Source organism: Salinicola avicenniae, assembly GCF_023736115.1.
GTDB classification, from domain to species: domain Bacteria; phylum Pseudomonadota; class Gammaproteobacteria; order Pseudomonadales; family Halomonadaceae; genus Salinicola; species Salinicola avicenniae.
In genome coordinates this window covers 346030-453546 of sequence record NZ_JAKQZC010000002.1, presented here as the reverse complement: position 1 = coordinate 453546, position 107517 = coordinate 346030, and the positions used below count along the sequence as shown (strand labels likewise).

General features: G+C 61.8%; 130 protein-coding genes and 2 tRNA genes (2 of these 132 cut by a window edge). 77 read left to right on the top strand and 55 right to left on the bottom strand.

What is annotated here, in order from left to right; genetic code table 11:
- The 4 genes from queF to MC381_RS05650 all read left to right on the top strand — a co-directional run.
- Positions 1–660, top strand: partial view of an NADPH-dependent 7-cyano-7-deazaguanine reductase QueF gene (gene queF / locus MC381_RS05665; RefSeq protein ID WP_251976764.1) — the 3' portion only. It extends 180 nt beyond the left edge of the window; 660 of the gene's 840 nt are visible here — the last part of the coding sequence; its start codon lies off the left edge, out of view; the stop codon is at positions 658–660.
- 81 nt (positions 661–741) lie between these two features.
- Positions 742–1302 carry a nitroreductase family protein gene (locus tag MC381_RS05660; RefSeq protein WP_251976763.1) on the top strand — a complete coding sequence of 187 codons (561 nt, stop codon included), beginning with the start codon at positions 742–744 and terminating at the stop codon, positions 1300–1302.
- Between the two features lie 115 nt (positions 1303–1417).
- Positions 1418–1505: transfer RNA gene (locus MC381_RS05655), tRNA-Ser, on the top strand.
- Positions 1506–1842: 337 nt separating this feature from the next.
- Entirely contained in the window at positions 1843–3519 is a 1677-nt protein-coding gene (locus tag MC381_RS05650; RefSeq protein ID WP_251976762.1) for a methyl-accepting chemotaxis protein, read from the top strand.
- Positions 3520–3696: 177 nt separating this feature from the next.
- On the opposite strand, the gene MC381_RS05645 is transcribed toward MC381_RS05650, so the two are convergent.
- Positions 3697–4056, bottom strand: coding sequence for a hypothetical protein (locus MC381_RS05645; protein ID WP_251976761.1), 360 nt, complete (start codon positions 4054–4056; stop codon positions 3697–3699).
- 1262 nt (positions 4057–5318) lie between these two features.
- Between MC381_RS05645 and MC381_RS05640 the strand changes: the two genes are divergently transcribed.
- A complete protein-coding gene (locus MC381_RS05640) occupies positions 5319–5591 on the top strand; it encodes a hypothetical protein (protein ID WP_251976760.1) in 273 nt (90 codons plus the stop codon).
- Positions 5592–6059: 468 nt separating this feature from the next.
- Here MC381_RS05640 and MC381_RS18390 read toward each other — a convergent pair whose 3' ends face one another.
- The 4 genes from MC381_RS18390 to MC381_RS05625 are packed head-to-tail and all read right to left on the bottom strand — an operon-like array spanning position 6060 to position 7482.
- The gene (locus tag MC381_RS18390) at positions 6060–6287 is read right to left on the bottom strand and encodes a helix-turn-helix transcriptional regulator (protein ID WP_374708156.1); all 228 of its coding nucleotides are present in this window, start codon (positions 6285–6287) and stop codon (positions 6060–6062) included.
- Between the two features lies 1 nt (position 6288).
- Positions 6289–6618 carry a hypothetical protein gene (locus MC381_RS05635; RefSeq protein ID WP_251976759.1) on the bottom strand — a complete coding sequence of 110 codons (330 nt, stop codon included), beginning with the start codon at positions 6616–6618 and terminating at the stop codon, positions 6289–6291.
- Positions 6618–6869 carry a hypothetical protein gene (locus tag MC381_RS05630; RefSeq protein ID WP_251976758.1) on the bottom strand — a complete coding sequence of 84 codons (252 nt, stop codon included), beginning with the start codon at positions 6867–6869 and terminating at the stop codon, positions 6618–6620. The genes MC381_RS05635 and MC381_RS05630 overlap by 1 nt, the downstream gene beginning before the upstream one ends.
- Positions 6841–7482, bottom strand: a complete 642-nt coding sequence (locus MC381_RS05625; protein WP_251976757.1) for an HNH endonuclease signature motif containing protein — start codon at positions 7480–7482, stop codon at positions 6841–6843. The genes MC381_RS05630 and MC381_RS05625 overlap by 29 nt, the downstream gene beginning before the upstream one ends.
- Positions 7483–7671: 189 nt before the next feature.
- Between MC381_RS05625 and MC381_RS05620 the strand changes: the two genes are divergently transcribed.
- The gene (locus MC381_RS05620) at positions 7672–8055 is read left to right on the top strand and encodes a hypothetical protein (RefSeq protein ID WP_251976756.1); all 384 of its coding nucleotides are present in this window, start codon (positions 7672–7674) and stop codon (positions 8053–8055) included.
- A gap of 1 nt (position 8056) precedes the next feature.
- Here the strand turns inward: MC381_RS05620 and rdgC are convergent, their stop codons facing one another.
- The 3 genes from rdgC to MC381_RS05605 all read right to left on the bottom strand — a co-directional run bounded on the left by rdgC (position 8057) and on the right by MC381_RS05605 (position 9789).
- Complete coding sequence (gene rdgC / locus MC381_RS05615) at positions 8057–9007, bottom strand: recombination-associated protein RdgC (protein WP_251976755.1); 951 nt, start codon at positions 9005–9007, stop codon at positions 8057–8059.
- 10 nt (positions 9008–9017) lie between these two features.
- On the bottom strand, positions 9018–9296 hold the full coding sequence (locus tag MC381_RS05610; RefSeq protein ID WP_251976754.1) for a hypothetical protein: 279 nt from the start codon (positions 9294–9296) through the stop codon (positions 9018–9020).
- A 271-nt stretch (positions 9297–9567) separates the two neighbouring features.
- Positions 9568–9789, bottom strand: a complete 222-nt coding sequence (locus tag MC381_RS05605; RefSeq protein ID WP_251976753.1) for a hypothetical protein — start codon at positions 9787–9789, stop codon at positions 9568–9570.
- A 368-nt stretch (positions 9790–10157) separates the two neighbouring features.
- On the opposite strand from MC381_RS05605, the gene MC381_RS05600 reads away from it, so the two are divergent.
- Positions 10158–10547 (top strand): hypothetical protein, encoded by a 390-nt coding sequence (locus MC381_RS05600; RefSeq protein WP_251976752.1) that lies wholly within the window; start codon positions 10158–10160, stop codon positions 10545–10547.
- 232 nt (positions 10548–10779) lie between these two features.
- Here the strand turns inward: MC381_RS05600 and MC381_RS05595 are convergent, their stop codons facing one another.
- The 5 genes from MC381_RS05595 to MC381_RS05575 all read right to left on the bottom strand — a co-directional run bounded on the left by MC381_RS05595 (position 10780) and on the right by MC381_RS05575 (position 14391).
- The gene (locus MC381_RS05595) at positions 10780–11064 is read right to left on the bottom strand and encodes a hypothetical protein (protein WP_251976751.1); all 285 of its coding nucleotides are present in this window, start codon (positions 11062–11064) and stop codon (positions 10780–10782) included.
- Positions 11052–11354 (bottom strand): hypothetical protein, encoded by a 303-nt coding sequence (locus MC381_RS05590; protein WP_251976750.1) that lies wholly within the window; start codon positions 11352–11354, stop codon positions 11052–11054. Before MC381_RS05590 ends, MC381_RS05595 begins: the two co-directional genes overlap by 13 nt.
- On the bottom strand, positions 11351–11764 hold the full coding sequence (locus MC381_RS05585; RefSeq protein ID WP_251976749.1) for a response regulator transcription factor: 414 nt from the start codon (positions 11762–11764) through the stop codon (positions 11351–11353). The genes MC381_RS05590 and MC381_RS05585 overlap by 4 nt, the downstream gene beginning before the upstream one ends.
- Positions 11765–11907: 143 nt before the next feature.
- Positions 11908–13452, bottom strand: a complete 1545-nt coding sequence (locus MC381_RS05580) for an SNIPE associated domain-containing protein (RefSeq protein ID WP_251976748.1) — start codon at positions 13450–13452, stop codon at positions 11908–11910.
- A 171-nt stretch (positions 13453–13623) separates the two neighbouring features.
- Positions 13624–14391: a S24 family peptidase gene (locus tag MC381_RS05575; RefSeq protein WP_251976747.1), complete on the bottom strand. Its 768-nt coding sequence runs from the start codon at positions 14389–14391 to the stop codon at positions 13624–13626.
- Positions 14392–14496: 105 nt separating this feature from the next.
- Here MC381_RS05575 and MC381_RS05570 point away from each other — a divergent pair, with 105 nt between their 5' ends.
- Together MC381_RS05570 and MC381_RS05565 are read left to right on the top strand one after the other, a co-directional pair.
- Positions 14497–14781 (top strand): helix-turn-helix domain-containing protein, encoded by a 285-nt coding sequence (locus MC381_RS05570; protein ID WP_251976746.1) that lies wholly within the window; start codon positions 14497–14499, stop codon positions 14779–14781.
- Positions 14782–14822: 41 nt separating this feature from the next.
- The gene (locus tag MC381_RS05565) at positions 14823–15116 is read left to right on the top strand and encodes a hypothetical protein (protein WP_251976745.1); all 294 of its coding nucleotides are present in this window, start codon (positions 14823–14825) and stop codon (positions 15114–15116) included.
- On the opposite strand, the gene MC381_RS05560 is transcribed toward MC381_RS05565, so the two are convergent.
- Positions 15113–15343 carry a hypothetical protein gene (locus tag MC381_RS05560; protein ID WP_189445714.1) on the bottom strand — a complete coding sequence of 77 codons (231 nt, stop codon included), beginning with the start codon at positions 15341–15343 and terminating at the stop codon, positions 15113–15115. The two genes, MC381_RS05565 and MC381_RS05560, sit on opposite strands and share 4 nt — an antisense overlap.
- 119 nt (positions 15344–15462) lie before the next feature.
- Here MC381_RS05560 and MC381_RS05555 point away from each other — a divergent pair, with 119 nt between their 5' ends.
- From MC381_RS05555 to MC381_RS05520, 8 genes are all read left to right on the top strand, one after another.
- A complete protein-coding gene (locus tag MC381_RS05555) occupies positions 15463–15798 on the top strand; it encodes a hypothetical protein (RefSeq protein ID WP_251976744.1) in 336 nt (111 codons plus the stop codon).
- Between the two features lie 80 nt (positions 15799–15878).
- Positions 15879–16712, top strand: coding sequence for a helix-turn-helix domain-containing protein (locus MC381_RS05550; protein ID WP_251976743.1), 834 nt, complete (start codon positions 15879–15881; stop codon positions 16710–16712).
- Positions 16633–17373, top strand: coding sequence for a hypothetical protein (locus MC381_RS05545; RefSeq protein ID WP_251976742.1), 741 nt, complete (start codon positions 16633–16635; stop codon positions 17371–17373). The genes MC381_RS05550 and MC381_RS05545 overlap by 80 nt, the downstream gene beginning before the upstream one ends.
- Before the next feature lies 1 nt (position 17374).
- Positions 17375–18151: a BRO-N domain-containing protein gene (locus MC381_RS05540; protein ID WP_251976741.1), complete on the top strand. Its 777-nt coding sequence runs from the start codon at positions 17375–17377 to the stop codon at positions 18149–18151.
- 5 nt (positions 18152–18156) lie between these two features.
- Positions 18157–18303, top strand: coding sequence for a hypothetical protein (locus MC381_RS05535; protein WP_251976740.1), 147 nt, complete (start codon positions 18157–18159; stop codon positions 18301–18303).
- Between the two features lie 154 nt (positions 18304–18457).
- Entirely contained in the window at positions 18458–18739 is a 282-nt protein-coding gene (locus tag MC381_RS05530; protein WP_251976739.1) for a hypothetical protein, read from the top strand.
- Between the two features lie 68 nt (positions 18740–18807).
- Positions 18808–19236: a VRR-NUC domain-containing protein gene (locus MC381_RS05525; protein WP_251976738.1), complete on the top strand. Its 429-nt coding sequence runs from the start codon at positions 18808–18810 to the stop codon at positions 19234–19236.
- A gap of 23 nt (positions 19237–19259) precedes the next feature.
- Positions 19260–19856: a hypothetical protein gene (locus MC381_RS05520; RefSeq protein WP_251976737.1), complete on the top strand. Its 597-nt coding sequence runs from the start codon at positions 19260–19262 to the stop codon at positions 19854–19856.
- 3 nt (positions 19857–19859) lie between these two features.
- Here MC381_RS05520 and MC381_RS05515 read toward each other — a convergent pair whose 3' ends face one another.
- Positions 19860–20051, bottom strand: coding sequence for a hypothetical protein (locus MC381_RS05515; protein WP_251976736.1), 192 nt, complete (start codon positions 20049–20051; stop codon positions 19860–19862).
- A gap of 330 nt (positions 20052–20381) precedes the next feature.
- Here MC381_RS05515 and MC381_RS05510 point away from each other — a divergent pair, with 330 nt between their 5' ends.
- The 31 genes from MC381_RS05510 (at position 20382) to MC381_RS05360 (ending at position 42848) form a co-directional block, all read left to right on the top strand.
- Positions 20382–20600 (top strand): hypothetical protein, encoded by a 219-nt coding sequence (locus MC381_RS05510; protein ID WP_251976735.1) that lies wholly within the window; start codon positions 20382–20384, stop codon positions 20598–20600.
- A gap of 195 nt (positions 20601–20795) precedes the next feature.
- On the top strand, positions 20796–21392 hold the full coding sequence (locus tag MC381_RS05505) for a lysozyme family protein (protein ID WP_251976734.1): 597 nt from the start codon (positions 20796–20798) through the stop codon (positions 21390–21392).
- On the top strand, positions 21389–21664 hold the full coding sequence (locus tag MC381_RS05500; protein WP_251976733.1) for a hypothetical protein: 276 nt from the start codon (positions 21389–21391) through the stop codon (positions 21662–21664). Before MC381_RS05505 ends, MC381_RS05500 begins: the two co-directional genes overlap by 4 nt.
- 25 nt (positions 21665–21689) lie before the next feature.
- Positions 21690–22022 (top strand): phage holin family protein, encoded by a 333-nt coding sequence (locus MC381_RS05495; RefSeq protein WP_251976732.1) that lies wholly within the window; start codon positions 21690–21692, stop codon positions 22020–22022.
- Entirely contained in the window at positions 22019–22381 is a 363-nt protein-coding gene (locus MC381_RS05490; RefSeq protein WP_251976731.1) for a hypothetical protein, read from the top strand. Before MC381_RS05495 ends, MC381_RS05490 begins: the two co-directional genes overlap by 4 nt.
- A complete protein-coding gene (locus MC381_RS05485) occupies positions 22378–22605 on the top strand; it encodes a DUF7940 domain-containing protein (protein ID WP_251976730.1) in 228 nt (75 codons plus the stop codon). The genes MC381_RS05490 and MC381_RS05485 overlap by 4 nt, the downstream gene beginning before the upstream one ends.
- Positions 22602–22913 (top strand): hypothetical protein, encoded by a 312-nt coding sequence (locus MC381_RS05480; protein ID WP_251976729.1) that lies wholly within the window; start codon positions 22602–22604, stop codon positions 22911–22913. The genes MC381_RS05485 and MC381_RS05480 overlap by 4 nt, the downstream gene beginning before the upstream one ends.
- A gap of 16 nt (positions 22914–22929) precedes the next feature.
- Positions 22930–23070: a hypothetical protein gene (locus MC381_RS05475; protein WP_251976728.1), complete on the top strand. Its 141-nt coding sequence runs from the start codon at positions 22930–22932 to the stop codon at positions 23068–23070.
- Positions 23067–23777, top strand: coding sequence for a hypothetical protein (locus tag MC381_RS05470; RefSeq protein ID WP_251976727.1), 711 nt, complete (start codon positions 23067–23069; stop codon positions 23775–23777). The genes MC381_RS05475 and MC381_RS05470 overlap by 4 nt, the downstream gene beginning before the upstream one ends.
- Positions 23778–24013: 236 nt before the next feature.
- Positions 24014–24520 carry a DUF1441 family protein gene (locus MC381_RS05465; RefSeq protein WP_251976726.1) on the top strand — a complete coding sequence of 169 codons (507 nt, stop codon included), beginning with the start codon at positions 24014–24016 and terminating at the stop codon, positions 24518–24520.
- Positions 24513–26585: a phage terminase large subunit family protein gene (locus MC381_RS05460; protein WP_251976725.1), complete on the top strand. Its 2073-nt coding sequence runs from the start codon at positions 24513–24515 to the stop codon at positions 26583–26585. The genes MC381_RS05465 and MC381_RS05460 overlap by 8 nt, the downstream gene beginning before the upstream one ends.
- A gap of 9 nt (positions 26586–26594) precedes the next feature.
- The gene (gene gpW, locus MC381_RS05455) at positions 26595–26831 is read left to right on the top strand and encodes a gpW family head-tail joining protein (protein ID WP_251976724.1); all 237 of its coding nucleotides are present in this window, start codon (positions 26595–26597) and stop codon (positions 26829–26831) included.
- Entirely contained in the window at positions 26831–28339 is a 1509-nt protein-coding gene (locus MC381_RS05450) for a phage portal protein (RefSeq protein WP_251976723.1), read from the top strand. Before gpW ends, MC381_RS05450 begins: the two co-directional genes overlap by 1 nt.
- Positions 28336–29442 (top strand): head maturation protease, ClpP-related, encoded by a 1107-nt coding sequence (locus MC381_RS05445; protein WP_251976722.1) that lies wholly within the window; start codon positions 28336–28338, stop codon positions 29440–29442. Before MC381_RS05450 ends, MC381_RS05445 begins: the two co-directional genes overlap by 4 nt.
- Positions 29443–29496: 54 nt before the next feature.
- Positions 29497–29856 (top strand): head decoration protein, encoded by a 360-nt coding sequence (locus MC381_RS05440; RefSeq protein WP_251976721.1) that lies wholly within the window; start codon positions 29497–29499, stop codon positions 29854–29856.
- A gap of 62 nt (positions 29857–29918) precedes the next feature.
- On the top strand, positions 29919–30908 hold the full coding sequence (locus MC381_RS05435; RefSeq protein ID WP_251976720.1) for a major capsid protein: 990 nt from the start codon (positions 29919–29921) through the stop codon (positions 30906–30908).
- A 2-nt stretch (positions 30909–30910) separates the two neighbouring features.
- Positions 30911–31234, top strand: a complete 324-nt coding sequence (locus MC381_RS05430) for a head-tail joining protein (RefSeq protein WP_251976719.1) — start codon at positions 30911–30913, stop codon at positions 31232–31234.
- Complete coding sequence (gpU, locus tag MC381_RS05425; protein WP_251976718.1) at positions 31231–31779, top strand: phage tail terminator protein; 549 nt, start codon at positions 31231–31233, stop codon at positions 31777–31779. The genes MC381_RS05430 and gpU overlap by 4 nt, the downstream gene beginning before the upstream one ends.
- Before the next feature lie 2 nt (positions 31780–31781).
- Positions 31782–33257, top strand: a complete 1476-nt coding sequence (locus MC381_RS05420) for a phage tail sheath subtilisin-like domain-containing protein (RefSeq protein WP_251976717.1) — start codon at positions 31782–31784, stop codon at positions 33255–33257.
- A gap of 51 nt (positions 33258–33308) precedes the next feature.
- Entirely contained in the window at positions 33309–33674 is a 366-nt protein-coding gene (locus MC381_RS05415) for a phage tail tube protein (protein WP_251976716.1), read from the top strand.
- A complete protein-coding gene (locus MC381_RS05410; protein ID WP_251976715.1) occupies positions 33674–33952 on the top strand; it encodes a phage tail assembly protein in 279 nt (92 codons plus the stop codon). The genes MC381_RS05415 and MC381_RS05410 overlap by 1 nt, the downstream gene beginning before the upstream one ends.
- Positions 33953–34148: 196 nt before the next feature.
- Complete coding sequence (locus MC381_RS05405; RefSeq protein WP_251976714.1) at positions 34149–34562, top strand: hypothetical protein; 414 nt, start codon at positions 34149–34151, stop codon at positions 34560–34562.
- Positions 34563–34687: 125 nt separating this feature from the next.
- The gene (locus tag MC381_RS05400) at positions 34688–36535 is read left to right on the top strand and encodes a phage tail tape measure protein (protein WP_251976713.1); all 1848 of its coding nucleotides are present in this window, start codon (positions 34688–34690) and stop codon (positions 36533–36535) included.
- A gap of 1 nt (position 36536) precedes the next feature.
- A complete protein-coding gene (locus tag MC381_RS05395) occupies positions 36537–37736 on the top strand; it encodes a DNA circularization protein (protein ID WP_251976712.1) in 1200 nt (399 codons plus the stop codon).
- Positions 37729–38829 carry a phage baseplate assembly protein gene (locus MC381_RS05390; RefSeq protein WP_251976711.1) on the top strand — a complete coding sequence of 367 codons (1101 nt, stop codon included), beginning with the start codon at positions 37729–37731 and terminating at the stop codon, positions 38827–38829. The genes MC381_RS05395 and MC381_RS05390 overlap by 8 nt, the downstream gene beginning before the upstream one ends.
- Entirely contained in the window at positions 38813–39346 is a 534-nt protein-coding gene (locus tag MC381_RS05385; protein ID WP_251976710.1) for a phage baseplate assembly protein V, read from the top strand. Before MC381_RS05390 ends, MC381_RS05385 begins: the two co-directional genes overlap by 17 nt.
- Before the next feature lie 33 nt (positions 39347–39379).
- Positions 39380–39844 carry a phage GP46 family protein gene (locus MC381_RS05380; RefSeq protein ID WP_251976709.1) on the top strand — a complete coding sequence of 155 codons (465 nt, stop codon included), beginning with the start codon at positions 39380–39382 and terminating at the stop codon, positions 39842–39844.
- A 3-nt stretch (positions 39845–39847) separates the two neighbouring features.
- Positions 39848–40903 carry a baseplate J/gp47 family protein gene (locus MC381_RS05375; protein WP_251976708.1) on the top strand — a complete coding sequence of 352 codons (1056 nt, stop codon included), beginning with the start codon at positions 39848–39850 and terminating at the stop codon, positions 40901–40903.
- Positions 40894–41487, top strand: a complete 594-nt coding sequence (locus tag MC381_RS05370) for a YmfQ family protein (protein WP_251976707.1) — start codon at positions 40894–40896, stop codon at positions 41485–41487. The genes MC381_RS05375 and MC381_RS05370 overlap by 10 nt, the downstream gene beginning before the upstream one ends.
- A gap of 4 nt (positions 41488–41491) precedes the next feature.
- A complete protein-coding gene (locus MC381_RS05365) occupies positions 41492–42316 on the top strand; it encodes a glycine-rich domain-containing protein (protein WP_251976706.1) in 825 nt (274 codons plus the stop codon).
- Position 42317: 1 nt separating this feature from the next.
- The gene (locus MC381_RS05360) at positions 42318–42848 is read left to right on the top strand and encodes an HI_1402-related protein (RefSeq protein ID WP_251976705.1); all 531 of its coding nucleotides are present in this window, start codon (positions 42318–42320) and stop codon (positions 42846–42848) included.
- A gap of 764 nt (positions 42849–43612) precedes the next feature.
- Here the strand turns inward: MC381_RS05360 and MC381_RS05355 are convergent.
- Genes MC381_RS05355 through MC381_RS05345 form a run of 3 tightly spaced genes read right to left on the bottom strand, consistent with a single transcriptional unit; the run spans position 43613 to position 45575 of the window.
- A complete protein-coding gene (locus tag MC381_RS05355; protein ID WP_251976704.1) occupies positions 43613–44887 on the bottom strand; it encodes a Y-family DNA polymerase in 1275 nt (424 codons plus the stop codon).
- Positions 44887–45330: a LexA family protein gene (locus MC381_RS05350; protein ID WP_251976703.1), complete on the bottom strand. Its 444-nt coding sequence runs from the start codon at positions 45328–45330 to the stop codon at positions 44887–44889. Before MC381_RS05350 ends, MC381_RS05355 begins: the two co-directional genes overlap by 1 nt.
- Positions 45327–45575 carry a DUF1654 domain-containing protein gene (locus tag MC381_RS05345; protein WP_251976702.1) on the bottom strand — a complete coding sequence of 83 codons (249 nt, stop codon included), beginning with the start codon at positions 45573–45575 and terminating at the stop codon, positions 45327–45329. Before MC381_RS05345 ends, MC381_RS05350 begins: the two co-directional genes overlap by 4 nt.
- 226 nt (positions 45576–45801) lie before the next feature.
- On the opposite strand from MC381_RS05345, the gene MC381_RS05340 reads away from it, so the two are divergent.
- Positions 45802–47592: a bifunctional diguanylate cyclase/phosphodiesterase gene (locus MC381_RS05340; RefSeq protein WP_251976701.1), complete on the top strand. Its 1791-nt coding sequence runs from the start codon at positions 45802–45804 to the stop codon at positions 47590–47592.
- Positions 47593–48794: 1202 nt separating this feature from the next.
- Here MC381_RS05340 and MC381_RS05335 read toward each other — a convergent pair.
- Positions 48795–49037, bottom strand: coding sequence for a hypothetical protein (locus MC381_RS05335; protein WP_251976700.1), 243 nt, complete (start codon positions 49035–49037; stop codon positions 48795–48797).
- Positions 49038–49285: 248 nt separating this feature from the next.
- Here MC381_RS05335 and MC381_RS05330 point away from each other — a divergent pair, with 248 nt between their 5' ends.
- Both MC381_RS05330 and MC381_RS05325 read left to right on the top strand, forming a co-directional pair.
- Complete coding sequence (locus MC381_RS05330) at positions 49286–49588, top strand: DUF6482 family protein (RefSeq protein WP_251976699.1); 303 nt, start codon at positions 49286–49288, stop codon at positions 49586–49588.
- Between the two features lie 91 nt (positions 49589–49679).
- Positions 49680–50498, top strand: a complete 819-nt coding sequence (locus MC381_RS05325; RefSeq protein WP_251976698.1) for a hypothetical protein — start codon at positions 49680–49682, stop codon at positions 50496–50498.
- Between the two features lie 109 nt (positions 50499–50607).
- Here the strand turns inward: MC381_RS05325 and MC381_RS05320 are convergent, their stop codons facing one another.
- The 3 genes from MC381_RS05320 to MC381_RS05310 all read right to left on the bottom strand — a co-directional run bounded on the left by MC381_RS05320 (position 50608) and on the right by MC381_RS05310 (position 53255).
- Complete coding sequence (locus MC381_RS05320) at positions 50608–51645, bottom strand: antA/AntB antirepressor family protein (protein ID WP_251976697.1); 1038 nt, start codon at positions 51643–51645, stop codon at positions 50608–50610.
- Between the two features lie 282 nt (positions 51646–51927).
- Positions 51928–52722, bottom strand: coding sequence for an adenylate/guanylate cyclase domain-containing protein (locus MC381_RS05315; protein ID WP_251976696.1), 795 nt, complete (start codon positions 52720–52722; stop codon positions 51928–51930).
- A gap of 11 nt (positions 52723–52733) precedes the next feature.
- Positions 52734–53255, bottom strand: a complete 522-nt coding sequence (locus MC381_RS05310) for a Pycsar system effector family protein (protein WP_251976695.1) — start codon at positions 53253–53255, stop codon at positions 52734–52736.
- Between the two features lie 74 nt (positions 53256–53329).
- On the opposite strand from MC381_RS05310, the gene MC381_RS05305 reads away from it, so the two are divergent.
- Positions 53330–54412, top strand: coding sequence for a helix-hairpin-helix domain-containing protein (locus MC381_RS05305; RefSeq protein WP_335342009.1), 1083 nt, complete (start codon positions 53330–53332; stop codon positions 54410–54412).
- Here the strand turns inward: MC381_RS05305 and MC381_RS05300 are convergent, their stop codons facing one another.
- A complete protein-coding gene (locus MC381_RS05300; RefSeq protein WP_251976693.1) occupies positions 54413–54814 on the bottom strand; it encodes a VOC family protein in 402 nt (133 codons plus the stop codon).
- Between the two features lie 20 nt (positions 54815–54834).
- On the opposite strand from MC381_RS05300, the gene MC381_RS18385 reads away from it, so the two are divergent.
- On the top strand, positions 54835–55035 hold the full coding sequence (locus tag MC381_RS18385) for a ComEA family DNA-binding protein (RefSeq protein WP_374708157.1): 201 nt from the start codon (positions 54835–54837) through the stop codon (positions 55033–55035).
- Positions 55036–55127: 92 nt separating this feature from the next.
- A complete protein-coding gene (locus MC381_RS05295; RefSeq protein ID WP_251976692.1) occupies positions 55128–55280 on the top strand; it encodes a metallothionein in 153 nt (50 codons plus the stop codon).
- Between the two features lie 47 nt (positions 55281–55327).
- Here MC381_RS05295 and MC381_RS05290 read toward each other — a convergent pair whose 3' ends face one another.
- From MC381_RS05290 to MC381_RS05275, 4 genes are all read right to left on the bottom strand, one after another.
- Positions 55328–56569 (bottom strand): tyrosine-type recombinase/integrase, encoded by a 1242-nt coding sequence (locus MC381_RS05290; RefSeq protein ID WP_251976691.1) that lies wholly within the window; start codon positions 56567–56569, stop codon positions 55328–55330.
- A gap of 164 nt (positions 56570–56733) precedes the next feature.
- A tRNA-Gly gene (locus MC381_RS05285) sits at positions 56734–56807 on the bottom strand.
- A gap of 237 nt (positions 56808–57044) precedes the next feature.
- A complete protein-coding gene (locus tag MC381_RS05280) occupies positions 57045–58862 on the bottom strand; it encodes an amidohydrolase (protein WP_251976690.1) in 1818 nt (605 codons plus the stop codon).
- 250 nt (positions 58863–59112) lie between these two features.
- Positions 59113–59364 (bottom strand): hypothetical protein, encoded by a 252-nt coding sequence (locus MC381_RS05275; protein WP_251976689.1) that lies wholly within the window; start codon positions 59362–59364, stop codon positions 59113–59115.
- 219 nt (positions 59365–59583) lie between these two features.
- On the opposite strand from MC381_RS05275, the gene MC381_RS05270 reads away from it, so the two are divergent.
- Entirely contained in the window at positions 59584–59973 is a 390-nt protein-coding gene (locus tag MC381_RS05270; protein WP_251976688.1) for a hypothetical protein, read from the top strand.
- Between the two features lie 58 nt (positions 59974–60031).
- Here the strand turns inward: MC381_RS05270 and MC381_RS05265 are convergent, their stop codons facing one another.
- The 4 genes from MC381_RS05265 to MC381_RS05250 form a co-directional block, all read right to left on the bottom strand.
- Positions 60032–60439, bottom strand: coding sequence for a hypothetical protein (locus MC381_RS05265; RefSeq protein WP_251976687.1), 408 nt, complete (start codon positions 60437–60439; stop codon positions 60032–60034).
- A 117-nt stretch (positions 60440–60556) separates the two neighbouring features.
- Positions 60557–60838 (bottom strand): hypothetical protein, encoded by a 282-nt coding sequence (locus MC381_RS05260; RefSeq protein ID WP_251976686.1) that lies wholly within the window; start codon positions 60836–60838, stop codon positions 60557–60559.
- A gap of 172 nt (positions 60839–61010) precedes the next feature.
- Positions 61011–61151, bottom strand: coding sequence for a hypothetical protein (locus MC381_RS05255; RefSeq protein WP_251976685.1), 141 nt, complete (start codon positions 61149–61151; stop codon positions 61011–61013).
- 175 nt (positions 61152–61326) lie between these two features.
- The gene (locus MC381_RS05250) at positions 61327–61644 is read right to left on the bottom strand and encodes a hypothetical protein (RefSeq protein ID WP_251976684.1); all 318 of its coding nucleotides are present in this window, start codon (positions 61642–61644) and stop codon (positions 61327–61329) included.
- Between the two features lie 408 nt (positions 61645–62052).
- Between MC381_RS05250 and MC381_RS05245 the strand changes: the two genes are divergently transcribed.
- Entirely contained in the window at positions 62053–62301 is a 249-nt protein-coding gene (locus MC381_RS05245) for a hypothetical protein (protein ID WP_251976683.1), read from the top strand.
- Positions 62302–62495: 194 nt separating this feature from the next.
- On the top strand, positions 62496–62654 hold the full coding sequence (locus MC381_RS05240) for a YqaE/Pmp3 family membrane protein (RefSeq protein WP_251976682.1): 159 nt from the start codon (positions 62496–62498) through the stop codon (positions 62652–62654).
- A 270-nt stretch (positions 62655–62924) separates the two neighbouring features.
- On the opposite strand, the gene MC381_RS05235 is transcribed toward MC381_RS05240, so the two are convergent.
- The gene (locus MC381_RS05235; RefSeq protein ID WP_251976681.1) at positions 62925–63410 is read right to left on the bottom strand and encodes a DUF6314 family protein; all 486 of its coding nucleotides are present in this window, start codon (positions 63408–63410) and stop codon (positions 62925–62927) included.
- Between MC381_RS05235 and MC381_RS05230 the strand changes: the two genes are divergently transcribed.
- The gene (locus MC381_RS05230) at positions 63409–64299 is read left to right on the top strand and encodes an EamA/DMT transporter family protein (RefSeq protein WP_251976680.1); all 891 of its coding nucleotides are present in this window, start codon (positions 63409–63411) and stop codon (positions 64297–64299) included. The two genes, MC381_RS05235 and MC381_RS05230, sit on opposite strands and share 2 nt — an antisense overlap.
- On the opposite strand, the gene MC381_RS05225 is transcribed toward MC381_RS05230, so the two are convergent.
- From MC381_RS05225 to hmuQ, 4 genes are all read right to left on the bottom strand, one after another.
- Entirely contained in the window at positions 64235–65200 is a 966-nt protein-coding gene (locus MC381_RS05225; protein WP_251976679.1) for a DUF1853 family protein, read from the bottom strand. The two genes, MC381_RS05230 and MC381_RS05225, sit on opposite strands and share 65 nt — an antisense overlap.
- Before the next feature lie 62 nt (positions 65201–65262).
- The gene (epsC, locus tag MC381_RS05220; protein ID WP_251976678.1) at positions 65263–66012 is read right to left on the bottom strand and encodes a serine O-acetyltransferase EpsC; all 750 of its coding nucleotides are present in this window, start codon (positions 66010–66012) and stop codon (positions 65263–65265) included.
- 30 nt (positions 66013–66042) lie between these two features.
- Positions 66043–66627, bottom strand: a complete 585-nt coding sequence (locus MC381_RS05215) for a cell wall hydrolase (RefSeq protein ID WP_251976677.1) — start codon at positions 66625–66627, stop codon at positions 66043–66045.
- Positions 66628–66670: 43 nt separating this feature from the next.
- On the bottom strand, positions 66671–66997 hold the full coding sequence (hmuQ, locus tag MC381_RS05210) for a heme-degrading protein HmuQ (RefSeq protein ID WP_251976676.1): 327 nt from the start codon (positions 66995–66997) through the stop codon (positions 66671–66673).
- A gap of 292 nt (positions 66998–67289) precedes the next feature.
- On the opposite strand from hmuQ, the gene MC381_RS05205 reads away from it, so the two are divergent.
- Entirely contained in the window at positions 67290–68207 is a 918-nt protein-coding gene (locus MC381_RS05205; RefSeq protein WP_251976675.1) for a LysR family transcriptional regulator, read from the top strand.
- Positions 68208–68276: 69 nt separating this feature from the next.
- On the opposite strand, the gene MC381_RS05200 is transcribed toward MC381_RS05205, so the two are convergent.
- From MC381_RS05200 to MC381_RS05170, 7 genes are all read right to left on the bottom strand, one after another.
- Positions 68277–69149 carry a VOC family protein gene (locus MC381_RS05200; RefSeq protein WP_251976674.1) on the bottom strand — a complete coding sequence of 291 codons (873 nt, stop codon included), beginning with the start codon at positions 69147–69149 and terminating at the stop codon, positions 68277–68279.
- A 181-nt stretch (positions 69150–69330) separates the two neighbouring features.
- Positions 69331–70890, bottom strand: a complete 1560-nt coding sequence (locus MC381_RS05195) for an aldehyde dehydrogenase family protein (RefSeq protein ID WP_251976673.1) — start codon at positions 70888–70890, stop codon at positions 69331–69333.
- Positions 70887–71837, bottom strand: a complete 951-nt coding sequence (locus MC381_RS18335) for an NAD(P)-dependent oxidoreductase (RefSeq protein WP_264297424.1) — start codon at positions 71835–71837, stop codon at positions 70887–70889. Before MC381_RS18335 ends, MC381_RS05195 begins: the two co-directional genes overlap by 4 nt.
- Before the next feature lie 48 nt (positions 71838–71885).
- On the bottom strand, positions 71886–73046 hold the full coding sequence (locus MC381_RS05185) for a M20 aminoacylase family protein (RefSeq protein WP_251976671.1): 1161 nt from the start codon (positions 73044–73046) through the stop codon (positions 71886–71888).
- A gap of 120 nt (positions 73047–73166) precedes the next feature.
- Entirely contained in the window at positions 73167–74459 is a 1293-nt protein-coding gene (locus tag MC381_RS05180) for a DUF3100 domain-containing protein (RefSeq protein ID WP_251976670.1), read from the bottom strand.
- Between the two features lie 207 nt (positions 74460–74666).
- Complete coding sequence (locus tag MC381_RS05175) at positions 74667–76775, bottom strand: pyrroloquinoline quinone-dependent dehydrogenase (protein ID WP_251976669.1); 2109 nt, start codon at positions 76773–76775, stop codon at positions 74667–74669.
- 11 nt (positions 76776–76786) lie between these two features.
- On the bottom strand, positions 76787–77149 hold the full coding sequence (locus MC381_RS05170) for a hypothetical protein (protein ID WP_251976668.1): 363 nt from the start codon (positions 77147–77149) through the stop codon (positions 76787–76789).
- Between the two features lie 319 nt (positions 77150–77468).
- Between MC381_RS05170 and MC381_RS05165 the strand changes: the two genes are divergently transcribed.
- The 5 genes from MC381_RS05165 (at position 77469) to MC381_RS05145 (ending at position 81684) form a co-directional block, all read left to right on the top strand.
- On the top strand, positions 77469–78350 hold the full coding sequence (locus MC381_RS05165; protein ID WP_251976667.1) for an NAD(+) kinase: 882 nt from the start codon (positions 77469–77471) through the stop codon (positions 78348–78350).
- A 2-nt stretch (positions 78351–78352) separates the two neighbouring features.
- Entirely contained in the window at positions 78353–79327 is a 975-nt protein-coding gene (locus MC381_RS05160; RefSeq protein ID WP_251976666.1) for a metallophosphoesterase, read from the top strand.
- A 388-nt stretch (positions 79328–79715) separates the two neighbouring features.
- Positions 79716–80573, top strand: coding sequence for a rhomboid family intramembrane serine protease (locus MC381_RS05155; protein ID WP_251976665.1), 858 nt, complete (start codon positions 79716–79718; stop codon positions 80571–80573).
- The gene (locus MC381_RS05150) at positions 80570–80836 is read left to right on the top strand and encodes a YeaC family protein (protein ID WP_251976664.1); all 267 of its coding nucleotides are present in this window, start codon (positions 80570–80572) and stop codon (positions 80834–80836) included. Before MC381_RS05155 ends, MC381_RS05150 begins: the two co-directional genes overlap by 4 nt.
- Complete coding sequence (locus tag MC381_RS05145) at positions 80824–81684, top strand: DUF2797 domain-containing protein (RefSeq protein WP_251976663.1); 861 nt, start codon at positions 80824–80826, stop codon at positions 81682–81684. Before MC381_RS05150 ends, MC381_RS05145 begins: the two co-directional genes overlap by 13 nt.
- Positions 81685–81782: 98 nt before the next feature.
- On the opposite strand, the gene MC381_RS05140 is transcribed toward MC381_RS05145, so the two are convergent.
- Positions 81783–83303 carry a RimK family ATP-grasp domain-containing protein gene (locus MC381_RS05140; protein WP_251976662.1) on the bottom strand — a complete coding sequence of 507 codons (1521 nt, stop codon included), beginning with the start codon at positions 83301–83303 and terminating at the stop codon, positions 81783–81785.
- A 305-nt stretch (positions 83304–83608) separates the two neighbouring features.
- On the opposite strand from MC381_RS05140, the gene MC381_RS05135 reads away from it, so the two are divergent.
- Positions 83609–84094 (top strand): GNAT family N-acetyltransferase, encoded by a 486-nt coding sequence (locus MC381_RS05135; RefSeq protein ID WP_251976661.1) that lies wholly within the window; start codon positions 83609–83611, stop codon positions 84092–84094.
- 47 nt (positions 84095–84141) lie between these two features.
- The gene (locus MC381_RS05130; RefSeq protein ID WP_251976660.1) at positions 84142–84627 is read left to right on the top strand and encodes a YajQ family cyclic di-GMP-binding protein; all 486 of its coding nucleotides are present in this window, start codon (positions 84142–84144) and stop codon (positions 84625–84627) included.
- Positions 84628–84793: 166 nt separating this feature from the next.
- Here the strand turns inward: MC381_RS05130 and MC381_RS05125 are convergent, their stop codons facing one another.
- Entirely contained in the window at positions 84794–85600 is an 807-nt protein-coding gene (locus MC381_RS05125; RefSeq protein WP_251976659.1) for a DODA-type extradiol aromatic ring-opening family dioxygenase, read from the bottom strand.
- 267 nt (positions 85601–85867) lie between these two features.
- Here MC381_RS05125 and MC381_RS05120 point away from each other — a divergent pair, with 267 nt between their 5' ends.
- The gene (locus MC381_RS05120) at positions 85868–86281 is read left to right on the top strand and encodes a YbaN family protein (protein ID WP_251976658.1); all 414 of its coding nucleotides are present in this window, start codon (positions 85868–85870) and stop codon (positions 86279–86281) included.
- 178 nt (positions 86282–86459) lie between these two features.
- The gene (pepN, locus tag MC381_RS05115) at positions 86460–89111 is read left to right on the top strand and encodes an aminopeptidase N (protein WP_251976657.1); all 2652 of its coding nucleotides are present in this window, start codon (positions 86460–86462) and stop codon (positions 89109–89111) included.
- Positions 89112–89245: 134 nt separating this feature from the next.
- Here the strand turns inward: pepN and MC381_RS05110 are convergent, their stop codons facing one another.
- From MC381_RS05110 to nfo, 4 genes are all read right to left on the bottom strand, one after another.
- The gene (locus MC381_RS05110; protein ID WP_251976656.1) at positions 89246–90343 is read right to left on the bottom strand and encodes a glycerol dehydrogenase; all 1098 of its coding nucleotides are present in this window, start codon (positions 90341–90343) and stop codon (positions 89246–89248) included.
- A 337-nt stretch (positions 90344–90680) separates the two neighbouring features.
- Positions 90681–92156 (bottom strand): aldehyde dehydrogenase, encoded by a 1476-nt coding sequence (gene aldA / locus MC381_RS05105; protein WP_251976655.1) that lies wholly within the window; start codon positions 92154–92156, stop codon positions 90681–90683.
- A gap of 165 nt (positions 92157–92321) precedes the next feature.
- Positions 92322–92609 (bottom strand): hypothetical protein, encoded by a 288-nt coding sequence (locus MC381_RS05100; RefSeq protein WP_319022829.1) that lies wholly within the window; start codon positions 92607–92609, stop codon positions 92322–92324.
- Between the two features lie 112 nt (positions 92610–92721).
- Positions 92722–93570: a deoxyribonuclease IV gene (gene nfo / locus MC381_RS05095; protein WP_251976653.1), complete on the bottom strand. Its 849-nt coding sequence runs from the start codon at positions 93568–93570 to the stop codon at positions 92722–92724.
- 270 nt (positions 93571–93840) lie between these two features.
- Here nfo and MC381_RS05090 point away from each other — a divergent pair, with 270 nt between their 5' ends.
- Positions 93841–94044 (top strand): hypothetical protein, encoded by a 204-nt coding sequence (locus MC381_RS05090; RefSeq protein ID WP_251976652.1) that lies wholly within the window; start codon positions 93841–93843, stop codon positions 94042–94044.
- 403 nt (positions 94045–94447) lie between these two features.
- The gene (locus MC381_RS05085; protein ID WP_251976651.1) at positions 94448–94873 is read left to right on the top strand and encodes a DUF1127 domain-containing protein; all 426 of its coding nucleotides are present in this window, start codon (positions 94448–94450) and stop codon (positions 94871–94873) included.
- A gap of 415 nt (positions 94874–95288) precedes the next feature.
- Here MC381_RS05085 and MC381_RS05080 read toward each other — a convergent pair whose 3' ends face one another.
- From MC381_RS05080 to MC381_RS05070, 3 genes are all read right to left on the bottom strand, one after another.
- Positions 95289–96086 carry an HpcH/HpaI aldolase family protein gene (locus MC381_RS05080; RefSeq protein WP_251976650.1) on the bottom strand — a complete coding sequence of 266 codons (798 nt, stop codon included), beginning with the start codon at positions 96084–96086 and terminating at the stop codon, positions 95289–95291.
- Between the two features lie 184 nt (positions 96087–96270).
- Entirely contained in the window at positions 96271–97245 is a 975-nt protein-coding gene (locus tag MC381_RS05075) for a Bug family tripartite tricarboxylate transporter substrate binding protein (RefSeq protein ID WP_251976649.1), read from the bottom strand.
- 151 nt (positions 97246–97396) lie between these two features.
- Positions 97397–97897 carry an Lrp/AsnC family transcriptional regulator gene (locus MC381_RS05070; protein ID WP_251976648.1) on the bottom strand — a complete coding sequence of 167 codons (501 nt, stop codon included), beginning with the start codon at positions 97895–97897 and terminating at the stop codon, positions 97397–97399.
- Positions 97898–98124: 227 nt separating this feature from the next.
- Here MC381_RS05070 and MC381_RS05065 point away from each other — a divergent pair, with 227 nt between their 5' ends.
- Positions 98125–99825: a 2-isopropylmalate synthase gene (locus tag MC381_RS05065; RefSeq protein WP_251976647.1), complete on the top strand. Its 1701-nt coding sequence runs from the start codon at positions 98125–98127 to the stop codon at positions 99823–99825.
- Between the two features lie 234 nt (positions 99826–100059).
- Here MC381_RS05065 and MC381_RS05060 read toward each other — a convergent pair whose 3' ends face one another.
- Complete coding sequence (locus MC381_RS05060; RefSeq protein WP_251976646.1) at positions 100060–100911, bottom strand: formate/nitrite transporter family protein; 852 nt, start codon at positions 100909–100911, stop codon at positions 100060–100062.
- Between the two features lie 156 nt (positions 100912–101067).
- On the opposite strand from MC381_RS05060, the gene MC381_RS05055 reads away from it, so the two are divergent.
- The 4 genes from MC381_RS05055 to MC381_RS05040 all read left to right on the top strand — a co-directional run bounded on the left by MC381_RS05055 (position 101068) and on the right by MC381_RS05040 (position 104608).
- Positions 101068–101763, top strand: coding sequence for an MgtC/SapB family protein (locus MC381_RS05055; protein ID WP_251976645.1), 696 nt, complete (start codon positions 101068–101070; stop codon positions 101761–101763).
- 71 nt (positions 101764–101834) lie between these two features.
- The gene (locus MC381_RS05050) at positions 101835–103016 is read left to right on the top strand and encodes a multidrug effflux MFS transporter (protein WP_251976644.1); all 1182 of its coding nucleotides are present in this window, start codon (positions 101835–101837) and stop codon (positions 103014–103016) included.
- Positions 103017–103172: 156 nt separating this feature from the next.
- Entirely contained in the window at positions 103173–104114 is a 942-nt protein-coding gene (yegS, locus tag MC381_RS05045) for a lipid kinase YegS (RefSeq protein WP_251976643.1), read from the top strand.
- Positions 104115–104167: 53 nt separating this feature from the next.
- Positions 104168–104608, top strand: a complete 441-nt coding sequence (locus MC381_RS05040; protein ID WP_251976642.1) for a nucleoside deaminase — start codon at positions 104168–104170, stop codon at positions 104606–104608.
- A gap of 112 nt (positions 104609–104720) precedes the next feature.
- On the opposite strand, the gene MC381_RS05035 is transcribed toward MC381_RS05040, so the two are convergent.
- Complete coding sequence (locus MC381_RS05035) at positions 104721–104927, bottom strand: cold-shock protein (protein ID WP_035471072.1); 207 nt, start codon at positions 104925–104927, stop codon at positions 104721–104723.
- A gap of 596 nt (positions 104928–105523) precedes the next feature.
- Here MC381_RS05035 and MC381_RS05030 point away from each other — a divergent pair.
- Together MC381_RS05030 and MC381_RS05025 are read left to right on the top strand one after the other, a co-directional pair.
- Positions 105524–105940, top strand: coding sequence for an NINE protein (locus MC381_RS05030; RefSeq protein ID WP_251976641.1), 417 nt, complete (start codon positions 105524–105526; stop codon positions 105938–105940).
- Positions 105941–105989: 49 nt separating this feature from the next.
- On the top strand, positions 105990–106571 hold the full coding sequence (locus MC381_RS05025) for an exopolysaccharide biosynthesis protein (protein WP_251976640.1): 582 nt from the start codon (positions 105990–105992) through the stop codon (positions 106569–106571).
- Positions 106572–106617: 46 nt separating this feature from the next.
- On the opposite strand, the gene MC381_RS05020 is transcribed toward MC381_RS05025, so the two are convergent.
- Positions 106618–107517 carry the end of a transglycosylase SLT domain-containing protein gene (locus MC381_RS05020; RefSeq protein WP_251976639.1) on the bottom strand. It continues 1077 nt past the right edge of the window, so 900 of the gene's 1977 nt are visible here — the last part of the coding sequence; its start codon lies off the right edge, out of view; it ends in the stop codon at positions 106618–106620.

Below are 107517 nucleotides of genomic sequence, written 5' to 3'. Positions count from 1 at the left end.
CTCTCCTGGCTCGACCCGCGGGGCAAGCCGGTGGTCGCCGTGGCGCGCTTCCGGCTGCCGGCGGACTCGCCCAAGTTGATCGAGTCGAAGTCGTGGAAGCTCTATCTCAACAGCTTCAACCAGACGACCTTTGCCGACAGTGCCACGGTGATCGAGACACTGGAGCGGGATCTCGGCGCGGCGGCCGAGGCGCCGGTAACGGCCGAGCTGTTCGGGGTCGACGACAGCGCGCTGGCCCCGCAGCCGATGCCGGGAGAGAGCATCGACGCGCTCGAGGTTGATATCGATTGCTATACGCCGACGCCGGCGTTGCTTGCATGCGATGACGGCGAGATCGTTAGCGAGACGTTGCATTCGCACCTGCTCAAGTCCAACTGCCCGGTGACCGGCCAGCCTGACTGGGGTAGCGTCCTCATCCAGTACGAGGGGCCGCGCCTCGATCGCGCCGCGCTGCTGCGCTATCTCGTCTCCTACCGCCAGCATCAGGATTTTCACGAGCACTGTGTCGAGCATATCTTTGTCGACCTGATGGCACGCTGCTGCCCGGAGAAACTTCTGGTCATGGCGCGCTATGTGCGCAGGGGGGGGCTCGATATCAGCCCCTGGCGGGCCACGCCAGGCTACCAGCCGGCGTTGCCCGCGCGGCTGCTGCGCCAGTAGGGCGATTGTCGTATCGTGTGCGCTTTAGGCCATTGCCGTTGAGGCTGGCTATCGATGGGCCGAATCGAAGGGAGATCGACTATGGACGCACTGGAACTGCTGCATCAGCGCCGCTCGATGGGCAAGCTGGCCGGGCCCGTGCCCTCGGCGGAACAGCTCGAAGCGCTTTACCGCGCGGCACTGCGGGCGCCGGATCACAAGGAGATGACGCCGTATCGCTTCATCGAGATCAGCGGGGCTGGCCTCGAACGACTGGGCGAGCTGTTTGCCCAGTCCGACCGTCGTGCCAATCCACACATCGATGAAGGTAGTCTGGCGGCCGCCCGCAAGAAGCCGCTGCGCGCACCGATGATCATCGCCGTGATCGCCAGTATCACACCCGACCAGCCCAAGGTGCCGCCAGTCGAGCAGATCATCTCCGCCGGCTGTGCCGGCCATGCCATGCTCTACGCTGCCTTCGCCCAAGGCCTTGGCGCCATGTGGCGCACGGGTACTTACGCACACGACAAGGGCGTCTGGCGTGATCTGGGGCTTGGTCAGCACGAAGAGCTGATCGGTTACCTCTACCTTGGTCAGCCCGGAGGGCGTTATCCCTCGGCACCGGCGCGCGATCCAGCGGATTTCGTCGAGCGCTGGCGGTAATCGCGTAAAAAGCCATAAATAAAGAAAAAATGGCTTGCGATCACAGGCTTAGCTCGATAATATGTGCGCCGTTCTGAACGCAGCGGTACAGCCGAAACGGGCAGAATGACAATACGGAGGGGTGTCCGAGTGGTCGAAGGAGCACGCCTGGAAAGTGTGTAAGTCGAAAGGCTTCGAGGGTTCGAATCCCTCCCCCTCCGCCACGAATTCAGAATTAGCCGGCTCATGCAGCCGGCTTTTTCGTGGGCGGAAGAAAAACGGTGGCGTCCTCATGCGCGATGACGCCGATCGAGACCGAGGGAATCGGCAAGTTTATGACCCCTTGGTTCGGTAGCGCTGCGAGAGAACGACTGATTCTTGAGGTCGTTGTGCTTCGCTGGCATCGAGATCGAATGCCGGTGGCAGGCTTGGGCTTAACTGCTCGCTCCCAACCAAACGTCCTGCTTTTGTAAAGCCTTTGTACTATTTTTATTAACTAAACTTTAGTTTCATGTGATCCGGCCGATAGAGATAAGGCAATTTCCTACACCGGAGCACGCCATGCTCGCACGTTTGAAGATCGGTCCCCGCCTGGGGATCGCTTTCGGCCTTATTCTCCTGCTTCTGCTGGGGACCGTGGGGGCCGGCATTGTCGGACTGAAATCCATTCAGAAAACCGCTCGCGTGACGCTCGATCGAGACGTGGCGCTGGGCTTCAACGCGTCGGCCGTACAGAAACAGGCACTCGAGCTGCGACGTTACGAGAAAGATACCCTGATCAATATCGGCGACGCGGATCGTGTCCAGTCCTACCGGGAGCGGTGGGAGACGGCACATCACAATCTGGCGGCAACGCTGGAGGCGGGGCAGGCGTTATCCGAGATGGCCGCCATCGATGCGCTTTATCAGAAGGGGGCTGAGGCACTGGCTGGCTATGCCCGTGGCTACTCGATGATCGTCTCGCGTATCGAGAGTGGTCAACTAACCTCGACGGCAGGTGCCAACGAGGCGCTGGAAGCGTACAAGCAGTCGATCTATCTGCTCGAAGAGGCTGCCGCCGACATCAATAAAGCCGTTCAGGAAAGAATGGCCGCGTCTGAAGCTGCGATCGACTCGGAGTACACGATCGCGCTGTGGGAGCTTATTCTTTCGGCGGTCGTGGCCTTGATGCTGGCAGGCATTCTGGCCGTCGTGATCACCCGCAGCATTGTCCGCCCGCTACAGACTGCCGTGGAACTTGCCAGGCATGTGGCGGATGGCGATCTGACCTCGAAGGTCGAACCGCGGGGCAAGGACGAGCTGGCCCTGCTGTTGGGCTCGATGAACGAGATGCAGCAGAAGCTGAGCGCGCTGGTCGGCTCCCTGCGCAGCAGCAGCGGCAGCGTCTACCGGGACGCCAACGAGATGGCAGCGGGCAGCGAGGAGCTCTCTTCGCGCACGGAACAGCAGGCCTCCGCGCTACAGCAAACGGCGGCAAGCATGGAGGAGATTACATCGACCGTGCGGCAGAACGCCGAGTCGGCGGATGAGGCTCTCAAGCTCTCCGGTAACGCATCGGAGATGGCGGAGAGCGGTAACCGCGATATCCAGCTGACGATCGAGATGATGCAGGCGATCTCGGATAGCTCTAAGCAAATCGATGAGCTGGTGAGCGTGATCGACTCCATCGCGTTCCAGACCAATATTCTGGCGCTGAATGCCTCGGTCGAGGCGGCCCGCGCGGGCGAGAAAGGTCGGGGTTTTGCGGTGGTTGCCACTGAAGTGCGCTCGCTCGCCAGTCGCAGTGCGGAATCCGCCAAACAGGTCCGGGAGACCGTGTCGCGGACGACGGAGCACATTACCAATGGGGCCGCCCAGGCAAAGCGCAGCGGCGAGTCGATGGGCCACATTGTCGAATCCGTCTCGAGAGTGACCTCGTTGATGGGAGAAATCGCCACGGCGACGCGAGAACAGAGCAGCGCGATCGAACAGGTCAATGCGGCAGTCAGCGAGATGGATTCGGTGACCCAGCAGAACGCGGCACTGGTTCAGCAGACGAGTTCGTCTTCGGTATCGCTGGAAGGTCAGGCCAAGCAGCTGGCGGAGATGGTGTCACGGTTCCGAGTCAACGACAGCCAGGCGCCGTTCGCCGCAGAAACGCAGGTTCGGCCCAGCCCGGCATTGAAGCGCCCCGCGCCGTCCCCAGCGCAGCCCCAATCAATGGCAACGGCCGAGGAAGACGAATGGAGCGCCTTCTAAACGCCATGAGCTATCGGTGACGCAGCATCAACCGGGAGCCCTCAGAATCAGCGGACAGAGGGAATCCACGATCGACGCTGGACCATCTACGACACTTTGACTAGGTGATTCAGACTCTTGGTCGAGCTTGATATCCGATAATGGGGCGGGGACCATCCCCTGCGTACTTGCCCGGCCTCAGGGTCGGGCTTTTTCTCTCTTTTCGGTTTCCTGCTCCTTCGCTTTTGCGGGCAGTAGCGCGTGAAATCTGGCTTTTTTCTTCCATAACGGACTACCCGGTATCGCGATTGCTAACAGCGTACAGGCGAAGATCGGCGTCAAGATATCCAGTATCGAATCCATCGACCAGTGGTGAAACATCCCATAGAAATAGTCGACCTGATTGGCACCGCCGCCGGCCATTTCATGCTGGGCAATCTCTCGACCCAGAAAGACCGCCACAACGAGCGCTCCCGCGACCCATCGGCCAGTCACTGGCCACAATAGCGTCTGGATGAACATGCCGATCACGGCATGTTCCAGGTGTGTAATGTTCATGCAGTTCCCTTGTCGGCCTGCGATCTTTTCTGGCGAGCTTTCAATCAGCGCGAGCGTTGACAGGCTTGTGGATCGAGGTTCGCGCGTCAAGAACGGTTTGTCTCACCTTGCGATGATGTCTGACGATATCGCGTTCCGGCCATACTATTGCGAGGGTGGGTAGGGCGGGTTAAAGCTCGCATTCTGCGTTGTCGAGTCTGGAATGCCTGAATGCCTTGTCGGAGCCTGAATGACTGATAAAAGGCTAACAGTTAGCATTGACATATCTTGACGCTGTTAACCTGATTTGTAGGTGATGTCTTACAGAAACTTGAGAGCTTCGACTCTAGTGAGGCGCCGGAAGTCGCGGTAAGCTTTGCGCTCGTTGTAGATCCTTGGTTCCCCGGCCTCGTCCGGGGATTTTTTTAGGCTGTCTCTCATGATTGAGTGCGTGAGCTGGCGTGCCCGATTTGAGACGCTGCGCTGTTCCATCGCAGCGATAAATCACGCTAATCAGTGGTTCTCCTCGCGCATTCCCCGCCTCATGGCGGTTTGTGACAATTTTGGTGGCGATAGTTAGCATTTTTGTTTTTCATTGTTGATGGTAATGATGATTTGTAGCTTTTCCTCGTTTTATTAGACATCAATAATGAAAGAAGTTAGATTCTCGCTCAAAGGAAGACCTAGGAATCTGTGAAGGAACACAGGGCCAAGGAGCGCGTCGTCGCAGTCCAGCAGCAGGATTGGCCTCGCTGATTGAAAGCCCGAGTGTCGTCGCGACACTCGGGCTTTCTCTTTGCTGGCCAGTAAGCCCCTGAATGAGAGCCGGCGAGAATGAATTGAGGGGAAGTTGTGCCTGAGGCCTCATGTTGTCAGTACGAGGGGCAGCGTATTAGTGATCGCCTTTTGACACCTCCTACCCACGTATCACTTCCTGCCCACTTATTGCAGCGCTAGACCGCCTGGTTCGGGTCGCTAGCACCGCCATGTCTTACCTCGCTGGCGCATTGTTCAATCATTGGCTATCCGCAGCCTTCGGTGCAGTAGGGGACCAGGCCGTAGGAGGCGCCATAGGCGGCCGTGAAGCCTGAGAGGCGGGGTATGGTCTTCTTGCTGCCATCGAGGGTTTCTGTCGCCCGGATGGCTAAGTCAAATTAATAAAATTTGTTATGTAAACAAGATGTTTACTACCTTTACAGGGTAGGTGGTCTGGGCGTGGTAGCGCCTAGGTGACCGCTAGCGCCATGCATGGCGCTATTCACGGACCGACGGAGGGAGCGACAATGACTCAGGTACAGACCATCGAGCATACGGCATCCGTGTATGATCAAGTCGGTAAAGTACGCGTTGTCAGTGATGCCGCAAGGAAGCCGGTAGAACAAACGGGTAGGCTTGCCGAGCCGATCGAGGGGAGACCCGACATTGGCTGTCTGTCTCACTTTCACCACGAGATCTCCGGTTCAGAGGTAATGCTGAACGCCCGGCGCCGGGTCGATTTCTATTCCCGTTGGCACGGGATGAAAGAGCCGTTACTGCAGATCTGGAAAGCCTCGTAGTCTCCTCGAGATCTCGCGATCACTGGCCCTGATTGGCGTTCGCCGGTCGGGGCTTTTTTGTCTGAAGCGGCAGGCCATTCTTTTGACCCGTGACGCTCAACCGCAGCGTACCGATGTGGGTCTCACGGCGTGACCGGGTATGGAGTTGTCGGCGCAGATCCACTTCGCACCCGTCTTGGGCCCGAGGCTAGGGCGCCGTGATGCCCGATGAACAGGTATCGTGTGAAGAGGCAATTGGCTTCGCCAAAGAGACCATGCGAAAGGCCGGGAGGAAACAGGGGCTGGGGAATAGGAAGAGAAGCCTGGAGCGGGTGAAGGGAACCCAAGTAGGCCGATATATGGGCTTTTGGTTGCTTCTTTGCTCATAGCCATACAAGTCACCATACACGTAGGAAGTCGCTGTAAGTTCCTGCAGGGATGGCGATCACTCTACCTTAGCATGGCGCGGTAGTAGGGGTAGCCCGAAGGCTACCCTGACCGGGCCCGGTTGATGCGCCGCAGCATCCAAGCCTCCAGCTCATGCTCAACCCAGTAGTTGAGTGCCTGACGACTCTCGCCGTCTTTGAAGGGTCTGGGGAATTCGGGGTCCTCCGTCATAAGCTCATAGAGTCTTGACCGCGAGACTGCGATTTTATCGCACACGTCTCGAGCCTTAAGGAAGCGGAGTGGTGCTTTCTCGGTAGATTGTTCCTGCATGTCATCGTCCTCTCAATTGGTGCTTGAGCGCGGCGTGCTCGTCGCGCTCCTTTTGAGCCAGTCGCTCGCGGTGCTCGGCGAGCGCCTCTCGGACCCCAGGTGTTTGCAGTAGCTGTCGGCATTGCTGAACCGCGCGATCGCGTTGGCGGCGCATCATCGGCAGCAGGTCGTCGGTGGATAGCGGCTCCCCGTCGCTGCCGACAAGGCCGGTACCGTCGCAGTTGGCGCAGGGGCCGCTGGAGAACATGCCGGCCCACTCGCCGCTGCCGTTGCATTTCGGGCAGGCCTCGGTCGTCGGCTCTTGCCAATGGAGCGCCTTGGACTTGGCCATCAGCCGCGGCCTGGCGGCAGTGGCTCCCGACCTTCCGCCGGCGGGAGAAACCCGGTTCCCCGATCCTGGCCGGTGGCCTTCAGATACTCGACCTCAACCCGGGCGCTATCGGTGATGTTCTGAGCCACGGCGCCGATGGCCTTGGCGCGCTTGAGTTCGGCTTCGAGCGCTTCGCCACTCAATTCCTCGTCTCCCAGGCGCTCGAGTTCGGCGAAAAGGTGGTTACGGAGATCTTCGATTCGATTCTTCATGGTCTCGGGTCCGTTTGTTGATCTTGCGCGTGAGCACGCCGCGTAGCTGGATGATTGGGGCATACTCAGGAGGCAGGTTCGTGTGGTAGCTGTTGCGGCGCATCAGCTCTTCTCGGGTGATCAGCTCGAGGTTTGATGGATCGATGTTGCTCTCGTCGCCATCGATAAAGGCGACGGCATGGCCCGGCGGTATCGGCTTCCCGCTTACCTCTTCCCACGCCAGGTGGTGGAGATAGCGCCAGTCCTGCCTGGCATCGCCGGTGTCGGAAACCTTGCGCTGTAGATAGCCATCCGTGACGCGCTCGGTTCCGACTGGCACCCAGTTGTGGGGCCGCTGGCCTTTCCTGAACTGCGTTTCCCTGGAGCGCCCGGTCGAAGGATGCCGCTTTCCCTTGTTCCAGCTGGTCTGGCCGGCCCGGAACTGCCCGGGCTTGTTCTTCTCCATGTAGCTGGCGCTCTTCTTCAGCTCTTGGTTGACCGCCTCGTTCTTGATGCTCGAAAGCGAGCGCCGAAAGATCTTCGCCAGCGTCGCGTTGTCGGTATCCGGGTAGTGCTTTGCGAGCGCTATCTTGTCTTCCGGGCTCCATGGCTGGCGCTTGCTGCGTACCTGCATGGCATCCTCCTTAGTTCTGCCCCTCCCGCTGGCGCCGTTCATTCTCGGCGCGTTTGGCCTGATGGGCGGTCCGCCGAGGTGGCTTTACGTGATCGACCGTCGACTGGAGGGCGCACGGGCGGTAGCGTCATTGACACGTTCCTCGGTAGGCTGAAATCGCTGCTCGATGGCGATAACTAGGAGAAGGGAATGGGTTTAAGAAAAATGTCTCTGGTGGCTTGTCTGTGTGCGGTGCCTGGAGTCGCACAAAGCGCGGAATTTAGTCAGGCAGAACTGTGCAGAGCGATGGTTTCAGCGACTATGGGGCGAGATCTGTCGATTATTCATGTCGATCGACAGTCGGGTGGCATCACTCATCTGTCTTACAACCGTCCAAGCGACAACAGTCACTGGGCTATGCGGTGCAAGCTCGATGGCAATCGGATTATCTGGGCCACCGATACAGGCCGCTGGAGGACCCACGAGCTAGACGAAGTCATTATCTACAAGACCTCGGGAAACACCCTTACCATCACTCAAGATTGGGACGACGGATCAGCTATCATCGACGAGTTCAAGAAGGAGCAGTTTTAGTCTAAGCCTCCCCGCCGCCTTCGCTTTCGGGCAAGGCGGGCAACTCGAAGTCGACCAGCGTGCAGAGCTCGTTGACGATCTCGACCAGGAGAGAGACGCCCACTATCGCGTTAACTCGCCAAGCGTGAGCCGCGTCGTCTTCGGCAGCCTCGTCATCGGGCTCGATGAGGATGTCCAAGCTGATCGACTTGAGCTTGAAATCCTTGGTCAGGCGGAAGTACACCGAGCGATATACCAGCCCCAGGTGCTCCACCTCGAAACCGCGGCGTAGCTGATCCAGCACTTCTCTGTTACTGCCGACGTCGACCGATTGGTAGGTGACTCGCTCTGTTCCCTCGCCCCCGGTCGGGTGGGCCATCTTCACGTTGTCGTCGATGCCGAGCTGTCCAAATGGCCGGTAGTCGAACGAGCCGTTCTCAATGTGGTCCTGCAGCTTGGCGGTCAGTCCTTTGGTCAGGCTGTTGATGTGGATGGTCTGCGTCTTGACCGTGTCACAGGCCAGCACCAGGGCGCGCATCACGCGATCGGCGTCCTTGTTCGAGCTGGTGTCGACGAAGAGCAATTCGCTCTCGGGGTGGTAGTAGGCGTTGACCGTGTGATGGTCGACGAGGGCGTTTTTGCAAAGCTCGCCCATAACCATCTCGCGAATGCCGGCCTTTTCTTCCGGCTCCGGAAAACGCCCGCTGCGTTTCTCGAATGCGTCGATCTCTTCATCGATCCGGGCTTGCCGAATCTTGGCCGGAATCACCTTCTCGTCGACGCGGAGTGTCACCGAGTAGCCGTTCTCGAATGCCGTCACCAGCTCACCGGTGCGAGGGTTTGGCACGAAACTGAGGCGAACGATCTCGGTGTCAGTCAGAGGGCGGTAGGGGAGCCGCTCTTCGAGGCTTTCCGCGAGAGTTACGGAGTCGGGCAGCGCGGCCCGGTAGATGGCTGAATTCTTCAGGTGCATGGTGTTCTCCTCAGGCAAACAGCCGCCGGTCTTCGTCTACCGGGTAAGCTGGATTGTGGTAGCACCAGAGCGAGCCGCGCCGATGCGGGAAGTGGTAGCCGTCGCACCGACAGGTTTCGCGCCGCCAGGGCTTGGCGTCGGCCCACTTATCGATGCGCAGTGTTTTGATCCGGTGGCAGTTGCGGCAGCGAGGGCCGCGCATGTATTCGTCGGGATGGCGCGGCTTCGTCTGGCGCGCGCCGCAGACACGGCACCGGCAATGCCGCCGGACAGGCAGATAGATCGGCATGAAGTGCTCCGTGACTGGGCAGCACAAAGGCCAGCGCCCGATCGGCAGGCGCTCGCCGTTGTGCTGTTGGTTTGGGGAAAAAAGAGCCCGGCGCGGGGCCGGGCGAAGGTACGCAGGGAACTGATTGATGCCGCAGCATCGGGGAGGGCTCTCGCCGCTGTCGCTTCGGGACGGAGCAAGGCCGCGGGAAAACACTCTCCGATGACCAGCGAATAGCGTCGTGGCTAAGATGGCGCTATCTCATGAGAATGCGATTAGCGCCATAGGTTGGCTAGTGCTGGCGTGGCCTGCTTTGTGCGCTGAATGGACCAAACAACGCCAGCTCTATCGCGCGTTCTCTATCTAATCCCATATCCAGGTATTTCTTAACACGCGTCTTCAAAGTACCTACGGGTATACCGTGTTGACTGGATAGATGTTTTAAGCTTTTCTCGTTGATTTCACGCCGCTTTTTTATCAGCGGCCCGCTACGATCCTTGTCGGTCATCTTCATGAATTGCTCCGTTGGTTTCGGTAGCCCTATGGATTGTTCGCTTATGGGAGCTACCTGATTGGCGAACATGCCAAAAAAACCTTCAGCTTGTCAGATGACCCTGCGTTTCACTCAACTATAAGACTAGGTAAAAGGCGCCTGGTTCCTCACCGGACGAAAGTACGCAGGTCCAGATGATGCCAAAGCATCGGAGAGTGCTCTGCTTCCCGAGGGGGCTGCGCTGTGCAGATGCTACCGACTGCGCGGAGCCGACCTAGTGAGCTGCCTTGGGGAACATAGCCAAACTCCGAACGTTGAAGAAGCCACCAGCTCATTGGCGATTTTTTCGCGCATCTATAGTATGCGGCTACGAAACTAGGAGAACTCCGATGAAAGGCACTTGGAAAAATCTGGCAATGGCTTCCTTTGTTCTAGCGGCATCGAGCTCATCGGTCTTTGCTGAGGCAATGGAATGCAATCGGGAGAATATGGATAGGCAGATAGAGGTAAGTGCTGACCTCATCATAACCTACATGGAGAATTCTCCGGATGAGTATGAAGTCCGTCGGGATATAGAGTCGCTTATGCAGGCCTACGAAAACGCGGATGGCTATGTGGATACGACCAACGAGTTCGGTAAGTTGATTGACGATCCAAACCGGCAGCCGTCGCAACTTGTATGTGATCAAGTTGAAGACGTCTATGAGATTTATCAGCAATATATAAAGTCAGAAAGCCAAATTCGGGATGTTGAAAGGCTTTTCGAGGGTGATAGTTAAAGACGCCATGCAGGCGATCGCGGAGATGTCTCCCTGACCGCAGACCTAATACATCGGGAAGGGCTCGGGTTCGCGTTTGATACTGCCGTCCCAAGCCCTTCCCGATGGCCAGCGGATTACGCACCGCTGGCACTGCGTGGGGTCCGAGTTGTTAAAGAGCTACTGCATCCCGAAGCGTCCGCGCCTGCAGGCGCTTTCGGATACAGGCCGCCAACGCTGGCGGCTGCGTCGTTCAGTTGCTGGCGTACTCGCCGGTGCCGATCTGCGAAAGCACCGGGGCGCACGCCGTGTCGGCAATGTCGTCGTAGTCCGGGTGGCCGTAGCGCTGCGCTGGCGCCACGCCGCGGGCGGCTTCGGCGTTCCAGGTGGCGACGCTTTCGCAGTATTGCTCCTGCTGCATCAGCTGCATTTCGTAGTCGCTGGGGCCGACCAGCCCGACGGATGCCGCCGTGAGTAGCCCGAGTGTGCCGATGGCGCTGACGACGCCGGCAAGGGGTCTGGCGATCAGTTCGCGCATGACTGGCTCTCCTTCTGGCGTTTGCGGGCGATGGCGATCAGGCGGATCTGGTCGGCAATCCAGGCACGGGCGTTGCTCTCGCGGCCGAAGCACTGATCGGTGATGACGACGAGTCGGTTGTTGCCCGGCAGGTAGAGCGCCGGCCGATAGCCGCTGCTCGGCGTGCCGTGCTCGCGTTCCCGCGCCATGTATTCGATCTCGGTGTCTACCCGCCCACCGGCACAGACGTGCTCGTCGTAGACGGCCGCAATCTGGTTGGCGCCGTAGCAGAAGGTGGTGGCGCTAATCATGCTGCGAGCCCCGCGATGTCGAACGACTCTTGGCGGCGCGACAGCTTGGTGATGCTGATTGTCTGGCGGCCACCGCTGGAGCGCTGGCGCTGCATGTGGACGTCAGGGGAGATGGCGCTGATGGTGATCGCCAGCAGCAGCGGGGCGATCCAGCCGCGACGCATCGCCTTGGCGACCGCATCGGTCGCGCGCTGGGCGTGAAGGGTGAAGTAGAGCGCTTCAACCGTGCTTTTGACGGTGGCTGGCGATACGCCGCGCAGCTTGGCGATCTCTTTCTGGGTCATGCCGGCGGCAATGCCTGCCATGACCTGTGCCTGTTTGGCGGTGGGTAGGCCTTGGGTACGCTTACCTATCCGGCAGCGGTAACCAAATGCCTCGATTGTCTGGTGGTCCTGCGTGACCTGGTTCATGGTTCATTACCCACGATGTCGTTGTCGTGGGAACAATAATTACCCACGGGTAATTGTACGGTCAATACCCTTGGGTAATTAATTTTCGGGTAGGCACAAAAAACCCGCCTCGAGGGCGGGTTGCCATAGCTTGGGTCGCAGTATTAGGAAACTGCTTGTAGTTCGCGTTCTGCCAGGGATTGTGATTCGCGATACTCCCAGGCTTCGGCGGACATCGTCCAGTGAACCTCGAGCGCTTCTTCTTCGATCGCTTCGCGTATCTCAGTCAAGGAAACATCGAAGAACTCCTTGCGAGGGTTGACCCGGTTTACCTGCCGAGCTGCGAACTGACGGTGCAGTTTATTCTCCAGAGCGGGGGCGTCTTCTGAGTAGATCATGGCGTGTACGTCGAAAGAGAAGGGGACGCTGGCATCTCCCAGCTCTTTGACGCGGTCGAGCGGCTCCAGCCGACGGGTCATGCCGATCTTGAGCACATTCTCTCCGAACGAGCCGATGTTGGAGATGATGTATACATGACCACGCTTAGTCTGTTGCGCCATGGATAGCGCTCGCTGCCCCCGTGATTCGGCTTCTTCCAACTGTTGTTCGAGTTCGCTTAGTCGTGCCTGGAACTGGGCCCGCTCTTCATCGTTGGCATCCTCAAGTTGCTTACGAGCCGCTTCCATGGCCTTGGCGAGCATACGCTCTTCCTTCTCGGCTTGCTTGAGCGTTTTTTCGATGTCGCGGCGGGCTTTTTCCTCTTCTCTCATCTGTTCGCGGATGGCGCGCTGCTCTTCCTGCTCCGCCTGCCTCAATTCCATGGCGGTAACCGCCCACTTGAGCTCTTCCAGGCGAGCCTGCAGGTAGAGGTCGGTGATGCGTGCGTTCTTGAACGGCATGCCGTTGTGGTTCACTACGGCGAATGCATCGAGAACGGCCTGGCGCAACTTGCCGTAGTTGTCATGCTTGACTTTAGAAAGGACGGAATCGACCTTGCCATTGAAGGCGTCAACAGCGAAATGTATGGCATATTCGCGGCGCACTGCTTCCTTGTAGTCGCAGTCGCCGGCACGACCATTCTTTGCCATGTCACGACTGTGCTTGCGCGCTTGCTTGAGTTTTTCGCCGGCATCCTTGTGAGAAAAGTCTTCGGCCAGGTCATCGAGCAGACTGGAGTTGGGGACGATGTAGTCATCGTGGTAGCCCTCAATGATATTACGCATGGCCTTGGCGGTTTGTTCATAGAGCTTGGCATTTTCTACCGCCTTGAGGGCGTTACCTGCGGTCTCTTCCGCTTGGCGTCGTGCATCTTCGACGATCTGGTGTGCCTGCCGGTCGGCCTGGACTATCGTCGCGTCGGCCTTGTCCCTAGCGGCTTTGCCCTGTGCACGCCCTTCGCTGAGGATACGCTGTTTTTCCTGCTCGGCTTCTTTGCGCAGCCGCTCTGCGGCTTGTTGGGCCTGTGACTCGATCTCGTCGGCGCGCTGTTGGGCTTGGAGAGCCGTTTCCTTTGCCTGCTTGACCAGTGCCTCTGACCGCTCTGTCGCGTCGTGAATACCCTCGTACTGCCATAGATGCTCGACGGATTGTCGAAATCTTTCTAGTTCCAACTCCTTGAGTTTGCATTTTCGCTTGTAGATTAGCGCTGTCGCCCAGCCTGACACGATCAAGCCGAGCACCACCAGTAGAACGATAGCGCCTTCGGACATAGAGCTCCCCTTGTGTTTCTTTGTGTTATTTCATGGTTATTTCGTCATAACACAACGCAAGGATAAGCGCGAACTGGGATCCTCAACGATAAACCCGCCTTTATGGGCGGGTTGAAGGGGTAAAGGTGGGGATGGTCACCACATTCGCATAGCGGCGGCCACTAGGCCGATTCAATGCAGCAACACGCTGTACCAGAACACCTTGCCGATTATGTTGACCTTCTCCGGCCAGTTCTCGTCGAGGTCTTCGTCTGGATGCTCAACCTTATCCGGGTTGGCGCTGCGGATCCGGAGCCCGCCGCCAGGCAGGCGGTAGAGAAATTTCACCCTTAGCAGGCCGTCATGGTCGATCGCGTACATCTTGCCGTCTTTGATTTGCTTGTCGGCGGTGTCCACCCCGACTGAAGCGCCATCCGGCAAAATAGGTTCCATGCTCTCGCCCTCAACGAAAGCGCAAGCCGCTGCCTCTTTCGTCACACCGGCGCTCCTGAGCGTGCTGCGCTTGAAACGCAAAGCCGCTCCATTGTTCTCGACCACCTTGGTTCGCCCACCGCCACCTGACAACGCGACCTCACGGAATAGCGGGATCTCCACCTCGTCTTCAGCAAGCGGCTGGGAGCGATCCCATGGATCCATATTCTCGGTGAAGGTTAGCTCGTTATCGCTGGCGGGCTTGCCATAGGACTCGGTGGTGGGCTCTTCCACGGCATGACTCTGCGGCTCTGAGCGGTCCAGCCAACCCTTGTCGAGCCCCAAAGAGTTTTCGATGTGGCGTGCGAAATCCTCGCCAATCCGTTTTCGGTGCGCGCCGGTCGACAGGCAGCGCGAGATGTAGCTCGACTGCCGATCAATAGCGTCTGCCAGCCTCGCTTTCTTACCGCCAAAGCGATCGTTCAACAGTGCCTGCAGGTTTCTGCGGCGAATCTCGTAGATGTCCATGCGGGAATATTCCGCGCCTGTTACTCACAGGTAAATTCCCTGTGGGTATTGATTTAAGCATTACCCGTGGGTAATCATTGGTGCCGATATCCACTGGAGCCACCGATGAAGACACGCATCGATAGCCTGTTGCGCTGGTTGAAGCAGGCCAGCGATCAGCAGATAACCGCCACGGGCACGACTCGCGCCTATCTCCGGTTGATTGGCTACGGCCACAAGACGGCATCAGTCGAGACTGCCGCTCTCGTTGAACGGGCCAGTGCAGGCGAGGCAACGCGAAAGCAGCTACGTCCTGACGACTGGCATCTGATGTGGCCGGAGTTGGTCAATCACTCCTCACCGGATGGCTCCCATTCTACGAAACAACCGAGTAGTGAAACTGCCCAGTGACGGGGGTGGTTTTCCATACAGGGGTTCAGGGGGAGCACGACATGAGCTTGATCAAACGTATTCGATTCGTCATTCGCGCCAGCCGCGCCGGCCGAGGCGAAGAGCTCGACCGGGTGTTTGCGGGCATGGAGCGCGGCGCCACGTTCACTGGTGCCAAAGCTCACTTGGTTCTGTCGCTGGCAGATAGCCGCCGATGGGTCGAGATGAATATGCGGATGAATCACCACCGCTATCTCACAGATGAGATGCTCGGCCAGGCTTGGGCGCGACGCTTGGAGAAGCACATCAAGGCCACGCGCACGCACGACCTGACCGAAATCCTGGAGGAGCGTTAATGGTCCTCGAAGGCGGCGATCTTGCGCAGCGTGGGCTGGAGGTCTTTCCAGATTGCGGCGCCGAAGTCGGAGTCGGCGATGTATTCCAGGTCCGCGATGGCGTTGTCTCGCATGTCCCCGGCGTAACTCTGGTCGACGCCCACCTCACGCTCGATAGCGGCGAGTCGCCCCAGTATCTCGGTCTGCATCACAAGCACGGATTTCAGCAGTTCATCAGTTGTGGCCATGTCGCCGGTCCTTCAGTCGGTTGTGTGAGAACTCCCACTGTAACCGCTGGCGGCATGGCCCTCTATTGCCCGGAGATTGGCCGCTCGCCGATCTCGGGAGCGTCTCGGGGGAGCACACCATGACGACCACATTGCCGGACTACAGCAGCTGGTCCACCGCCGATCTCAACGACGAGGCGACGCGGCAGGACAAGAACCGCCGAACGCTGGCGGGCGAAACGCTGATCGATGAGAGCACGCGCCGTGTCCGCATCGCCAAGGCTGGCGCACGTTATCACGCTGCCTGCGCGGTGCTGGTTGAGCGCGCCGAGCCGTTCGACTCCGAGGCGAAGCAGCGGGCAGCGAGGACGCTCGAGTATCACCGCCGAGAAACGAAACGGTTCCTGGCGATCCAGGTGGGCTGCGATTACCTCAACCGTCATGACGCGGACGTTATGGGGCAGGTGAGGGCATGAGCGAAGAACGTGCCTTCCGTGGCGTCTGGATCCCCGCGGACGTGTGGCTGAATCGCGATCTCTCGATGCAGGAGAAGGTCATGCTGGTGGAGATCGATAGCCTGCAGAGCCCGACTCGCGGCTGCTACAAGTCGAACAAGAAGCTGGCGGAGTTCTTCCAGCTTTCGCCCAACCGCGTCTCCGAGATCATCAGTTCTCTGGCCAAGAAGGGCTGGGTTCGTATCGAGCAGATCCGCAACGGCAAGCAGATTATCGAGCGCCGAATCTTCATGGCGACCCCATTCGATAAACCGAAGGGGGGTAGTCGAGATTCCGAAGAGGGGTATTCGGAAAACGGGGCGAACCCTATTCGAGATTCCGAAGAGGGGTATTCGGAAAACCGTGAAGAGAGGGGTTCAGGGGTGAGGGGTTCAGTTGAGGGTTACCCCTCTCTCTCCGGTGAGGGCGATGTGTTCGAGCGGGCCCAGAACCTCGACGACGATGGTCAGCCGTTACCGACAGGCGTTTTCCCGATGTTCGAGGACTGGACGCCTGACCGTGACATCGTGGTGACGCTGCTCGCTGGTGTCCGCATGTCCCGTTCCGATGCCGATCGACTGCTCGAGCAGTTCGGCGCCGAGGCGCTGGAGAAGTTCCGCACCAAGCATCTCGCGATGCCAGGCCGTGCCTACGAGCCCCGCGTTTGGCATCGCCACTTCGCTGACTTCCTGACCGCTTGGCGACGCAATCTCGCAGCCCAGCCATCCCACTCGAAACAGACCGGAGGTGCCAATGCAAATGGCCACCAACGTGATTCCGCTCGCCGTCTCTCGCCTGGAGAGGCCCGTCGCATCCATGAGCAGCAGCAGCGAGAGCGCGCGGCAGGCGGGGCCGGAAGGATCTACGACGCCGATCAGCGGGCCGGTCACGGCTGAGTCGGTCGACACGCTGTTCGTAGCCCTGGATCAGCTCTACGGACGGCACTGGCGGCACCGAGCGAAGGAGGCCGGGTGGGGTAGCGAGATCGAGGGGCAGTTCGTGCCGTTCGATGCCGACGGCAAGTGGTTGCAGGCGCTGCAACATCTGACCGAGGCGCACGTTCGTTCCGGGCTGCTGGCGCTGGACGAGCAGGCGGAGCGCGCGGTTGCCGAGGCCCGCACGGCGTGGCCGCCGGACTCTCCGATGATGTTCGCGAAGGCCTGTCGCGTTCGACCGGAAGCGCTGGGCTGGCCAACCCGTGAGGCGGCCTGGCGATCGGTGGAGCAAAACGCGTTCACCGGTACGCCGGTAGAGCACGAAACGGTGCTGGCGGCGATGACGTCAGTCGACAAGGACGCGCTTCGCGTCGCGACCTATGCCGAGCTGGAGCAACACCGTCGGCTGTTTCTCAAGAGCTACGAAGGTGTCGTGAACCGCGCTATTGCCGGCCAGCCGATCCAGACCCGGGCGGCGCTCGAAAGCCGCGAGAACGTGAGCCGGGCCGAGCGGGCAATGCGCGCCGGGGAAGAGAAGGCCGCCGCGCTGGCGGCGCAGCAGCATGGGCCGGGCGGTGTCGCCGGGCTGAGGGCAGCACTGAACAACGACGGGGGAGCCTGAGATGACCCAACTGATTCCATTCGAGTTCGACGCGGCAACGGTTCGCGTGATCCAGGGCGACGACGGTGAAGCGCTTTTCGTCGGGCACGACATCGCTACGGCTCTTGGCTATGCGAAGCCTGAGAACGCTATCGCTCGTCACTGCCGTCGCCAGACCACTACCCCGAAACAGGGTGGTGGCTATCACACCGTAATTCGGGAGTCCGATGTCTACCGACTGATTGTGCGCAGCAAGTTGCCCAGCGCCGAGCGATTCGAAGCGTGGGTGTTTGAAGAGGTGCTGCCGGCCATCCGTAAGCATGGCCGCTATGAAGCACCCGCCGTGCCGGTACGGCAGGACAAAACCACGGACATCGCCCGCGCCTCGGCTATCGCCAGCGCGCTCGATGGTGCTGCTCGGGCGTTCGGGTTCGACGACAACATGCGCCTGCTCTCGGTCAATCAGGCCGTTCAGAAACGCACCGGGGTGGATCTGCTCGCCGAGCTGGGCGCTACGCATCTCCTCAGCCCGATCAACGAGCGGTACATGACTGTGACCGAACTGGGCACGCCTTGCGGTATGAGTGGCCGGGCGGTCAATCTGCTGCTGCGTGACCTGGGCTATCAATGGCAGGACAAGGATGGCAGGGGCAAGACCATCTGGCGCTTGACTGATGCGGGGCGCGCGGCAGGCGGCCGGATGCTGGATACCGGCAAGAAGCACGGCGACGGCACACCGGTGCAGCAACTCAAATGGCCGGAAAGCGTGGCAGAAGTGTTGCGGGAGGAGGCGGCGTGAGCCAGGTGCCCCACAAAATCCAGTGCCCGACCTGCCGGGAGTTCAAGACGCTCGGCAAGATGAAGCGCGACGGAGAGGTGCTGCCGTCCTGCGTCGACTGCCAGCTCAGCCGCAACCGCCCGCACTACCGGGGCCGGAGGTACATGGCATGACGCGATCGCCACGCTACAACCGGCCGCGCCGGTATCACCCCGACCGCCGTCGGTGCCGCATTTGCGGGAAATCCCGTGACTCGTTGTCGTTCGAGCCCGGATCGAGTACCTGCGATCACTGCGCCCGTCAGTACAACATGGGGGAGCGCCGCTCATGAGTAGCAGCACACAGGCCCGCCGGGCGGCTCTGCTCGGCACCAATCCGCGGTTTCGTCTGTACCTGGACAACCGCAAGCGGCAGCGCCACCAGCTGACCGCCGAGCAGCTACCCGACGGCACGCATAGCGAAGAAGACGCCGCTGACGCGATACGTCTGGCCTGCGGCATCGCCAGCCGCCGGGAGCTGGACACGAACGACGACGCGCGCCGGATGCTCGACCGGATCGTCGCGGACTATCAGGCATGGGAACGCCGGCAGGCGAGGGGGAAAGTCTGATGGCGCTGAATACGAAACCCCGGAAGCCTCGCGCGCGGACGGCCAGCGGGAAGCCCCGGAAGAAGCCGGTGGATTGGGAAGGGCAGGAGCAGACGCGGCTGATGCTCTGGCTGAGGGGCGAGTTCAACCGCGGTACCGCCGTCGGCCCCGCACATGAGCACGCCTATGCGGTGCCCAACGGCGGCAGCCGGCACGGTCTCGAGGCGGCAAAGATGAAGCAGCAGGGCGTCCGCTCGGGTGTTTCCGATCTGGTGATACCGATCGCGCGGGGTGGCTACCACGGCCTGTACCTAGAGCTGAAAGCCACGCCGCCGCGTGATGCCGATCTAGCAGAGTCGCAGCGGGTCTGGCTGGCGCGGATGGAAGCGGCCGGCTACTGCGCGAAGCTGGCGCTGGGGATCGAGCAGGCTCAGGCGGTAATCCGCGAGTACATGGCCGCACCGGCAACAGAGACGCTCGGCGAACTCATGCCGATGGTCGCTGGCGCCGACTGGTAACGAATCAGGGAGCAGGGGGAGCAATGCGGAAACTGGAATTGATGGGGATCAATCAGCTGATGGCGGTGATCCGGAGAGAGCCCGAGGGTAGCGCGGTTCGCGAGAAAGCACTACGTCGCTGCCTGGACGAGCTGATCGAGGTCGAGATCGAATGGCGGATCGATTACCGCCACCTGAACCTCGGGCATCACAAGGTGAGCACGATCGCGAACATGGGCGAGGGCCGCGGCGAGATGACCGGCGCGGTCGATCATGTCGGTGAGGCCGCCGAGCGTTTCCGCTACGCCTGCCGCTGGCGCTCGATGGCCCAGGCGCTGCTGGGGCATGTCAACGAACGGCAGCGAATGGCGCTGCTGCTGGCGGGTTACGCGATCTCGGCGCAGCGATGGTCCCAGCCGCTCGGCGGCGATGTCGCGCGCATGCAGGCGATCAAGCAAGGGCACCGGGGGCTGACCTTGGCGGAAGTGTGCGGCGGCCAGCGAATCATCCTGCAGCGGCTGGGCTGGCCGGCGGCGGTAGGAGAGGTGTTCGAAACAGCGGAGGCGATGCGTAACTCGGCGAAGAATGCTCGAAAAGTGCTGCTGGCTGTGGTGGGGGAGCAGTCGAGGCTGGTGGCCTGAACTTCACACCTGGCCGATCGGACGAAGGACTGTCTCCAGAAGGAACACCACGGCCAACACAATGATGCCTATGATCACGAGGACGGTGATCAGCGCATTGTTAGCGCCCGGACTCCTTGGCTTATCGCTGTACTTGTTCGACATAGCGACACCAGCAATAACGGCGATAATGACTACGGTGGCTCCCAAAAGCATTGCTGCTCTCCCTGAATGTCTAGCTGAGATAACGGGGTTGATGAGTGCCAGAAAATAGCATGGATACTATATGTTGTGTTCGTGACCGCTTGAAGGTACTATTCAGCTAAGATTGTGATTTCTGCGCCCTGATCGGTTTCGACCGGTTGGGGCGTTTTCATATCCGTCGTGATCAGTTAGCTTTCGCGGATGTCGAATTGTTCGGTGAGGTGTGATCTGGTGATTAGGTTATTGGTGATCAGTAGCGCCATTGCTGTGATCTCTGGCTGCTCGTCGCAAGATGTGTCGAAGGATCCCAGCAAGCCTCTGCACGGGAAGTGCGATGTCGAGATGAATTACGACATCAGTTTTGATCGATTCGACGAAACAGCCCAGCAGATTGCGCACGCGACGGGTTGCTTTATCCAGACGGACATATCAAAGACCGGTGGAGTGAAGCCTAATGCGGTCGAGGGCAAATTTACTCCACGGCAGGCCGTCGAGCAGGCCATCAGCGGTACACGTCTGCAGATTACAGATCAGACGCCAGACATAATCACGGTCGAATAGATCCTCTATCATCATCACTTGCGCCCTGACCGGTTTCGACCGGTTGGGGCGCTGTCGTTTCTGACCCTGTTCGCCGCCGTCGTTCGCTTCCCGCGTGCTCCCCACGTTCCCCTTGAGCGGTGGCGGCAACTTATTCACGGCCGCCCGGTTGATCCCTTCCCGCCACGTCGGCGGGCTTTATATTCGGAGTGCTCCATGCAGTTCATGCGCGAGGTCGAGACAATCGGCAGCGGACGCTATCCGCTGCGCGTGCGGCTGGCGTGGGGCGCTCATGTCTCCGATGCATTCGTCGATCGGCTGTTCGAGCTCGTTGCCCGATTCGGGTGGGGGCTGGATCACGCCGGGTACCTTATGGCGTGCATGGCATTCGAGACTGGCCGGTCGTTCGACCCGGCTCAGGAGAATCTAGCCGGTAGCGGCGCGACCGGGCTGATCCAGTTTATGCCCCGCACCGCGCGCGGACTCGGCACCACGACCGAAGCGCTGGCGGCAATGACTGCCATCGAGCAGCTCGACTATGTGGCGCGGTACTTCGAGCCGTACCGGCTACGCATCAACACGCTGGCCGATATGTATCTCGCGATCCTGATGCCGGCCTATGTCTCCCGCCCTGGCGGCGCGGTGATGTTCACCGACGGCACCACGGCGTATCGGCAGAACGCCGGGTTGGACGCGAACACTGACGGTCGCATCACGAAGGACGAGGCCGCAGCGCGCGTGCAGGCGATGCTGCTCGAGGGGCAGCGAGCCACGAATGCGCGCGACGTGTGGCAGGCGGAGGTGGCCGCATGATTGGTTCGGTCATGGCACTTGCCAATTTCATTATCGCGCTGGGTCTCATCGCTCAGTGCCTGATCGCGCTGAATCGCGTTGACGATGGCTGGACCCGTTTCGCCATTCACTTGGTCATTGCCACTGCCGCCGGGCTGGTGGCGTTTCGAGGGTTCGACGCGGCGGCGGATATCGCGCTGAGTGATCGCACGGCGATCGGCCGGCTGCTGCTCAATCTGTCGATGATTCCCGCCTGGATCCTGATTCACCGGGCTTCGCACAAACGAGGTTAGCCGCGCGACAACACCGGGGATCGAGATGCCGGACCAATTCACTCAGGCCTGGCTGACGGTCTATGTGTTCGCCCAGGAGCCGGCACAAGCGGCCGCCCTCTGCGCGGTGCTGATGTCCTTGCTGCGTGTGCTCACGTCTGGCGGGCTGCGCAATCCCAAGCGCTGGATCGAGACCCTGATGGTGGGGTTTCTCGCGTGGACGTCGCTACCGTTCATCCAGCATTTCGGGTTCGAGCCTGACACGGGCCGATTCTTCGCGGCGTTCCTGGGCTACATCGGCGTTCATGGCTTCGAGAAGCGCGTCGATCGGCTGCTCGACAACATCGCTGACGTGGCGTCGGCACTGAGGCGGAAATGATCCGATGGATTGGAAAGCTCTCCCGTGATAGCCGCTCGCATCTGCTGGTGGCGGCCGTCTGCTTTGCCTGGGCGGTGGTATCGCAGCTGCAGGCCAGCGATGCCGACCGCCGGCTGGATAGCGCCCAGGCGGCGCAACAGGCCGTTGGCTATGGCCTGTGGTACGCGCTCGTCGAAGAGCAGCGGAAGGCCGGGCGGTTCGAGGGCACGCGCGATGCGGCCCGTGCCGAGCTGGCGGCGATCCGGTACCGACTCGGCGTGGCTGACACGCAGCTGGCCGCGTGCAACGCGACGACGCATATGGCGACCGATGACGGCTGGACCGGTCAATTGCAACTCAAGACGGAGCGGGATCGATGAAGCTGGTACCCGAGGCGCGCAAGGCGCACAAGCTGTGGTCCGTGCGGCTCGGCATTCTCGCGGCGCTGCTCTACTCGCTTCAGCCGATTCTCACTCATTGGCAGAGCGTCCTGCCAGGGTGGGCCTTCGCGGCACTCGCCACCGTGGTCGGGTTTGCCGGCGTGGTCGCACGTCTGATCCCGCAGAAGGCTATCGACGACTACATCCGGAGCCGGCTGCAATGAGTCGGCTCTACGGCTGGCTGGTCGCTGGAGTGGCGGTAGTGGTCGGAGTGCTGACCTCTCTCGCGCTGCTGATGCGGGGCCAGCGCGATGCCGCTCGGGATGAGCTGGATAAGGCCAAGGCGCGGACACAGGGCATCGAACAGACGCGCGCAGTCGAACGACGAATCAATGAGCGCCAGCGCGCTGATCAGGCGCAGGCACGGGAGGTCGAGCGTGAACAGATGGCCCAGCGCCGCGCTGGTGTTCGCCCTGAGCTTTTCGGCGATCCCCGGTTGCGCGACGACAGTAGCGACACCGACCAGCCCTGAATGCACGGTGCCGCCGATGCCAGCGCTTCCGGTGATTGAGTCGAGCCAGCTGCAGTGCTTGGCAGACGATGACTACTGGATGCTGCAGGACCGCGAGCGTCGGCTTACCGACTGGGCGCTGGAGATGCGCGGGATGCTCGAGGAGGTGTGTCCATGAGTTTGGCGGTCAGTATCGAGTTACAGGGTTTTGATGAGCTGCGTCGTCGGTTGGCGCACATGCCAAGACAGATTCCTTTTGCTCAGGCGTTAGCAATCACGCGCACGGGCCAAGATGTTCGGGATTCACTAAAGGGGCACCTGAAAGGGATTTTCGACAATCCCACAGCCTTCACCGTCAACTCCGTTCGGCTGCGTCCAGCGACAAAGAACGATCTGCAGGCATGGATCTGGATTCGGGACGAGGCTTTTAAGGGCACTCCGCCGGCCAAGTACCTTTTGCCCCAGACGACAGGAACGCGACGAAACGCCAAGCGCCACGAACGCGCGCTGCAACATGCAGGCATTCTGCCGCATGGTTGGGCAACAGTGCCCGGGCGCGGTGCACGGCTTAATCGAGCTGGGAACATCAGCGCTGGCACTTACACCAAGATTCTATCGGAACTGCGCGCGTCTCCGGACGGCCACCAGAACGCAACCAGCCGAAAAGCCAAGCCGTACTTCGTCATGCGTCGAGGTGAACGTCCGATCGGCGTCTATCAGCGGACAAGCAAGCGCCGGATGCAAGCGGTCCTGCATTTCATCGATGAGCTGCCCGGGTACGGCAAAGAGGTTCGGTTTCAACAGGTCGCCGATATGGTTGTGCGCCGCCGGGGAGTCAAGCACATGGATGATGCCATCGAGCATACGATCAGAACGGCACGATGATCAGAATGGGAGCCTCGACGGGCATGCACCAGACTGGTGCGCCTACAAAAATTGTGGGTCCTTCCTGGCATGGAAAACCGTGCCACGGGGAATTCGAACCCCGGTCTTTGGCTAAATTTCGGCAGCACTGGGTCGGCAGCAGCACCGGTCTGCAGGACGCATGCTGGCTGGGTTTAGAGGTGCCGATGGTGCCGAAGCGGATAAGGGGACGGTGCCGAAAATAGGATGACCAGCGTGTGGCAGAGATCAATCGCCTTGAAGAGGCTTACAACTGGAATATCTCCAGACTGGCCGATGCGTTTGGACTGCACCGCGATACTGTCCGCAAGCGGCTGAAGGAAGCCGGCGTCGTGCCGGCGGGCAGCCGAAACGGTGCCAACCTCTACGCGCTGAAAGATGCCGGCCCGGCTCTTTACTCCGACCGGATCGGATCTGCCGCTCTCTCTCCCGACGAATACCCACCGCAGGATCGCAAAGCGTGGTTTCAGTCTGAAAATGAGCGCGTGAAGCTCGAGCGCGAGATGCGCCTCCTGGTGCCGGTCGAGGATGCACACCGTGAGATGAGCCGACTAGCCAAAGCGATGGCAAGCGCGCTGGACTCCTTGCCAGACCTGCTCGAGCGCGATGCCGGCCTGGCGCCGGAAGGGCTGGAATTGGTCGAGCGCGTGACCGACAACCTGCGCGAGCAGATGTACCAGGCCGTGATGGCCGAAGATGACGATCCGGAGGTCGCGCATGGGTAGCTTTGCCAGTGCCGCGATGATCCGGCGAGACGTGGCCGAGCTTATCCGTCCGCCGCGGCGCATCCGAGCCAGCGAGGCGGCCGCAGACGTGATGAAGGTGGTCGGCGGCGACGGCACGGTGCGCGACTGGAGTCCAGATGCCACGCCCTACATGACCGAGCCGCTCGACTGCATGGGCTCGCGTCGCTACGACGCGGTGATCTTCGTCGGCCCGGCGCGTACCGGTAAGACGAACGCGCTGGTGGACGGTTATGTCGCCTACAAGATCGAGTGCGACCCGGGCGATGGGTTGATCGTGCAGATTTCAGAGGACAAGGCACGCGAGTTCAGCAAGAAGCGCATTGATCGCATGCTGGCGTACTCGCCCAAGTTGACCGCACGGCTTAGCCCGCGGGGGCATGACAACAACGTCCACGACAAGACGTTTCGTGCCGGCAACTACCTAGGCATAAAGTGGCCCTCCAAGAACGTGCTGGCCAGCTCCGACTATCAGTTCGTGCTGATCACCGACTACGACCGCATCGAGGATGACGTCGACGGTGAGGGTTCGGCGTTCCTGATGGGCACCAAACGCACGCAGACATTCGGCTCCACCGGCATGACGCTGGCGGAGTCTTCGCCGGGTCGGTTGATCACCAACGAGGACTGGCGGCAGCCGGACAACGAGCCTCATATGGCGCCGCCAACATCCGGCATTCTCGATCTCTACAACCAGGGCGACCGCCGCCGCTGGTTCTGGCAGTGCCCACAATCGTCTTGCCGACGCTGGTTCATGCCAGTGCTGGAAACCTTCAATCTGGATAGCGGCGTGGCGTTCTGCCCGCACTGCGCTTGTGAGATCGATCCGCGCCATAAACGCGAGCTCAACCTCAACGGCCGTTGGGTGCCGGAAGGGCAATCACTGACGGCCGAAGGCGAGCTCAAGGGCACGCCGCGCAAGACGCGCATCGCCTCATTCTGGATGGAAGGCCCGGCCGCCGCATTCCAGACCTGGCGATCATTGGCGGACAAACTGGCTCGTGCCGAAGAGACCTACCAGCTCACCGATAGCCAGCAGAGCCTGCAGACGGTGATCAATACCGACTGGGGCCGCCCGTATAAATTCCGTCGTGCGACCACTCAGCGCAGTAGTCAGCGTCTGCTCGATCGTGCCGAGCAGATTGAGCATCGCACCGTTCCCGTCGGGGTTCGCTTCCTCACGGCATCGGTCGATGTGCAGGGTGGCAAGAATCGTCGCTTCGTCGTGCAAGTTCACGGCTGGGGCCCGGATCGAGAGACCTGGGTAGTAGATCGATTCAACATCAAGGAAGACCGCGGGCCGGATAACGACCGGCCGCCGAGGTCGATCAGCCCGGCTACCCAGCCCGAGGACTGGGACCTGCTGACGCGTGATGTGCTGCACCGCACCTACCGGCTGGCTGATGGTAGTGACCGCCGCATGCCGATCGTTGCGATGGGCGTCGATACAGGCGGCGAGGGCGACGGCACCGAGTCGGTGACGTCTCAGGCCTACGACTGGTACCGCCGACTCGCGCGCGATGGTCTGCAGAGCCGCGTGTACCTGTTCAAGGGCGGCAGCGCCAAGACCATGCATCGGGTTCGTAAGACATGGCCGGACAACTCTGGGCGCAAGAATCGCAAGAGCAGCGCCCGCGGCGATGTGCCTCTGTATCTACTCGGTACCGATCTGCTGAAGGACGTGGTCGCGCAGATGATCGATCGGGACGACCCCGGTGCCGGCTACATCCATACGCCGCACTGGCTCGGGCGCTGGTGGTATGAAGAGCTGACCTACGAAGTTCGCGACCCCGGCAATGGCAAGTGGTCACGTCCGGGCAAGCGCCCCAACGAAGCGTTCGACCTCTGCGTCTACGCGCTATCAATCTACATCCTGCTCAACGCCGAGAAGATCGACTGGCAGGCACCGCCAGCCTGGGCGGAGGAGTGGGACCGGAACATGCTTGTCCTGACGCCTGACGGTGAGACGCAGAGAGTCGAGGCTACCGCCGCCGAACCCACGCGCAAACGCCGCAAGCGCCCGCGCGTGCTCAAACCCAGAATCTGAGGAGTCACCATGGCTGCCTACACCGCAACGGATCTGGCGCGGGTCAAGCAGGCGATCGTGGATCTCGCCAGCGGCGCACGCGTTACCAGCGTCACCCATAACGGCCGCACCGTTCAGTACGCTGCCGCCGACATCGACAAGCTGCGGACGCTGGAGAGAGACATCGCTGCCGAGGTGGCGCTACACGATCCCAGCCGCCGCCGGCGCAGCCGCACCCGACTCACCCGGACCACGAAGGGACTCTGATGACCGCACACGTCGCCAAACCGCGCATCCGGATGACGATGCGCGGCGGGCAGCTCGTGCCCGTCAGAAACCAGGCCTACGAAGGTGGTTCGATGGGGCGCCGGATGGCCGGCAAGGGCAATGTGCTGAGCTGCCCGAACATGCCGATCGCGCACTCGCTGCCACTGCTGCAATCCCGTAGCCACAACGCCATCCGCAACAACCCCTATGCAGGCGGCGCGAAAGAGAGCTATGTCACCAACCTGATTGGCACTGGCATCAAGCCCCAGTGGAGTGACGCCCAGATTCAGGCGCTCTGGGACCGATGGGTGAAGGAGTGCGATGCCGATGGCATTGACGACTTCTACGGCCTGACGTCTTTGGCGACCGGATCCCAGTTCGAGGCCGGCGAGGCGCTGGCGCGGTTTCGGTACCGACGCACCAGCGATGGCCTGAGTGTGCCGTTGCAGGTGCAGCTGATCGAATCGGAGCACCTCGATCCCAACTACAACAGCTTGCTGAGTGGCCGGCTGGTCAAGATGGGCATCGAGTTCGACGCCATCGGCACCCGCACCGCCTATCACCTGTGGCGCTATCACCCGCATGAGCAGCTCACCGCCGAGATCAATCAGCGCGTGCCGGTGCCGGCGGACGCCGTCGTTCACATGTACCGCCGCACACGTCCGGGGCAGCTGCGGGGCGTTCCGGAGCTAACGAGCGTCATTGTTCGACTCTATGAGATCGACGAGATGCAGGACGCCACGCTGGCGCGGCAGAAGCTCGCCCAGCTGTTCGGCGCATTCGTGAAGCGCAAGACCACTGCGGACACTGACGATGACGGTCCTGATTTCGGCACATTGGTCAGCACGCCAGGGGAGTCCGAGCACGACCCCATCAGCGAATTCACTCCCGGCGGCATCCATTACTTGGAAGACGACGAGGAAGTGCAGTTCGGATCCGCTCCGGATATTGGCGGCAACTACACCGAGTGGCTGCGCACCGAACTGCTGGCGCTGGCCAGGGGCGCCGGCATCACCTACGAGCAGCTGACCGGCGACCTCAAGGGCGTCAACTACTCCTCAATCCGCGCCGGCCTACTGGAGTTTCGGCGACGAGCGGAAGCATTGCAGGCGCATCTCATCGTTCATCAGTGGTGCCGGCGTATCGCCGCTAAGTGGCTCGATGTCGCCGTCACCAGTGGAGTGCTGCGCATCGCTAATTACTGGCAGCGACGCGGCGAATTGCTTGCCATCGACTGGATTGCGCCGAAGTGGGCGTGGGTCGATCCGCTCAAGGAAGTCACCGCTGACGTCATGGAAGTTCGCGCAGGCTTCAAGCCGCGCAGCGAGGCCGCCGGTGAGCGCGGCTGGTCGCTCGAGCAGCTCGACGCCGAGATCGACAAGGGCAATAAGAGTGCCGCGCGCTACAGCCTGGTGCTTGATTCCGACCCGCGCACCACCGGCAAGAACGGCGCGCTGCAGGCCGCCGTCGAGGCTCTCTCCACCGAAGACGAGGATAACGACGAATGAAATGGTTCACGGCCAAGGCGCAAGCCGGTAACTCCAAGGCAGCGCACATCACCATCGACGGCGAGATCGGCGAGAGCTGGTGGGATGACAGCGGCGTCTCGTCCAAGGCGTTCATGTCCGCGATCAAAGGGCTGGGTGTGCTCGACGAGATTACCATCGACATCAACAGCCCCGGCGGCAGTGTCACCGACGGTATCGCTATTGCCAATTACCTGCGCGATCACCAAGCGAACGTGACCGTTAACGTGCTGGGCCAGGCATCCAGCATCGCGTCTGTCATCGCTTCAGCCGGGGACACAGTCAATATGGGCCTCGGCGCCTGGATGATGGTCCACAACCCGTGGACGGTGGCGATCGGCAACGCCGATGAGCTGCGCGCGCTGGCGGGTGATCTCGACAAGATCGCCGACGGCATCATGGCGCACTACATCGCTCGTGTCGGAGACGCCAACCGCGAACGCATGCAGGCGCTGATCAAGGGCGACGACGGCCAGGGCACCATCCTCTCCGCCGAGGAGGTCGTCGAATTGGGCCTGGCCGACGCGGTCATGGTTGAAACGAAGGCCGCGGCCTCGCTCGCGGGTCTCGCCAAGGCGATGGCCCACGGTGCCGAGCAGGCCAAGGCCAAACTGGCGAGTCGCCAGAATGCACCGATGACCGCCGCCGATGCACTGGCGCTCGCCTTCGATCTCACGCCGGAAGAGGCCGAGGCGCAGGCGGCGGATCTGGGCGATCGCATCGTTGCGCTGATCGCGACGCCGACCGTGGCCAGCCTGCGCGACTCTCATCCTGAACTGGTTGCCGAGATCGAGGCCGGCGTGAGTGGGCAGGAACAGGCGCAAGCCGCTGTCACTGCCGAGCGCGGCCGAGTCGTTGCCATCGTCAAGGCGTGCCAGACCACCGGTCAGCCGCAGTTGCTCGAGAAGCTGATCGGCAACGGCATGGCCGAAGACCAAGCCTCCGAGTACGTCTATGACGTTGCGGCTGCTCACGGCAATCGCATGAACATCAACGGTCATCACTCGCCCGAGGGTGGCGGCCAGTCCACCGCGCTCGATCACTCGAAGATCTATAGCCGCTTCAATCGCAAACCGTCGGCCTGACGCCGGCACATTACCCCGGCGCTCCGCGCCACTCCCTCCCAGAGGTAGCAACTCATGACAATGATCACCGAACCCCGCTGGACGGGGGAACACGTCGTGTCCGAAGCCAACGGCCAGCGCTCGCGCGAGCAGGGCGTTCTGGCGGCGGGCAATCATTCCGCCGGCACTGTGCTGGCGAAGAACGCCGATGGCGATTTCGTCGCGCTGGCGCCCGGTGCCAGCGATGCAACCAAGACCGCCGCCGCGATTCTCTACGCGCCGACGGACGCCACTGCCGGCCCCGTGTCCTGCGTCGTTCACTCGCGTGACTGCGAAGTTCACGACGAGTGCCTGGCCTGGCCGGACGGCATCACCGATGCCCAGAAGACCACCGCGCTCAAAGCGCTGGACAGCGCCGGCATCGTCGTCCGCTGATCGAACCAACCTCTCTGCCGCCGCAGAGCTGACACCTCGCAAAATCTCAGGAGCAACGCCTCATGAATCTGTTTGAAACCGACCTGTTCACGGTCACCAGCCTGACGGCGGCCATCAACGAGCAGGAATACGTCCCGCGTCGTCTCGGCGAGCTTGGCTGGTTTCAGGCCGAAGGGCTGACCACCACCTCGATGGTGATCGAGAAATCCGGCGGCCAGCTGCAGCTGGTACCGACCAAGGAGCGCGGAGCCCCCGGTACGGTGTTCGCCGGTGATAAACGCCACGGCGTCACGTTCTCCGCGCTGCACCTGCCGACCCGCGCCACGCTGCTGGCGGACGAGACACAGAACGTTCGCGCCTTCGGTACCGAAAACCAGCTGCAAGCCATCGAGACGCTGCGCAACCAGCGCCTCACCAAGATGGCGCGCAGCATCGACGTCACCCACGAGTACCACCGCATCGGTGCGATCAAAGGCAAGATCCTCGACGCTGACGGCAGCACCGTGCTGGTCGACCTCTACAGCGCTTTCGGCATCAAGCAGAAGACGATCAACTTCGCGCTCGGCACGGCCAGCACTGACGTGCAGATGAAGTGCCTGGATGTGCTGGAGGCGATCGAAGAGGGGATGGGCGAAACCATCTTCGCTGGCGCGCACGCGCTCTGTGGCAAGTCGTTCTGGCGCAAGCTGATCTCACACTCCAGCGTGAAAGAGACCTACCGCTACCAGATGAGCCAGCGCCTGCGTGATGACGCCCGTGAATCGTTCGAGTTTGGTGGCATCGTTTGGGAGCGTTACCGCGGCACCGTGAAGGGTCAGGCTTTCGTCGAAGACACCGCGGCCTACGTCGAGCCGACGGGCACCGTCGATAAGCTCATCACCCGTTTCGCGCCGGGCGATTACCTCGAAACGGTCAATACCGTTGGTCTGCCGCTCTACTCGAGCGCCGAGCCACTTCCCCATAACAAGGGCATCGACCTCGAGGCGCAGTCCAACCCGATCCACCTCAACACCCGCCCCGGGGCGACCATCAAGCTCACTGAGACTGCGTAATCATGCGCTGGGATGACATCGAGCTTCGAGCATTTCGGGACGTCCTTGCGCAGATGAGTGACTCAATCACGTATATGCCGGCTCAGGGCGATTCTGTGTCGGTCGCGGGTGTTTACGACGCTGATCACCAAGAGGTTGACCCGGACACCGGCGTACCGGTCTACAGCGTTAATCCGCTGCTGACTGTCGCCATGTCCGATCTCCCGCTTGGATCACCGCGGCCCGGTGATCGAGTGATGCGCCGCGGTAAGACCTACCGGGTAACCGGCAGTCGTCCAGAGGGAGACGTGACAGTCGTGCTGGAGCTGAAAGAGGGCTACGCATGATCCACCCCCGTCAGCAGATTCGCGACGAGATCGTCACCGCGATCACGGGCAACACCGACGCCCGCTTGAACGTGTGGGCCAGTCGCGCGTTACCGGTGTGGAATGGCTCCCAGGGGCTGCGGGCCGTCATGCCCGCAATCCTGATCTACACGCGCAGCGAACAGGCCGAAATCTTCAACGAGGCGCCGCGCGAATATCGGCGCGTCCTGCAGATCGGCGTGCAGCTGCACGTGCTTGGGGCGGAAAACACCGACGACCGGCTCGATGCGCTGGCCGCGCAGGTCGAGACCCAGCTGCTACACGACGAGACGCTGAACGGCACCTGCTCAGACCTGCGTCTGTTCGACAGTGAATTTACCTTCACCGACGACGGCGAACACGAAATGGGCGCCGCGCGCCTGACCTTCGAGGCGACCTACTTCGACGAGATCGACAAGCGCGTCGAGGACACCCTGCAGACGCTCGGCGTCCGGTGGGATCTCGCCAGGCCCGACGGCAACTACGAGGCCGAAGACCGCATTACCCCGTCCCAATCCGAGGAATAATCATGGCTGTTTCTTTCAACGAGGTGCCGTCCAGCTTGCTGACGCCGGGCTTTTTCGGCGAGTTCGATAAAAGCCAGGCGGTTTCCGGCCCCGGCGTCATGCCGTATCGCGCCCTGCTGATCGGGCAGATGTTGGCGACCGGTACCGCGCCCCCCGAAGAACCGACCCGCATCTACAGCGCCGATGAAGTCGGCAAGCTCGCCGGTCGCGGCTCTATGCTGCACGGCATGGCCAAGCGTCACTTCGCCGCCAATAGCTACACCGAGACCTGGATGATAGCGGTCGAAGATGACCCGTCCGGGCAGCCGGCTACCGGCTCGGTCACGTTCGGCGGCCAGCCCACCGAGGCCGGTACGCTGAACCTCTACATCGCGGGGGCACGCATCCGCGTCGGTATTACCAGCGGTCAGTCGCTCGGACCGATCGCTACCGCCGTCGCCGCTGCGATCACCGCGAATCCTGACCTGCCGGTGACTGCCGTCGTCGACGGCGAGGACAGCACCATCGTCACGTTCACCGCCAAGCACGCGGGGCTGTGCGGCAATGCTATCGACGTGCGGGCCAACTACCAGACAGGCGAGGCGAGCCCGACGGGGCTGACGCTGACGTTCGAGGCCATGAGCGGCGGTACTGCCAACCCCGAGCTGGATGGTGTCGTCGACGCCATGGGCGACGAGCAGTATCACATCATTGCGCTGCCGTTCACCGATGCCACCAGTATCGACGCGATCGACACCGAATTGCGCGACCGCTGGGGGCCGCTGCGTCAGATCGAGGGGTTCGCATTCTCGGGCGCGCGCGGTGACGCCGCCGGTCTCGGCGAGCTGGGTGGCAGCCTGAACAGCGAGTTCGTCAGCATCATGGATGCCGGCGCCTGCCCGATGCCGCCGTGGGAGTTCGCCGCGAGCGTCGCCGCCGTGGCGGCCTATTACGGCGAGATCGACCGGGGGCGGCCGTTCCAGACGCTCGAGCTGTCTGGCCTGCTGGGCCCCGTCAAGAAGGACCGGCGGACCCAGGCGCAGCGTAACCAGCTGCTGCAGGCGGGAATCAGTACGTTCGTCGTCAACACCGACGGCACCGTGCGTATCGACCGGCTGGTGACGACCTACAAGGAAAACGAGTTCGGTGTTTCGGACCCGTCCTATCAAGACGTCAATACGCTACTGATTCTGGGCTACCTACGTTGGGATTTTCGCAGCATGTGGCTGCGCAAGTATCCGCGCCACAAGCTCGCCAACGATGGCACTCGCTTCGGTACCGGGCAGGCGATCATCACGCCGAAGTTGGCCAAGGCCGAGTCCATCGCGAAATTTCGCGAGTGGGAAGAAATCGGCCTGGTCGAGAACGCCGAGCAGTTCAAGCGCGACCTGGTGTGCGAGCGCAACGCCAGCGACCCGAACCGGCTCGACTTCATTCTGCCGCCGGATCTCATCAACCAGCTGCGCGTGACGGCGGCCCAGTTCCAATTCCGCCGTTAACCCCAATCCGCGCCGGGGCGCTCGCCCTGGCGGTCAGCAAGAGGAATTCACATGAGCAAACGGCAAGGCGGCATTATTTTCGTCAAGGCTGATGGGCGGTTGTACAAAGCTAAGGGCAGCTTCACGTATAACCTGGGCAAGCCGCAGCGTAACGCCATTATCGGCTCCGACGGGCGGGCGCACGGGTTCAGCGAGCAGGGACAGGTGGCCTACATCGAGGGCGAGTTTACCGATGACGCGGACCTCGATCTCGCCACGCTTGTCACCCTGGAAGACGCGACCGTGACGCTCGAGCTGGCGAACGACAAGGTGATTTCGCTGCGCGAAGCCTGGTATGCCGGCGATGGCAACGGCCAGACCGAAGAAGGCAACATCACCGCACGTTTCGACGCGGTGGAAGGTGAGGAGATCCGCTAATGGTGAAGCCCGAAATCGTCATCAAGCTGCAAGAACCGATCCAACACGGTAGCGAGGAGATCCGCGAGCTGGTCATTCGCCGTCCGAAGGCGCGTGATTTTCGCCGCCTGCCGATGGAGCCGGCCATGGGCGATATGCTCAATCTCGCCGGGGATCTCGCCGGACAGCCGCCGAGCGTCATCGACGAGCTGGATGTCGCGGACATGCTGGCCGTGGTGCAAGAGGTGGGAAAATTCATGCCGGATGGCCCAGCAACTGGCGACAGCAAATCGGCTTGATCGCCTACGTGTTTCACTTCCCGGCGGCCGACCTGTGGGAGATGGACGCCGGGGAGCTGACCTTCTGGACTGTCCGGGCCGAAGAAATCGCGGAGTATCAGAAATTACGGTAAGGCAGCGTGGTAGCTAGCCGGGGGCTTTAAATATAGTTAATCTTGAGGAGGGTAGTGCATTTTTTAAGTGAGAGAGGGGAAGCATGTTGCGCAAGAGTTTTCTTTTTCTGCTGTTGGTTGTTGTCAGTTTGTCTGCCAGTGCCTTTGAGGTTAAACCTGGTTTGTGGGAGATTACGCAGACTAGTGGCGAAGGGGGAGGCGAGTCTTCAGGACAAGTTGAGACTACCAAGTTTTGCTATAACGAGAAGTACGTTTCTGACTACGCTGAGAGTGTTCGTGCAGACCTCGAGTATGCTGGTTTCCAGGTTGATGGGTTGGAAGAAGATAGTGGTTCTGTGCATATGACTATTACTGATTCATCACTTACCCCGCCTTTCGTCGCGGACATCATTTTGGAAAAGATCAGCGATGAGCATGTTGTCTACAAGAATTTGGAGAGGGCAGGATCTGTTCCAGAATATGTTGATGAGAGACGTTTCATCTCGAAAGATTGCTAAGTTTGAATGTCTCATGCAGTGATTTATGAACCTTAGCCCCTCATCCTGAACCACCATCAATACATTTATATATATCCCAAAATTCATCAACCCCGCCTAGGCGGGGTTTTTTATGGGAGTTTTTTGTGGCTACCACCAATCCTTTGCGGGTCGTTATTGAAGGCGTCGACCGGCTAACGGCGCCCTTGCGGCGCATCAACGGTCGTATTCAGCGCATGACCGGCCCCGTCCAGCAGCTGCGGGCTTCGTTCCAGTCGCTTACCCGGGCGTCGGGGCTGGGCCGCCTGTCCGAGAGCGTGTCGGGTATCGGGCGCTCGATCGGCAATGTCGTGGGGCGCGCGCGGGATCTCTCAATGAAACTGGGGGCCATCGGTGCGGCGGCGGGGGGTATGTTCGGTGTCCTGGTCAGCGGCTATACCCGCTCGGCGGCCGAAACGCAGATATGGGCGGACCGGCTCGGCGTCAGTGCGGATTTCATCCAGCGCTGGCAGTACGCCGGCGAGCAATTCAACGTCGAGAAGGATGCGCTGATCGACGGCATGAAGGAGCTATCGCTACGGGCCGACGAGTACGTGGTGACCGGCGTCGGCGGCGCCGCCGATGCGTTCCAGCGCCTGGGTATCTCGCAGGACCAACTACGCCAGACCAGCGGGGATACCGAACAGATGTTCGACATGGTGCTGGGCAAGCTGGGTGAGGTGCGCAACGTCAGTGCCCGACAGCGGCTGTTCGACGAGATTTTCGGCGGGCAGGGCGGTGAACAGATGACCGAGTTGCTAACGCGTCCGGAGGCGGAGTTGCAGGCGCTTTTCGATCAGGCACGAGAAGCGGGCGTGCGGATCAACGAAAATCGGCTGCGTGGTGCCGTGGCTTTCACGCGGGCGATGCAGGGTCTGGGTTCTTCGCTCGAAGGTGCTCGCAACGCGCTGATTGGGCCAATGCTGCCGGCACTTCGAGCCATGACCGAGCAGCTGACGGCATTCGTAACCGGCCACCGGGAGGATATCTCAGCGTTCGGCGAACAGATTGGCGAGAAACTGCCCGCTGCGTTTCGCCGTATGGGTGATTGGCTCAAGACACTGCCCGATCGCTTCAAGCGTTTCATGGCGTTCATTCAGCCGATTACCGACCGTTTCGGTGTCCTGAATACGGCACTCGCTGCAATTGGTCTTGTTGTCTTTGGTCCGTTGTTGGCGGCGCTGGCGAGTTTGACTCAGGCCTTTGTCGTGCTAGGTGTCACGTTGCTGACAACGCCGGTCGGCTGGTTTCTCGCCGCGATTGCGCTTATCGGGGCGGCTGTCTATCTGATCTATCGCAATTGGGATGCGATCAGCGGTTGGTTTGCCGACAAGTTCCAGGCGGTACGCGAGGCGTTCAGCAATGGCTTGATCGACGGTGTGCTGACGCTGCTGCGCGAGTTCAATCCGGTGATTCTGGTTATCGAGGCGTTGGACGCCATCGTCGAGTATTTCACCGGTTTCAGTCTGCTCGACGCCGGCAAAAACATGATCGATTCGCTGTGGTCGGGTATCCGCTCGAAGTTCGACGACCTGACGGGCTGGTTCCGTGGTGCTGTCGACCGTCTGCGCGACATGGTGCCGGACTGGATGACCGGCATGTTCAGTGACGACGAGACGCGGACCAATGCCGGCACCCTGCGCCGCAACCAGCGCACGGCGCAACGGCAGGAGGGGCGCGAGGACGAGCCGCCGTCCCGCGATATCGACTCGTCGGACCCCGATCGCGAGCGACCGGAGCCGGCGCGCGCCGTCGACCCGCAGGCGACCGGGCGGGCGCTGGCGGGCAACGACTCGCTGGCCAGCACCGCGCGGGCGTTTAGCCCGGCGGGCCAGCAGGCGTCGGCCAGCGTTAACGTGCGGTTCGAGAATCTACCCCAGGGCACCCGTGTCGATCAGACCGCGAATAGCGGCGTCGATCTCGGCATGGACATGGGTTATTCGATGGGGGGCTGATATGGCCTGGCGAGACCAATACCGGCCGGCGACCTTTCGGGGCGTCGGCTTTTTCGTGCGCGACGCCGCGACCAACGGCGGCCGTCGCACGGTGCAGCACGAATACCCCGATCGCGATACGCCCTACGTGGAAGACATGGGCCGCAAGGCACGCGGGTACACCATCGACGCCTTCGTGATCGGACGCGACTACATGAGCGCCCGCGACGAGCTGCTGGATGCGCTCGAGGCGACCGGCGCCGGCGAGTTGGTGCATCCGTATCTCGGCGCGTTGAGCGTCAATATCGACACGTTCTCGGCCCGCGAGTCGTCGGACGAGGGCGGCATGGCCCGCTTCTCGATCACGTTTCTGGAAAGCGGCGAGGACCGCCACCCCAACGGTCGCCGCGACCGACTGTCATTGATCGATGCGCAGTCGCAGGCGTTCAACGAGTCCGCCCTGGCGGCGTTCGTCGACAAGTTCAGCGTCGGCGGGCTGCCGGCGTTCGTCTCGGCGGCGGCCTCGGGCCAGCTCGGAGATCTCGCCGGGGTTATCGACTCGCTGACCGGTGGGCTATTCGGCCGGGGCGAGCGCGCCGCTCGTTTCGCCCGAGACCTGCTGTCGCTGGCCGACGAGGCCGACGACTTGGTGCATCGCCCGTCGGATCTTGGCGAGCGCCTTGTCGCGGTGGTCGACGCCGTCGCGAGCGAGGGCCGCGCCTCGCCTCGGCGCGGTACCCAGGTGCTGCAGACGTTGGCGGGATGGGGCAATAACGCTGCGCCGGTGCAACGCACGACCAGCACCCGCGCTCGGCAGGCGGACAACCAGCTCGCGCTGGTGGATCTCGTCCAGCAGGTGGCCACGTCCCGCGCGACGACCACCGCCGCGCGCACCGAGTGGCCGACGTATGACGAGGCGATCACGACCCGCGACGAGCTGGCCGACCGCCTCGATGTCGTCATGGAGTCCACCGACAGCGACAACGTCTACCTCGAGGCGCAGGCCCTGCGCACCGAGCTGATCGAGGCCGTGCCGTCGGCCGATCAATCGTTGCCGCGTCTTTCCCGCTATACGCCGGCCGCGACCCAGCCGGCGCTCGTGCTGGCGTACCAGCTGCACGGTGACGCCAGTCGTGCCGACGAGCTGGCCACTCGCAACCATGTGCGCCACCCCGGATTCGTGCCGGGGGGCAATTCACTGGAGGTGCTGGACCGTGGCTGACGAGCTGGAATTGACCGTCAATGGGGGCATCTACGGCGGCTGGGAGTCGGTCGAGATCTCGCGCAGCGTCGAGACCGTCGCCGGTGGGTTCCGCATCGGCGTGACCGACCGTTGGCAGGGGCAGGCACAGCCGTGGCCGATTCGGCGGGGCGATGCCTGCCGGCTAGCGATCAACGGCGCCGTGGTGATCGAGGGCTATGTCGACAAGGTGTCGCCGGCACTGGCGGGGGATCGTCGGGTGTTGACCATCACCGGGCGCGATCGTACCGCCGACCTGGTCGACTGTAGCGCCGTGCATTCGCCTGGGGAGTGGGCTGGCATCGGCCTGTTGAGGCTCGCCCAGCTGCTGTGTCAGCCGTTCGGCATCGACGTGGCCAGCGACGTCTCGCTCGGCGCGCCGTTCGCCAAGTTCGCGATTCAGCCCGGGGAAACGGTGTGGGAAGCGCTCGAGCGCGCCTGTCGACTGCGGGCCGTGCTGGCCACGGCCGACGGCGCGGGTGGCGTTCGTCTCACCCGTGCCGGCGCCGGGCGCTCGGCGGACGATCTCCGGCAGGGCGAAAACCTGTTGGCGGCGTCTGCGGATCTCGACATGACCCGGCGCTTTTCCCAGTACCTGATCGACGCGCAGACCACGGGCAGCGATTACGCCTCGGGCGAGACCGTCGCCGAGGTGCGCGGCGTGGCCACCGACGCCGGCGTGCCGCGCTATCGCCCGCTGTTGGTCATGGCCGAGGGCACCGCCGACAACGGCGTTGCCCGGCAGCGGGCCGAGTGGGAAGCCACCGTGCGCGCGGCCCGGGGCGACTCGGTCACCGCTACGGTGCAGGGGTGGACGCAGCGCGATGGCTCGCTATGGCTGCCCAATCAGCGGGTGCGCATCGTCGCGCCCTGGCTGCGTGTCTCCGGCGAGATGCTGATTGCCGGCGTCACGTACCGCAAGCGCAACGACGAGGGCACCACGGCCGAATTGCAGCTGATGCGCCCGGACGCGCTGACGCCGGAACCGGAAGTGCCATCGGGGGCGTCGTCCGGTGGCTCGGGCTCGCAGGTATTCGCCGACTGGCTAGGGGGTGACAGTGCAGCATCTGATTAACCGCATGAGTCGCCGCATCATGCTCATGGTCGCGCGCGGCGTGTTGCGTCGTGTCGACGATCAAAGCCGCCTGCAGGTGCTGCAGGCGACGTTTCTCAAGGGTGAAACCCGTGCCGGGCTCGAGCGATTCCAGCAGTACGGGTATACCGCCCACCCGCATCCGGGCGCCGAGCTGCTGTCGCTGTTTCTCGGCGGCAACCGCGACCACGGCGTGGTGATCGCGGTCGATGATCGACGCTACCGCCTGACCGGTCTCGCCCAGGGCGAGGTCGCGGTCCACGACGACCAGGGCCAGAAAGTCCACCTGACGCGGGCGGGTATCGTGATCGACGGCGTCGGCAATCCCGTGCGGTTCGTCAACTGCCCGGACCTCTACACCGACGGCAATCTGCACGTCGCCGGCGAGGTCAACGACCACACCAGCACCATGCAGGCGATGCGCGACACCTACAACGACCACAACCACGGTGGCGATAGCGGCGGCAAGACCAGTTCCGCCCGCCAAAAGATGCGGTAACGCATCACCCTACCGACTAACGAGAACCCGACGATGCCGGATATTCGCCTCGAATGGAGCGGCGAAGGGGCGCCCTATGGCGACGTAGCGCTCGCCGCCGCTGATCTGGAAACCGACGACGGGCTGGAAACGGCCGTTTTGGTCTCGCTGTTCACCGACCGCCGTGCGCTGGACAGCGACGAGCTGCCCGCCGGGGCCGAGGACCGGCGCGGCTGGTGGGGAGACGTGGCCGCCACGGTCGAGGGCGACCAGGTCGGCAGCCGCCTGTGGTTGCTGTCCCGCGAGAAGCGTACCGCCGACGTCCTCAATCGCGCCCGGGAATATGCCCGTGAGGCGCTGCGCTGGCTGCTCGACGACGAGGTGGCCACCCGCGTCGAGGTCGACGCCGATTACATCAATACCGACTGGCTGGCGTTGCGGGTCGAGATCACCCGCCCCGGCGAGCCGGTCTACCGGGGCCGCTACGAATACAACTGGCGCGCCCAGCTAGGAGCCTGACGAATGGCGTTTTCGCGACCGACTTTGAATGGACTGATCGAACGCATCAACACCGACCTGGCCAGCCGCGTTGTCGGCCGCTCGGCGATCCTGCGGCGTTCGGTGCTGGGCGTTCTTGCCCGCGTGCTGGGTGGGGCCAGCCACCTGTTGCATGGGCACCTGGACTACAACGCGCGGCAGGTGCTGCCAGACACCGCCGACGCCGAACACCTCGAGCGCTGGTCCAGCATCTGGGGCGTCGGCCGCACGCCGGCCAGCTTCGCCCGGGGCAATGCCCGCGTATCGGGTAGCGAGGGCGGCGTGATCGCCGCTGGCGTCATTCTGCAGCGCGACGACGGTGCCGAATACATCACCACGGCCGAAGCGACGATCACCGATGGCTCGGCGCTGTTGCCGCTCGAGGCGAGTGCGGCCGGACTCGACGGCAATCTCGATCCGGGGGTCACGCTCGCGTTCCTCTCGCCGATCGCGGGGATCGAGTCTAGCGCCACGGTGGATGATGCCGGCATCACAGGCGGCACTGATGTCGAGACCGACCCGCGCTTGTTGGAACGCCTGCTCAAGCGGATGCAGGAGCCGCCCCACGGCGGCGCGGACTTCGATTACGAGCAGTGGGCGCTCGCGCAGCCGGGCGTGACGCGGGCATGGGTCTACCCGCGCTATCTCGGTGCCGGCACGGTCGGCGTGACGTTCGTCTGCGACGATCTCGACCCGATCATCCCCGACGAGGCCCGTGTGGCCAGCATGCAGTCCGCGCTCGACGAGGTCCGTCCGGTGACCGCCGAGGTGGTGGCGTTCGCGTCAGCCGCCGATCCGCTGGACTTCGTGATCGCGGGCCTGACGCCGGGCACGCAAGCCGTGCGCGACGCGGTCGCCGCTGAATTGGCCGATCTCATCACGCGGGAAGCCGAGCCCGGCGGCACCATCCTGATTTCGCACATTCGCGAGGCAATCAGCATCGCCGCCGGCGAGAACGATCACCGGCTGATTTCCCCCTGTGCGAACGTGACCCATGGGAACGGGCGCATGCCGATCATGGGGACGATTTCATGGCAATGAATGCGGAGAGCTACCGCGAGCAGCTGGCGGCGCTACTGCCCCAGGGCGCGGTCTGGCCGCGTGACGGCGACGCCAGGCTCTCGACGCTGCTGGTCGCGCTTGCCCAGGAGTTCGCCCGGGTCGACCGCCGCGCCGATGACGTCATTCGGGAGTCGGACCCCCGTCGCGCGCTCGAGCTGCTGGAGGACTGGGAGCGCAATTACGGGCTACCCGAGCCCTGTGTCGCGAATCTCGAGCAGACGCTGCAGGAACGCCGCGACGCGCTCGTCTCGAAGATGACCACCACCGGTGGCCAAAGCCGCCGGTACTTCATCGATATCTGCGCCGCGCTCGGCTATGACGTGACGATCGAGGAATTCCGACCGTTCCGCGTCGGCCAATCTTGCGTCGGCGACGATCTGACCAACGGCCCCTGGCAATTCACTTGGCGCGTGCGCGCGCCGGCGGTAACCGTGCGCACCTTCAAGGCCGGCCGCAGCGCGGTCGGCGAACCCCTGCGCAAGTGGGGCAACGAGCTACTGGAGTGCAAGGTTTCGCGCCTCGCCCCGGCACACACCATCGTGCAATTCGCATACGGAGATTGAACGCATGCATCGAATCGACGCGCCCGGCGCGACGCAAGACAACCGTTTCACCGAAGGCGACCCCGCCGCCGGCTCACCCGCCACGCAGGTCAGCGCGGCGTTCATGAACGCCCTGATGGATGAAATCGCCAACGTCATTCAAGCCGCCGGGCTGACCCTCAATGGCTCCGAGGGGGATGCCGGTAATCAGCTGCTGCAAGCGCTAACAGGCGGGTTGTCTCAGGGACAAAACATCGCCGTTTTCGATTCGGCAGGGATTACTACGTGGCAAGTGCCGGACGTGCTCAAGAAAGGATTGAGAAAAGCGCGCGTCACTGTTGTCGGCGCGGGTGGCGGCGGTGGTGCCGGTGATAGTGGTTATGTCGGCGAAGAGGGAGCTTCCGGTGGCGCCGCAATACGAATGGTTGATTTAACGGGAGTCGATGCAGTTCAGATCACCATTGGCCTTAGGGGGTCTTCACGCACTAGCGCTCAGGGATCGTCCGGTGGATCTTCATCGTTTGGGCCCTATTTTTCCGCGACAGGTGGTGAAGGGGGAAGGCCTGGGCCTCATGTCGAAGCGGCTGAAGCTGGGCGGGGGATTGGTGGAGATATCAACATTGATGGTAACGCCGGTTCCGCGACACATGAGTCGACTGAACTGGGCAAACAACCTCGCCCAGGCCGGCCGGGGCCACTAGGTGGCGGGTCGTCAGGCGGGCAGCGTTTGGGTTCGGGTGACACAGTAAACAACCGCAACGGAAGATTCGCTGGGGCGTCGGGTGCGGGTGGCACCTCTCCGAATACGGCCGGCAGCGGCAAAGATGGCATGGTAATCGTGGAGTGGTGATATGTGGGCACTAATCAATAATGGCGTCGTGACCGAAATCACGGATATTGACCCGGAAGGCCGATTTCATCCTTCGTTAGATTGGCAGCCTTGCAAATCTGAGGTCGAGCCGGGGTGGTTGTTCGATGGAGATAAATTAGCCACCCCGCCGGGCGCATCAATTCAGACATTAACCACCGCCGCCATGTCTCGTATCAACGCCGCGTACCAGGCCGAAATGGCGGCGATCCTGCGCGAGTACCCGGAAGCCGAACAGCTGACGTTCGATCGGCAGGAGCGCGAAGCGCGGGAATGGCAGGCGTGGAAGGACGCGGGCGAGGAAGGCGTCGAGCCTGCCACGCCGCTGCTCTCCAACATCGCCCAGGGCCGCAGTATGCCCAAGGCCGATATCATCGAGCGCGTGATTGCGAAGTCTGATGCCTGGATCAACGCCAGCGGCATTGCCACCGGTAAACGGCAGGCAAAAGAAGATCGTATCGCCACGGCGTTGGAAGCCGGCGACCGCGAGACGCTGGAGTCGATTGGGTGGTGATGGAAAGGATAAGGCCTCCCTGTCGGGAGGTCTCTTTTCTACTGCTTTCTTGGGAAGAACCTATCTAGAGTCCTGTCTATGAAAAAGAGTATAGCGAAGGACATTGCCGTCCACGCCAGCGTATGGGTGTAAGCCATCGCCAACAGCACCAAAAACGAGCCGATGAGGTAAATTGAGCACAGGACGTAATCGCCCGTCCCCTTGTTTTCCTTGTTAAAAGTCTTCTTCATATTCCCACTTACTTTGTCAAAAACTCCAATTATTGGGTTCATTAAGGTTATCCTTATAGTCTACTGCCTTTCACTTATGGAATCATTTTTCCCTCGCGATGTGGCATAAATTAAAAATCAAATGGTTTTGCTCTTTTAGGTCATTTTCAGCACGTCCCTAAAGAACAATTACATTGTAGCTGATTTATAATCACGGTAGCAATAGGTGACATGGATTTATTTTTCCGCCCTATATATTAAAAAGTATTTTTCCGGATTTAATAAAGAATGGATTCTTTATTTATCTTTTAATCGGGCCGATTTCCGGCCGCCCCGTTTCGCTTTCCCGCCACACTTGCGCGGCGCCGGGATCGTTGCATAGCAGCACGACCCGGTGCGTCAGTGCGCCCCAATCCCGCGTTTCCGGCGACTGCCCGATGCGGCATGGCCCGCTGTAAATCTCCCCGCGATAGACCGTGTGATATTCGATCAGCCGTTCGCACGGTGGCCGATACCAGTGTCAGCTATCCGGCTCTGGCCCTACGCTGGGGTTCGTCATTTCAGGTAAACAACCGGCAGTTCGTGCCACCGTGTCGTGTAGCGCTGGGTCAGCAGCTCCGCTTTCAGCTTCCACGCAGCTTTGCCCTTGGTGCCCCCCAGCCGGACTGTTCCTTTCCCCATTTTCCGGTTCAGCTCATCCATGACTGCCGACGCCTTAGCCGACCGTTCCCGCTCAGCATCTCTGTCAGGCGAGTCGAAAATATCGTGCTGTAGGGAGTCGCTCTGGCACAGATCGAGCATCATCACGCCGGCTTTCATGTAGCGGTAGCCGTCACGCCATAGGCGTTGGAGCGCTGCCTGGGCGGCACCAACGATCACGCGTGTGTCGTTGCTGGGGTGGGGGAGCTGGACGACCAGAGCCGGGTGATACTGCGCCAGGTCCTCGCGATGCTTGTTCGTTTTCAGGTGCACCTGGATCGCCCGGGCAACCGAGCCCTGCTTGCGTAGCTTCTCGGCTCCGCGGGCAGCGTGCGCGCGGATCGCGGCGCGAACCTCTTGCGGGTCGCTCGTCAGCCGGCCGAATGATCGGGACGTCATAATGTTTTGCTTGGGCTCGCCCAGGTCGTCGGTGTCGATACAGCTGATCCCGCGTAGCTCATAGACGAGGCGTTCCTGCACGACGGAGAACCGGGCGCGGATACGTTTCGGGTCGGCTTCGCGCAGTTGCCAGGCCGTGACGATGCCCATCTGGCCCAGGCGCTGGCCCAGCCTGCCGGAGACGCCCCAGAGATCAGTGACCGGCAGATCCTCAAGAATCATTCGTGTGATATCGCTGTCTGGCTGCAGTAGGCAAACGCCCTCGTAGGCGGCCTGTTTTTTCGCCAGTCGGTTGGCGACCTTGGCCAGCGTGCGGCTGGTCGATAGCCCGACGCTGACGGGGATGCCGGTGTTGCGCCGCACGACGTAGCGCAGCCGCTGGCAATGGTCCTCGAGCTTCTCGACGGGGAACCCTTCAAAGCCCAGGAACGACTCGTCGATGCTGTAGATCTCGACGTCCGGCGTGAACTCGCGAAGCGTCGACGTCACGCGCCGGCTCATGTCGCCATAGAGCGTGTAGTTGCTCGAGACCAGAATCAGCTCGCGCCGGGCTGCCGGCGAGATCTGGAACGCCGGGGCGCCCATCTCGACCAGCTCTTTCGCTTCATTGCTCCGCGCGATCACACAGCCGTCGTTGTTCGACAGCACCGCGACTGGTCGGCCCTCCCAGTCCGGGCGGAACACGCGTTCGCACGACGCGTAGAAATTGTTGCAGTCGACCAGGCCGATCATCACCGCCCCCGGCGCAGCGAGTGCACGTTATGCGTGACCACGCCCCACACATGGCATTCACGCCCGAGCAGCGGGATCGGCTGATAGTTCTGATTGCCGGCGAGCAGGTAGGGGCGCTTGCCGATCGTGCCAAGCCGTTTACACGTGATCTCGCCATCGAGTGCGATGATCAGCGTGTCGCCGTCCCGCGGTTCGAGCGAACGATCGACGATCAGGATGTCTTCGCTGTAGATCCCGTAGCGCTCCATCGAATCCCCCTTGGCACGCACGTAGAACGTCGCACTCGGGTGCTGGACGATATGCGCGATCAGGTCGAGCTCCGTCTCCAGATAGTCATCGGCGGGTGAGGGGAAACCGGCCCGCGCCTCGCCGGCGGCGAGAGGAATCAGCGTTGACGGTGCGCTCTCATCGAGCTGGCCCAGGTATTCGACATGCAGGCTCATGATGCGGCCTCCGCCTCGGTCGGGTTCCACGACACCAGCGCTTCAGCCGGGCCGACGCGCGAGACGGAGACATAGTCGAGCTCGGCGAACTCATCGAGGATACGGTCCCAGGCACTCGGGTCGTCCTCATCGAATCGATAGAGCGTAACCGCAAATTGCTCGCGGTCGCGCGCCCGGGCGACCTGCTGCTGAATACGGCGGGCGAGTGACTGGTAGGAAACGGCGGCTTTGGTAGTGGCAGACATGACAGCTTGCTCCCGTGATGCTATATATAAATACAGTATCAGGCAGGAGCTATCAGGTAAGCAAGAGGCTCGATTTCCCTATAGTCACGCTGAGGATCGACATCAGAGGCTTGGCGTCGTGCAACAAATGAGTAGTGTACTTGCAGTTGTGTTCATTTCCGCTCAAAAATGTCGATAGATGCATTCATGTGGATTAGGCCACTCTTAAGGCCACAGGAGACGCTGCGTGGGTGTTGACCGGAACTTGAACAATAGTGAGAGGCACAAGCTGGCGATGCTCAAGGCTCAACGATTGGCACAGTTGGGTCCGGACCGATCACTTGACCAGATCACCAAGCTCGTCACTCAGTTGCTTGGCGTTCCGACCAGTTTGGTCACGTTGCTGGGAACTGAGCGTCAGTGGATCAAGGCAAAGTACAATTTTCTGCTGAGCGAAACGCCCGCCGATCTTGCCATATGCCAACGCACTGTTGAGCGTAACGAACTGACTGTCATCGAAGACACGGTGCTGGATCACGAGTACAGGGATAGCCCGCTGGTATTGGCTGAGCCCCACATTCGCTTCTATGCCGGCGCACCGCTGGTCACGAGCGAGGGGCATCCGATCGGATGTGTCTGTGCTATCGACTATCAGCCGAGAAAGCTTACTGACCGGGAGCGAGAGACACTTCTCTCTCTGGCCGAGCTAGCACGGGATATCCTTGAGACTAGCAACAACGTCGGATTCATCGACGTTGTAACAATGCTACCCAATCGTCAGAAGCTCCTCCGCGATCTGGAGACGCTTCACGAGCGTCCGCCGGAGCAGCAGGCGCTTCCCTCAACGCTGATGTTCGTAGAAACCACCAAGCCGGGTTATTACTACGAGCTTGTTAGGGCGTTTGGCATCGACGCTGTTGAAAGTCAGTCCCAAGATATTGCCAATCTTCTGAGAATCTCTCTCCCACCGAGCCACATTCTTTATGCAGTGACGCTTTCCCGGTTCGCCATCCTACTGAGGCAAGATGATAAGGCAGATACCTTCGAAGTCCTTGAATCTTTAGGGGCTCGCGTATCCGGGCGCGAATTCCGTACAAGACTACCTATCAGGTTAAATCTGAAAGCTGGTTACTACGATTTCGAACCAGCATTAACCAAGCCGGTAGATGCATTCCGTCGGGCATTCAGCGCACTGCATGAGGCCTTGAATAACGCAAGTACCACCACGCCTTACTCTGAGTCTTTCGACGAAGTTCAGCGGCGGCAGCTGGATCTCACGAATGGTATGGCCTCGGCACTCGATGCTTCTGACCAGTTGTACCTGTTGTATCAGCCCAAGGTGAGCCTTCTGTCTGGCGAGGTCGTTGGGATCGAGGCTTTGTTACGCTGGCGTCATCCGCAGTATGGGGAGGTCCCGCCCATGGATTTTATCCCCCTGATCAGTCAGACCACACTGATCAATCCGTTGACGCGATGGATCATCTGCGAAGCGGCTCAGGCCATAAAACGTTTTGAGCGCGAGGGGTTGTCAATGGTGGTCTCCGTCAACGTCACGAACACTAACTTGGTCGAGGATGAGTTCGCTGCTGATGTGCTCTCGATCTTGGCAGAGTATGGCGCCGCGCCGGGATATTTGGAGATCGAATGCCTGGAGATGGAGGAGCTGCTGCAAGATATTCGGGCAGTGGAAGCCCTGCAGACACTGAAAGCTGCAGGAGTGAGGGTAGCACTAGATGATTTCGGCAGCGGTTACAGCAACCTGAACTACTTGCGGCGGATCCCTGCCGATGTTGTGAAACTCGATAGAAGCCTAATCAGTGATATAGCCAGGGATGCCGGTAGTCGGGCCATCGTCTTCCGTCTGATCCAGATGCTTCAGCATTTTGGCTTTGAGATAGTTGCGGAAGGCATCGAGGATCAAGAGACTGTCGATTGCCTCACAAAATTCCGATGTGATACAGGGCAGGGATACTACTTCGATCGCCCTCTAACGCTGGAAGACGTACTCGGAGCCACTCGAAAGCGTCTCGGCAGTTAAGCCTATCATCTAGCCAATGACCAGAGAACTTGCTGACAGCGGCCTCTTGGGGGTTACGTTTTTGCTAGTGCGATAAAGATATGAAGTTTTCTTCGAACAAAATTTAACCCAAGTTAATTTTGTAGCGACAAGTGCTGTGCGATTGTTCACCTCCACGGTCGGAGGAACTCGAGTGCCTTCTGGTGTCGCCGAGAGGAAGGGCATGGCAATCACACAGTCTAGAAGAATTGCTTCCTTGGAAGATGGGCCGGGCGTCCTCTTGGCAAAGGTTGAATCTGAACAGCGTAGGAATATGGCAACCTACCCGAGTGTTCGGGGGCAGTTGCTGATGGTCACGGAAGGCTCGGTAAGGGTTCAGGTTGCCAAGTGTCTTTGGCTGGTATCTCGTAGCCAAGCTATCTGGTTACCGAGTGGTATGGAACACTCTTGGCGTTCAGACTACAGCTATAGCGGCTGGGCAGGCTGTATCTCAAAGACTCTCTGTGACGACCTGCCAGCCAGATCGCATGTCATGCAAATAGATGAGGGGCTGAGTGATTCTCTAGTGGGGCATCTCGTCAATGGCATTGGAGAAGAGATTCCCAAGAGACTCCAGGGTTGGCTTCGAAGCGAGATATCTCACTCCCGTCGCGTGGGCATTTGCGTGCCGTTACCAAAGAGCCCCCGGCTGATGAAGATTGCGCGCGGCGTGATGAGATATCCGGGGCGTAGGTGGTCACTTCATGACTGGGCTTCTTGGACCGGCGTGCCTCGGCAGCATGTGGCAAATCGGTTCTTCGAGGAGACTAATTTGAGCTTTCTCGCATGGCGAGACCGGCTCGCCAGATTGGTTGCGATGGAGTACATCACCAATGGCATGAACGTTCAGGAGGCGTGCTCCCTTCTGGGATATCGCAACCCGAGTGATCTCGCGATACTTCTGCGGAAGGATTTGGGCTGCTGCTAGTTGTCTTGCGGTATCGATAAAAAGGCCGCGGCGGTGGGCGTGGCAGGCGGGAACCTGGTTCGAATCTATGCGGCGGCCGGCCGGGTCGGCGAGGGCCGTGTATTCGTTGCTACCATTGCGCGCTCGAGGTCTTCCACCCGGCAGCGGTACGCTGCGCAATTGGCACAATACACCCTGTCTCCGTCGCACGGCTCGACTGGAAGATTAAATTGCTGGCTATTGCAAACACTGCATGTGAGCCCTAGCGTGACTTTAATCATGCGACGTTCTCCAACGTGGCAGGTTGACCAGCCTCGAAACGCGACATCTCTGCGATCGCATCGATAGAAAGACTGAGAATGTAGTGCTGGTAGCTTCGCCCCATCATGGGAGAGCCATAATCGCGTGTCGCGATGAACTCTCCACATGCTGTGCAATTGATTTCGTCCCAGGCATTGCCCGTAGCTACCGTTAGGTTTTCCAGGTGTCCACAGCGGTGACATGAAATCTCACGTTCCATGAGCGCTTTCCTTGGAGCTTGGCCGAACCATCCTGGTTCGGCGATGTAGGGGCAATCCCTGCCGATGGTCTCGGCGTCAATTGCTGAATCCAACCGATGATCCGTATCGGCAAGTGCATTTTGGCACGACTCAAAAACTTGTACAAGAATACTTTAGTGTAAAAGGATGCCAAAGAAAGGCATGGGCAATCATAAACTTAACCTGTGTTAACAAGATGAGTCGTATCGCTCTTTGCCAAGGAGAAAGAATGAGATTCGAAGAATTTGTAGCACTTGCGCAGGATGGGCAGGTACAGCGTCTCCACATAGAGGCCCTCAGTCCAGCGGATTATCAGTATCGGGCGTATATCGGGGAGGAGAGCATTTGCTTGCTCAATGAAGATGGCTCGCCAATCCAGGAAAGGGATCTCAGCCAAGCACGGCAACGGCTGCGGGACGCCGGCGACATCACGAATATGCCTCTCTACCTTGTACAGTTCATGCAGCAGTTCGACGACTTGGCGGCAGGCTTGCCAAGGCTCACGCATCGCGTACCGATGTCGATCGGCTGATGTATCTTCTGCGCTTTTTCCTTCCGTGCTGCGGTAGCATTGGGGAAATGACCAGAACCTGCCTTTTGCACAGACCTAGCGTGTACACACGATGAATGAACTGCCCTCGACGACAGTAGACCTGGAAGCTTTGATCAGGCAGCAGCTAAGCCGTCACCCATCCATTGAGTTGCTGAACACAACGGCTGATACCGAGCTTCACACGCGCCATCATAATGGTCAAAACCAGGTGCTACACAGTGTCGTCAGTTTTGAGGGTTCGCAGCGACGTATTGAGGTTGCCGATATTGACCAAGCTGCGGCGCGAGTGAAGGAGGAACAGCTGAGCTGTTTGGTATTGCTTACCGGCGTTGGCATTAGCCGCGATGCATGGATACAAGGGCAGGTGCAGCGTCAGGTTAAGTGGGTCACCCTGGGGCAGGCGCTACAGCTAGACTGGCTGGACGATTTAGCCGAGCGCATCGTCAACCGTCAGGTGATCATTCCGGAACTGTCGGATTTCGTCTTTTCTGGACAGAGCGAAGGTCAAGAACGACGTTTTCATGTGCCGGAGCGTGAGGCGTTGGATAGCGACTTCACTGATAGCGATATTATCGTGCGCGATGCCGCAGGCAATAGCCAGACACTACATCGTGTTTATGACGAGGAAGTCGAAGCAGCGCGCTTCAAAGGCGCTGGCAAGCGGCAGTTAACCGTCGATTTTGCCGAAGGTACTAATCTGATCTTGCCGACCGGTCGGCGCCATGGCATTACACGGCTGCAATTTGATTATCAACAACGAGTTATCGAAGAAAACCTCGACCTGTGTGGTAATGACTTGGTTGCACTGGTTTTATTCAGTCTGTTTGAAGATCGACATTTTGTCTTGTCGGCACGCGGTGATATTTACGCCACGCAACCCTCTCACTAGGTTTTGAAAGTGAAGCAAGCTCTGCCGATTGCTCTGTCAGGGCAGCGTAGGCGAGACAGGATTTCAGGAGATAAGCGCCCCAGCCGGGGCGCTTTTTTTGCGCCTGCGATCAGCGCTCGGCGGCGTCCCGCAGGTAGCGAGAGAGCACGCCAATACGCTCGCGCCAGTTGCCGTACAGCTGGCGGTTCAGCGGTCGGATGGCGGGGCCGACGATCTCGACGAACTCCCGCTCGAGTACTGCCGCATGGCTCGCTAGCATCTGGCGCTGATTGGTCGGTACGCTCGGGCGGGCGGGAATGGCGCTGGCGCCGAGCGGCCGGCGGGCGAGGGCGATGCACTCGCCCGCGCAGTTGTCGATGGTGTCGAAGCGTTTGGCCCAGCGCTCGCAGAGTTCCGGCGCGGACCGGCTCATCACCGGGCGGATGATCTGCTCAAAGTCTCGCGACAGCACCTGGACGTGATGCTGCCAGGCGATCAGCGAGTAGTAGAGCGTCTCGGCTTCCCGACTGCCGGTGGGGGCGCCGGTACCGGGCAAGGCGCGCTGGCGGCTGGATGCCTCGAGGTACTCGCCCTCGATCGCCACGCTGGCAACAAAGTTGGCCGCGGCGTCGAGATCGTTGGCGGCGATCAGCTCACCCTTGGGTACGTTGAAGCGGGTATGCACCAGACTCCAGAGCCGCCGCTGGGCGCCAGGGCGAACCGCGCCGGGCAATGGGCGGACTTTCTTCGCGATCAGCTCGCGCAGCATGTGCAGGCCATCGGTACCGATCGTCTCCTGGGCGATGCGGCGGCCACCTTCCGGATCTTGCGCATGCAGTCGCTTCTCGCACTCGATGAAGTAGCGCCGGGCCTGCTTGCCTTTCTCGTTGCGCTCGACCATCGACAGCTCTTTGGCCATGTCGAGGGTGAGGTGATAGTCCTTCGAGCGCCTGTCGCCGCCTCGACCTTTGGTCGCACAGTTTTGAGCGACCAAAAAATCCTGATTCTCAGCGAATCCGTATTCATCGATACGACGGCTGATCCAGGTTCGAAAATGGGTTTCAACTTCTAGGAAGCGATGCAGTGTGCGAGCGTCAACTAGATGAGCGGCTTCCTGCTCGATGCTGCCGGTGAATACCGGTAGGGCGGTAGTGGCCTGCGTAGCCATGATTGGAAACTCCCGTGTGCTTTATTGGAAGTCCGCTATCCACGACCAAATGGATGGGGGCGGACCGTACACGGGTTGGTCGACCGGGGCACACAGGGAAACCCGGCAGCCCGAAGGCTCCCGTGCACGGCCCGCCATAACTACTAACTAACTGACGGGCACAAAAAAAGCGCCATGTGGCGCCTTCGTGCGCCTGTATGCTGTTCGGGCGACCAAACCCGGCCACTGATTTTGCAGCAGCGGGACAATCATGGCTTGAGGCAAACGTCCAGTCAAGGAATATTAATCCGCGTCCACGATTGCTTGCATATATTCAGCACCATGGGTTTTACACCAACTGCTGTTGAGTACATGGGCGGTTCGAAATTTAAATCTTTCGTCCAAGCTAACATCAACCTCATTCCATAGCAGCGTTGGCGGAGAGCATCTGCAGCAGTAAAGTGCTTCTTTGGATTTCAGTTTTTTATAGAAAGTCTCTGAAACATGAATTTCATCGTCAGAGCTAAGGCTTGCTAATTTGGCGGCTTGATTGACCGCCTTGCCCGCCCAAACCTCATTATGCATGTCGTCCCTTTGTGCATGGGGTCGCAGGCCAACTTTATGAACAACAAGTACTGATTGATCGATGCCAATGTGGACGCCTGTGTCAATATCTGTCTTAGACTTTACTTTAGCTGAGAAGACCTCTTGCACGAAAGTTCGGAAGGTAACCGCTGCAGCTAAAGCAGTGTGTGGTTGATCGTAATTAAATAGAGCAAAAACTCCGTCGCCTTTTATATCTATGTAAGATGCATCAAGTTGCCTAAATATCCTGGTCGCTGTTCCAGTGAAAAGAGTATACGTTTTGCTGGTAGACTTAGCGTGTTGCCTTGCAGATAGTTTTGTCGAATTTTTCATATCTACAAAAACGCAGATTACATCTTTGATTCGAATTCTGCGTGCCGAATCCTCTCCCGGTATGTCATCAACAGAGGGCAATCTGTCACGATCTACGATGTCAACCTCAGTGCCATATTTTTGGTCTTGACGTTTTATGATTTCTCTCAGGTTCTCAGGTAGTTGTGTTTTGGAGATCATTTATGTGCCTGTCAGGTTAGTGATAATAGCATTCCTAAAGGAAAAATTATTAGTCCAATGAAAGTTAACCAGCTTGCTATTCTTACTAGAAAAAACTTCTCTAGTGCTATTTTTGAGTTTGTTATTATTTGGTCTATAATGTCCTTGTCAAAACCATTTAATTCGTCAGTTTCAATTCCATTGCTTTTAGCGTAAGCGTTGGAAAACTCTGTATTTGTCATTCCGGCTATATCGCCAAAATAAATGCAGCTTTTGCGTTTTTCTTCTGTTTGGATACTAGGGCGTCCACATAGCATTTTTTGCATTATTGGTAGTAAGGATATTATGCATAGGGTGGTTGACATGGAAATAATGGTGATGCTTGTTAATGCTGCAAACCCAGTTTTTTCTATGAGCGATTGAGAAAGACGCGTAACGCCCCAAGAGAGGCCAGAGTTTAAAACTATAATGACGCCAGTCTTTTGCTCAGCGAACTTAAGCCAGTTATTAACTATGTCGAAAATTGCGAGCAGCCCTTCGGTTGTCTGCTTCATTCATATAGACCTATTGAGCTGGAGTAAGGTATCTTAATATGTGGTAACATAAGGTTATTAAGGTTTGTAACATAATGACACATTCGCTAGCAAGATCTGCGCGAGGATATTTGGCAGTAGCGGCGTTAGTTGCCACAACGCCAGTTTCCGCAGCAATCGCTGTTGGCAGTTGGAACCTCAAGCATCTTGGTTGGAACAACGGCAAACGCCTCGACGCGGTCGCTGAGGTAGCCAGGGGCGCCGATCTCTGGGCGCTTGAAGAAGTGATGGATGAAAGCGCGGTCACCGAGCTCGAGCACGAGCTGGAGCGTCAGACTAGCGAGGAATGGAGCTCAATGGCTTCTCACGCTGTGGGCCGCAACTCCTACCGCGAGAGCTACGCCTACCTGTGGCGAGATAGCGCTGTCGCATATACCCAGGGCGCCGTGGTGTATCTGGACCCCGGCGATCTGTTCGCACGGGAGCCGTACCTGGCGGAGTTCCGTGACAAGGATACCGGCGACAAGATCGCGATGGCCGCAGTGCATATCGTTTATGGCGAGGGTCGCGCCGATCGCACGCCGGAGATCCGCGAGCTGGCCAGCATCTGGGAGTGGATGCGCGAGGTCTATCCGGATAGTGCCCGCGTCATCGCCGGCGACTTCAACCTGCCGCCGAGCAATACGGCCTGGCAGTCGCTGCGCGATACCGGTGCCCAGCCAGCTATCACCCGCGGTGCCACGACCCTGAGCGAGACCAATGGGCGATACGCCAGCCTCTATGACAATTTCTGGTATGACCCCGCCGAGCTCAACGTCGCCGTTTCCGGCATCGTCCGTTTTCCTGAGATGCTCGGCATCGATCACGCCACCGCGCGCGACATCGTTTCAGACCACGCCCCCATCTACCTGACCACTGGCAACGCGCAGGCGGGATTCGAGGGGGCTGATCAGATATCGGGTGAGGGGGATCATGCCTCTGCCGCTGGCGCCGGCTGCATCGATCTCGATACGGCCTCAGCCGACGATCTCGATCGACTGCCCAATGTCGGCCCGGCCCGGGCACAGAACATCATCGATGGCCGCCCTTGGGGCAGCGTTGACGATCTGACGCGCATCAGTGGCATCGGGGATGCGCGGGCACATGAGATCGCGGAGAGTGAGCTGGTGTGTGACTGATCACGTGGGCTGGGCCGGTAACCCTCCGACGTGTACGACACAGAGTTTATTGCCTTCGGGATCCCGGAAATACGCGCCGTAATAATCCTCGGCGTACTGAGGGCGAAGGCCAGGTTTTCCTTCATCTGCGCCTCCTGCCTCGATCGCGCGTTTCCACACTTCGTCTACCGTCTCGACGGAGGCGGCGGAAAAGCTGACCTGGGTGCCGTTACCCCACGTGGCTGGCAAGCCGTTGAACGGTTCGCGGATTGCAAACAGCGGCCACCTTTGCCCCGGATAATGCCAAATACTCGCTGAGGCGGGCACCTCGGACCTGACCAGACCGAGCGGGGAAAGAACCTTGTCGTAGAAGTTTGTCAGCCCAGTAAAGTCGCGGGCGCCGATCATGATGTGACTGAACATACGCTGCCTCTCTGCTTTGGATGCGACACGGTCAGCTTAGCTTGCTCGATACGGCCTCAGCCGACGATCTCGACCGACTGCCCAATGTTGGCCCGGCCCGGGCACAGGACATCATCGACGGCCGCCCCTGGGGCAGCGTTGACGATCTGACGCGTATCAGTGGCATCGGGAATGCGCGGGCACATCAGATCGCGGAGAGCGGGCTAGTGTGTGGGGTTTGAGGGAAAGCATTCCGTGGCTCGCATCATGCCGTGTGATGACATAACACCGGGTGAGGGGACTAGATTGAGATCGCCAACAGAGGAGCTTTCCAATGTCTCAGCAAACCTGTGCTTGCCCGAAGTGCGAATGCAAAGTCACCGATCAGTCTATCGAAGCGGGTGGGAAGCTGTATTGCTGCCAGGCATGCGCCGATGGCCATGCTGATGGTAGCAAGGACTGCGGCCACGACTGCCAGTGCGGCTGATTTCGCTATACAGCTCGGCGGCGCCCGCCGCCGAGCTAGGTGCCAACCTAGGATTTCTCGCTTTCCACCCGCCTTCTGAACCGCTCCCGGTCCTGGTCTGTCATCCCGGCTTCCAAAGCGTCGAGATAGTCGCAGTACCACTGCATCATTCGTTTCCGGTACCGGAGATACTCGGCTTGGTTGTAGATCCCCTCCAGTCCCTTTTTCGTGTGGGCCAGCATCGCCTCGGTCCAGTCGGCAGGCCAGCCGTGCTCGGCAAGCAATGTCTTCGCGGTGTGTCGCGACCCATGGCCGGTCATTCTTCCCTTATAGCCCAAGCGAGAGAAACAGGTGTTGATGGCCATGTCCGAGATAACTGGCGACTTCTCGCCCTCACCGGGGAATAGGTAGCGGGAACGGCCGGTGAAGGGGCGTAGTTTCTCGAGCAGCTCCAGGACCTGTCGTGTCAGTGGTACCACGTGGTCGCGTCGCATCTTCATTTTCTCTGCCGGTACCCGCCATACCTTGCCATCCAGCTCCGACCACTCGGCCCAGCGCACCATGCCCGGGCGCGAAGCGGTGCGCACCACCATCCAGGCGGCAGTTCTCACAATGGTCTTGCTGGGAGAGGCGCGTAGGGCTTGAAGGAACTCTGGAAGCTCCGGCTCGAGCAAGTGAGGGTAGCGTTCTTCCTTTGGCGGCTGCGCGGCGATGTCGGCCAGATTCGAAGCGGGGTTGTTCTCGGTATGACCCTGCGCGATCGCGCGGCCAAATATCTGGTTTAGCCAGGTTCGCGATTTCTCCGCGGTGTTGAAGGCGCCTCGCGTTTCGATAGCCTCTTGTACTTTGGCGCAGTCTCGCCGGGTAACGCGTTGAATGGCCTTATCACCGAAGGCGGGCAGGGCGTCGTTATCCAGCCAGTAGCGCATCCCTTTGAGCGTCTTTTCGGCGCGCCCGCGGTCGAGCTTGTCCCGGTACCAAGTCTCGGCGACTTCTCGAAAGGGGTGCTCATGGGCACCGGACTTGTGCTCAATGGGATCAATCCCATCCGCTAGCAGCTCTGTGATCTGCTTGGCCTTGCCTCTGGCTTGCTTGGCGCTGGTATCCGGATAGCCACCGAGCCCCATCCAGGCCCACTTACCGGTATGCGGCTTCTTGTAGCGCAGTTCCCAGCGCTTTCTGCCAAAAGGAGTGACAACGAAATAGAGGCGATCGACACCGTAGTTTTCACGGTACTCCCTCGCCTCTGGCTCAAGTTTGGCCAGTACCGTATCCGCAAGAGGGCGCCGCTTGATTTGGTCGCGCTTCATCAAAAAGCCCCGTGTATGGCTGAAACCCGGCCATACAATAGGCCATACACGCTATTCGCTGCTATGGCTATTAATGTGTGGACATACAAAGACAGGAAAACGCCTTTAAAGCAGGGCGTTAGGGGAAATCGGGTAGCATTCTAGGATGTTTCTGGAAGGGGGCTTGGAGCGGGTGAAGGGAATCGAACCCTCGTCTTAAGCTTGGGAAGCTTCTGCTCTACCATTGAGCTACACCCGCAATGCGATTTCCATAGTAAATCCAAATGCTTACTTGATGCAAGGTGTATCAGGTAAGCTCGCCCCGTTGTTCCGTAAGTGACTGTTTTCCCGTTTTGCCAGGGTGGCATGAGTTGCCGTCGTGTCCGGTTTCAGATCGATCCAGGTAACGCGCTGAGCCGGCTTTTTGGCTGACCTGACGAGTGATGGGCGGGAAGCAGCCCCGGAGAGCGGTATGGTTGCGAGCGCTGATTGGGACTCAATGTGCCGTCTGCCGGAAAAATCCGGCGTTGATAGCATGTAGTAGCTGATCGGCGGTATCGGGAGCGCTGGCCATGGGTGGCATTTCAGCCCTTACCCAGCCTCTGTCCACCGGGGCTTCATATATGACGGTGCCGTTCTTGATGGTTGTCAGCACTTGCAATTGATCCAGGGTTTCGGGATCCACGGCGGTAGGATTGTCGGACAGAATCACGAAATCGGCGATCTTGCCGGGCTCGAGGCTGCCCTTTTCCGCTTCCTCGAACTGCTGCCAGGCAGGCCAGATCGTCATCGCCTTGAGCGCCGTCATGACGTCGACGCGCTGACTCGGCCCCAGGATATCGCCGGAGCGCGTGCGACGGGTAACCGTGGCATCGAGGATGCGCATGCTGTCGGGTAACGCCACCGGCGCGTCGTGGTGGGAGCCAAAGCGCATGCCGCGTTCGCGCACCCAGCCGGTGGGCGAGATGTTCTCGGCGTTCACCGGGCCGACCGTGTGTTCGCGATGCCAGTCGCCCCAGTAGAAGGTGTGCATCGGAAACAGCGATGGGAAGACGTTCAGCTGCTGGTAGCTTGCCACCTGGTCCTGGCGCAGGAACTGGCCGTGGATCAGGACCGGCCGGTTGCCGGGGTCGCCGTACTGCGTCTGCGCCGAGGTGAGCGCGGCGATCAGTATGTCAGAGGCGCCCTCGCCGTTGGCATGGGTGATGACCTGGATACCGCGCTCGTAGCACCAGTTTATCGCCTCCTGGACCTGCGCTCTGGTGACGGCGGCATAGCCCGCGTAGCCGGGCGGATAGTCACCGACCGGATCGAAGTAGGGGCGGTCGCGGAGCGCGGTGAAGCCCTGCGGCGAGCCGTCGATGGTGAGTTTGCAGCCGCCGACCCGCACGTGGCCGGTGTAGTCCCGCGATACGTTCGCTTCGATGTAATCCTTCGCCTCGAGCACGTCCGGGTAGGCGATAACATCGATGGGAAGCGCTCCTTCGACGTCGATCGCCTTCAGGGCTTCGACGATACCGGCAGAGGAGCGCCCATCCTGTGCAGTGGTATAGCCATAGCTGGCCCATAGTTCGGCGCCGGCTTCGGCGAACGCTTCGATCCCCTCCGAGCCGAGTGTCGAGAGCAAGGGCACGATCGTCGTAAAAAAGGCGTATTCCTCGAGCACTCCGTTGGGCTCGCCGTCCGCGCCACGCTGGATCACGCCGCCCGCCGGATCTTTGCTGGTGGCGTCGATGCTGGCCATCTCCAGTGCCTTGGAATTGGCGACACCGAGATGCCCGGACTGATGGACGATCATGATGGGGTATTCGGTCGATACCGCGTCGAGTTCTTCACGTGTCGGATGTCGAAGTTCCTCCAGCTGCGCGTTGTCGTAGCCGAAGCCGATGATCATTTTCACGCTCTCCAGCGTGTCGGCATGCGCATCGGCCCACTGGCGCAGGGTGTTCTGCAGGCTGGCAATGTCGGTGACCGAGCCGTCCGGCGGCGCTAGCAGGTTGGCCGACAACGCTTGCAGCCCGCCCATTACCACATGGCCATGGCTGTCCACGAAACCGGGCATCAGGGTTCGACCGTTCAGATCGTAAGCGTCGGTGGTGTCGCCACGGTGGACTGCGATCTCCTCGTGCGTGCCTAGCGCCAAAATGCGGCCATCTTTCACCGCGACGGCCTCAACGGTCGGCCGGGCGTCGTCGATGGTTAGTATCGGTCCTCCCGAGTAGATGCGGTCGGCGACCTCCTGCGCGAAAGCGGGGGTGGCGAGGCAGAACGCTCCCGCGACGACAGTTGCCCGATAGAGAGACGTGGCATCCATGGTGGTTTCACCTCGCGAAGATGACGTGGCATTGGCCGCGTTTTCCATCCCCATTCAGAGAATCATGCCAGCTTATCCCCATCAGAATAGCTGCTTTATCAATGTCACGTTCTAGATCTGCCTAACGTCGTGGCGGGGTCGTTCGCATTCGTTTGCCAGCCAGGCAGGCGAAGGGCGGGAGTGTTGTCGGTGACAGGTTAGCCACTATCGAGGTGATCGGCGGCGGGGCGAGAAGGGCTGATGATCCACGTCAAGCCGCTGGCTGCAGTATTCGTCCGGCGGGCCCGCCACCGGCCTTGGAGCGACTCATCGCGATGATGTGCTCGATAGACAGGCTGAGCGCATGCAGTTGATAGTCCCGCGACGCGATCGCGCATTGGTAGTCATGCGTCGTGAGAAATTCCCCACATGCCATGCAATTGATCTCGTCCCAATCGTTGGCGTCGGTCGCCGCGGGCGCTTCCGTATGGCCGCAGCGATGACAGATGATCTCGGGTTTCATGGTAATTCTCCTTGGTAGCCGAGGCGGTGCTTCTGACCCGGCATGGGGGGGCGATCCGTGCCCGTTGGCATCAGCATCCGTTGCTGAATCCGTGCCGATACATCCCTGTCGACAACGTTAAGGTGGCACGAATTCAAAAGTTGTACAAGAATTCCCGTACGTATAGTCTTACTGAATATGCCAGTTAATTCATAAACTTAACCCAGGATATGAACGCTGGTGCGGCTGTTGGCGACGTGGAAAGAAAAATCCATGGCGGCGGGCGAAACCGTGGCTGTATGGCACGTGCATGGCAGGGAGGCAGCAATGAGCTTTGATGAATTTGTCGCGCTGGCGCAGGCGGGCGAGATCGAGAGATTGCACGTAGAGTCGGCAGGCCCTGAGGCTTTTCAGTATCGAGCCTTCACGGGGGCAGAGGGCATTTGTTTGCTGGACGAGGATGGCGGCCCGCTACAGGAGAAGTGTTTTGGGCATGCCAGGCAGCGGTTGCGCTGTGCGGGGGATCTTACCGAGATCCCGCTGTTTCTGATCCAGTACGTTCACCGGCGAGAGGGCGCGACGGCTGATGGGCCGCAGCTCGCACATCGTACGCCGTTCAGCGTGAGGTAATCTCGATCCAGGAGGGGGTTATTGAGGGTATTGAATCGTACCCCGGCAGACCCGCCCGTCAGGGATTGACCAGCTTGCGGCGCAGAAAACGGTCTAGCCGCGCCTGTTTGGGATCAGGGGCCCCAACCGTCTGCCCGGGCTTGCCGGTAGCGGTTGGCGGTGGGGCCATGGCGTTGTCGGCCACGGGATTGTCGGCATTGACGCCTGATTGACGGCCCGCACCGAGCCAATCCCCCTCCCACGCTGGCGAGGGCACGGCGGTCGGGGACTCTGTCGGGGAATCGAAACTGGCCTGACGCAGCAGGCGGCGGTGGTGCCCGCGATTGAGCCAGCGTGCCTCTTCGATCGCGGCCTGTTGATCGAAGTAGACGTTCACACAAGCATTTTGCTGCTGGAAGTCCGCGACAACGTAATGCGCTGTGGCGGTACCGGGATTGACGCTACGAACGAAGTATCGGTTCGACATGGGCGTAAGTCCTGAAGCGTAGACATAACGTTACTCTAGCGTCTCAGGGGCGCGGGCGCTCTGACCATTAGCCGATAGTATTGTAAGGAAATGTTGGCATCGCGCCGGTTTGTGGATTCAGGTCTGGTGATGCACGGGGGCACTGGATTCCCACTGGTGGCTGCCGTTCAGTGCGATGGCTTGTTGTTTCGCAGTGCCCAAATCGAAAAAGACCTGGAAGCAGGCATTGTCGTGATGGGTATCGACAATGATGTAATGTTCGTCGGTTGTGCCGGCGTTGACTGTCTTGATAAAGAATCTCCGCCACATCGGAGTCGCTCCCAGCGTGGATATCGCCGTTAAATTAGGGGGAGCGCGATCAACAGTCGACGTGATGCGACAGGCTTGGAAGGCCTGCAAGTCGTTAGCGCGCTCCTAATTGGATAATACTATCAAATTGAGAGGCGAATTCGAGCGTGCAATTTGCCTGGCTAATTATCGGGGCGGTCTTGGGGACGTGATCTGGCAGGCATACGCGTTGACGGCCGTCGTGAACAAGGACGGCCATCTCGTGCGAGTTGGCGATTGGTTTTCAGCGCTTGGGCGGGCGCTGGTGACTCCCTTTGCGCTGCTGATATTGGCTATAGGCCTGTTTGGCGGCGCGTTTGGCTTTCTCACGGTTTTCTGGTTTACGAAACCAGTTGGCAATGGCGGCACCGATCAGCTTTTTCATGGCTCCCTCCTGGATCGACGCATGGGATAGGTCGACTCTCAAGGTAGCAGAATCGTTACTCGAGAGTATGATGAACTCGAGTGAGCGTTGATTTCTCGATCGTCAAAAAACTCGACTTCCAGAATAAAAGAAGGGGCCCGAAAGCCCCTTCTCGAATCTGGCAGATCCATGGAGTTTACTGGTTTTCTAGCGCCTCTCCGGCGGCGGCGCTCTGGCCGTCGGCATTGACCTCGTCGAGTGCTTCCGCGTTCTCGATATCGGTCAGCCCGTTCGTTTCCGATTCTACCGCATCCAAGGATTCGGCGGTGGCGGCGCTCTGTCCGGCGCCTGTGTCACTGTCGGTCGTGCCTGTCGCGGTGACGCCGCTGCCTTCGGCGAGTGGCTCGTTGTTGGCATCGTAGGCCTCTTCCATGGCTTCGCTCTGTGCCATGGCGCTGGTGGCGAGGCCCAGCATCAGTGCCGTCAGAGAGGCGGCGATCAGTGGCTTTCTCATGACAATAATCCCTTTGTGTCGAAAGTCTTTGGCACTGGCCTTTCGGGTCCCGCATCGCTATCCCGGTTAGCCAGGGTGGCCTGCAATAGTTGTGTGTGCCAATTGCACGCCTCCTTACTATAGCCCATGAAACGGAATCACGCGCGAGAAGACTAATCTTAATTTGTGCGAGATGCTTTTATTTTTGCTCGGAGAGGACAGGACGGGAAAGGATATAACGCCACGGCGGCTTGCCTGGTCCTTGATTATCGAGAGGTGGGGGCGACGCGCCGGTCACATTATTGCCCCCGGGTTCGGAAGCGATTGGTGGGGCGGCTCCGGTTGAACTTTAGCGCCATAACCGCCATCTCAGGACTATCAACGTTGTGTTACCCCGACAGTTCGCCGGGTGTCGACAGGAGGCAAGCGATGAACGCACGCGATTATCTGGCTAAACAGGGAATCTCGCTCGACAAGGAGGCGGATAAGCCGCAGTCGTTGGAAGAAAAGGCTTGGGCTCGTGCGCGCGAGGCAGCCGAGCACGGACCGCGCAGTGGCACACCGCATGACTGGGAGGATTGGGAACGTCATCACGAGGAGCTGGCGGCGGATTCGCATGAAATTCGTGCCAAGGTCGCGCAACGACGCGACACCCCCGACGATGAGGGAAATCACTGAAATCCTGACGGGATTGCGCAGAGCGACTACGCTTAGCGAATCGATCCCGCACCCCGAAAGCCATGTTTTCAATAGGATGTCGATCGGGTGGTGACACGATACATTCTCGATATCCCGGGCAGCAGGCGACAGGACTGTCGTCACAGTTTCACCATGCTCATCAAGACAGATGTCTTACCAGCAAAGGAGGCTATATGGACATCATTCGACTTATCTTCGCAATTCTTCTGCCGCCGGTCGGCGTATTTCTGCAGGTCGGCTTCGGACTGCAGTTTTGGATCAACATCCTGCTGACCCTGCTGGGCTATATTCCGGGCATCGTGCATGCCGTCTGGATTATCGCCACTCGCTGATTCGGTGGTCTCGACGCCGGGACTCTCGATTCGCGGCGAAGCGGGCGCGGTTGTTGGCCAGCCAGTCCTGCTGAAAGTTCGACAGCGACCTCCCTCGGGAGGTCGCTGTCTTTTTAGGGCGGGAGATCTTGGCCAGCCTGGCGGAAGCTCTCGACTCTGAAGGGAAGGACGACCTCATGGGGCCTAGTGTTGAGATTCGCCAGTCTGTCAGCTTTGGCAGTTCTCCAGGATCGATAACGGCAGTTCTCCACGTTCGATATCGACAGCTTTTCACGTTCGATAGTGGTACAGAATATGCTCGTCCTTGCGAGGCCCGAGAATACGCCACTCGAGGTCGAAACCGTCCTCGCGCAGCGTAAGGTTCGCGCTGTAAGCGTCGGCTGCGCACTGGTGAACGCTAGCGCTCACCAGCGTATCGACACCATCGGCAACCAGATCGAACAGTGCGACCGCGGACTCCGGGCCCCGACGCTCGTGCAGCAGCGCGATACGATCGTCGAAGCCGTCCCAGCGGTAGACGTTGCGCATGGGGACTGGCTGCGTTTGCCCCTGCAGGGTGAAGCTTCCGGTCTCGAAGAAGCGCACCCCCCCGGTGCTGCGGGTCGCTCGGACACGACCCTCACCGATGCCATTCCAGCCGGTCTGCGACTTGGCGCCGGCCCGGGCGGTAAAGTGAAAACGGGAAATGCTAGGCAGCAGCATCTGAAGCCGTATAATTGCCGTCAACTTTTTCGCTTCATAAGGTTGACCAGTCATGTCCTACCTCGTTGCCGTCACGGCGCTGTGGGCCTTTTCCTATAGTTTGATCGGTGTCTATCTGTCTGGGCAAGTAGACAGCTACTTTGCGGTCATGACGCGTATTCTGCTGGCCACGCTGATCTTTTTGCCGTTTCTGCGCCCGGCGGCGCTGAGCGGGCGGGCGCGCCTGGGTCTGATGGCGATCGGTAGTCTTCAGCTCGGCGTCATGTACCTGTTCTTCTACCACTCCTTCCTCCTGCTCAGCGTGCCGGAGGTGCTGTTGTTCACGATCTTCACGCCGATCTACATCACGCTAGTCGATGATCTGCTGGCCGGGCGTTTCTCGCCCCGCTACCTGGCGGTGGCGGCGCTGGCCGTGCTGGGCGCGGCGGTGATCCGCTACGACGGCGTGTCGTCGGACTACTGGGTCGGTTTTGTCGTGGTGCAAGGGGCCAATCTTTGTTTCGCCCTGGGGCAGGTCGGTTATCGTCACCTGGCGACTCGTCTACCGAGCGACGTCGCGCACCGGCATCTGTTCGGCTGGTTCTACCTGGGGGCGCTGTGCATCGCGGTGCCGGCGTTTGCGCTGCTGGGGGATGCCGCCAAACTGCCCACGGCCACGACGCAATGGGGCGTGCTGGCCTGGCTGGGGATTGCCGCTTCGGGCCTGGGTTACTTCCTGTGGAATAAAGGTGCCTGCCGCGTGGATGCGGGCACGTTGGCGATCATGAACAATGTGCTGATTCCGGCGGGACTACTGGTCAACCTGCTGATCTGGAACCGGGATGCCGACCTCGTCAGGCTGAGTCTGGGTGCCCTGATCCTCGCCGGATCGCTGTGGCTCAACGCCCGCTGGGCGAAGCGGCGTGGGGAGGCAGTGGCAGCGCGAGCGGCCACGCATCGCTGACGATATAGAGCCGGCAGCTACGGCCATCCGATAGCTGCAGCTCGAGATGGCGAGGTGTCGAGCGCTGCGCGAAGTGCGTCCCCAGCGCGGCATCGAGCATGGCCAACGGTTGTGGTGGCGTCAGCGGTGGCGCCAGCCAGTGCGGCTTGTACCGCATATGGGCTCGCGTTCCCGCTGGCAGGCTTTCCCGAAGCGCTGGCCAGTCGGCATGGTGACACCACAACCCCTGCAGGACGCTGTCGGTGGCGAGCGTCGGCAAGCCGAGCGGCTGGCGCCAGGGATGGTAGAGTACCCCGGGCATGATGATGCGCTGATGCAGCACGGCGCCGGGGAGCGCCTTTTCGCGGGCGCTGGCCGCGGCGGCCGAAGCGCCCATTGGTAGCTGTCGGGTCATCAGACGATGGCTCTTGATCGCCAGGGAATCGAAGCTCCCTACGCCAACCCAGCGTCCCGCATCACCGGCACTGCCCGGTCCCGTCGGGAGCCCCAGGAAGAACTTGATCGCCAGCTCGGCGTGTTCGAGCCGGGGGCGCTCTTCACAGTCGTGTCGGCGGCGAGTGGTATAGAACAGGTCCAGCTCGCCGAGTGTGCGACCCTCGAGTTTCAATGTCACGTTGTGCGCCAGGAGACGTGTCAACGGCGCATGCTCCAGAATCCACTGCCACAACAGTTCATGATAAAGCCCAAGACGAGCGGGGCGCTGCTGAAAGCGCCGCTGGAAGCGCGCGGCCAGTCCCTCCTGGGCCGCCAGCCAGCGTCGTCGCTGCGCCGTATCGGCGAGGCCTAGCGCGTCGAGCGAGGGGCGTCCGGCACAAGCCAGGTCCACCATGTCGGGCGTGTGAAGAAGCCAGGCGATGTCGCGAATCCAGGCGTGGGTCGAGATCGCCAGATCGCCCGCCAAGGTACTGTCCAGGGGCTGGAAGCAAGTCAGAGGCCAGCGTCGGGACGATAGTGCCTCTCGTGTCATCGTGGTCGGGCGATCGGGCCGGTGACGGTGGCGTTCGCTTCGACGTCCCGCGTGACCACGGCGCCGGCCCCGACGCGGGCATTTTCGCCAACCTCGATCGCCCCCAGAATACTGGCGCCTGCGCCGAGGAAGGCGCCCCGGCGGACTTTGGGGTGACGATCTCCGCTGAGCTTGCCGGTGCCGCCCAGCGTCACGCCATGAAACAGTGTCACGTTGTCCTCGACCACGGCAGTTTCGCCGATCACGATTCCGGCCCCGTGGTCGACGAAAAGTCCGGCACCAAGACGGGCAGCGGGATGAATATCGGCAGCGAACTGCACACTGGCGCGGTACTGCAGGTGGCTGGCCAGATCGGTCAGCCCTTGATGCCACCAGCGATGGGCGACGCGCTGGCACTGTACCGCTCGATAGCCGGGAAAGAAGAGCAGTGGGGTGAAGGGCTCGGGAATCGCGGCATCTTCGTGCAATAGGGCCAGCAGATCTCGCGCCGCCGCATCGGCGATCTTGGGATCGGCCGCGAGCGTGGCGGCGACCTTATCGAGCGCGGCACCCTCGGGGACATCGACGCTGGCGCAGGTCTCGGCGATGACAATCGCCAGCGCATCGGCGAGGTCGTCGGCGCGCAACAGGCAGCGTCTGTAGAGGCCGGCGAGCAGCGGGTCGCGTCGAGTCGCGGTCTCGGCCGCTGCCAGTAGCGTTGGCCACAAATTCCCTCGAGTGATCCAGGCGTGTGACGTCGGTGACATGAAGCGTCCTTGGTCGGTGCGGACGAGCGCTCAGTCCGGCAGGCGATAAAAGTTGAACTCCCTGGAACGGTGCGTCAGCACCAGCTCGTCGGTCCACGCCAACGACACGTTACGGTGGAGGAAGAACACGGCGCCCTCGGTCGGGTCGTCCAGGGTGGCATTGAGGGCTCGGCGGGCGACATCCAGCGCGCCGACGTATTCGTCGGGTTCGCGAACCTCGTCGGGGCGGCCATCGCACCACCAGGAAAACTGGCAGCGGCCGGTCTCCGAGCCCTGTTTGATCACGCCGCAGACGCTGTCCGGAAAATGCGGGTCGGCGACGCGGTTGGTAATCACGCTGGCGACGGCTTCCTGCTCCGCCGTCGCCGTGCCCTTGGTCTCCCAGTAGATCGAACGGGCGAGGCAGGTGATGGCGTCGTCCAGCGGGGCGGTACCGCGCGGGTCTGTCGCCTGGACCCCCGCCGACGTCAGGCGCTGCGCCTTGGGCGCCGGCCTGACGACGTCGGTCTCCTGCAGACGCGCTTCCAGCCGTTGGGCTTTCTGCAGCGCGGTTTCGGCCACCGAATTCGCGGCCGCGTGAGCGCTCGTTCCTGCCAGGCCGATGAGTAGAAGCACGATGGACCGCGCGACCCCTCGTAGAGTCGAGCGGCGAGAACCCTCAGTCATCGTTGCCGACGGTCTGAATGACGTCGAATCCTTCAAAGTGCGGCGGTCCCAGATAGAGCCCTTCGCGCCGGCTCTGACCGGCATTGGCGTGCGCGGCGCGAAAGGCCTCGGAGTGGGTCCACGCCTCGAAGTCCGCGCGGGACTGCCAGATCGTGTGCGAAGCATAGAGCACGTGGTCGTCCACCGCAGGCCCTCGCAGCATATGGAACTCGACGAAGCCGGGCAGCCCCTTCAGGTGCGTTTCGCGCTCGAGCCAGAGCGTCTCGAACTCCTCGGTCCGCTCGGGGTTGACGCGAAAACGATTCATGGCAATGAACATGGAGTAACTCCTCCGCGGATTGGAATAGCGATGTGTCCCGGCGTCGAGCGCGCCGGCGCGGGCCTTGCCGGCCGGCTGGCAACTACCTTGACAGCACCGTGGGCAGAAAGTCGACCCCGGCTTGCGCGGAGGGTTCCATTGGCTCGGCGGCCTGGGACAGTTTCGCGAGATTGACGGCGATGGATGGCGCATGGGCGTGTTGACGATGCCGTCCATCAATGGACTAATTCTGGCAACGCTCACCTTCGGGCAACACTCACCTTCGGGCAACACTCACCGAGCGAACGCACGCATGGATATCCCGCATCAACGCCTGGTCTACTTTCGCGTCACGGTCGAATCCGGTTCCCTGCGCAAGGCAGCGGCCCGGCTAGATATCGCACCATCGGCGGTCAGCCGTCAGATTTCGCTGCTGGAAACGGCCTTCGGCGCCCCCTTGCTCGAGCGCACTTCGCAGGGGATTCGCCCAACCGCGACGGGCGAGATGGTGCTCGACTACTGCCATCGGCGCGGTGTGCTCGATGACGATTTCATCGCGCGCCTGGAAGCCCATCAGCGTCTGGAGACCGGGACGATCTCCCTGGTCGTCGGCGAGGGCTTCATCAGTGACCTGATCGACGCACCGCTCAAGGCCTTCGCCGAGCGGTATCGCGGTGTCCGTCTGGATATCGAGCAGGCGGGTACCGACGAGATCATCGAGTCGGTGGTCGAGGATCGGGCCCACATCGGCCTGATGTTTCACGAGCGGGTGCATCCACAGATTCGTTTCTGGGCCTCCAGCGGCCAGCCGCTGATGGCCATCTTTCCCGCCCACCACCCGCTGGCCGAGTCGAGCACGATGCTCACGCTAGAACAGCTCAGTGACACCTCGATGGCGCTGTGGAAGCCCGGTCATGGCGTCCGTCGACTGGTCGATCAGGCGTTTGCCGCCGAAGGCCTGCGGCCACGCGTGGCAATCGAGACCAACTCCATGGCGGTGCTGCGGCGCGCCGTCGTCGCGGGGATGGGCATGACGCTGCTGCCGCGCTTCGCGGTCGCCCACGAAATGGCGGAGGGGAGTGTGGTGGCCCTGCCGGTCGCCAGCGAGCCGTTTCAGAACTCTCAGGCTCACATGATTACCCGGGTGGGGCGACGTCAGCCGCAGGCCAGCCTCAAATTGCTGCGCCACCTGAGTGGCTGGATGCAGGCCTTTCGCCGAGGCACCGAGTGAGCGACTGGCGTCGTGCGGCGGCAAGATGGGCTCTGCGTGGGAGGCGCCTCCCGCGCAGCATCGGTTTTCTCAGCGCTGCTCGAAGCGCAGTAGGGTGCCGAGCACGCCGGGCGGGATATCGGCTTGCCCCTCCTCGTGACGCCGATAGGGGATGTCGTTGGCCTCCCAGCCGGCGATAGCAGCATCCAGGTCGCGACAGGTCAGCGACAGCGCGACGGCGCGCGGTGGTGTCGGCTCTAGCGCGCCGAGGGTTGGAAAATGGGCGGCGAGTGCTTCCGGTCCCAGCAGGTGACAATCTCCCTTGTGGGTGTGGATCGTCCAGGCGCCTGGGCCACCGCGCACGGCGTTGTCGCCGTGGATGCGGCGGAAGTGCGCGACGTCGTGGTCCGGATCGTCGCTGACATACCAGACCGCCGCGATCGAGGTCACGGTGTTGGCGTGCGCTTCCTGCGTGGGATCGACACGAAAGAGCTCCGGACGCAGCTGCTGACACAGGAACTGGGTCAGGAAGGGGCGCTCGGGGTCGTGAAGGATATCGAGTGCCACGCTGACCTCCTCCTCTCGTCCCCCGGGCAGATGTGCCTGGCGGCGGAAGACGATCGGACAGGCATCGGCAAAGCCACGGGCCGCGACCAGCGCGTGGTCGCGCTGGATGCTGTCGCTGTCCAGCGCGACCATGGCGATCCCGTCGCCCACGCGGCTCAGGCGGCCCTCGATCAGGCGGCCGAACTGGAAGCCATTGTCGTCCGCGTAGTCCAGACACTCGGGGCGCCCGACGCCGATCAATTCGATGAAATTGTTGCTGAAGAACAGCAGGTGGTTGTCGGTTCCCCAGGGGTGCTGGTGGCGCGCGTTGACGTTGAACCCCAGGGCCCGTGCCATCTCGGCGGCCCGTGAAAGGTCGCCGACGGCCAACAGCGGGTGGTCGATGCCGAAGCTCATGGGCGTGTCTGCCGTTGTCTGCGTGATAGTCAGTGTAATCGCAATGCCGTGGTGGCGTCAGCGGATGCCCCGGCCGGCGCGACCCGAGAGCCGCCAGTGGCCGGGGCTGATTGCCAGCGCGTCTTGCGAGGCCTGCCTTTCAAGCTCGCACGTTAACAAGGCGCATCCTGCGAAACCGACGCTAGGCCTTGCCGTCGCCGTAGCCCATAGCCACGCTGGCTTCGGCAGCTGTTTCGACCCAGACGCTTTGCGGCACGGTGTATTCGCGCAGACCGTCGAGCCCGCTGGACCGGCCGAAACCGCTGTCGCGGAAACCGCCGAACGGTGACATGACGTTGATCGCCTTGTAGCTGTTGATCCAGACGGTACCGGCACGCAGCTGGCCGGCGATGCGGTGGGCCCGCGCCGGGTCTTGGGTCCAGACGGCGCCGGCCAGACCGAAGCGGGTCTGGTTGGCGAGCCGAATGGCGTCTTCCTCGTCGTCGAACGGTATTGCCACGAGAACCGGGCCGAACACTTCCTCGCAGGCGATCTCCATATCGGGCGTTACGCCGGCGATCAGCGTCGGTGCGAGATAGTAGCCGCTGGCTTCCTCGGGCAGAGTTTCCGGTCGCTTGCCGCCGGTGACGACACGCGCACCGGCCGCTTCCGCGCGGGTGATCATCGCCGTGACTCGCTCGAACTGGCGCGCGTTCTGCAGCGGCCCCATACGGGTTTCCTCGGCATCCGGCAGGCCGACGTCGATCTGGCTGGCCGCGCGTGCCACGCGCTCGATCACGGTGTCGAATATCTCGCGCTGGATCAGCAGGCGCGAGCCGGCCACACAGCTCTGGCCGGCGGCGGCAAAGATCGCGGCCTGGGCACCGGCCACCGCCTCGTCGATTCTGGCATCGGCAAACACGATATTGGCGGATTTGCCGCCCAGTTCCAGGACGCTCGGCACCAGGCGTCGGGCGCCGGCCTCGGCAATCAGGCGGCCGCTGTCGGGGGAGCCGACAAAGACCAGCTTGCTGATGTCGTCGTGGCCGGTCAGCGCACTGCCGGTGGTTGGCCCGAGACCGTTGACGATATTGATCAGCCCCTTGGGCAGGCCGCCGCGCTCCAGCAGCCGCGCGATGACGACGGAGGAGAAGGGCGTCAGCTCGGAGGGCTTGAGCACGACGCCGTTACCGGCAGCAATCGCCGGCGCCAACTGCCAGGCGCAGGTGAACATTGGAGCATTCCACGGCGTGATCTGCCCCACCACGCCGAAGGGCACATGGCGCACGTAGTTGAGATGCGAGGTCGGTACCGGGATGACCTCGCCGTGCTGTTTGTCGCACCACCCGGCATAGTACTCGAACATCTCGCGTACCTTGCCGACTTCGCCACGACAGTCGCGGATCGGCTTGCCGGCGACCACGCTCTCGAGCTGCGCCAGGCTCTCTTCATGGCCTTCCAGCATGCGCACGGCGCTGTTCATGCATCGGCCGCGTTCGCTCGCGGTCAGCGCCATCCAGGCCTGCTGGGCTTGCGTGGCGGCGGCCACGGCGCGCGCCACGAGCGCGTCTCCGGCATCCCGATAGCACGCCAGCGCGCCACCGGTCGCGGGGTTGGTCAGGGCGATCGTCTCACCTTCCCCGGCGGTGAGCTCGCCGTCGATCCAGTTGGACAGCGGCGTCTCCTCGAGGCTCGAGGCAAGGCCGAACTGGCTCATCAGTTGGCCCAGTTTCTGCTGGGCCTTGAGGTTCAGTGTACTCATGCGGAGGTCTCCTGAGCATCGGGGCCGAAATCAACGCCGGCCTGGGCCAGAATCGGCGAAGTGATGTGGTTGAAGTCGTCGCTGTCGCGGGGGTGCTCATCATCCGCGTGCCAGCGCGCCACGACCTGCGCGAGCAGCGGAAGGTCGAGCGCCAGGCCGTCGGCGGCGTCGCGTGCCAGGCGCAGGTCCTTGCGCATCAGCCCGCTGGTGAAGCCGGAGTCGAAGCGCCCGGAAAGCACCCACTCCGGGAAGTTGACTTCACTGACGGCGCTGCGGCCGGAGCCGCTGTTCAGGCCAGCCAGGCAGGCCGCCGGGTCGACGCCGCCCTGCGCGGCCAGCGCGACGGCCTCGGCGGTCGCCACCAAGTTGGCGGCGCACAGGTAGTTGTTGGCGAGCTTGACCACGTGCCCGCTACCCGGGCCGCCGACTTGGGTGCGCTTGGCCGACATCGCCTCGAGCACCGGCATGACCCGCGCGATGGTGGCGCTGTCGCCGCCGAGCAGCATGCCGAGCTTGCCGCTCGCGGCACCCTTGGGGCCACCGCTGACCGGCGCATCGACCCATTCGAGGCCGGCGTCTATCACGCGCGCGGCCAGCTCGCGGCTGACCACCGGGTCGCTGGTCGAGGTGTCGATGATGACGCTGCCGCGGGGCGCGATATTCAGCAGGCCGGGCGTCTCTTCGATCACCTCACGCACCTGGGCTGAAGTGGGCAGCGACAGTAGATAGATATCGCTTTCGGGCAAGGCATCCGGAGCAACAGTGGTGAGGCCTTGGTCGGCGAGGCGCAGCCGCGCGGCTTCGAAAGCATCGCTGCCGGTGACATCCAGGCCGGCGCGATTCAGCGTCAGGGCCATGTTGCCGCCCATCTGGCCGAGGCCGATGACGGTAATCTTCATGTGACTCTCCTGAAAAAGGGGAAAAGATCTCGGGTGTGGCGGGACCACGGTCGGGTGGGCCGGCCGGCGTGATCGCACGAGTGGCCGGCGCCCCGGTCAGCGGTTCAGCAGATGCCGGACAAGGGCCTGCCAGTACGCCACACCGAGTGGGGCGATAGCGTCGTTGAAGTCGTAAGCCGGGTTGTGCAGCGCGGCGCTGTCGCCGTTGCCGAGCCAGATATAGGCGCCGGGGCGTTCATTGAGCATGAAGGCGAAGTCTTCCGAGCCCATACTGGGGGCCAGATCGCGATGCACGTGGGTAATGCCCGGCAAGGCCGCCAGCACCTCGGCGCAGTCGGCCGCCTGAGCCGGGGTGTTGAGCGTGGCGGGATAGCGCGCCTGATAGTCGAATGCGACGTCCAGATCGTGGAAACGGGCAGTGGCATCGACCGCGTCGCGGAAGCGCTGTTCCAGTTTCGCTTTGAGCGCGGCGTCGAAGCAGCGAACGGTGCCGCGTAGCTCGACGGTCTCGGGTATCACGTTATAGGCGTCGCCGGCGTGGAACTGAGTGACGCTGAGTACTGCCGACTGGTGCGGCGGGGTTTCCCGGCTGACCAGTCCCTGCAGCTGGTTGACCAATTGGCAGGCGGCGAGCACGACGTCCGTGCCAAGGTGTGGCATGGCAGCGTGGCAGCCGCGGCCGGAGAGCGTGAGCGTGAAGACATCGAAGGCCGCCATGACCGCCGTGTCGTGGACGGCGGCTTCGCCGACCGGCAGGCCCGGCCAGTTGTGCAGGCCGTAGACCGCCTCCATCGGAAAGCGCGTGAACAGGCCTTCTTCGACCATCACGCGAGCACCGCCTTCGCTCTCCTCGGCCGGCTGGAAGATGCAGTGCACGGTACCGGCGAAGTCGGGATTCCGAGCCAGCGCACAGGCGGCGCCGAGTAGCATGGTGGTGTGGCCGTCATGGCCGCAGGCGTGCATGCGGCCGGGTGTGGTCGAACGGTAGTCGAAGGTGTTGAGCTCCTCGATCGGCAGGGCGTCGATGTCGGCGCGCAGGCCAATACTGCGCCCGGCCCCTCGGTTGCCTTCGATGGTGGCGACCACCCCGGTCCCGCCACCGAGACCGGTCACCGGGTCGAGACCGTGTTCGCGCAGGATCTCGACGATCCGGTCACTGGTGCGCTGCTCTTCGAAGGCGATCTCGGGGTGGCGATGAAAGTCGCGGCGCCATTCGGTCAGCGTCTGCGGGTCGGGATAGACAGAGAGTGAAGTCACGTTACCTCCGGCGGTAGAGAGCCAGCGGGTCGACGCGTGCGGCCCGCGGGGAGGGCGCGCCCGCCAGCGGGCGCGTCGTTGAAAAAGGAATGGAGCGTCAGCGCCGCCCGGCAATCGTCGTTACAGCAGCAGCTGGGCCACGGCCGCGGAACCGACATAGGTGCCGGTGAAGACCAGCAGCGAAACGACGATCAGCTTCCAGCCGGTCTGACGGAACATGGTGAATTCGCGGCGACTCAGCGCCAGGCCGGCGTAGGCCAGCACCGGTGTGACGATCGCCAGGAAATTGACCGAGGCCAACTGCTCGACCATCCAGGCACTACCGGGGAAGAAGGGCAGCGTCATCACGATGCTGACCAGCGACACCCAGGCCACACCCGGTAGGTAGAAAGGCGCAAAACGGGTGATCATCAAGCCAATCAGGGTCATGGCGTAGAGGATGATCATGCCCGGCAGTGCGGCCGACAGCGACGCGCCATTGATGGTATTGACGATCCAGCCGACGAGACATGCGACGGCCAGTACCCCGGCGGTCTTGCCGAGATCCTGCTCAGGGCGCTCTTCGGCCGGCGGCGACTGCGCGTCGTCGGTCGCCATGGCGCCGACGCTGCTGGCGGCCCGCGTGCGTCCGCCGAGCCTGGCATAGAGCCACTCCGCGACCGGCAGGGCGATGAACAGCGAGACGTAGAGGCCCGTGGCGTAGGTCAGCAGGTTGCTGGCACCGGCGAAAGCGAGCAGGTCATCGGCGAGGTCCGGCACGGCGCCGGCCAGCGCGCCCGAGCAGGCCGCGACCATACTGCCGCTGCCGACGCCGCAGGCCATGGCCAGCGCGCGAGGATCGAATAGATCCATGGACGCCAGATAGCCCGCCATCAGTGCGAACCAGAGCGTACCGAACATGGTGCCGACCACATAGACGCCCATCACGCCGATGCCCTCGGGCCCCTTCAGACCGTACTTGTCGGAGATGATCGCGATATTGGGTTCCCGCGCAATCGAGTAGGTGGCGCCGATCGCCTCCCGGCCCATCTTGAGCAGAATCACCGCGACCGGCAGCGCCACCAGCATGGTGCCGAGGTTGCCCAGCTCCTGTAGAACCAGCGCCGGTCCGGCACTGATGATCTGGTCGATTGCCGGACCGATGGTCGCGCCGAAGCGCGCGATGAACGGCATGATCGAGATCAGGATCAGCGGGGTCGCCGCTTGACTGACGCTTTCCGGCAGGAATCGCTTCGTGCCGGAAAAGAGATGCGGGTTGAGGAGTACGCCGAGAATGAAGGCGTAGAACAGCGGCAGCAGGAGCAGGGTGCCGGGGCCGAGGGGCAGCTTGAGAATGCCAATCCATTCGCTGGCAAGCGAGACGACCACGACCAGCAGGTGCAGACGCCAGTTGAGCAGTTGCGACAAAGTCATCGGACGCGACCTCATTATTGTTGGTGGAGAGGTGTTGTCTCGAGTATCGGGAGAGAGCGTGATCGAATGAAAGTCGATGCGTGTTCTGTTAATTGGATGGCGAGGTCGTCTTGACCGGCACCTCGGTTCGGGCCCATGGCCAAAAAAAACGGGGTGGGCCCTTGGGCCCACCCCGTCTTCCGGTCTAGCACCGGCCGGTTGTCGACGTCATTCGTCTTCCGGCAGCGCGTAGACGACCACCTGGTCACCGACCTGATCTTTCAGGATGGTGTTGCCACCGGCGACGAAGGCCACGTACTGACGGCCGTTGTACTCGTACACCGAGGGGTTGGCGACGGCGGGGGCTTCAGCCTGGTCTTCCCACAGCTCTTCGCCGGTTTCCAGCGAGTAGGCGCGGACCTTGGCATCCATCGAGGCGCCGATGAAGATCACACCCCCCGCGGTGACCGCCGGGCCACCGATGGTCGGGGAGCCCCAGCTTTCCGGCATGAAGAAGCCGAACTGCTGCGAAGCGCCCACCGGACGGCGCCACTTGACGTCACCGGTATGCATGTCGATCGCCACCAGCTCGCCGAACGGCGGTTTCCAGCACGGCATGCCGAGCCAGTTCGTCGCGACTTCCAGACGCATGCCGTACGGTGCGCCTTCCTGCGGGGCGAAGCCGCTTTCGTTGCCCGAACCGTCGGCCGCCTGCTCGTAGTCCTCGCGGGAGTAGAGCTTGAGGTACTGCACGATGTGCGACACGTTGACGATGGCGGTCTGGCTCTCCGGATCGAAGGCCACGCCGCCCCACTGTACGCCGCCGGCGCTGTCGGGGTAGGTCAGGGTACCTTCACCGCGCGTCGTTGCCGGGGTGTACATGCCCTCGTACCAGAGATCATCCCACAGGCGCGAGCACTGGCCGCCGCTGACCGCATCGGCCAGGCCCCAGATTTCGGGCTTCTCGGACTGGTCGAGCAGCGGTGCGGGCTTGGTCGGGAACGGCTGGGTCGGTGCGTAGACTTCGCCATCGACGGTGCCGTCGCCACCCGGGACCGGGCGTTCCTCGATCGGCCAGATGTCTTCGCCGGTCAGGCGGTTGACCACGAACAGGAAGCCCATCTTGGTGGCCTGGACCAGCGCGGGAACGTCTTCACCGTCGACGGTGATGTCCATCAGCGTCGGTGCGGCGTTGATGTCGTAATCCCAGATATCGTGGTGAACCCACTGGCGCGACCAGACGACGTCGCCTGTCTCGATGTCGAGCGCGGTGGTCGAGGTGCCCAGCGGGGCCGACTCGGTGCGGTTACCGCCCCAGTAGTTCGGCGACGGGGAGGAGACCGGCAGATAGATCATGCCGTTCTGTTCGTCGACGGACATATGGGTCCAGACGTTGGCGGTACCGCTCTTCTCGCGCATCTCGTCGGAGAGGGCCTGGAAGGTCCACTCGCGCTCGCCGGTCTGAGCGTTGACTGAGAAGACGGTGCCCGGAGGCGCCTCGGCGTAGGCCCAGTCCTTGCCGGCCCAGCCGAAAATGATGTGATCGCCGACCACATTGGGCGGCTGCAGCAGCGACAGCGGATACTTGGCGTGCGTGTCGTTCCACTGGTTGACGTCGAGCATGCCGTTGTCGGCGAAGTCGGCACAGCGCTCGCCGGTATCGGCGTCAAGCGCATAGAGCTTGGCGTCGACGGTGCCCATATAGACGATCTTCTGGCAGGACTCGCCTTCGACCGGGTTTTCCGCTTCCCAGTAGGAAACGCCGCGGTTCTTGAGGACCGGCTGGGTCAGCGCTTCACGCGGTGCCTCGGTATCGAAACTCCACTTTTCTTCGCCAGTACCCGGGTCGAGCGCGATCAGGCGATAGAAGGGGGTACCGATATAGACGGTATCGTTGGCGAAGATCGGGGTTGCCGACCAGACCGAGGCCGGGGTGTCGCCGGAGCCGTCGGAAACGTCGCCGGTGTGGTACTCCCAGACTTTCTCGAGATCGCCGACGTTATCTTCGGTGATCTGGGTGAGCGGGCTGTACTTCTGCGCATTGTCCTGACCGTGGAAGCTGTCCCAGGTCGGGGTTTCCGGCACCAGCGGAATCGGCGGGCCGCTGCGCGTCTCGGCGCTGGCGGTGGCGTCGTTACCCGCGCCATCGTCGGCATTGTCGGTGGTCTGCGTATCGCCGGCTGCCTGGCTGTCGGCGGCGTCCACATTGAGTTCGTTCTGCGCGCCCTGAGAGGCTTCGGGCGCCTGCTCCTGGGCCAGCAGGGGCAGGGGCGCGAGCAGCAGCGCCAGCGCCGTGGCCGTGCCCAGACGCTGGGCGGTGGAGATCAAGGTAGGCATTTGGCGGTTCCTCATGAATGCGCGGTGCTGGCGGTGCCGCGGGTCGTGGCATCAATGATCAGGCCGACGAGACCCAAGGCCATGGCGGCGGTGAACCACCATTGGTGCAGCAGCAGGCCGGCGAAGCCGGTGCCGAGCAGTCCGACCAGAATCAGAATGCTCAGGGCGATGCGTGCGCCACGGCCGCTGGCGGCACGCAGGATCAGCGCTAGCACGGCGAGGAGGATAGAGGCCAGGATGACGACCAGGGCCCCGAGCGAGTCGGTGACGCCGGTGAGCGGCGTGAGATAGGCGTAGAGTGCCAGGGCCAGCCCGACGAGCGAGGCCACAAGCAGCACGATCGCCCCCAATCGCGATGATCGAGATTGCGACATGGTTAGTTTGTCTCCCTTTTGAGATCCCGGATGATCCACTTGGCTTGATGGTGACGGCGGCGTGCGGGTGGTCGAAGCGATCGTGACGCCTGCGACGCCGTGTCACAGCGCGAATATTCTAGCAAGTCAGCTCGGGTGCCGCTGATTTTTTTGTTAGCAGGTAAATGGATTCGTCAATTCACCATTAGCGGCATGCCGCTCACGCAGCAGGGCTATGCCGGTCAAGCCCTGCCACGGCAGTGCGGCCAGCCCGCGTATTTGCCGCCCGCAGGAGCAGCCAGCATAATGACCGGCCAGTTACGCCGCAGAGACGAGTTGCATGGATTCCTTCACCACCATCGGCCTGATCGGCCGATTGGGCAGCGACAAGGTGGTCGAGACGCTCAAGCGCCTGGTGATCTTTCTCGAGCGCCGCGAGCTGGAGATCGTCATCGAGGATCGTACGGCGGCGCTACTGCCCGAACATGGCCATCGGGAAGCGCGGCGGCGCGAGCTGGGCACGCTATGCGACCTGGTCATCGTCGTTGGCGGTGATGGCAGTCTGCTTGGCGCGGCGCGAGCGCTTTGCCACAGCGCGACGCCGGTACTCGGCATCAATCGCGGACGACTCGGTTTCCTGACCGATATCTCCCCGGACGAGGTCGAGCAGAAGGTGGCCGAGGTGCTGGAAGGACAGTACGACAGCGAGCGTCGATTCCTGCTTGAGGCCGAGCTCTATCGCGGCGAACGGTTGGTCGGTACCGGCAGCAGTCTCAACGACGTGGTAGTGCATCCGGGCAAAGCGGCACGGATGATCGAGTTCGAGCTGTTCGTCGACGACCGTTTCGTCTACTCCCAGCGCTCCGATGGCCTGATCATGTCGACGCCGACTGGCTCGACCGCCTATTCGCTCTCCGGCGGCGGACCGATCGTCCATCCGGGGCTTGAAGCGATTACGTTGGTACCCATGTTTCCGCATACGCTCTCCAGTCGGCCGATCGTGATCGATGCCGCCAGCGAGATTCGTATCCATATCGGCGATATCAATCAGACCTATCCGCACGTCAGCTGCGACGGCCAGACGCGCGTCGTGTGCAAGGCCGGCGACATTCTCTACGTACGCCGCAAAGCCCAGCGCCTGACACTGATTCATCCGCGCGGTCACAGCTTCTTCGAGGCCTGCCGCTCCAAGTTGGGCTGGAGCAGCAGGCTGGGAGACTGAGCATGGTCTGGCGAGCGGGCTTCGAAGGCTATGACCTGATCGGCGACGTCCACGGCTGTGGGCGCACGCTGGTCCGGCTGCTCGAGAAGCTTGGCTACCGGGCGGAGGACGGTATCTTTCGCCACCCGTGCCGTCGGGTCATCTTCCTCGGCGACCTCATCGACCGCGGACCGAGCATCCGGTTGGCGGTGTCAGTCGCCCGGCGGATGGTCGACGCCGGCGAGGCGCATATCGTGATGGGCAACCACGAATACAATGCGCTGGCCTACTGTCACCCGGCGCCCGCCGGTAGCGAGCGCGACTGGCTACGCGAGCACTCGCCGCGCAACAACCGCATCATCGGCGATACGCTCAAGCAGTTTCACGCGCATCCGTTGGAGTGGGAGCAGTGTCTGGCGTGGTTCATGACCCTGCCGCTATGCCTCGAGCGGGATGGATTGCGCGTGGTGCATGCCTGCTGGGACGAGGCGCTGATCGGCGCCCTGCGCGAGCGCTTCCCGGACGCGCGCATCGACCCGGACTTTCTCGTCGAATCCACCCGGCAGGGCACGCTGGCTCACCGAATCATGGACCGGCTGACCCGCGGCACGCAGATGCCGCTACCGCCTGGCATGGAGATCCGCTCCGGCGACGGTTTCACGCGTCGGGCGTTTCGCACGCATTTCTGGTGTCGAGAACCGCGCACCTACGGTGACGTGGTATTTCAGCCCGACAACCTGCCTGAGGGGCTGGAACACCACCCGCTGGACGCGCGGGAGCGCGAGCGCCTCAGCTATTATCCCGAATCGGCACCGCCGTTGTTCGTCGGTCACTACTGGTGTCAGGGCGTGCCGGCACTGCCTCGCGCCAATATCGCCTGTCTCGATTACAGCGCGGTGAAGTATGGGCGGCTGGTGGCCTACCGTTGGAACGGTGAAACCCGGCTGGATGCCAACCGTTTCGTCTGGGTCGGTGTCGAGCGCGCGGGCGCGGCCTGATCGGATGTCGTCATCGTGTCGACCGGCGCAGCCACCAGCGGAGAGGCTGGCGCAAGAAGTCGTCGAGAATTTCATGTTTTCACGATTTTACATCTTTTTTGACCACTGTTTTTGAAGGAATTTTCTGCCATGCCGGCAACAAAAGCGGGGTATCGTGGATTTTTTTCTATATCAGTGGGAACTCCTTAAGCCATTGCCTCTCAAACGTAGTGTTCCCTTGAATGATCCCTTGCTCTTATCCGGCGGCCCTCCCGCCGGATTTTTCTTTTCAGGATCTGTAGACTGACGCCCCGTGGCGGCTCGGCGGCCGCGACCTCCTCGCGTCGGTGACTGGTTTGCCGGCATACCGCTTGCCAGCGCGTCGGATTTTTTTCATCGGATCTTTCCCATGTACAAACTGCTTGCGCTGCCCGAGGACCTGGACACGCGTTCCCTGCGCCAGGCGCTCTGGGCACACCACATCGGCCACCAGTTCACGCATCAGGACGAGCAGCAGATCCTCTGGCTGGCCGATCCGCATCAGCGTGAAGCGGCCGCTCGACTGATCGAGCTCTGGCACCGTGGCGAGCTGGACCGGGCAACGGCGGCCGCACCGCGCCGCCGCCTTCCCAGCATCACTGGCCAGGCCTTCGGTCAGGCGCCGCTGGCAGCCGGGCTTATCGCCTGTTGCGTGCTGATCTTTCTGGGGATGAGTGTGGCCGGCGATGCCATCGTGCGAGCTTTCACCATCGTGCCGCTGGAGGTCGTCGGTCGGCGCCTGTCTCCCGGCGACCTGATCGGCGACACCCTGGCCGGCGGCCAAGTTTGGCGGCTGTTCACCCCGGCGTTCCTGCACTTCAGCTGGATGCACCTGATCTTCAATATGCTCTGGGTCTGGTACTTCGGCCGGCAGATCGAGGCGATTCAGGGCCGGGCGCGGTTGGCATGGCTGGTGGCGCTCTCGGCACTGGCCTCCAACCTGGCGCAGTACGCCACCGGTAGCGTGCTGTTCGGTGGCATGTCCGGTGTCGACTATGCACTGCTCGTCTACGTCTGGCTGATGTCGCGTCGTCGCCCCGGCATGGGCTTCTTCGTGCCGCAGATGCTGGTCGTCTTCATGCTGGGATGGATGGTGTTTACGATGACCGGTCTGGCCGACGCCATTGGCTTCGGCAATGTCGCCAACGAGGCTCACCTGGGTGGGTTGTTGATCGGGCTGATCGTTGGCTGGCTGGCCAGCGGCAAGGTGCAAGGAGAGAAAAGATGAGCGAGATGAATTTCGATCGCATGGTGGGGCAGATGACGCCAGCGATGTACGAGAGCTTCAAGCAGGCGATCCAGCTGAGGAAGTGGCCCGATGGCAGACGCCTGACCGGGGAACAGACCGAGCTGTGCCTGGAGGCGGTGATCAAGTACGAGCAGATCCATGACGTGCCTGCGGATCAGCGTGTCGGCTACCTGGAGCGCAACGAGTGCAGCTCGGGCGACCCCGCCACTTCCGAAGAAGCTGCGGTCAAATGGATCAACTGATCGCCGACGACGCCCCGCGGTCGATCGCCGGGGCGCTGCGCAAGCTGGAGATCAGCCTGCCGCCGAGCGGCCGGGCGGAGTATCACTTGCGCGCCGGCGAGCGCACGCTGGCGCTCAACGCGCTGCTTGGGCATCACCTGCGCCTACGACATACCGGCGAGATCCGCTGCGTGCACTGTGACCGGTTCACCCGCAAGAGCTTCGGTCAGGGCTACTGCTATCCCTGTTTCAAGTCCCTGGCGCAGTGCGATCTCTGTATCGTGCGCCCGGAGACTTGCCACTATTTCCAAGGCACCTGCCGCGAACCTGACTGGGGTGAGCGTCACTGTTTCCGACCCCACGTGGTCTATCTCGCCAATGCCTCGGGGCTGAAGGTGGGCATCACGCGGGGCACCAACACGCCGACGCGCTGGCTTGATCAGGGCGCGATTCAGGCGCTGCCGATTCTCGAGGTGGAGACACGGCAGCAGTCCGGTCTGGTCGAAACCCTGTTCAAGGCACACGTTTCCGACCGCACCAACTGGCGGGCGATGCTCAAGGGCGAGGTCGAGACGCTTGATTTGCCGGCGGAACGGGACCGGCTGCTGGCGGTGGTCGCGTCAGAGCTGGATGCGCTGCGGGCCACTCATGGAGAGACGTCGATTCGTGACGTCGAGGCGGCGTCACCACTGACGATCGGCTATCCGGTCGCGACCTGGCCGCGCAAGATCGTCTCCCACAATCTCGACAAGACGCCCGAGATCGACGGCGTCCTGATGGGGCTGAAAGGGCAGTATCTGATCCTGGACAGCGGGGTCATCAATCTGCGCAAGTATTCTGGCTATCGGGTCGAGGTGGAAGCCGCCTGAGCCCGCCGGGGTGAGGCGGCCCGCCCCCAGATTCGTTGCTCGAGGGCCTTGTGAGCCCGGATAGAAGCGAGCGGCGCACAGCGTCGCCGCCTGCCCCGTTAGCCCGCTGTCGCCGGCGTGTTTCGCTGGCGCGCTGTAGCTGGCGTATTCCGCTGGCGCTCCATCCTTGCGAGGAAAACCTGCATCACCCGCTCATAGAGCGCGTCCTTCAACACCACGTCCTCAACGCCAACATCCAGATTCGGATTGTCGTTGACCTCGATCACCACCACCCGATCTCCGATCTGCTTGAGGTCGACGCCATAGAGGCCGTCGCCGATCAAGCGGGTGGCGCGTAGCGCCGCGCGTACCACCGGCGCCGGGACGTCGGCCGGATCGTGAGTGGTAAAGCCGCCGCTGCGGGTCTTGCCGCTGGAGTGGTCATAGATCTGCCAGTGACCGCGTGCCATGTAATAGCGGCTGGCGAACAGCACCTTGCCGTCGAGCACGCCGATTCGCCAGTCGAAGTCCGTCGGCAGCCACTCCTGCAGCAACAGCAGCGCCGAGGATTCGAACAGTGTCGGCGCTTCGGAGAGGAGCTCCTCGCGCGAGCGAATCTTCACCACGCCGCGGGAGAAGGCGCCATCCGGCACTTTCAGCACCAGCGGATAGTCCAGCCCCTTGAGCTTGTCGTCGAGCCGCCGCATATCTCGGCGGTGCAGCAGTTGGCCGCGTGGCGCCGGGATTCGATGCGTCTGCAGCAAGGCATGCAGAAAGATCTTGTTGGTGCAGCGCAGAATCGACTGCGGATCGTCGATCACCACCAGGCCTTCGTGCTCGGCCTTTTTGGCCATGCGGTAGGTATGGTGGTCGAGACGCGTCGTCTCGCGAATGAACAGACCGTCGAATTCGGCCAGGCGCCCGGCGTCGCGATGGGTGATCAGGCGCACGTCGATGCCAAGGCGGCGGCCGGCCCGTATGAAGCGCTTGATGGCGCCCTTGTTGCTCGGCGGCAGTGTCTCTTCAGGGTTGACCAGGATCGCCAGGTCGAAACGATAGCGGCGGCGCGCCCGCGGCGTGCGCCAGACGCGAGTGGAGTGGCGGTTGAGTGCGCTGGCGAAACGGTCCTCCTCGCCGTTGACCAGTGCGGTCAATGCCAGCGGGCGGAGTCGCGTCAGCCGCCAAGCGCCCTGACGCTTCTCGAAGCGGGCTTCGAGCAGTGGTAGAGGCAGACGTTCGAATAGGCGCCGGGCCAGCCGCGTGAGTTCCGGCTGTTCGCATTCTCCGAAGAGTACCCGCAGTGTCAGCGAGTCTCCCGCCAGGGCGCCGCGGCGATCCAGTTCCAGCAGTAGCGGGTCGAGTGCGGCCAGCTGCATGTCGATCAGTGCCTTGCGCGACAACTGGTTGAGCGTCTCGACATTCGGCAGCACGCGCTGGTCGCGGGCCTGGGCCAGCAACGATACGTAATACCCGGTCTCGAGATAGTCCAGATTGCCACACAGGTTGATGACGTGGGTGGTGTCGTCCACGGTCGCGGCCTGATCCAGCGCGAGAAACGCCTCGGCGGTGATCAGATCCTCGGTCGGATAGTAAGGCTGCCAGTCGGCCAGGCGGTCGACGACGATACGCAAGCGAGACATGCACAATGACTCCATTCCAGAGACGTCGGTCCGACACGCGCCGGGGAGGCGATCGACCGGGGGCGATGCCGGTGACCAGCGCTTTCGACCGGTCGGCCAGCGCCGTCGACAGATCAAGCGTCGCCGTCGGCGACGGGCGTTATCCAGCGGTTGATACGGCGGCGTCGAGGTCGCTAGCATGCGACGCGTCATCGGCGGCGACAAGCCGCTGCGAGCGTGAAATAATTTCATCGCCATCGGCGGCGGTCAGACATGACAGCCGGCCTATCGCGCCCCTGAAAACTTTTCCTGAATGAGCGATCCGCATGACCCGTGTCCTGCGTCCCGGCCAGCCGGCCGACTGTGACGCCCTGTATCAACTGGAAGAACGCTGCTTCGAAGGCGACCGCTTCAGTCGTCGCCAGCTGGCGCATCTGCTGACGCGTGCCAACGCCGTGACGCTGGTGGCGGTCGATGACGATAGCCGGGTCATCGGCTATGGGACGCTATTGTTCCGGCGCAACAGCGTCACGGCGCGGCTCTACTCCTTTTGTGTCGATCCCGATGCACGTGGCGGTGGTCTGGGGCGCGCGCTCCTCGAGGCACTGGAACAGGCAGCGCGGCAGCGCGGCAGTCAGCGTCTGGCACTCGAGGTTCGCGCCGACAACCGGGTCGCGATGGGGCTCTATCGCCGCACGGGCTATGTCGCGCATCGCTGGCTCGACGACTACTATGCCGACGGCTGCGCCGCCTGGCGGATGGACAAGCGGCTCGAATTCGTCGAGACGCCGCCTGCGGCCGCCAACCACTGAAGACCGGATGCCGGTAAGCCGGCATCGCTTGCTGAGGACTCTGCATCATGCCTTCTTTCGATATCGTTTCCGAATTCGACCGCCACGAAGCGACCAATGCGGTCGACCAGGCAAATCGGGAAATCCAGACCCGCTTCGATTTCCGCGGCGTCGACGCCAGCTATAGCCTGGAAGGCGATACCGTCTCCCTCGAGGCGGATGCGGAATTCCAGCTGCAGCAGATGATCGACGTGCTGCGCAATAAGCTGATCGCGCGTGGTATCGACCCACGCTGCATGGAGATCCAGGACGCGCAGACGGCCGGCGTCAAGGCGCGTCAGCAGGTGGTGCTGAAGCAGGGCCTCGAGCAGGCCGACGCCAAGGCGATCGTGAAGCAGCTCAAGGACGCCAAGCTCAAGGTGCAGGCCGCGATCCAGGGTGACAAGGTGCGCGTCAGCGGCAAGAAGCGCGATGACCTGCAGCAGGCGATCGCGCTGTTGAAAGGGGAGAACGGCCCGGAGCTGGCGCTGCAGTACAACAATTTTCGCGACTGAAACGTTCGCGACTGAAACGTTCGCGATTGAAATATGTGGCGATGGCGCCGAGAGGGGAGGTCGTATCGGGCGCTGCCATCGTGCGCCGAGCCGGCGGCGGCCGCCATGGCTCGCGACACCGAGGCGGCGCCTGTTTCAGGGGCGCGCTCGCCAGGAACGTCGCGTCTCAGGCGGCGACGTGGGCCGCCCCGGCGATCTCCTCGCTCCCCAGCGCCAGCATGCTCAGATTGCCGTACATGAAGCTCTCGTGGAGGACCGCCAGCGGGGCGCCCTCCATGGCGCCGAGACACATCAGCAGTGGCAGGAAATGTTCCGGTGTGGGATGAGCGTAGCGACCGTTCGGCGATACCTGCTGCCAGTGCTTCAGGGCTTCGAGGTTGCCTTGTTGCGCGATATCGATCACCCAGTCGTGGAAGTGACGGGCCCAGGTATCCGGCGCGTCGTGGGCGGCATGGCGATCACCGAGATTGTGTGTCGCGGCGCCGGAGCCGATCAGTAGCAGGTCATTGGCCTCGGCCCAGCGCCCCAGCGCGGCGGCGATAGCCAACTGACCGCTGGTGTCGATCTGCATTGGTACGCTGACCGGTATCAACGGCACCTCGGCTTCGGGCCACACCAGCGACAGTGGTGACCAGATGCCGTGATCGAGCGGTCGCGACGAATCGAGGCGCGCGTCGATACCAGTCATCGTCAGAGTCCGGGCCAGCGCGGCTGCGGTCTCGGGCAAGCCGGGTGCCGGATAGCGCAGGTCGTAGAGGGGCCGCGGGAAGCCATGGAAGTCATGCCAGGTGTCGGGTGCCGGGGCGCTGCCCAGCACCAACGTGGGGGTCTCGAAATGGGCCGAGATGACCAGTGCGCCACGGGGCTTCGGTAGACGCTCGCCCAGCGTTCGGAGAAAGTCCCTGGCAGGGTGGTCGGTGAGCGTGAGATCGGGAGACCCGTGGGAGAGATACAGCACGCGTCGGTGGTTCATGGTCGCCGTTACCGGTCTTGGATGTGGCGCCAGATTACGCCTTTGGCGACGGCTCGCCAGCCAGTGCGACGCGAATGGCCTATTTCCCTTTCGTCAATGTCGGCGACGCGCGGTTCGTCGCGCCCAAGCGTTTGAAGCTCCGGCGTCGACCGGTGAGGGCGATGCTTGCGATATTGGAGCAAGCGGTCGTCGGTGGTTTACACTGGTGGCGTAGCCGCGCCGACGCTTGCCGGGCGGTGTCTCAAGTCCGTCCCGGGGAATCTCGGCATGCGCAATGCCCTCTATGTCACCTTGGCCGCCATCAGCTTTGCGCTGGGAGTGATTGGTCTTTTTCTGCCGGTCATGCCGACGACCTGTTTCATGCTGGCGGCGGTCTGGCTGGCGTCGAGAGGATCGCCGCGCTTCGCCAACTGGATCCGCAATCACCCCCGCTTCGGCCCGCCTATCCAATCCTGGGAGCGCGAACGTGCGATTCCCAAGCACGCCAAGATCATGGCCGTCTGCATGCTTACGCTATCCTGCGTGATCATCGCTTTCACGGTTAGCCTGCTGCCGCTCAAGCTGGGGTTGATTCTCGGCCTGGTGGCGTTGGCCATCTGGATCGTCACGCGGCCATTGCCCAGCCTGCAGTGCCCGATGCGCGAACTGTGGCAGGACGAGTCCTCCCCCGAACGGCGCTGATCCTCGCGACCGATTCATGCCGTCGAGCCGCATGGGTGCCGTGCGACGATGAGGCGGGTCGAGGTCGCGTGGTCTGACCGATTCGATATCGATCCGGTCACGCGGGTAGAATGGTGTCGACCAACGGCGGGGTGCCGCGCACCCGTGTCGATTGAACCCTTCTACCAGGAGCGTTGCCATGTCAGAGATGCAAGCGACCTATCTCGCGGATTACCGGCCGCCGGCCTATCGTGTGACTCATACCGAGCTCACCTTCGATCTCGCGCCGTCAGCAACAAGGGTCAAGGCGCGCTTGCACGTGGAACGCCATCCCGAGCGCGAGGCCGGTCTGCCGCTGGAGCTCGACGGCGATCAGCTGACGCTGGTGAGCGTGGCGATCGACGGCCAGCCGCTGAGCATCGACGAATATCAGGTCGGCGAGCGGGGGCTGACCATCGCGCAGGTACCGGAACGCTTTCAGCTCGATACCGAAGTCGAGATCGATCCGGACGCCAACACGGCGCTCGAAGGCCTTTATCGTTCCAGCGGCATGTTTTGCACCCAGTGCGAGCCTGAGGGTTTTCGCCGCATTACCTTCTATCCGGACCGTCCGGACGTGATGGCGACCTTTTCGACCACGGTGATCGGCGATGCCGAGACGTTGCCGGTGCTGCTCTCCAACGGCAATCCGGTCGAGAAGGGCGAACTGCCCAACGGCCGTCACTTCGTGACGTGGGAAGACCCGCATCCCAAACCCAGCTATCTGTTTGCGCTGGTCGCCGGGTCGCTCGAGAAGGTCGAGGATCACTACACCACGACGAGTGGTCGCGAGGTGCTGCTGCAGATCTGGGTGGAGCGCGAGAATCTCGACAAGACCGAGCACGCGATGGCATCGCTCAAGCGCTCGATGCAGTGGGACGAAGAGACCTACGGCCGCGAGTACGATCTTGATCGCTTCATGATCGTTGCCGTCAACGATTTCAACATGGGGGCGATGGAGAACAAGGGTCTCAACATCTTCAACTCGGCAGCGGTGCTGACCCATCCGCAGACCGCGACCGACGCGACCTTCCAGCGCGTCGAGGGCATCGTTGCCCACGAATACTTCCACAACTGGTCCGGCAATCGCGTGACCTGTCGCGACTGGTTCCAGCTCTCGCTGAAAGAGGGCTTCACGGTCTTCCGTGACCAGACCTTCTCGGCCGACGTCAATTCCGCGCCGGTCAAGCGCATCGAGGACGTCTCGTTCTTCCGCACCGCCCAGTTCGCCGAGGACGCCGGCCCGACCGCGCACCCGGTGCGACCGGATCACTATATCGAGATCTCCAACTTCTACACCCTGACGATCTACGAGAAGGGCGCGGAAGTTGTGCGCATGCTGCGCCATCTGCTTGGCTGGGAAGACTTCCGCCGCGGCAGTGATCTCTACTTTTCGCGCTTCGACGGCCAGGCGGTCACCATCGAGGACTTCGTTGCCTGCATGGCGGAGGTCTCGGGGCTCGATCTGAATCAGTTCATGCGCTGGTATGCCCAGGCCGGTACGCCGGAAATCGATGCCCACGGCGAGTACGATTACGCGACCTGCGAGTATCACCTGCGCTTGTCGCAGCGAACGCCGGTCACGCCGGGGCAGACCCAGAAACTGCCGCTGCACATTCCGCTGCGCATGGGACTGGTAGGCACCAAGTCTGGCCAGGATCTGACGCTCAAGCTGCAGGATGGGGCGGGCGAGACCGAGACCCTGGGCAAGGATGGCGTGCTGCATCTGCGCGAGGCCGAACAGACCTTCGTCTTCACTGACGTGCAGGAGGCGCCGGTGCCATCGCTGCTGCGCGGTTTCTCGGCGCCGGTGAAGCTGCGCTATCCCTATTCGCGCGAGGAGCTCGCGTTTCTGCTCACCCACGACACCGACGGTTTCAACCGTTGGGACGCCGGCCAGCGGCTGACCATGCTGGCGCTCGATGACCTGATCGCCGCGCACCGCAACGGAGTCGAAAAGGTGATGGACGTGCGCCTGGTCGAGGCCTATCGCAGCCTCTTGACCCAGCCGACCGATGACAAGGCGGTGCTGGCGGAGATGCTGACGCTGCCTTCAGAGGCGTATATCGCTGAGCAGCAGCCGGTGGTGGATGTCGATGCGATTCACGCGGCGAGGGAGTTCGTGCGTCAGTCGTTGGCCTGGCAGCTGCGTGAAGAATTTTGCGCGGTCTACGCTGACAACCAGAGCGATGAAGCCTACGCGCCGACACCGGATCAGATCGCGCGGCGCCGGCTCAAGAACGTTGCGCTGGCCTATCTGATGAGTCTGGAGGACGACGAGGCAGTCGCCGCCGCGCAGCGTCAGTTCGAGCAGGGTGGCAATATGACCGATGTGCGCGCCGCGCTCACGCTGCTGGCCCACAGCGACCGTACGGAACTGGCCGAGCCCGCGCTCAAGGCATTCGGCGAGAAGTGGGCCCACGATCCGCTGGTAATGGATCAGTGGTTCTCGATTCAGGTGACGCGTCCGCAGGCGGACGTGCTCGAGCGCGTGCGGTTCCTGATGCAGCACCCGCTCTTTTCACTCAAGAACCCCAACAAGGTCCGTGCGCTGATCGGCGCCTTCGCCCAGAACCGGGTCAACTTCCATCGGCCCGATGGCGAAGGCTACCAGCTGCTGGCGGACGTGGTGATCGAACTCAACCGGCTCAACCCGGAGATCGCCGCGCGCATCATCACGCCGCTGACCCGCTGGCAGCGTTTCGACGAACAGCGTCAGGCGTTGATGAAGGCCGAGCTCGAACGGATTCGTGCCGAGAAGCTCTCGCCCAATGTCTACGAGATGGTCGAGCGCGCCCTGGCCGACGCCTGACGAGGGCGATGCTCGGTGGCATGAAATAGCGGGATAAGCCGAGAGAGACCCATCGGGGTTTCGCCCCGACGACAAAGGCCCCTACGACAACGGCCGCTCATCGAGCGGCCGTTGTCGTGAGTGCCGGGTGAGGCCTAGGCGAGACTGCGGCTCAAGGCATCGACCGCGACCAAGGCGTCGGCGATCTGTTCGGCGGCCAGCGTCGGGTCGAGGTTCTTCAGCGTGTCGCCGTCGCTGTTGGCGAGCTCGCCGATGCGAACCAGGCCGTCTCGATCGACCCCATCGAGATGCATTTCCGCCAGCGTTGTCGGCATGCCGATGGCGCGATAGAAGTGCACGTAGCGAGCGATCTCGTCGTCTGGACGCTGCTCCAGCACCATCTGCGTCAGCGTGCCGTAGGCGACTTTCTCGCCGTGAGTCAGGTGGTGGATCTCGCCGTCGACGGCGGTGAAGCCGTTATGGATGGCATGGGCACCGGCCAGCCCGGCGTTCTCGAAACCCAGGCCCGAGAGCAGGGTATTGGCTTCGACCACGGCTTCGACCGCGGGCGTGACGACCTTGCGTTTGACGGCTTCGCAGGCGCTCAGGCCCCAGGTCAGGAGCGTTTTCTCGCAGGCCTCCGCGATGGCCATGCCGGCAATGGTGGGTGCGCCACCGACCATCGACTGCGAGTGCGAACGTTTGACCGCCTGCGCCTCGACGAAGGTGGCGAGGCCGTCGGCGATACCGGACGCGAAGAGCCGTACCGGAGCCTGGGCACAGACCAGCGTATCTACCAGCACCAGATCCGGGTTGCGCTTGTAGAAACGGTAGCTTTCGAAAACGCCGGCATCCGTATAGATCACGGAGAGTGCGGAGCAGGGGGCGTCGGTGGAGGCGATCGTCGGGACGATGACCACGGGCTGGTCGAGCTCGTCGGCGACGGCCTTGGTGGTATCGAGCGTCTTGCCGCCGCCGAGCCCGATCACCAGCGTGGAGCCGGCCTCGCGGGCCTGCGCTGCCAGACGCTGGATCTCGTTGTTCGAGGCTTCGCCATTGAAGCGGGCCTGGTGGTAGGTGATATCGGCGGCCTCGAGCGTCCTGCCGGTGCGTTCACCGATCAGCTGCCAGACGAGCTCGTCGGCTATCAGGAAGGCGCTGTTGCCGAGTTCGGCCACCTGAGGTCCGAGCTGGTCCAGCACGCCAGCACCTTGGACATACTTGCGCGGGGATGCATAGATAAATTGGCTCATCGCGAGCACTCCTTCAGTCCGAGGGGAGAGGTTCAGTATGCGGCGTTGGGGCGACTTGGCGCCATCACTAGCCGTGCGACCTTTCGCCTCTTGGCCATACGATGATCGATAGTGGTTTCGCGGTACCGTCGATCGACGGTCGGCGACAGGGGGGAGCAGATAGCGGGAAGGATCGACGAGAGGTGATAATCGGCAGGGCGTCAGGCTCGCGTGGGGTGCCTCACGGACAAGGCCCGACGCTGCGCGCCGGGCCTTGTGGTGTGACTATCTTGTCGTATGACTACCTTGTGTTGTAACTACCTGGCTGAGCCAAAGGCAAGCCGGTGTCCACGACATCTCAAGCGTAGTGCACGTACATCGTCTTGCTCTTCACAAACGCTTCCAGACCGTACTTGCCGTCCTCGCCCCCGAGGCCGCTGTTGCGGTAGCCCTTGTGGAAGCCCTGCACCGATTCGCCGGCGCCGCGGTTGACGTAGATCTCGCCGAAGTCGAGTTCACGCACCAGCGCCATCAGATGGCGCACGTTCTGGGTGAAGACGTAGGCGGAGAGCCCGAACTCCGATGCGTTGGCGTAGGTCATCGCCTGCTCGAAGCTGTCGACCTTCATGATCGGCACGACCGGGCCGAAGATCTCCTGCTTCATGATATCCATGTCGTTGTCGACCCCCGTCAGGATCGTCGGCGCGTAGTAGTTGCCCTTGTCGTACTCGCCGCCGGCAAGGCGTTCTCCGCCGCTCAGGAGCGTCGCGCCCTGCTGCTGCGCGGTCTGCACCATGTCGTGAATCTTGTCGAGCTCTGCGGCATTGATCTTCGGCCCCATGTCGACATCCTCGTCGGTCAACGGGTTGCCGACCTTGAGCGCCTCGACGCGCTGCTTGAAGCGTTCCAGAAAGCGGTCGTAGATGCCGGACTGCACGTACATGCGCTCGTTGCAGGTACAGACCTGGCCACAGTTGTTGAAGCGCGAGGCAATGGCAGCGTCGATGGCGGGGTCGAGATCGGCATCGTCCAGGATGACGAAGGGCGCCTTGCCACCCAGTTCCAGGCGCACGATCTTCAGGTGTTCGGCGGCGGCCTTGTTGATCTCGCGACCACCGCGAACGCTGCCTGTCATGCTGACGAGCTGGGTGATCGGACTCTGGATCAGGCGGTTGCCGATGTCTCGACCACGGCCGTTGACGAGGTTGACCACGCCGTCCGGAATACCGGCCTGACGCGCCAGTTCGACGATCTCCAGCGCCGTCAGCGGGGTCTCTTCCGAGGGCTTGAGCACGATCGTGTTGCCGGCGGCAAGCGCCGGACCCAGCTTGCGCCCGATCAGGGCCGCGGGGAAGTTCCAGGCCGTGATGCCGACGACGACGCCGTGCGGCACTTTCTGGATCCAGATCTGCTCGTCCGGATCGTCGGCGGGGATGATGTCGCCCTCGAGCCGGCGGGTGTTCTCGGCGGCGAAGCGGATCAGGTCGCAGCACATGCCGACATCGGCATCGGACTCGGCCAACGGCTTGCCCTGCTCGGCGGTGATCAGCCGAGCCAGCCGTTGGCGATTTTCCTGAATCAGCTCCACCAGGCGGTAGAGATAGTCCGCGCGCTCGACGGCGGTCTTGCGTGACCAGGCCGGAAAGGCGTCCTGGGCGGCCTGCAGGGCCTTGTCCGCCAGTGCTTCATCGGCCAGCGAGGCGCGCGCGATGACTTCGCCGGTCGCCGGGTTGAGCACGTCCAGCCGTTCGCCGCCACCGGTGGTCCACTGTCCGCCAATGAACTGGTTATAGACGTCGACGCCGTCCTGGTTCGATTTCAGTGATTGACTCATCGTCTTGCCTCCTTGTCTGCCTCGACGCCTGCCTCGATAAACGCGCAGGCCGTCGATAGGTCGCTAATCAATGTGACCGAGGGCTCTTAAGGTGGTAGACGATAGCTATCATCGCAAGTCGAATGACCGTTCGACGGCGGCTGGATTCGGCGAGGGGGATCCGGGTCAGTGAATCAGCCAGCCGAGTACCAGCAGTCCAAGCAGCAGCCAGACGATGCCGCCGATGACGCCACCTCGCAGCAACGCGCGTATGCCGCTGACGAGCAGCAGCACGCCAACCACCAGTACGGCGATGCTGAAGAGTGAGTCGCTGATGCCGAGCGAGCCGGTCAAGCCGTCGACGAAGCCGTCGACCGCGCCCCAGAGATTGCCGAAAAGCGCATCGAGCCCTTCGACGAGGGTGCGTATGACATTGCCGATAGCGCTGCCGAGCCAATTGAAGAATCCATCCATGGTCATCCTGCTCCTGTTCATGATCGGGGGCGACGGCCGCTCGCGAAGTCATTCGCTCCGCGCGTTTCGGGCGTTACGCTGTTTCGGTTTTTCCAGAGTCGCGTATTCGTTGTCAGATCGCTAACGACTGTTCACGCAGCCACTGGATTTCGTCGGGCCAGATCTCGGGTTCGATCGTTTCCAGAATCAGCGGAATGTCGTCGGTGCGTGGATCGCGCATCAGCGCGGCGAAGCCCTCGAGGCCGATATTTCCCTTGCCCAGACTATGATGTCGGTCGACGCGACTGGCGAATTCGCTCTTGGCATCGTTGAGATGCATGCCACGCAAAAAAGGGCGGCCAACGATTTGGTCGAAGGCGTCGAGCATGGCGATGGCGTCCTCGGCCGTGCGCAGGTCATAGCCGGCGGCGAAGGCGTGGCAGGTGTCGATACAGGCGCCGACGCGTGACTTGTCGTCGACCTGTTCGATGATCTCGGCCAGCTGTTCGAAGCGGAAGCCGAGGTTCGAGCCTTGGCCTGCGGTATTCTCGATCACCGCGACGACAAATTCGGTAGCCGCGTGGGTCTCGTTGATCGACTCGGCGATGCGCGCGAGGCAGTCGCTCTCGCTGATGCGCTTCAGATGGCTGCCGGGGTGGAAATTGAGCAGGGTGAGCCCGAGCTGCTCACAGCGCTGGCACTCGTCCAGAAAAGCCGCTCGCGATTTGGCCAACCCCTCGGCATCGGGATGCCCCAGATTGATAAGGTAGCTGTCATGGGGAAGGATCTGTCCCGGACCGAACCCATGCTCGATGCAGACCTGCTTGAAAGCGGCGATGGTGGCTTCCTCGAGGGGCTTGGCCTGCCACTGCCGCTGATTCTTGGTAAACAGGGCAAAGGCGTTGGCACCGATCTCGACCGCGCGGGAGACGGCCTGATCGACGCCGCCTGCCGCGCTGACGTGCGCTCCAATAGTTTTCATGCGTGATCTCTTCGTGGTCCTGGCGTGTCGTGGTCCTGGCGTGTCGTGGCCTTGGCCTGTCGTGGTCCTGGGGGAGCGGACCGAGTTTACCAGTCGCGCTCGGACGGTGCCTCCGGCGCGGTGGGTACCACCCAAGCGTGGCGGCGCTGTCGGACCTCGCCCCGCATCGGCCAGCGCCATCGGCATGGCGTTAAAGTCTGTCGTCGCGGCGCCGATAGACGCTGTGCAGGACAACTCGCAAGTTAATCCCTTAGGCAACGAGGAGTGACGATGGATACTGCCGTGAATGCGGCCGTCGGCACCGCGCTGGCGCTGCAGCAATTCAATCAGGGGCAGCAAGCCCAGGCCAGTCTGCTCAAGCAGTCTCTGGACGGCCAGGCGTCGCATATCGAGCAACTGATGGCCTCCGTGACGCCCACGGATTCGCTGGCGACATCCGGCTCGCTGGGCACGCAGATCAATACCTACGCATAGCTGTGATGATCGAAGCCGCGTTGCAATGGGCGCGGCTTTTTCGTGCGTTTTGCTTCTTTCTTACGACTTATCAAAAAGCGAAACGTCGCGCATTTTTCAGGTTGACGCCGGCTGAGTTGATCCCGTTTAATCAGATGGCAGCGGAAAATTTATTGCGAATTTTTCGTTGCTCGATATATCGAACTGTCTCTATTTCGGAAAACTCGTGATGCGATTCAATCGTGTAGCAATGCCGACCTTCTCTCGTGCCATGCGCCAGCATCGTGCGTGGGCGGGAGTGGCGTTGCGCGTCATCGATTGAGGACATCGACCGGCCGCGACACGAATCGCGGCCGAAGTATCGAGTTGTTTTCCGATTTCCCCGCCTTTCGTGACCGGCCTCCCTATTCAGGAGCTCGGAACGATGACAACCGCTTTTCTGCAGAATATTCGCCGTCTTTTTGCCAATGCGCGTCAGCGTCGGCGTGACTTTACGGCACTGTCTCACCTGAGCGACCACGCGTTGAAGGATATCGGTCTTCGCCGTGATTTCGGTGATATTTCACCACTGAATGACGCGGATAATACGGCACGCTTTCGCGAGGCTAAGACCTCTCTCCGGGGGCGAAAGCCAGCGGATAGCGTCGAGCGCGCCGCCGAAGCGGTGTCGGATCGTCCGGCATTCGCGCCAGGGGAAAGGGAAGGTTCGATCGCTGAAATCACCGTTGTTGAAACGGTCGTGGAAACGACAGTCGCGGAATCCTCGGCGGTCGAATCCCCACTGCGCGAGCCTGCAGACGCCAGTGACACTGTGAACGCGTGTCCCTGCTGTGGTGCGCGGCTGGCTTAGCCAGGCCCCGGTCACCTTGTGTGGCCGGGGCTATTTCGTTTCACCGGAGCAGGCGCTGAACAGGTTGCGCTTTCTATCAGGTCTCGATGTAGGCGACCTGCATCCGCGTATATTCATAGAGCCCGTGCTTGCTGTCGGCGCCGCCGCAGAGCACGTTCGATATTGTCCACCGAGGTTGCCGGTCGGCGGGCAATTCGTTCGCCGTTGATGCAGTGACGTATCTCGAGCGCCCACTGGGCCAGGTTGATGCGCTCGTTTGATGTCGTAGGCGTAAGGAGGGACATCGCGTCGGCACCGGTTCCGACAAGGCGTGCGGTGCCAAGTACCGCGAGCGAGGCCTTCCGACACCGGGGCGGTCGCGAACTCTTGCGATCCTCGAACGCATCAGGCTGTCGAACTCAGTAGGTTGCCGAAATCAGTAGGCCGTCGATGCCTTGGGCAGGGCGATATCTGGCTTGTATCGCGCTACGGTCTCGATTGCCGCCTGACGCATCAGGCTGATATCGATGCCGACGGCGATGAAATCGAAACCCCATTCGGCATAGCGCTTGGCGTTCGCCTCCGCTGGGGCGAGGATGCCAGCGGTCTTGCCGGCTGCGTGGGTGGCATCCAGGGCACGACGGATCATGGCCTGCACGTCCGGATGGTTGGGGTTGCCGACATGGCCGACGCTGGTAGAGAGATCGGCGGGGCCGACGAATACGGCGTCGACCCCTGGCGTGGCGGCGATGGCCTCGACGTTGTCGACCCCGGCGCGAGACTCCACCTGCACGATCAGGCATAGCGCTTCATGGGCTCGGGCCATGTAGTCCTCGACGCCGTCCCAGCGGGTGGCGCGTGTCAGGCCGCCGCCGACACCGCGGAAGCCGTGAGGCGGGTAGCGCGTGGCGGCGACCAGTCGCGCGGCCTGCTCGGCATTGTCGACCATGGGTAGCATCAGCGTCTGGGCGCCAATGTCGAGTAACTGCTTGATCAGCGCCGGATCGTGGTTGACTGCACGTACCACCGGAGCGCAGGGGTAGGGCGCGACGGCCTGCAGCTGCGCCAGGATCGACGGCACGGTGTTAGGGGCGTGCTCGCCGTCGATCAGCATCCAGTCGAAGCCGGTGGTCGCTAGGATTTCGGCGGCATAGCCGGTGCCGAACCCGGCCCAGCAGCCGTAGCGTGGCTCGCCGGTCAACGCAGCCTGGAAAGGATTGTGGGGCAGTTGCATGGAGGCGTTCCTTGTGGCGAATGAGGTCGTGACGCGTATCACTGAAGATCGATCTGTTTGCCGCCGGCCAATAGCAGCGAGGCACCGGCACTATGCTAGGCCATGTGGGAAGCCAGAAAGACGATGGGGTCACTCACGTCTCCCTGCCTCGGGCAGGGCCTGTCGGTCGGTCTGGATAGTCGGTTTACTGACGCAATCCCATTTCGCCCATGATCTCGCCGAACTGGGCGTCGTCATCGGCCATCAGCTGCCTGAAATCCTCGGCATCACGCCACTGAATGCCGTAACCCTGACGTGCCATGAAAGACTGGTAGGTCTCACTGTCATAGACGTGTTTGAGGGCTTCCTCGAGCGTGGCTACAACCGCTTCCGGCATATCGGGCGGGCCGACAATGCCGCGCCACGCCCCCATGGTGAAGTCGCTGTCGATCTGCTCGCTCAGGGTCGGGATATCGGGGAAGCCGTCCAGTCGCTGCGGGGTCATGACACCGAGGCTACTGATTTCGCCAGCCTCGATCATCGACCGAGCCTCCGGCAGCGATGAGGCCACCAAGTCGACGCTACCCGAGGCCAGCTCGGTCATCGCCGGTGCACTGCCCTGACTTGGGATCCAGGTTATCTTGCCAGCCTCGATGCCCTGTTCCATCAGCAAGCCGTTGAGCGCCACGTGCCAGATGCCGCCGAGGCCGGTGCCGGAGGCGTTGAACGTTCCCGCGGGTTGTGTCCTCACCTGCTCGAGCAGGTCGGCGACATCGCTGAACGGCGAGTCCTCTGAGATGGAGAGACTGGCGGAATCGAAATTGACCTGCGCGACAGGTGTGAAGTCTTCATAGGTCAGGTCCGTCAGCCCCTGCCAGTGCATCATCGCGACCTCGACGGTGGCGAGGCCGAGGGTGTAGCCGTCCGGCCTGGCGTTGGCGATGGCGGTATGACCGACTACGCCGCTGCCGCCCGTTCGGTTGACCACGTTGATCGTCTGGCCGAGCTGCTGTTCCAGCGACGATGCGATGATCCGCGCCGTCGCGTCGGTGCCGCCGCCCGCAGCCCAGGGTACGATCAGGGTGATCGGTTTTTCCGGATAGTCGGCCAGTGCCAGCGGTGAGAGCGACACACAGAGCCAGGACGTGACCAGCAGCAGGGGGCAGCGTTTGGTTTTCATGGAGACCTCGGCGGCTACTTTTGAGAATCAAGATGAACTTTGCGTGCAAAGTTTTTGCTCTTGCAGTCTCATTCACGCGCCGTCATGGGCACAATTGCGCTTATGTCTAAGAGCGGCTCGCCGGGCGCGGGCCGTCAACGGCCACTTGGCGTCAGCTGGACGAGACCAGGTCCGTGGGCACGGGGCGATTCTCGAACACTCGTCGCAGGACGAAGCTGGTATGGGCGCCGGTGACGCCCTCGATGCGGTTGATGACATGTAGCAGCAGGTGCTGATAGTGATCCATGTCCTGAACCAGGATCTTGAGCTGAAAGTCGGCGGCCTGCCCGGTGATGATCAGGCACTCGATCACGTTGGGAATCCCGCGAATATGGCGTTCGAAGTTATCGAATCGTTCCGGCGTGTGCAGGTCCATGGAGATATGCAGTAGCGCCATCAGATGGTAGCCGAGCTGGCGCGCATCGACTTCCGCGCGATAACGCAGAATCAGGCCATGCTCCTCCAGCGCTCGCACACGGCGCAGACAGGGCGAGGGTGACAGCCCGATGCGGTCAGCGAGTGTCTGGTTGCTGATGCGGCCATCCTCCTGCAAGAGCTCGAGAATATGCCGATCATAGCGGTCGAGAGAGAGGGGCGTCGGGAACTCTGGCATGACGTTGGCAGATCCTTTTCTCTATTCGATAGGTTGAGGCAGGATATGCCATAAAAGATGTAAATTCCCCGTTTTTCGCAAGAACCTGTCGCGCCGAAAGTCTTACACTATATAGGCTGTCACAAGCAGCCGACGACGCGGCATCCGCCATCCATGGATGCCAGTCTCTACCGGTCAGCCAGAAGCGGCCGATGACTACTGCATTCTTCACGCTCAGGAATCCCGACATGTCTGCTTTCGACCAGCGCGCCTTCGATCATACAAAGTATCGCCCTGCGCCTCGCGTGCCCGCCTTCGACCGCCAATGGCCGGACCGTGATCTCGATCACGCGCCGATTTGGGTCAGCGAGGATCTACGTGACGGCAACCAGGCGCTGCTCGAACCGATGAGCGTCGAGCAGAAGAAACGGTTCTGGCATCAGATCATCAAGGTCGGCATCAAGGAAGTGATGGTCGGCTTCCCCTCCGCGAGCCAGCCGGACTACGACTTCGTGCGCTGGCTCATCGAAGAGAACCAGATTCCGGACGATGTCACCATCGCCGTGCTGGTGCAGTGTCGCGAGCACCTGATCGAAAAGACCTTCGACGCGCTGGTGGGCGTCAAGCGCGCGATCATCCACCTCTACAACTCGACCTCGACCACGCAGCGTGAGCGCGTGTTCGAGATGGACCGCGATGGCATCGTTGACATTGCCGTGCAAGGCGCTACCTGGGTCAAAACCTATTCCGAGCGCTATCCGGACGTCGACTGGCGCTTTCAGTATTCGCCGGAGAGCTTTTCCAGCACCGAGATCGATTTCTCGCTGGCGATCTGCGAGGCGGTGATGGACGTCTGGCAGCCGACGCCGGACAACAAGTGCATTCTCAATCTGCCGACCACGGTAGAGGTAGCCGGGCCGCATCATCACGCCGACCAGATCGAGTACTTCTGCCAGCACATCAAGAATCGCGACAGCGTGATCATTTCGGTCCACACCCACAATGATCGCGGCGGGGCGGTGGCGTCGGCCGAACTCGCGCTGCTGGCGGGTGCCGAGCGGGTCGAGGGTACGCTGCTCGGCAACGGCGAGCGTACCGGCAACATGGATATCGTCACGCTCGCGATGAACCTTTATAGCCAGGGCATCGATCCGCAGCTGGATCTCTCCCGCCCGGACGAGATCATCCAGGTGGTGCATGAGTGCACCGGTATTCAGATGCATCCGCGCCACCCGTGGGTCGGCGAGATGGTCTATACCGCGTTTTCCGGCAGCCACCAGGACGCGATCCGCAAGTCGCTCAAGAAGCAGCAGGCCGATGAGCCGTGGCAGGTCGCCTATCTGCCGATCGATCCGCGGGATATCGGTCGTGATTACCAGGCGGTGATCCGCGTCAACAGCCAGTCCGGCAAGGGGGGCATGGCCTTCCTGCTCGAGCGGGATTACGGCATTAGCTTGCCGCGCTGGATGATGCTGGCGCTGGCGCCGTACGTGCAGCAGGAAAGCGAGAAGCGCGCCAGCGAGCTTTCCAGCGAAGTGATTCGCGACGTCATGTTCGAGACCTTCCAGCGCGTGGGGCCGCTGTCGTTGGCCGACTACCGGCTCTCCAAGGGACAGGAAGAGGGTATCGAGGTGACGCTGTGGCAGGGCACCGAGACGCTGCGCCTCTCCGGCAGCGGCAACGGCGCGATGTCTTCCTTTACCGATGCCTGGCAGAAGCACTCCGGCGTTAGCGTGGGCATCATCGACTACAGTGAACACTCGCTGGGTGGCGACAGCGACGCCAATGCCATTGCCTTCGTGCAGCTCAATGTCGACGGTCAGCGGATCTGCGCGGTGGCCGAGGACAGCGACACGGTCAGCGCCTCGCTCAAGGCGGTCATCTCCGGCATCAATCTGGCGTCGGCCTCCTCGACGACAGCGATGCGCGAGATGGAAACCGCGCAATGATCGAGTAGGCTGTCGGCCTGTCAGGCCTCGGCCAGCCGGAGCTCGTTCGGTGATGGCCCGGCCAATGACGAAAAAGGGCGCCTATCAAGGTGCCCTTTGTCGTCATTGGGGATGACTAGCCATTGGGGATGACTAGCCATTGGGGATGACTAGCCATTGGGGATGACTAGCCATTGGGGATGACTAGCCATTGGGGATGACTAGCCATTGGCGATAGGCAATCGGCGAAGTCGATCAGCGGTCGCTGTCGCTCCGAATCTGCGCATGACTGATCAGCGCGAAGATGAAGGTGCCGCCGAAGACGTTGCCGGCAAGTGTCGGCAGGCCGAAGTGGAACAGGTAGTCGCTCCAGCTCGCCTGGCCGGCGAAGACGAGATACATCACTTCCGTCGAGCCGACGATGATATGCGTGAACTCGCCGATCGCGACCAGGTAGGTGACGATCAGGATAACCCAGATCTTGGCGCTGCCGGCACTTGGCAGCAGCCAGACCATGGTGGCGATCATCCAGCCGGCGACAATGCCCTTGGCGAACATCTGCATCGGCGTATTTTGCAGGATGTGCTCGCCTAGCGTGAGAAAGGCCTGGTGCGTTTCGCTCGAGAAAATCGGCAGCGCCAGAATCGCCCAGGCCGAGATCGCCACGCCGATCAGATTACCGACCAACACCACGCCCCAGAGCCGCAGCAGGCAAAGAAAGCGCACGATTCGCGGCTGGCTCATCACCGGTAGTACGGCGGTCACGGTGTTTTCCGTGAAGAGCTGCTGACGGGCCATGATGACCACCAGGAAGCCGACGGTGTAGCCCAGTGATTCAACTAGAAAGCCGACGTCGGTCTCCGGCAGGTGGGCGCGCATCAGTCCCTTGGCCAGCATCGAGAAACTCATCGACAGCCCGGCAGCGATCGCTGACCAGAGCAGGGCGGATACCGTGCGGCTGAGTTCTATTTCTCCTTCTTCGCGGATCGACTCGTGGACCGCTGCCGCACGGGAAGGCAGTGCTTCGCCGTTGAGATGCAAATCGTGCTCGTCGTCTTCATCCTTCTTGACGCGGCTTGGCGGTGTCAGGTTGTGATGTTTGCTCAAGGGAGATCCTTCAATCTGGCGAGTGATCGCGGTGCGCCTCGGCAGGTCTCCGAGGGTGTGACTATGCTGAGAATAGACGTGGCTAAGAGATAGAAATAGCGGAAAAAACGGCGTAGCTGAAAAATAGACGCAAAAATTATGAGGAGACAGGTCTGCATGTCGGCAGTGGCGGGAACCATCGCGTTTCATCTGGGCATGGCCTGGCTGGCGGGCAGTCTGATAGGCCTGGAACGAACCTATCACGGCCGGCCGGCAGGGTTTCGCACCCACGCGCTGGTCTGCGTTTCCTCGGCGCTCCTGATGGTGGTGACGGTCTATCAGTGGCAGTGGCTCGGCGGCAACGTGCCCGAGGAAACCGTGCGCACTGATCCGACGCGCATGGCGCAGGGCATCATGACCGGGATCGGCTTCCTTGGCGCCGGCGTGATCTTCAAGGAGGGGCTGACGGTCAGGGGGCTTACCACCGCAGCGTCGATCTGGATGACCTCGGCGCTGGGCATCCTCTATGGTATCGGCTTTCTATTTCCGGCCTTACTGGCGACAGGGATCACGCTGCTGACACTATCGCTATTCCGCTGGGTCGAGCAGCGGGTGCCCGGTCGCGTCTTCGCCCGCTGTTCGCTGCGCTTCGACAGTCAGCGGACAAGGGATGAGACCGCGGTCATAGCGTTGATGCGGGCCCATCGTTTCCGCGTCGAGAGTCTCAGCTATCGCACCCGGGACGAGGGGCGACAGTTCGAATATCGCTTGATGTTGAGAACCCGCGATCGCCAGTATCTGGCGCCATTGGCCGCCGACCTTCGCGCCGACGACACGCTGCTGGAGTTCCAGCTGTCACCGACTGCCGATTAGCGATTGAGAATGCTTGTCATCCAGCCGCGAGCCGATAGAGTGGTCGCTTTCGTTAGGATGACGAGGTCACGATGCTGGCAGAGGGAAAACGTCCCCCGTTCTGGGTGCTGATGGGCGCGGTGATGCTGTCGCCGCTGGCAATCGATATCTATCTGCCGGCCCTGACCGCGATGGCTCAGACGTTCGAGCGCTCCTTTGCCGCCTTGCAGTTGACCATCACGCTGTTTCTGATGAGCGTCGGCGTGGGACAGATCCTGGTCGGCCCGCTGACGGACCGGTTCGGTCGCCGCCCTGTACTGCTCGGCGGAGTCGCACTCTATCTCCTGGCGGCGATGCTTGGCGCGACGGCCGTGTCGATCGAGATGCTTTACGTGTCCCGGGTGCTGCAGGGGCTGGGAGCCTGCGCCTCGGTGACGGTGGCCTTTGCCGCGGTTCGTGATGGTTACACGCCGACCGAGGGCGCACGTCTCTATAGCTATCTCAACGGCTCACTGACGCTGGTGCCGTCGCTGGCCCCGGTGCTTGGCGGTGCGCTGACCGTGGTGCTGGGCTGGCAGAGCAACTTCGTGTTCATGGCCGTCTTCGCGGCGCTACTCTGGGGCGGTGCCTGGCGACGCTTCGGCGAGACCCGACCGTCCGATACCCCGGTCGAGACAAGACTGTACCGCTGGTCGCGCTATCGCCCGGTACTGTTCGACCGGGGGTTTCGTTACTACGCGACTCTGGTCGGGACCATGATGGCGGCCATTCTGGTCTATGTGTCGGCAGCGCCAGTCGTGATGATGGATCGACTAGGGCAGCCCGAGTGGGTCTTCAGTCTCTGGTTCGGCGCCAATGCGCTGGTCAGCACGGTCGCCTTCTTCGTCGTGCCGCGTCTGATGTATCGCTGGGGGCGCGAGCGTACCGTGCAGCGCGGACTGCTGGTCGTCGCCGCCGGTGGCAGTCTGATCATGGTGCTGCACTTGTCACTGCCACTGACGGTGGTCAACTTCATGGGGCCGGTCGCGCTGTTGTCGGTCGGCTTCTCGATGGTGCTGGGCGCGGCGGCCAGCCTCGCTCTGGAGCCGTTTCCGGAACGTGCGGGTACGGCCGCTGCGCTGCTGGGGGCGCTGCAGCTGGGGGGCGGGGCCAGCGTAGCAACGCTGTTGCTGATGACTCCCTTGGCGCCGCAATGGGGGTTGGGCCTTATCTGCACTGGAGGTGGGCTGCTGCTCTGGTGGCGAGGGCGATGCTTGCCGGCCCCAGGGGAGTGATTGGCCTGGATTGTTGTCATACTGACGCCGACCGCGGAAGCCTGCGCTAGACTGGAGCACAGGTCGGGTGAGGTAGGCGACCTCCGAGGTGGATCCGCAGGAGAATATTGACGACGGCGCTGGCGCCGTCGGGTTCGAGACAGGAAAGCGATCACTATGGCCAGTCATGGCAAGGAAAGCACATGGTTGATACTCAATGGCAAGTCGGCCCAGCAACCGGAGGTTCGGGAGGCCGTCGAGACACTTCGCCACCAGGGGCATGATCTGGGGGTGCGCGTGACCTGGGAAGGCGGGGACGGCGTGCGCCTTGTGGATGCGGCCGTAGAGGCCGGCGCCAAGCGCGTCATCGCCGGCGGCGGCGACGGCTCGATCAATGAAGTGGTTCGCGGATTGATGCAGCACCCGGAAGCGCGTCGGCCGGCGCTGGGGATTCTGCCGCTGGGCAGCGCCAATGATTTTGCCAACGGCCTTGGCCTGCCGCTGGCCGCGCGACCGGCGCTGGAGCTGGCGTTGACCGGGGAGGTCAGGCGGGTCGATGCCGGGCTACTCGATGATGAAGCCTTCATCAATGTGGCATCCGGCGGCTTTGGCGCCGAGATCACGACGTCCACGCCCGTGGGTTTGAAGCGCTTGCTGGGCGGCGGCGCCTATTCGCTGATGGGCATGCTGAAAGCCTGGAACTACCAGCCGTTCGAAGGGCATATCCGCTGGCCAGAGGGCGAAGCCCGCGTGCCACTGTTCATGCTGGCGATAGGCAACGGCAGTCAGGCCGGCGGAGGCCAGCGGCTGGCGCCCTCGGCGCGTATCGATGATGGCCTTTTCGAGCTGCTGTTCGTGCGGCATTTTCAGTCGCTGGGGGAGTTGAAACGGATCATCGACGAGCTCGAGAACCTGCCGCAGGACGGAGAGTTCGTTCGTTACCTGCGGGTTCCCTGGGTGGAGTTCGACAGCGATGGCGCCTTTCCCCTCAATCTCGATGGCGAGCCGCGCCGTTATCATCATTTCCGGGCGTCACTGGCGCGTGAGGCCATTCCGCTGGTCGTACCGTCGAAGTGTCCGCTGCTGGACGAGAATGCGGGCGCGATGCCCGATGCGTGACATGCGGGCGCTGACGTCCGACCTTTCAGATTTACCGAGGAGGAAGGCGACTCATGGATACCTTTATGCAGGCGGCGATCGAGGAGGCAAGATGCAGCCTCGACAATGGCGGTGTGCCGATCGGTTCGGTACTGGTTCATCGCGGTCAGATCATCGGTCGCGGCCACAACCAGCGGCAGCAGCGCGGCAGTGCCATTTTGCATGGCGAGATGGATGCCCTGGAAAAGGCTGGCCGTCAGCCTGCCTCGGTCTATCGCGAGTCGGTGCTCTACACCACGCTGTCGCCATGCTCGATGTGCAGCGGCGCGATTTTGCTGTACGGCATTCCCCGCGTGGTGATTGGTGAAAACCGGACTTTCCTGGGGGAGGAAGCGCTATTGAAAGATCGCGGCGTCGAGCTCGAGGTACTCGACGATCCCAGCTGTCGTGAGCTGATGACGCAGTTCATCGCCGCCTATCCGGAGGTCTGGAACGAAGATATCGGTGAGCCGTGAGCCTCGGCATCGCGGTGCCGGGCACCAGCGTGGCCGGCCCGTGTCGACAAGCAGACGGACACAAAAAAGCCCACCGTGAAGGTGGGCTTTCTGCTCAAGGTCGGCTGGCGTTTTAGCCGGAGACCTTGATGTTGGCGGCCTGAAGGCCCTTCTTACCCTGTGTGACGTCGAAGGTCACTTTCTGACCGTCCTGCAGGGTCTTGAAGCCTTCTGCCTGAATTTCGGAGAAGTGTGCGAACAGATCATCGCCGCCGTCATCGGGAGAGATGAAACCGTAGCCTTTGGTATCGTTGAACCATTTGACAGTGCCAGTTGCCATTGTCGATATCCTTAACTTGCATAGTGATGTTGCCGAGCCCCCCCCAGGGGGCCCGAAATGCGTGGTAAGACTTAGGGGGAATGCGCAAGCGGTGTTCGACGGGATCGACTTACAACTGACGCTATTCTTCCTGCAAACCTACGCAGCGGATGATGCATGGGGTGCAAAACCTCGTCAAGGCGGCCGAAACCGGACTTTGGTCGAGCCTTTGCCATGCCCCGCTTAAGCACCATAGAGGGAAAAAACGCGCGCGTCTATAACCTGACATCGCCTTTTTTCCGCGCTGATCGCGTCAATCAGTATGGTTTTCCTAACGCTTTCAAAGAAGATATAGATGACTCGCGAAACGATTGGTTGGACGCTCGAGGAGGTGGCCGTGACATTCACCGTAATGTCTCGGTCGTGCCAGTGATTGATACCGGCAGAGGCCGACACTGCAGAATGCACAGGGCGGGGTGCGTCGGGTAAGCTGTCGCTCACCCGACGGGCATCGTCGTGGTCTGGCGGTCAATTCGCTATCGCCGCGACGGGATCTCCCGGTGGGTAATCTTCTTCAACATTGTCTCTTTTGAAACTGTCAGTCAGGAGCGATCTGCGTGACGCAACGCGATATCGGGTTGAATGACACCCACAGCAAGGTTATCGGTTATCTCCTATGGATCTTCGGATTCACCGGGGCCCACCGGTTCTATTACGGCAAGCCGGTCACCGGCACAATCTGGTTTCTGACGCTCGGCCTGTTGGGCATCGGCTGGTTGATCGATCTATTCCTGATTCCGGCCATGGATCGGCAGGCGGACCTGCGGTTCCGCGCCGGTCCGGTCAGCTACACTCTGGCGTGGATTCTGTTGACCTTTCTCGGCGTGTTCGGGATTCACCGCATGTATATGGGCAAGTGGATCACGGGATTGATCTACCTGTGCACCGGTGGCCTCTTTCTGGTTGGCGTGCTTTACGACTTCTGGACATTGAACGATCAGATATCGTTGAAGCACGCCCGTCGCGGCCTGTAACGGCGAGACGACACCTGACAATTGGATGATCGTCACAGGGAGGTGACGTATGGCTGAACGACTGAAGCTCACGCAGCTGATCGATACGCTCGACGAGCAAGTGGAAGATGACACCATCTCGCTGCAGGATATCGTCGATACTTTTAACTCACGCGGTTTCGGTCCGGTGGTTCTGCTGCCGGCACTGATTGCATTGCTGCCGACCGGCGGCGTGCCCGGTATTCCCAGTCTCTGCGGTATCTTTATCGCCTTGATGGCGATTCAACTGGTGTTCGGCCGTCGCAGTCCCTGGCTGCCGCGCAAGCTGCGCGAGCGCGGTATCAGTCACGCGCGCTGGCACCGTATCGCCAATCGCGCGAGGCCCTGGACGCAGCGAATCGATCGCCTGCTTCAGCCGCGGCTGACCTGGCTGATGGGCAGCGTGATGGAGCGTCTGCTAGCCGTACTGATGGTCGTGCTCGGATTGGGCATGATTCCGCTGGAGCTGTTGCCCTTCGCGGCGGCGCTGCCGGCGCTGGCGATCGTCAGCATGGCGTTGGGTCTAACCGCAGGCGATGGGGCAATGATGCTGGTCGGGCTGCTGGTCACTTTGGCTGGCGGGGCGGGGCTGGGCGTCTGGTTGCTGGGTTAGCGATATCTCGTTCCCGCCCTCAGGCGGGAGCGAGACATCGGCGTCCTCAGTTGCTGGCGATCAGGGTCGGGTCGTAGCGCCCTTGGCGCTCCGCCTGGGAGAGCATCGCGATGCCCTCGGTGCTGCCCTGATTGGCCAGACTCTCGAAAATGACCCGATAGGCAAGCACGGCTTGCACGTAGTCACGGGTCTCGCGAAACGGAATGCTCTCGACGAAGCGATCGAATTCGCGCGGTGCACGGCTCAGCCAGCGGTCGACCCGCTGCGGGCCGGCGTTATAAGCCGCCGTGGCGGCGATTCGGTTGCCGCGGTAGCGCTCCAGCATCGAATGGATATAGGTGCTGCCGAGCTGGATGTTGGTCTGCGGCTCGAACAATGACGAGAGACTGGGCGCGCCAATGCCAAGGCCGCGCGCGACATGGTCGGCGGTGCCCGGCATCAGCTGCATCAGCCCGCGCGCGCCGACCGGCGAGACTGCTTGCGGATTGAAGGCGCTTTCGCGTCGGGCGATGCCCATCAGCAGGTAGGGGTCGACCTGGTTGGTCTGGCCCCATTCCAAGAAGGCTTCCCGATAAGCCGGCGGAAAGCGGTAGGGCAGGGCATTCCACTGCTGCGCGGCGATCGTTGTCTGAATGGCCATGCCATACCAGCCCTGGCGGATCGCATAGTCGGCCAAGGCGGCGGCCTGGTCCGGCGTGCCGCGTGCCGCTGCGGTATACCACTCGCTGCGCGCCAGCCCTTTCTCGTCGATTCGAAGCAACGCTTCGGTACGCTGAACCACCGGCAGCATGGCGGTCAGTTCACGCTGCAGCGTCGTGACGCGAGTACCATCCATCTGCAGTTCATAGGGCTGCCCCAATCGGTCGGCAGCGGCGAAACCGAAAAAACTACGCTCGTCGGCGGCCATCGCATAGGCCTGCTGCGCCGTGGTGTCATCGCCCAGCGC

What these genes read in the sequence shown, in the direction of transcription:
- MC381_RS05660 (WP_251976763.1), top strand. Translation starts at nt 742, where the DNA reads ATGGACGCACTGGAACTGCTGCATCAGCGCCGCTCGATGGGCAAGCTG.
- MC381_RS05650 (WP_251976762.1), top strand. Translation starts at nt 1,843, where the DNA reads ATGCTCGCACGTTTGAAGATCGGTCCCCGCCTGGGGATCGCTTTCGGC.
- MC381_RS05645 (WP_251976761.1), bottom strand. Translation starts at nt 4,056, where the DNA reads ATGAACATTACACACCTGGAACATGCCGTGATCGGCATGTTCATCCAG.
- MC381_RS05640 (WP_251976760.1), top strand. Translation starts at nt 5,319, where the DNA reads ATGACTCAGGTACAGACCATCGAGCATACGGCATCCGTGTATGATCAA.
- MC381_RS18390 (WP_374708156.1), bottom strand. Translation starts at nt 6,287, where the DNA reads ATGCAGGAACAATCTACCGAGAAAGCACCACTCCGCTTCCTTAAGGCT.
- MC381_RS05635 (WP_251976759.1), bottom strand. Translation starts at nt 6,618, where the DNA reads ATGGCCAAGTCCAAGGCGCTCCATTGGCAAGAGCCGACGACCGAGGCC.
- MC381_RS05630 (WP_251976758.1), bottom strand. Translation starts at nt 6,869, where the DNA reads ATGAAGAATCGAATCGAAGATCTCCGTAACCACCTTTTCGCCGAACTC.
- MC381_RS05625 (WP_251976757.1), bottom strand. Translation starts at nt 7,482, where the DNA reads ATGCAGGTACGCAGCAAGCGCCAGCCATGGAGCCCGGAAGACAAGATA.
- MC381_RS05620 (WP_251976756.1), top strand. Translation starts at nt 7,672, where the DNA reads ATGGGTTTAAGAAAAATGTCTCTGGTGGCTTGTCTGTGTGCGGTGCCT.
- rdgC (WP_251976755.1), bottom strand. Translation starts at nt 9,007, where the DNA reads ATGCACCTGAAGAATTCAGCCATCTACCGGGCCGCGCTGCCCGACTCC.
- MC381_RS05610 (WP_251976754.1), bottom strand. Translation starts at nt 9,296, where the DNA reads ATGCCGATCTATCTGCCTGTCCGGCGGCATTGCCGGTGCCGTGTCTGC.
- MC381_RS05605 (WP_251976753.1), bottom strand. Translation starts at nt 9,789, where the DNA reads ATGAAGATGACCGACAAGGATCGTAGCGGGCCGCTGATAAAAAAGCGG.
- MC381_RS05600 (WP_251976752.1), top strand. Translation starts at nt 10,158, where the DNA reads ATGAAAGGCACTTGGAAAAATCTGGCAATGGCTTCCTTTGTTCTAGCG.
- MC381_RS05595 (WP_251976751.1), bottom strand. Translation starts at nt 11,064, where the DNA reads ATGCGCGAACTGATCGCCAGACCCCTTGCCGGCGTCGTCAGCGCCATC.
- MC381_RS05590 (WP_251976750.1), bottom strand. Translation starts at nt 11,354, where the DNA reads ATGATTAGCGCCACCACCTTCTGCTACGGCGCCAACCAGATTGCGGCC.
- MC381_RS05585 (WP_251976749.1), bottom strand. Translation starts at nt 11,764, where the DNA reads ATGAACCAGGTCACGCAGGACCACCAGACAATCGAGGCATTTGGTTAC.
- MC381_RS05580 (WP_251976748.1), bottom strand. Translation starts at nt 13,452, where the DNA reads ATGTCCGAAGGCGCTATCGTTCTACTGGTGGTGCTCGGCTTGATCGTG.
- MC381_RS05575 (WP_251976747.1), bottom strand. Translation starts at nt 14,391, where the DNA reads ATGGACATCTACGAGATTCGCCGCAGAAACCTGCAGGCACTGTTGAAC.
- MC381_RS05570 (WP_251976746.1), top strand. Translation starts at nt 14,497, where the DNA reads ATGAAGACACGCATCGATAGCCTGTTGCGCTGGTTGAAGCAGGCCAGC.
- MC381_RS05565 (WP_251976745.1), top strand. Translation starts at nt 14,823, where the DNA reads ATGAGCTTGATCAAACGTATTCGATTCGTCATTCGCGCCAGCCGCGCC.
- MC381_RS05560 (WP_189445714.1), bottom strand. Translation starts at nt 15,343, where the DNA reads ATGGCCACAACTGATGAACTGCTGAAATCCGTGCTTGTGATGCAGACC.
- MC381_RS05555 (WP_251976744.1), top strand. Translation starts at nt 15,463, where the DNA reads ATGACGACCACATTGCCGGACTACAGCAGCTGGTCCACCGCCGATCTC.
- MC381_RS05550 (WP_251976743.1), top strand. Translation starts at nt 15,879, where the DNA reads ATGCTGGTGGAGATCGATAGCCTGCAGAGCCCGACTCGCGGCTGCTAC.
- MC381_RS05545 (WP_251976742.1), top strand. Translation starts at nt 16,633, where the DNA reads ATGAGCAGCAGCAGCGAGAGCGCGCGGCAGGCGGGGCCGGAAGGATCT.
- MC381_RS05540 (WP_251976741.1), top strand. Translation starts at nt 17,375, where the DNA reads ATGACCCAACTGATTCCATTCGAGTTCGACGCGGCAACGGTTCGCGTG.
- MC381_RS05530 (WP_251976739.1), top strand. Translation starts at nt 18,458, where the DNA reads ATGAGTAGCAGCACACAGGCCCGCCGGGCGGCTCTGCTCGGCACCAAT.
- MC381_RS05520 (WP_251976737.1), top strand. Translation starts at nt 19,260, where the DNA reads ATGCGGAAACTGGAATTGATGGGGATCAATCAGCTGATGGCGGTGATC.
- MC381_RS05515 (WP_251976736.1), bottom strand. Translation starts at nt 20,051, where the DNA reads ATGCTTTTGGGAGCCACCGTAGTCATTATCGCCGTTATTGCTGGTGTC.
- MC381_RS05510 (WP_251976735.1), top strand. Translation starts at nt 20,382, where the DNA reads ATGAATTACGACATCAGTTTTGATCGATTCGACGAAACAGCCCAGCAG.
- MC381_RS05505 (WP_251976734.1), top strand. Translation starts at nt 20,796, where the DNA reads ATGCAGTTCATGCGCGAGGTCGAGACAATCGGCAGCGGACGCTATCCG.
- MC381_RS05500 (WP_251976733.1), top strand. Translation starts at nt 21,389, where the DNA reads ATGATTGGTTCGGTCATGGCACTTGCCAATTTCATTATCGCGCTGGGT.
- MC381_RS05495 (WP_251976732.1), top strand. Translation starts at nt 21,690, where the DNA reads ATGCCGGACCAATTCACTCAGGCCTGGCTGACGGTCTATGTGTTCGCC.
- MC381_RS05490 (WP_251976731.1), top strand. Translation starts at nt 22,019, where the DNA reads ATGATCCGATGGATTGGAAAGCTCTCCCGTGATAGCCGCTCGCATCTG.
- MC381_RS05485 (WP_251976730.1), top strand. Translation starts at nt 22,378, where the DNA reads ATGAAGCTGGTACCCGAGGCGCGCAAGGCGCACAAGCTGTGGTCCGTG.
- MC381_RS05480 (WP_251976729.1), top strand. Translation starts at nt 22,602, where the DNA reads ATGAGTCGGCTCTACGGCTGGCTGGTCGCTGGAGTGGCGGTAGTGGTC.
- MC381_RS05475 (WP_251976728.1), top strand. Translation starts at nt 22,930, where the DNA reads ATGCCAGCGCTTCCGGTGATTGAGTCGAGCCAGCTGCAGTGCTTGGCA.
- MC381_RS05470 (WP_251976727.1), top strand. Translation starts at nt 23,067, where the DNA reads ATGAGTTTGGCGGTCAGTATCGAGTTACAGGGTTTTGATGAGCTGCGT.
- MC381_RS05460 (WP_251976725.1), top strand. Translation starts at nt 24,513, where the DNA reads ATGGGTAGCTTTGCCAGTGCCGCGATGATCCGGCGAGACGTGGCCGAG.
- gpW (WP_251976724.1), top strand. Translation starts at nt 26,595, where the DNA reads ATGGCTGCCTACACCGCAACGGATCTGGCGCGGGTCAAGCAGGCGATC.
- MC381_RS05450 (WP_251976723.1), top strand. Translation starts at nt 26,831, where the DNA reads ATGACCGCACACGTCGCCAAACCGCGCATCCGGATGACGATGCGCGGC.
- MC381_RS05445 (WP_251976722.1), top strand. Translation starts at nt 28,336, where the DNA reads ATGAAATGGTTCACGGCCAAGGCGCAAGCCGGTAACTCCAAGGCAGCG.
- MC381_RS05440 (WP_251976721.1), top strand. Translation starts at nt 29,497, where the DNA reads ATGACAATGATCACCGAACCCCGCTGGACGGGGGAACACGTCGTGTCC.
- MC381_RS05435 (WP_251976720.1), top strand. Translation starts at nt 29,919, where the DNA reads ATGAATCTGTTTGAAACCGACCTGTTCACGGTCACCAGCCTGACGGCG.
- MC381_RS05430 (WP_251976719.1), top strand. Translation starts at nt 30,911, where the DNA reads ATGCGCTGGGATGACATCGAGCTTCGAGCATTTCGGGACGTCCTTGCG.
- gpU (WP_251976718.1), top strand. Translation starts at nt 31,231, where the DNA reads ATGATCCACCCCCGTCAGCAGATTCGCGACGAGATCGTCACCGCGATC.
- MC381_RS05420 (WP_251976717.1), top strand. Translation starts at nt 31,782, where the DNA reads ATGGCTGTTTCTTTCAACGAGGTGCCGTCCAGCTTGCTGACGCCGGGC.
- MC381_RS05415 (WP_251976716.1), top strand. Translation starts at nt 33,309, where the DNA reads ATGAGCAAACGGCAAGGCGGCATTATTTTCGTCAAGGCTGATGGGCGG.
- MC381_RS05410 (WP_251976715.1), top strand. Translation starts at nt 33,674, where the DNA reads ATGGTGAAGCCCGAAATCGTCATCAAGCTGCAAGAACCGATCCAACAC.
- MC381_RS05405 (WP_251976714.1), top strand. Translation starts at nt 34,149, where the DNA reads ATGTTGCGCAAGAGTTTTCTTTTTCTGCTGTTGGTTGTTGTCAGTTTG.
- MC381_RS05395 (WP_251976712.1), top strand. Translation starts at nt 36,537, where the DNA reads ATGGCCTGGCGAGACCAATACCGGCCGGCGACCTTTCGGGGCGTCGGC.
- MC381_RS05380 (WP_251976709.1), top strand. Translation starts at nt 39,380, where the DNA reads ATGCCGGATATTCGCCTCGAATGGAGCGGCGAAGGGGCGCCCTATGGC.
- MC381_RS05375 (WP_251976708.1), top strand. Translation starts at nt 39,848, where the DNA reads ATGGCGTTTTCGCGACCGACTTTGAATGGACTGATCGAACGCATCAAC.
- MC381_RS05370 (WP_251976707.1), top strand. Translation starts at nt 40,894, where the DNA reads ATGGCAATGAATGCGGAGAGCTACCGCGAGCAGCTGGCGGCGCTACTG.
- MC381_RS05365 (WP_251976706.1), top strand. Translation starts at nt 41,492, where the DNA reads ATGCATCGAATCGACGCGCCCGGCGCGACGCAAGACAACCGTTTCACC.
- MC381_RS05360 (WP_251976705.1), top strand. Translation starts at nt 42,318, where the DNA reads ATGTGGGCACTAATCAATAATGGCGTCGTGACCGAAATCACGGATATT.
- MC381_RS05355 (WP_251976704.1), bottom strand. Translation starts at nt 44,887, where the DNA reads ATGATCGGCCTGGTCGACTGCAACAATTTCTACGCGTCGTGCGAACGC.
- MC381_RS05350 (WP_251976703.1), bottom strand. Translation starts at nt 45,330, where the DNA reads ATGAGCCTGCATGTCGAATACCTGGGCCAGCTCGATGAGAGCGCACCG.
- MC381_RS05345 (WP_251976702.1), bottom strand. Translation starts at nt 45,575, where the DNA reads ATGTCTGCCACTACCAAAGCCGCCGTTTCCTACCAGTCACTCGCCCGC.
- MC381_RS05335 (WP_251976700.1), bottom strand. Translation starts at nt 49,037, where the DNA reads ATGGAACGTGAGATTTCATGTCACCGCTGTGGACACCTGGAAAACCTA.
- MC381_RS05330 (WP_251976699.1), top strand. Translation starts at nt 49,286, where the DNA reads ATGAGATTCGAAGAATTTGTAGCACTTGCGCAGGATGGGCAGGTACAG.
- MC381_RS05325 (WP_251976698.1), top strand. Translation starts at nt 49,680, where the DNA reads ATGAATGAACTGCCCTCGACGACAGTAGACCTGGAAGCTTTGATCAGG.
- MC381_RS05320 (WP_251976697.1), bottom strand. Translation starts at nt 51,645, where the DNA reads ATGGCTACGCAGGCCACTACCGCCCTACCGGTATTCACCGGCAGCATC.
- MC381_RS05315 (WP_251976696.1), bottom strand. Translation starts at nt 52,722, where the DNA reads ATGATCTCCAAAACACAACTACCTGAGAACCTGAGAGAAATCATAAAA.
- MC381_RS05310 (WP_251976695.1), bottom strand. Translation starts at nt 53,255, where the DNA reads ATGAAGCAGACAACCGAAGGGCTGCTCGCAATTTTCGACATAGTTAAT.
- MC381_RS05305 (WP_335342009.1), top strand. Translation starts at nt 53,330, where the DNA reads ATGACACATTCGCTAGCAAGATCTGCGCGAGGATATTTGGCAGTAGCG.
- MC381_RS05300 (WP_251976693.1), bottom strand. Translation starts at nt 54,814, where the DNA reads ATGTTCAGTCACATCATGATCGGCGCCCGCGACTTTACTGGGCTGACA.
- MC381_RS18385 (WP_374708157.1), top strand. Translation starts at nt 54,835, where the DNA reads ATGCGACACGGTCAGCTTAGCTTGCTCGATACGGCCTCAGCCGACGAT.
- MC381_RS05295 (WP_251976692.1), top strand. Translation starts at nt 55,128, where the DNA reads ATGTCTCAGCAAACCTGTGCTTGCCCGAAGTGCGAATGCAAAGTCACC.
- MC381_RS05290 (WP_251976691.1), bottom strand. Translation starts at nt 56,569, where the DNA reads ATGAAGCGCGACCAAATCAAGCGGCGCCCTCTTGCGGATACGGTACTG.
- MC381_RS05280 (WP_251976690.1), bottom strand. Translation starts at nt 58,862, where the DNA reads ATGGATGCCACGTCTCTCTATCGGGCAACTGTCGTCGCGGGAGCGTTC.
- MC381_RS05275 (WP_251976689.1), bottom strand. Translation starts at nt 59,364, where the DNA reads ATGAAACCCGAGATCATCTGTCATCGCTGCGGCCATACGGAAGCGCCC.
- MC381_RS05265 (WP_251976687.1), bottom strand. Translation starts at nt 60,439, where the DNA reads ATGTCGAACCGATACTTCGTTCGTAGCGTCAATCCCGGTACCGCCACA.
- MC381_RS05255 (WP_251976685.1), bottom strand. Translation starts at nt 61,151, where the DNA reads ATGAAAAAGCTGATCGGTGCCGCCATTGCCAACTGGTTTCGTAAACCA.
- MC381_RS05250 (WP_251976684.1), bottom strand. Translation starts at nt 61,644, where the DNA reads ATGAGAAAGCCACTGATCGCCGCCTCTCTGACGGCACTGATGCTGGGC.
- MC381_RS05245 (WP_251976683.1), top strand. Translation starts at nt 62,053, where the DNA reads ATGAACGCACGCGATTATCTGGCTAAACAGGGAATCTCGCTCGACAAG.
- MC381_RS05240 (WP_251976682.1), top strand. Translation starts at nt 62,496, where the DNA reads ATGGACATCATTCGACTTATCTTCGCAATTCTTCTGCCGCCGGTCGGC.
- MC381_RS05230 (WP_251976680.1), top strand. Translation starts at nt 63,409, where the DNA reads ATGTCCTACCTCGTTGCCGTCACGGCGCTGTGGGCCTTTTCCTATAGT.
- MC381_RS05235 (WP_251976681.1), bottom strand. Translation starts at nt 63,410, where the DNA reads ATGACTGGTCAACCTTATGAAGCGAAAAAGTTGACGGCAATTATACGG.
- epsC (WP_251976678.1), bottom strand. Translation starts at nt 66,012, where the DNA reads ATGTCACCGACGTCACACGCCTGGATCACTCGAGGGAATTTGTGGCCA.
- hmuQ (WP_251976676.1), bottom strand. Translation starts at nt 66,997, where the DNA reads ATGTTCATTGCCATGAATCGTTTTCGCGTCAACCCCGAGCGGACCGAG.
- MC381_RS05205 (WP_251976675.1), top strand. Translation starts at nt 67,290, where the DNA reads ATGGATATCCCGCATCAACGCCTGGTCTACTTTCGCGTCACGGTCGAA.
- MC381_RS05200 (WP_251976674.1), bottom strand. Translation starts at nt 69,149, where the DNA reads ATGAGCTTCGGCATCGACCACCCGCTGTTGGCCGTCGGCGACCTTTCA.
- MC381_RS05195 (WP_251976673.1), bottom strand. Translation starts at nt 70,890, where the DNA reads ATGAGTACACTGAACCTCAAGGCCCAGCAGAAACTGGGCCAACTGATG.
- MC381_RS05180 (WP_251976670.1), bottom strand. Translation starts at nt 74,459, where the DNA reads ATGACTTTGTCGCAACTGCTCAACTGGCGTCTGCACCTGCTGGTCGTG.
- MC381_RS05175 (WP_251976669.1), bottom strand. Translation starts at nt 76,775, where the DNA reads ATGCCTACCTTGATCTCCACCGCCCAGCGTCTGGGCACGGCCACGGCG.
- MC381_RS05170 (WP_251976668.1), bottom strand. Translation starts at nt 77,149, where the DNA reads ATGTCGCAATCTCGATCATCGCGATTGGGGGCGATCGTGCTGCTTGTG.
- MC381_RS05165 (WP_251976667.1), top strand. Translation starts at nt 77,469, where the DNA reads ATGGATTCCTTCACCACCATCGGCCTGATCGGCCGATTGGGCAGCGAC.
- MC381_RS05160 (WP_251976666.1), top strand. Translation starts at nt 78,353, where the DNA reads ATGGTCTGGCGAGCGGGCTTCGAAGGCTATGACCTGATCGGCGACGTC.
- MC381_RS05155 (WP_251976665.1), top strand. Translation starts at nt 79,716, where the DNA reads ATGTACAAACTGCTTGCGCTGCCCGAGGACCTGGACACGCGTTCCCTG.
- MC381_RS05150 (WP_251976664.1), top strand. Translation starts at nt 80,570, where the DNA reads ATGAGCGAGATGAATTTCGATCGCATGGTGGGGCAGATGACGCCAGCG.
- MC381_RS05145 (WP_251976663.1), top strand. Translation starts at nt 80,824, where the DNA reads ATGGATCAACTGATCGCCGACGACGCCCCGCGGTCGATCGCCGGGGCG.
- MC381_RS05140 (WP_251976662.1), bottom strand. Translation starts at nt 83,303, where the DNA reads ATGTCTCGCTTGCGTATCGTCGTCGACCGCCTGGCCGACTGGCAGCCT.
- MC381_RS05135 (WP_251976661.1), top strand. Translation starts at nt 83,609, where the DNA reads ATGACCCGTGTCCTGCGTCCCGGCCAGCCGGCCGACTGTGACGCCCTG.
- MC381_RS05130 (WP_251976660.1), top strand. Translation starts at nt 84,142, where the DNA reads ATGCCTTCTTTCGATATCGTTTCCGAATTCGACCGCCACGAAGCGACC.
- MC381_RS05125 (WP_251976659.1), bottom strand. Translation starts at nt 85,600, where the DNA reads ATGAACCACCGACGCGTGCTGTATCTCTCCCACGGGTCTCCCGATCTC.
- MC381_RS05120 (WP_251976658.1), top strand. Translation starts at nt 85,868, where the DNA reads ATGCGCAATGCCCTCTATGTCACCTTGGCCGCCATCAGCTTTGCGCTG.
- pepN (WP_251976657.1), top strand. Translation starts at nt 86,460, where the DNA reads ATGTCAGAGATGCAAGCGACCTATCTCGCGGATTACCGGCCGCCGGCC.
- MC381_RS05110 (WP_251976656.1), bottom strand. Translation starts at nt 90,343, where the DNA reads ATGAGCCAATTTATCTATGCATCCCCGCGCAAGTATGTCCAAGGTGCT.
- aldA (WP_251976655.1), bottom strand. Translation starts at nt 92,156, where the DNA reads ATGAGTCAATCACTGAAATCGAACCAGGACGGCGTCGACGTCTATAAC.
- MC381_RS05100 (WP_319022829.1), bottom strand. Translation starts at nt 92,609, where the DNA reads ATGGATGGATTCTTCAATTGGCTCGGCAGCGCTATCGGCAATGTCATA.
- nfo (WP_251976653.1), bottom strand. Translation starts at nt 93,570, where the DNA reads ATGAAAACTATTGGAGCGCACGTCAGCGCGGCAGGCGGCGTCGATCAG.
- MC381_RS05090 (WP_251976652.1), top strand. Translation starts at nt 93,841, where the DNA reads ATGGATACTGCCGTGAATGCGGCCGTCGGCACCGCGCTGGCGCTGCAG.
- MC381_RS05085 (WP_251976651.1), top strand. Translation starts at nt 94,448, where the DNA reads ATGACAACCGCTTTTCTGCAGAATATTCGCCGTCTTTTTGCCAATGCG.
- MC381_RS05080 (WP_251976650.1), bottom strand. Translation starts at nt 96,086, where the DNA reads ATGCAACTGCCCCACAATCCTTTCCAGGCTGCGTTGACCGGCGAGCCA.
- MC381_RS05075 (WP_251976649.1), bottom strand. Translation starts at nt 97,245, where the DNA reads ATGAAAACCAAACGCTGCCCCCTGCTGCTGGTCACGTCCTGGCTCTGT.
- MC381_RS05070 (WP_251976648.1), bottom strand. Translation starts at nt 97,897, where the DNA reads ATGCCAGAGTTCCCGACGCCCCTCTCTCTCGACCGCTATGATCGGCAT.
- MC381_RS05065 (WP_251976647.1), top strand. Translation starts at nt 98,125, where the DNA reads ATGTCTGCTTTCGACCAGCGCGCCTTCGATCATACAAAGTATCGCCCT.
- MC381_RS05055 (WP_251976645.1), top strand. Translation starts at nt 101,068, where the DNA reads ATGTCGGCAGTGGCGGGAACCATCGCGTTTCATCTGGGCATGGCCTGG.
- MC381_RS05050 (WP_251976644.1), top strand. Translation starts at nt 101,835, where the DNA reads ATGCTGGCAGAGGGAAAACGTCCCCCGTTCTGGGTGCTGATGGGCGCG.
- yegS (WP_251976643.1), top strand. Translation starts at nt 103,173, where the DNA reads ATGGCCAGTCATGGCAAGGAAAGCACATGGTTGATACTCAATGGCAAG.
- MC381_RS05040 (WP_251976642.1), top strand. Translation starts at nt 104,168, where the DNA reads ATGGATACCTTTATGCAGGCGGCGATCGAGGAGGCAAGATGCAGCCTC.
- MC381_RS05035 (WP_035471072.1), bottom strand. Translation starts at nt 104,927, where the DNA reads ATGGCAACTGGCACTGTCAAATGGTTCAACGATACCAAAGGCTACGGT.
- MC381_RS05025 (WP_251976640.1), top strand. Translation starts at nt 105,990, where the DNA reads ATGGCTGAACGACTGAAGCTCACGCAGCTGATCGATACGCTCGACGAG.